The sequence below is a fragment of the Streptomyces pluripotens genome, assembly GCF_000802245.2.
GTDB lineage: Bacteria > Actinomycetota > Actinomycetes > Streptomycetales > Streptomycetaceae > Streptomyces > Streptomyces pluripotens.
The window spans coordinates 1-115343 of the sequence record NZ_CP021080.1 but is presented as its reverse complement, the minus strand read 5'-3'; the positions used below and the strand labels follow the sequence as shown (position 1 = coordinate 115343).

The window sequence follows — 115343 nt, the reverse complement described above, 5'->3', positions numbered from 1 at the left end:
GATGGCGAGGATGTGACCGTTCCTCCAGTCGAGTGCCACGGTCCCGGCGGGCTTCTCCTGTAGGTGGTGGTCCTTCACCGCGGTCTCGGCCACCGCCTGGAGACTGGCGTCGATGGTCGTCTTGATGACGGGGGCACGTCCCTTGGTGAAGGTCTTCAGGGTCTTGACGCCCGTACCGTCGTCGTCGATCACGGCCACGCCGGTGCCGGCTTTCCCTCCCGTGGGCTCGGCGTGCTTGCGGATGGTCGCTGCGATGTCCCGCAGTGAGGGGAACGAGGCCAGGTCCGTCTTTCCGTCGCTCGCGACCACCTTGGCGGTGCTCGCGCCGACCGGTAGTTGACCCGCCGTCAATGACTGGTCCTCGCCCAGGCCCGGATACAGCACCGAGTTGTTCCAGTGCACCGCGGACCGGCCGTTCGTGCTCTTCCGCACGGCCACCGCGCTCGGGTAGCTCCAGGTGCCGCCCGCCACCTGGGCCGTGACCTCGAAGGTGACCTTGGTGGCATCCGCCGTCACCGTCGAGGTACCCGCCGCGCGGACATGGCCGAACGCCAGCTTCTTGAGGTGCAGACCCTTCTCGTATCCCTGCAGCGACTGGACGGCTTCCGCAGGCGTGTCGGTATCGCCGGCGGCGCTGTTGAGATGTTGTGTGGACCAGCTGTCCAGGAACGCCTTGGTCAACTTGACCGCTTCGGTGTCCGAAGGCGGTGTGGTCGACAGCTTCGTCGAATCGAAGGTGCGATCTGCGCTGGTCCGGACGCTGTCCGTCTCTCCGGAGGTCAGCCCGTGGACGAGGTTGTAGGTTCCTATTCCCCCTAGCACGAGCAGCGCGGTGCCTGTACCGGCAATGCCGATCTTCACAGCTCTGTTCATGATGAAGATCGTATGTATGTTCACGCATACATGTGCTGGGTGGGTCGTATCGTTACCGGACTGTCAAGGGTGGCCGGGGAGGAAGGGGGGAAGAGGGGAGGCGGGGAAGGGGTAAGCGGGGGCGGGTCCTCGGCATCCCGGCCTGGGGGAGGCGCTCGGTCCTTGCATGAGGGTCGCGACGGCGCCCGATCCGGGTGGACACTGCTGCGCAATGCGCCGGCGTGAAACCCCCGGCGCGCACACCGCTGTCAGACCGTCACAGCGCCTCGGCCTGGGACTCCACGTCCTCGATCCCGCTCGGCCGGCCGGCGCGGTTCCAGCGCAGGTAGAGACCGGCCGCGATCAGGAGAGTCGCCACCATGGACAGCACCGGCCAGCCCCGCAGCAGATTGACGACGAGGGTGAAGGCGACGGCCGCTGCGGCGACGCCGTTGACCCACGCGAGGGCGGGCTTGCGCTCACCCAGGGCGAAGCGTGTCATCGCGAGCAGTCCCACCAGGAAGCTGACGAACACGGCGACGGCGTAGAACAGCACCAGTTCCTGTTCCTGGCCCGCGGCCGCGATGATGATCAGTGCGGCTGCGGCCAGGTAGACCACGACTGACCAGTACGGAGTGTGGTGACGGTTGGTGTGGCCGAGGACCGGGGGCAGCACACCGGGCCGCTCCGGCGTGCCCGACAGCGCCTTCAGCAGGCCGGGACCGGCCTGGAAGGAGGAGCTGGCGGCGGCGAGCAGCAGCAGGGAACTGGTCAGCTGGAAGGCCCCGTAGAGCCAGCCGGGGCCGGCCGCGGCGTGCGCGATGTCGGCGATCTGGGTGGAGTCGGTTCCGGGGATCCCGATGTGCAGTCGCACCGCGAGCCAGGTCAGTGTGAGGGTGAGGCCACCCACGATCGTCACGAGCAGGGCCAGCGTGCCCCGGCCGAACCGGCGGCGGTGGGTGTCGTCGAGCTGGCCGAGCTGGGCGATCGCCGTCGACGGAGCCTCCACACCGGTGGCCAGTGCCATCGCGACCGGGAAGGCCAGTACCACGGCGAGCATCGCCGAGTGGCCCGGGTCATGGGCGGCTGCGGCGTGGCCGGTGGCGTGCGGCGCCGCGAAGCCGTAGACCAGCACGGTCACGGACACGGCGACGAAGGCGACGGTCATGACGGCGAACAGCAGCCGCCCGCCGTGCCCGAACCACGTCAGGCCGCCCACGACCAGCACAAGCAGCAGCGCCAGCGGGATGCGAAGTGGTGCCAGGCCGGGGAACAGGGCGATCACCGCGCTGGCGGCCGCCGAGATGGAGATGCCTATGGTGAGCACGAAGTCGACGACCAGCGCCCCGATGGGCAGGAAGGTCCAGCGGGGCCCGAAGGCCCGAGCCGCTGCCGCTGCCGCGCCTCCGCCCTTGGGGAAGCGGCGTACCAGCTGCCAGTAATTGGCGGTCACGACGATGACGAGACCGATGACCAGGGTCATGGTGGGCAGCAGCAGGGCCAGATCGCCGTGCAGGGCGCGCAGCGCGGCCTCGATCGCGTAGGCGACGGACGACACCGGGTCCGCGATCACCGCGAACGCGAAGGCGAAGAAGAGCACGCTGCGGCGCGGGGTACGGCCCTGCAGAGTGAGGGGGGCTGCCGTACCTGCGGCAGCCCGGCTGGTGGTCGTCACGCGAAGACCTTTCACGAGCGGAGAGCTGAAGAACTTCGCCGACCAGGCTTCCCGGCACACCGGAGACAAGCGTACGTCAGCCAGCCGCTAGGGAGCTGTTAAGGACGCGTCAAAGATAACCGGCCTGAACCGGGGGGCGTCGAGGGGGGCGTTGACGCCTCCCGGAGGCGTGCGCGGACGGTCCTCGGGGGTCTTGACCACCCGGCCCGCCGGTTGTGAGGCGGAACCGTCCGGACATGCCCCGGGGCATCTTGGTCAACGGCGGCATATCTGGCCAGGTGTGGCGCACGCCTGCACACCGGTCAGCACCCCCGGCACCGCCCGATGATGACTGTGGACGTGGCCGGAGATGCCGACGAGGTCAAAGACGAGGTCAAAGGGGACGAGGCAGGGAGAGGGGTCAGGAGAGGGTCAGGTCGTCCGCGTGGACGGCGCCCTGGCCGTACCAGCCGTGGACGTAGACGGTGACTGTTCCCGATGAACCGGTGGTGAACGGCACCGTCAGCTTCGACCAGGACGAGGACGAGGCCCACGTGCTGCCCGTCGCGCCACTGCTGACACCGAGGAACGCGTACGGGCCCTGCACCCAGCCGCTCAGCGTGTACGAGGTGTTGGGTTTCAGGGTCACGGTCTGCACGCACTGGCCGGTCTGGGTGGCGGACGGCACGGTCGTCAGTGCATGGGTGCCGCCGTGCACGGGTGAGGAGACCACGGACGCCCCGCTCTCGCAGGTCCACGGTGCGAGTGAGCCGGCCTCGAAGTCACCGTTGGCCAGCACCGCGGATCCGCCCGCCCCCTTGACGGTCAGGGCGAGTGTGGAGCTGTGCCGGGTCGTGCCCGAGGTGCCGGTGACGGTCAGGGTGTAGGTGCCGGGGGCGGCGGAGGCGCCGGCCTCCACGGTCAGCGTGGCGGTGCCACCCGCGGTGACGGAGGACGGGCTGAGCGAGGCGGTCACTCCGCTGGGTGCACCGCTCACCGCCAGATTGACCGTCTGGGCATTGCCCGCGGTGACCGATGTCCTGACGGTTGCCGTCGCCGAGCCGGAGGGTTCGACCGAGACGGTCGTGGGGGAGAGGGAAACGGAGAAGTCGTCGGTCGGAGGCGTGGTCGTGCCGCTGCTGAAGGGCGCGAACGTGTGTGTGAAGTACCACGTGTCCTGAGCGATGCCGGAGCAGGTGTCAGAGGCGGGGGAACCGGGACAGCCGCCGTTGTCGCGCTGGAGCGCCCAGAAAGAAAGGGTGTTGATGCCCTGGGCGACCGCCCAGTCGTAGACCGTCGTCGCGTCGGCGGTGGTGAAGGTCTCCGCCGGTCCGTAGTCGTCCACGCCCGGCATTTCGGTGACGCCGACCATGTTCCACAGTTGAGTGTCCGACAGGTCCGTGTAGAGCGAGGCGAGTTGATCGTGTAGGCCGGTCGCGGCCGTTCGGGTGTCGGTGGCCATGTGGTGCGTGGCGCCGTCGTAGTAGTCGAACGTCATGATGTTGACGACGTCCACCTTGGCGCCCGCCCTCTTGGCGCTGCGCAGCACGGCGAGCCCACTGGCGGCGAGGCCGGTGGTCGTGGTCGGCAGGGTGTAGGAGAACTGCACCGTTCGCCCGTTGGCGGCGGCCCAGTCCTGCACCTTCTTGATGGCCTGGTTGCGGCGGTCGATGCCGGCCGTGTCGGTGAGGGAGTTGTCTTCGACGTCCATATCGAGCCGCGAGACGTCGTACGTAGTGATGATCTTCTCGTATGCGGCGGCGATGGAGTCGACGTTCGTACAGCTGTCGGCGATCTCGGTGCCGGAGTGGTCCGCGGCGTACCCGCCCAGGGAGGGGATCACGTCACCGCCGCGTGAGCGGATGGTGGAGAAGTCGGCTCCGAAGACCGAGTTGTCCACGGGCGTGCTGCGGTCGCCGTTCCAGTACGGGGTGCACGAACCCTTCTTGTCGGTTTGCAGGAAGGCCATGGTCAGGTACTTGGCGCCGGAAGCCTGCGCGAGCGCGGCGGGGCTGTCGCCGTTGTAGGCCTCGAAGTAGGGCGCGAAGACGTGTGTGGGCAGCGGAGTCGCCGCGTGCGCGGTGCCTCCAGTCCCCAGGGCGAGCCCGGCGGACGCGGCAAGCGTGGCCAAGCCGGTGAGTAGGGCGCGTAGGGGTCTCGGACGTGTCATCGGGTACTCCCGGATAGCGAACGACAGGCGATGGAGCGGGGGTGTCGCACTGTGCGGGCCCGGCCGGGCTATTGGTCTAGGCCATGATTGGTCTGGACCAGGCGCGGGTCAAGGGTGCGGGAACCGCCTTTTGCGCGTTCATGGGGGGCTGGACCCGGCTTCGTTGCGGCCAAGCTCGCGCCCCGCTCGGCAAGTGCGCCGCCGTGGGTGGTCGCGAGGTGGGTCGCCACCTGCGTACGGGATGGCGTGCCGCCCGTGCCTGCCCCGCCGGACGAGGTGCTTGCTTGCTGAGGCGGGTTCCGGCGTTGGTTACGGGAGGCGGGGGCGTCCGACCCTGCTCCACGTCGCCCCTGGGGGATCGTCGAGCTGGCGGGCTGCTCGATCCACCCCTCTATGCATGATCATGCGGAATAGTGCATACTCTTCCTATGTCCAAGGTCCTCACTTCCCTTCCGGTCGGCGAACGCGTCGGCATCGCCTTCTCGGGCGGCCTCGACACGTCGGTCGCCGTCGCATGGATGCGCGACAAGGGCGCCATCCCGTGCACCTACACCGCCGACATCGGCCAGTACGACGAGCCCGACATCGCCTCCGTGCCCGGTCGTGCCACGGCCTACGGAGCCGAGGTGGCACGGCTGGTCGACTGCCGTGCGGCGCTGGTCGAGGAGGGCCTGGCCGCCCTCGCCTGCGGGGCGTTCCACATCCGCTCCGGTGGACGGCCCTACTTCAACACCACGCCGCTCGGCCGTGCCGTCACGGGCACGCTCCTGGTTCGGGCGATGCTGGAGGACGACGTACAGATCTGGGGCGACGGCTCCACCTTCAAGGGCAACGACATCGAGCGGTTCTACCGGTACGGCCTGCTCGCCAACCCGCACCTGCGGATCTACAAGCCCTGGCTGGACGCCGACTTCGTGACCGAACTCGGCGGCCGCAAGGAGATGTCGGAATGGCTCCTCGCCCACAACCTGCCCTACCGTGACAGCACGGAGAAGGCGTACTCCACCGACGCCAACATCTGGGGCGCCACCCACGAGGCGAAGACCCTGGAACACCTGGACACCGGCATCGAGACCGTCGAGCCCATCATGGGCGTCCGGTTCTGGGACCCAGCGGTGGAGATCACCGCCGAGGACGTGACCATCGGCTTCGACCAGGGCCGTCCGGTGACGATCAACGGCAAGGAGTTCGGCTCCGCGGTCGACCTGGTGATGGAGGCGAACGCCATCGGAGGCCGCCACGGTCTGGGCATGTCTGACCAGATCGAGAACCGGATCATCGAGGCCAAGAGCCGCGGCATCTACGAGGCGCCCGGTATGGCCCTGTTGCACGTGGCGTACGAGCGTCTGGTCAACGCGATCCACAACGAGGACACCGTCGCCCAGTACCACAACGAGGGGCGGCGCCTGGGCAGGCTGCTCTACGAAGGGCGCTGGCTGGATCCGCAGGCGCTGATGGTGCGCGAGTCGCTGCAGCGCTGGGTGGGTGTGGCCGTCACCGGCGAGGTGACGCTGCGGCTGCGGCGCGGTGAGGACTACTCGATCCTCGACACCACGGGCCCCGCGTTCAGCTACCACCCGGACAAGCTGTCCATGGAGCGGACCGAGGACTCGGCGTTCGGCCCGGCGGACCGGATCGGCCAGCTCACCATGCGCAACCTCGACATCGCGGACTCCCGCGCACGGCTGGAGCAGTACGCGGGCCTGGGCATGGTCGGTACCGAGCACCCGAGGCTGATCGGCGCCGCGCAGGCCGCCTCGACCGGTCTGATCGGCGCGATGGCCCACGGCGGTGCCGAGGCGATCGCCTCGCGAGGTGAGGCTCCGGACGAGGAGACGATGCTGGACCGTGCCGCGATGGAGTCCGGTACGGACTGACAGCGCTCGGCGGCCGTGGGCCTTCTCGGTCCGCCGTACCCTTCACCGGCCGTGCGCGCCCTTCGGCCGTACGGCTGAGGCCCTGCGTCCCGGGGCCCGGCGCTCTTCAGGACGCTGCGTCCTCTTCAGCACCGGGTCCCGGTATCCGGCTCGCCGCCGCCAGCGACGGCGAGCTCCTGCGCGTACACGAGGGGATGCGTGCGCCTGGTGGCGCCCTGGGGCCGGATCAGTCGACCGGCCACGTGTGCACCGGCGCGTTGAGGTGCATGTAGTCGATGTACAGCTGGGTCATCCGTCGCAGTGCCTCGTGCCGGCCAGTGTGCTTGGAGGAGGCGATGCGGTGGAACATCTCCTTCTGCCACACGGCGCCGTTCCGGGCAGTCACACAGCGCTGCTCGATGACCCCGAGCAGCGGTTCCCGCCACGCCTCATCCATGCCGGAATGCTCCAGACCGTGGTGCGCGAGCGGCAGCAGACGACGCAGGACCAGCTCCGGTACCGGCACCTCGCCCATTCCGGGCCAGTACAGCAGCGCCTCGATGCCGTGCCGGGCGGCGGCGTGCAGGTTGTCCTCAGCGGCCGAGAAGGACATCCGCGACCACACCGGCCGGTCCTCCTCCACCAGTGCCCGCGTGAGCCCGTAGTAGAAGGCGCCGTTGGCCAGGGTGTCGGCGACGGTCGGGCCGGCGGGCAGCACACGGTTCTCCACCCGGATGTGCGGCCGGTCGTGGGTGACGGCGTAGACCGGACGGTTCCAGCGGTAGATGGTGCCGTTGTGCAGGGTGAGTTCACCGAGCTCGGGAATGTCGCCGCGGTCGAGCGTCTCCGCGGGGTCCTGCTCGTCGCACAGGGGCAGGAGCGCTGGGAAGTAGCGCAGGTTCTCCTCGAACAAGTCGAAGACGCTGTTGATCCATCTCTCCCCGAACCACACCCGGGGTCGTACCCCCTGCACCTTGATCTCCTCCGGGCGGGTGTCGGTGGCCTGTTCGAACAGGGGTATACGGGTTTCGTGCCACAGCTCCTTGCCGAACAGGAAGGGCGCGTTCGCCGCCAGCCCCACCTGGACCCCGGCGATCGCCTGCGCCGCGTTCCAATAGGCGGCGAATTCCTCGGGCGACACCTGCAGATGGAACTGCGTGCTGGTGCAGGCCGCCTCCGGGGTGATGGTGTCCGCGTAGGTCCGCAGCCGGTCGACGCCGTCCACCTCGATGCGCAGGTCCTCGCCACGAGCCGCGAACACCTGGTCGTTGAGTAGCCGGTAGCGGGGGTTCTCCGACAGCGCGTCCTCGCCGATGTCCTCCTGCCGCAGTGTGGGCAGGGTCCCGATCGTGATCAGCCGAGTGCCCACCGACCGGGCCCGCTGATCGGCGTGGTTGAGCGCAGCCCGGATCTCCGACTCCCAGTCGTCGGGACCACCCGCCGTCAGCCGCCGCGGCGGAACATTGATCTCCAGGTTGAACCGTCCGAGCTCGGTGGACCAGGCAGGATCGGAGATCGCCTCCAGCACGTCACTGTTGCGCATGGCAGGCTCGGCGTCGTCGCCCACCAGGTTCAGCTCGATCTCCAGGCCGACCTGCGGTCGCTCGGACTCGAACCGGGAGTCGCGCAGCATCTGCGCAAGCGCGTCGAGACATCGCTGCATCTTGGCGCGGTACCGGCGGCGGTCCTCGCGGGTGAAGGCGAGTGCCGGGACATCCCGTCCCATCGGCCCTCCAGGTTCCCCTCGTCGGACACCTCTCCACTCAGCGTCGCATCAACACGCGACCCGCACCAAGCGGATACGGCACGGGGGCCGCGCAACGTGTCGGGTTCCGTACGGACGGCGACCAGGTGACGGGGCCTGGGAGCGGTACGTGGGCGCGGCGGCTCGTTCACGTCCTCCTGCGGGCCACGCCTCCGTAGAAGCCGATCTCGGCGGAGCGAGGTGGGGGTGTGGTGTCCGGGCGCCAGAACGGGACCTGAGCCAGGCCCGGCTCGACCAGTTCGAAGCCGTCGAAAAAGCGCTCGATCTCGGCGCGGGACCGGAGGTTGAGGGTGGCGGTGGCCTTGTTGTAGACGGCCTGTGCCGCGCTGCGATCGGCGAAGTCTCCCGTGGCATGCGACAGCACCAGGTAGCTGCCTGTGGGAAGCGCATCGCGCAGGGTGGCGATGACCTCGGCGGGCTGCTCCGCGTCCGTGAGGAAGTGCAGGACCGCCACCAGGAGCAGGGCGACCGGCTGGTCGAAGTCGATGACCGCGCGGACGTCTGGATGGTCCAGGACCGACCGCGGGTCACGCAGGTCGCCGAGGACGATACTGGTCGCACCCGAACGGCTGAGCAGGGCATTGCCGTGCGCGGCCACGATCGGATCGTTGTCGACGTAGGCGACTCGTACGTCCGGCGCCGCTTCGTGGGCGACCTCATGCACGTTCGGCGATGTGGGCAGCCCCGTGCCGATGTCCAGGATCTGCCGGATACCACCGTCCACGACGTAGCGGACCGCGCGGCGCAGGAAGGCGCGGTTCGCTTGGACGCCGATGCGCGCCTCGGGCGCCGCGGCGGCGAGTTCGTCGGCCGCCCGCTGGTCCACCTCGTAGTTGTCCTTGCCGCCCAGGAGGTAGTCGTAGATCCGTGCGGGATGAGGCTTGCTGGTGTCTATGACGGTCTCGGTGCCGTTCTGTTCCAACGCTGGCTCCTCTCGGCGGCCGTCAGGGCCTCGGTTCCGCACCTGGCTGGTCACAGCTTCCCATACCAACTGCGCTGCATCTGCCGGTGGTTGATCGGGCGGCCTGAGTTTTCCGCGAGCCCGGCCCACTGTGGGCCCGTGGGACTGGTGTCGCGTACCGTCACCCGGTCGGCCCGCTCCTGGTTGCTCCCGGTGCGACGGGCGTCGGAGGGTCTGAAGGAGATCGGTGACCGAGGACGCGAACACCGTCGTCCCTGGAGAAAGGCACCCCGGGACGACCCCGCACTCATGCTCCGGTCCGGTGGCCGGTCGTGGGGTGCTGCCTCTCCTCCGGCCGCCGTGACCCCGTGACGGGCTTGCCGTCGCCGCACCGGCGATCCGGCGGTGGGCCGACCTGCGGGGGCGGGGAACGGCGAATCCATGCGCTCGGGCCGTTCCCCGCCCCGTCCGGAACACCGGTCACACGAGTCGCAGAGCCGGCGGGTGTCGAACCGGTGCGTACGCCGGTGCGTGCTCTCCTCCTGCCCTGTGGCGTACCCGCGCCGTGGTTGGCACGGTCGCCTGCGCTGCGGTGCCCCGCTGCCGTGAGGGGGATCAGCACGCGCCCCCGCCGGAACTGCCCGGATCCTGCGATGCGACCAGGGCGGCCTGCCTCCGTGCCCGGCCGGCCGGACTTCCGGTGAGAGGTGGACAGGACCTCGGCGGCGTATTTAGCCTTTCTGTCCGCGCCGCGACACCCCGGTCGCTGAGCCGGGAGGACAGGAAGACGCTCGTGCGGCGGCTCCACCGGGACGGCTGCTCAGGTTCGAGGGATGCTGCGGACCACCGATGTCCTGTTCGGCGCCTTCGGGTAATGGGTCACGCCTCTGCGGAGGAGAGCACCGACGGCGAGCGGAGTCCCGCAGCGGCGCACCGGAGTGGGGCTCCGGACGCCGGAAACGACGCGGCGTACAACGGAAACGACGTGAAGCACCGAAAGCCGGAAGAGGACACCGATCATGACCGCCGCACCGCCGGTGACGTTCGACGACATCCGTCAGGCCGCAGCACGCCTCGAAGGCGTCACCCACCGTACCCCCGTCCTCACCTCCCGCACGCTGAACACCCGTGTCGGCGCAGAGGTGTTCATCAAGTGCGAGAACCTCCAGCGGATCGGGGCCTTCAAGATGCGCGGCGCCTACAACGCCGCCGCGCAGCTCTCGCCGAGCCAGCTGGCCAAGGGCATCGCCGCCTACTCCTCCGGCAATCACGCTCAGGCGACCGCCCTGGCCGCCCGGGAACTGGGCGCCCACGCCGTCATCCTCATGCCTGAGGACGCCCCTCGTGCCAAGCGCGAGGCCACCGCCGGGTACGGCGCCGAGATCGTCACCTACGACCGCTACACCCAGGACCGCACCGCACTCGGGGAGGCGCTGGCCGAAGACCGGGGTCTGGCCCTCATCCCGCCCTACGACCACCCCCACGTCATCGCCGGTCAGGGCACCGCAGCCCTCGAACTGCTCGAAGAGACCGGCCCGCTCGACGCTCTGGTCGTGCCGGTCGGCGGAGGCGGTCTCATCGCCGGCAGCGCCATCACCGCCAAGGCGCTGCACCCAGGCATCCAGGTGATCGGGGTGGAACCCGAAACGGGTGACGACACCAAGCGCTCCTTGGAAAGCGGTGGACGTGTCACCATCCCCGTCCCCCGCACCATCGCCGACGGGCAGGCCCTGCCCACCCCGGGCGACATCACGTTCGCGATCAACCAGCGCCTGGTCGACGCCGTCACCCTGGTCAGCGACGCGGAGATCATCAAGGCCATGCGCTTCGCCTTCGAACGACTGAAGACCGTCCTCGAGCCCAGCGGTGCCTCCGGCCTCGCCGCACTCTTGGCGGGGCGTGTCGATCTCCCGCCCCGCGTCGGCGTCATCGCCTCCGGCGGCAACATCGACACCCAGAGGTTCACCGAACTGGTGGGCCGCTGAACGCGCCGCAGCGATTGTCAGTGGCTCCGCCTACGGTGTGATCAGTGAGGACCTGCCGGAGCGACCGCGGGTCCGTCCCCGGGAAGGAGTGCGCCATGTCCACGGCGTCCGCGGTGTCGACGACGTATCTGGAACTTTCACAAGAGGGCGGCGGCGCCCACAAGTTCTACGAGGTGAGCGTCGACGGCCGGGTGGTGACGGTCCGGTACGGACGGATCGGTGCTGCCGGCCAGACGCAGACGACGACGTTCCCGACGGTGGAGAAGGCACAGGCCGCCGCTGCGAAGAAGGTGGGGGAGAAGGTTCGCAAGGGATACGCTCCGGCTGTGCAGGGACAGCGCGCCCCACGTGCGGTGACCCGCCGGCAGGTCAGCTCGGCCCCCTCCACCGCGCGAGCCGTGGCGCCCGTGCTGTGGCGATTCCGCACCGGCTCGTCGGCCTTCGGTATCCACGTCGACGACGAGCGCTGCTGGGTGGGGAACCAAGCCGGGGACGTCTACACCCTGGACCACGAGGGTGCCGTCCTGGCCCGGTTCAGCCTGCCGGACGGCGTCAAGTGCCTGGTCGCGGACGACTTCTGGATATACGCCGGCTGTGACGACGGCCGGGTGTACGATCTTTCCTCCAAGCTGCCGTTCGCCGCGTACGACATCGCCGCCGACGTGGACATCTTCTGGCTGGACATCCACGAGGGCGTCCTGAACGTCTCGGACCGCGAGGGCCGGCTCACCGTCATCGACCACGAGGACGAGCACCAGTGGGCCCGCCGTAGCCAGGGCAGGCACGCCTGGATGGTCCGAGCCGACGACCGGGCCGTCTACCACGGCCACCACGGCGGCGTCACCGCCTATGCGCCCGACGGCGGAGGCGAGTTGTGGCACACACCCACCCGGGGTGCTGTGCTGTTCGGCTGGCAGGAGGGCGAGGCCGTGTACGCCGGCACGTCGGCCCACGCGGTCCAGCGGCTGGCGAAGGCGACCGGGGCGGTTGAGGCCACGTACTCCTGTGACGGTCCGGTGTATGCGTGTGCCACCTCGGCCGGCGGCCGGTTCGTCTTCGCGGGTGATGCCGCGTCCTCCGTCTACTGCTTCGACCGTGACGGTACGCGTCTGTGGAAGCTGGGTACGGGCGGCGGTTCGGCGCTGTCGATGCAGTACCACGACGAGCGTCTTTACCTGGTGACGACCGACGGCTCGATGGTGTGTGTGGATGCGAGCGAGGCGGCCGTCTCCGCCGCCCAGCAGGGCACGGTGCCGACGGTGCGGGACGTTAAGCTCGCCGCCGCGCTGCCGACGTACGCGCCCGCCACGTCCGCAGGTGCGGTGGCCACCGTGACCCAGGCTCCCGCCGGAGCCGTGGTGGTCGAGTGCGTCCAGGAGAACGGGCGGCTGCGTGTGCATGTGGTGTCCGAGGGCTACGAGTCCACCTGGAAGGTCCAGTTCCCGCGCGCGATGCGGGAGCCCGGTGCGCGCTACGTGGTGGACTCCCTGCACCCGGCGGCGGGCGGCTTCTACCGGGTCCGGGGTGACATCCGCCGCCTGTTGTGATGGGCCGTCAGGCGATGCCGCGGGTGAGACGCAGGGCAACGCCCCTGCGGAGGCGTCATCTTCGCCCGCCGTCATCTGGAAACCGCCGCCGGGCCGGTGCTGTGGATCAGGGTCGTGCGGTCGTCGCCTCCCGTTCCAGGACCTCCCGTGCGAGGGCGAGCACCTCGGTGCGGTCCTGGGGGACCAGACCGATGCGGGTGCGCCGGTCCAGCAGGTCCGACTCGTCGAGGGCGCCCTCGTGCCGGACCGCCCACAGGAGTTCGGCCCGGGTGACCGGGTGGCCCGGTAGTACCGGCGCGGCGAGGGAGGGGTCCTGTGCCGCGAGGGTGTGGACTGCCGCGGCTTCGGTGCCGTAGCGGCGTACCAGTCGGCGCGGTGCGGGCAGCGCGCGCAGCCGGTCAACTGCCGCGGCGCCGATCAGCGGCAGTGTGGCGGTGGGGGAGGGGGCAGCGCGCAGGCCCCGGGCTCCGGCCGCGGCGTCCACGGCGTCCTGGGCCATCCGTCGGTAGGTGGTGAGCTTGCCACCAACTACCGTGGTGACGCCGTCGGGCGAGGTCAGTACCGCGTGCCTGCGGGAGATGTCCGAGGTGCGAGTCGGTGTGCCGTCCCGGCCGTCGTGCCCGGAGGTGTCCAGCAGCGGGCGCAGCCCGGCGAAGGCGCCGACGACCTCGTCCCGGGCCACGGGCGTATCCAGGACCGATCCGAGCACATCCAGCAGGAACCCGATATCGGTCTCGGGAACCTCCGGTACGTCCGGGATGGCACCCTCGACCGGCTCATCGGTGAGGCCCACGTAGACCCGGCCGTCGCCCTGAGGCAGGACCAGGACGAAGCGGTTGGTCTCGCCGGGGACCGGGATGTGCAGCCCTGCGGGCAGGGCGCCGAGCCGTTCGGAACGCAGGACCAGGTGGGTGCCGCGTGACGGCCTGATCCGGATGCCGTCGACGAGTTCGCCGGCCCACACCCCGGTGGCATTGATCACGGCGCGGGCCCGGATCTCGCCCTCCTCGCCGGTGAGGTCGTCACGGACCCGGGCGCCGGTACCCGTCAGTTCCAGCACCCTGACCCGGGTCAGCACCCGTGCGCCCCGCGCGGCAGCCGTTCTGGCCAGGGCGGTCACCAGGCGGGCGTCGTCGGTCACCTTGCCGTCCCAGGACAGCAGCCCGCCGCGCAGTCCCGCGGCGCGTATCGCGGGCGTCAGGTGCCGTGCCTCCGTGGCGGACAGCCGGCGCGGGGCCGGTAGGACCTGTCGAGGGGTGCGGGCGGCCAGCCGCAACACGTCACCGGCTCTGAATCCGGCCCATGCCAGTGAGGCCTGCGCCCGGGACACGAACGGGGTGAGGGGCAGCACGAACGGCTCGGCGGCCACGAGGTGCGGCGCGGTTCGGGTCATCAACACGCCGCGTTCGACCGCGCTCTCGTGCGCCACGTCGAACTGCGCGGACGCCAGGTACCGCAGCCCGCCATGGATGAGCTTCGAGCTCCAGCGGGAGGTACCGAAGGCCAGGTCGTGGGCATCCACCGCGACGACGTTCAGTCCGCGGGCGGCGGCGTCCAGCGCGGCCCCCGCCCCCGTGGCGCCGAGCCCGACGACCAGGACGTCGGCCACCCTGCCGTCCGCGGCCTCGGCCAGTTCCCGGCTGCGCCGGCGTGCTGTGAGAGACGAGCCGGGGGCGGCCTCGGTGTGGCTCATGGCTTCAGGGTCCTCTCCAGAAGGGTGCGCAGCTCACCGAGGAAGGCCGTGGAGTCCAGCTCCGGATCGTCCTCGTCGGTCATCGTGCGCAGGGACAGGGTGAAGGACTGCACGGTCAGCAGCAGGGCGCGGGCCTGCCGTTCGACGTGGCCGGGGCGTACGGACCCGTCCGCGTGGCCCTCGTGCAGGGGCTCGGCCAGCAGCGCCAGTAGCGCCTCCTGGCTCGCGCCGCGACGGTCGAGGACGTAGGGCAGCAGCAGTTCCGGATCAACGTCGACGATCTTGCAGAAGAGGGGATGTGCGCGGAACGCCTGCACTCCCGCCACCAGCCCGTCCACGATCCGGGCGCGTGTGCTGGTGCCGGGGACGGGCTGGGGAATCGCTCGGGTGGCCACGTCGATCCATTCCCGGGTCATCAGGTCGCCCACCAGGGTGCGCAGGTCCGGCCAGCGCCGGTAGAGCGTCATCCGGGAGACGCCGGCGCGGCGAGCCACGTCGGCGAGAGTGGTACGGCGCACCCCGACGGCCAGCACGCAGTCGCGTACCGCGTCGAGCACGGGATCGCCGTCCGAACCGTTGTGACGAATAGGCGTCATGTGTCACAGTGTAACGCGCCGGAGGCTGGACGGAAGCCGTGGACCGCTGCCCCAGACCTGGACGCGGACGCCGCACCGCCGGGTGAACCGCGGGCACACCGGCGAGCCGAGCACACCGATCTTGTGAGGACGAGCATCCAATGGACATGCTGTGGAACGGCTGGGGCGACCCGGCCAAGGCGGCACCGCTACCCGACACGGTGACGGCACTGCTGCGCGACCTGCTCGGCGTCAAGCCCCGCACCACACCTGCGCTCGCCCTCCAGGACATCCGCCTGACCGGCACTACGGCCGGACCCGCCGCTCTGAAGGCGCTCGCCGAAGCCGTCGGCGGCGCGGAGTACGTCCGCACGGACACCGCAGACCGCGTCCGGCACACCCGAGGCAAGTCCACCCCCGACCTGCTCCGCATCCGCGCCGGCGATTTCTCGGACGTCCCGCAGGCCGTGGTCCTGCCCGCCTCCCACGCCGAGGTCCTCGCCGTGCTGCGCGCCTGCGTCGCACACGGCCTAGCCGTCGTCCCCTTCGGTGGCGGCACCTCGGTCGTGGGCGGGCTCGCTCCCCGGCGCAGCGCCTTCGTCGCCCTTGACCTGCGCCGCATGGACGGTCTGCTCGACCTGGACCCCGTCTCGCGCACAGCCGTCCTGCAGCCTGGTCTGCGCGCCCCCGAAGCCGAAGCCCTGCTCGCCGAACGGGGCTATACGCTCGGCCACTTCCCGCAGTCCTTCGAATGGGCCACGATCGGAGGCTTCGCTGCCGCCCGCTCCAGTGGGCAGGCCTCTGCCGGTTACGGCCGATTCGACGAGATGGTGCTCGGCTTGACCCTTGCCACCCCCGAAGGGACCATCGAGACCGGTCGTGCTCCCCGTTCCGCCGCCGGACCCGACCTGCGCCAGCTGATCCTCGGCTCGGAGGGCGCCTTCGGTGTCATCACCTCCGTCACCGTACGGATCCGGCCCGTACCCGAGGCACGGCTCTACGAGGGCTGGCGGTTCCGTTCCTTCGAGGAGGGAACCACCGCGCTCCGCAGGCTGGCCCAGGACGGCCCCAGGCCGACCGTGCTGCGCTTGTCCGACGAGACCGAAACATTCATCGGCCTGGCCCGGCCGGACGCCATCGGCGCCGGCCCGGCGCAGGGCGACGCAGGATGCCTGGCGATCACCGGCTACGAGGGCACCGTCGAGGACACCGCGCAGCGCCGCGAACGGGCGGCGGCCGTCCTCACCGCCTGCGGCGGCACCCCGGCCGGCAGCGAACCCGGTGAGCACTGGGCCCACGGCCGCTACTCCGCGCCCTACCTGCGCGACGCCCTGCTCGACGTGGGTGCTTTCGCCGAGACCCTGGAGACCGCCGCCTTCTGGTCCCGCATCCCCGACCTGTACACGGCCGTCCGCACCGCCCTCACCGACACCCTCACCCAGGCCGGCACCCCGCCCCTGGTGATGTGCCACATCTCCCATGTGTACGAAAACGGTGCCTCGCTGTACTTCACTGTCGTCAGTGCTCAGGGCGAGGACCCGGTGGCCCACTGGACCCCCGCCAAGCACGCGGCGAACGAAGCCGTGCTGGCCGCCGGCGGCACCATCTCCCACCATCACGGGGTCGGCACCGATCACCGCGACTGGTACGTGCGCGAGGCCGGAACGCTCGGAATCTCGGCCCTGCGCGCCGTGAAGCGGTGCCTGGACCCCGACGGACTCCTCAACCCCGGCGTCCTGCTGCCCACCGACTGACCCCGCCAGATCCGCCTGCCTCGAAAGGCACACCGATGCGACAGTTCACCGCCGTCGTCAACCCCACCGCGGGCGGCTCGACCGCAGCGGCGACGCTGCTCCACGTGGCCCGCCTGCTCCGCGAAGCCGGGGCCGGGCTGGAGACGGTGTACAGCCACAGCCTCGCCCACGCCCAGGACATCGCTCTCCGGGCTGGTGAGCGCGGGCGGATCGTCCTGGCCGTCGGCGGTGACGGGATCGCCGGCGGCGTCGGCGGCGTGCTCAGCGGTACCGGAGCCGTCCTGGGCCTCGTACCCGCCGGGCGCGGCAACGACTTCGCCCGTGCACTGGACCTGCCCGCCGACCCCGCCGCACTCGCCCGCGTGCTGCTGCACGCCGAGCCCAGAGCGGTCGACACCATCGAGGTGGAGTCGGCCGTCCATCAGCGCACCGTGGTCCTGGGCAGCGTCTACGCCGGAGTCGACGCCGAGGCCAACCGCCACGCCAACAACGCCCGGCTGCTGCGTGGTGCCGCCTCGTACTACGCGGGTGGCCTGCGTGCAGTCGCCACCTGGCGGCCGGCCGACTTCCGTGTCACCGTCGACGGCGTGGACCACACCCACCGCGGTTACACCGTGGTCGCGGCCAACTCCCCTTACTACGGCTCCGGTCGGCTCATCGCGCCCGGCGCGCGGGTCGACGACGGACTGCTGGACGTCGTGTTGATCCGCGAGGCGCCGCGTCGGCTCTTCTTCGCCCTGATGAACGAACTCGGCACGGGCGCCCACGTCCACCGGCCCGAAGTGCACGTGCTGCGCGGCAGGGAACTGCGCATCGAGGCCAACCGCCCGGTCCCTTACGGCGCCGACGGCGAGGTGGAGGCCGGTCTGCCGGTGACGGTGCGGGTGCGCCCCGGGGACCTGTCGGTGCTGTACTGACCGCCACCACCCCTCCGGGTGCGGTTCTGGAGGTGAGGAGCCCGGTCACCGGGCCCCGGGCCGATGAGGAGCGCACCGCTGCGCGGTGGAGGTGGAACCGGGCGTGCCGGTGGAGGTCACCGGGGCGCGCATCGCGGTCGGTCCGTCGGACGACTGTCGGCGAACCGGGACGCGGTTGCCCGCTGTCGCCGGGAGAACCATCCCGATATACCGTGTTGATTCACATGTATGGTGATTCATGTGTATGCGGTAGGTGGCCGGAGTCTTGTGTCTCCGTCAACGGCCGCAGGGAGGTTCCTCATGTCCTCGAAGCGACGTCGGAAGAAGAAGTCCCGGGGCAAGCACCCGGCGAACCACGGGCGACGGCCCCAGTCCTGAACGGCAGGCACCCAAGCCCGGCCGGGACCGTCCAGACACCGGCCGGGACCGGCCGGACAACACGAAGGGCACCAGCTGTTCCGTGATCCCGGAGCGGCTGCGCGGTGGACAGCCTGGTCAGCCGCCCGGACCCCTTCCGACCCGCCCCGTGCCCGGCACCTGCGCTGCGGTGGTGCCCCCCGGTGCCCCAGGCGGCTTGCGCAGCCACCGGGCAGATCGTGGAAGGGGCACCCGGTGTGCTCCCCGGCCGTCGGCCGCCACCGGACGGCGTGCCGACGGCCGCCCGGGGGCGTAGCGTCCCGATAGGAACGAGGCCGGCAAGCGTCCGGTGGGGTCGTGCGATGCGGCCCCGCCGGGCGCCCCGGGCGGCTCTCCTGGGAGCCGCCCCTGCCAGGCTGGAGGTGCTCGTGCCCCGGACGGGTGAGGGACACACGGAGGCGCTGGACGCCGCGTTCGCGGAGACGGTACGCCGGACGGGCGCGTCCATTGGCGCTCTGTACCTTCTCGCACCGGATGAGCAGCACCTGTTCCTCGACGTGATCCACGGGGCTCCGGCCGACTTCGCGGCGCCGTGGGAGAAGATTTCCGTGACCGCCCCGACACCCGTGGCCGAGGCGCTGTGCCGGGATGACATCGTGTGGGTGAGCAGCCAGGAGGAAATGGCCCGCGCCTACCCGCGCAGCGCACTCGTGCTGCCGTACCCGTTGGCGCTGGCCGCCGCACCGGTCACCGGAATCCGCCGGTGGGGAGTCCTGCTGCTGATGTGGCCGGCGACCCGTCCGCCACACATGACGCAGCGGGAACGGGGGAACATCGCATCCAGTTGCGGACGACTGGCCCGGTTGTTGGAGGAGGCCATCGACCACGGGGTGTTCCCGGCCCCCGGTGACCGGCCGCGCGCACTTCCCACCGGAACCGGAGGCCGGCCCGCGGGCTCGGCGCAGGGCGCCGCCGACCTCATCGAACGTCTGCCCGGCGGTAGCTGCGCCCTGGACCTGGAAGGGCGCTTCACCTACCTGAGCTCGGGCGCCTGCGACCTGCTGGGCCGCGACGCGGGCCTGCTGCTGGGTACACTGCCGTGGCAGTCCCTGCGCTGGCTCGACGACCCCACCTATGAGGACCGCTACCGCGCCGCGGTGATCAGCCGTGAGCCCGTCCTCTTCACCGCGTGCCGTCCGCCGGACCACTGGCTGGACTTCCACCTCTACCCGGACGCCAGCGGCATCAGCGTCCGGATCGTCCCCAGCAACGCGCCGGCCCGGCCCCCGTTCCAGCCCCGCCCCTTCACGCAGGCCGCCGTGCCCGCCCGCGCCGGCCGGCTGTACCAGCTCATGCACCTGGCTGCCGCACTGACCGAGGTGGTCGGCGTCCAGGACGTCATCGACCTGGTGGCCGACCAGGTCGTCCCGGCATTCGGCGCCCAGTCGCTGGTCCTGTCCACAGCCGATGCCGGGCGGCTGCGGATCACCGGGTACCGCGGCTACGACCCCCACATCATCGAGCGCCTCGACGGCCTGCCTCTCGACACCACCTTCACCCCAGCCGGGCATGCCCTCGGCAGCGGCATCCCCGCGTTCTTCTCCGACCCGGAGGAGATGCGGCGCGTCTACCCCGAGGCCGCGATGATCAGCGGCAAGCAGGCATGGGCCTTCCTGCCGCTGATCGTGACCGGCCGCCCGGTCGGCTGCTGCATCCTGTCCTACGACCGGCCCCATGCGTTTCCGGCCGAGGAACGAGCCGTCATGACCTCGCTCGCCGGCCTCATCGCCCAGGCCCTCGACCGCGCCCGCCTCTACGACACCAAACGCGACCTCGCCCATGGACTCCAGCAGGCGCTGCTACCGCGTAGCCTGCCCGAGGTCACCGGTCTGCGGGTCGCCGCCCGCTATCTGCCAGCGACCCGGGGCATGGACATCGGCGGAGACTTCTACGACCTCATCCCGCTCGGCGACACCGCCGTCGCAGCCGTCATCGGTGACGTTCAGGGGCACGACGCGGCCGCCGCCGCTCTCATGGGGCAGGTACGTACCGCGGTGCACGCCCACGCGGCCCTCGGAACCACCCCGGACCAGGTGCTCCTTGGTACCAACCGGCTCCTCACCGACCTTGGCCTCGACCTGTTCACCAGTTGCCTCTACACCCACGTCGACCTCGCCGGTCGCCGGGTCACCCTGGCCAGCGCGGGGCATCCGCCACCGATCAGACGGCTGTCCGGCGGTGACGCCGGCCCCGTCGACGTGCCCCCCGGACCACTGCTGGGCATCGATCCCGACGCCGACTTCCCGGTGACCGAAATACCCTTGGCCCCCGGGTTGATGATCGCCCTCTACACCGACGGCCTCATCGAGCGACCAGGCGTCGACCTCGACACATCCATCGCGGGTCTCGCACATGAACTCGCCGAGGCGGACGACCGGGATCTGGATCTGCTGATCGACAGCCTCCTGGGGAGAACGGGCATCGGCTGGCAGCGCACCGATGACGTCGCGCTGCTGGTGCTGCATGCCGCGACGCGACCCTGACACCCGGGCCCCACGGGCCCGAGCGGTGGGGCCAACGGCACCTTCCAGGGCCATGAGGCCCCATGACAGGCGACCGCCGGTGCGGCGAGCGTGAGAGTGAACGCGGAGGGACGCGTGCCCCGAACCTGCCGACGGCATGCGGCGCGGCACTTCGAGCGTACGTACCCCTGCACCGCCCAGGCCCTGACGGAGGCCGAGGAGGCAGCCGTGGACGAGCAACCTGCGGTGCGGAGCCTGATGGACACCGCCCCGTACTCGATCAGTGAGAACGAGAGCGTGCTGATGGCCTGGGAGGTCATAGAACGGTCCGAGCAGCGTCAGTTGCCCGTGGTGCGCCAGGACGGCTGCTGTGCCGGGCTGCTAGACCGGGCCGAGCTCGCGGTGGCCTGCGCGGTCACTGCCGCGGCCCTGTCCCGCCGCACGGTGCGCGACCTCGTGCACGCCCGCCGGACCGCGACCGTCCACCCGGAGGACTCCGCCCTGTACGCGGCAAGGGTGATGACGGAGGAGCACGTCGAGGCGCTGCCGGTCACGGACCCGCACGGGCGGTTGGTCGGCCTGCTCACGGCCCGTGACTACGTCGCCTGTGTGGCCGGCCTGCACCGCCAGGCCGTGGCGGCCCCGGACCAGCCGGCCCGGGTGACCCTGCCCGGGCTGCCGCCCCGCAGTACGGAGCAAGTGCGGGGGATCGTCATTCCGTAGCGAGGCCCCTCCGGGTACCCGCGGGGCCCGGTGGACACCGCGGATCCGTGGCTGCCCGGGCATGCCTCATGGCGCCCGGGCAGCCAGGAACGCGGATGTGTCGTCGAGCGTCGTCAGCCGCGGATAGTCGTCCTCGTCGATACGCAGGCCCGACCGCTCGGACAGGGTCTCGACGAAGGCCAGGAAGTCGAGCGAGTCGAATTCGAGCGCGTCGCGGAACGGAAGATCCGGCTCCAGGGCACCGACGTCGGCGTCCGGCACCACCCGGGTCAGCGCCTCCTCCACCAGGCGTAGTGCTTCACTCCGCTCCATCACAGCACCTCCGGTTTCTGCAGCAGACGGCCGACCGCGGTGAGGAAGCGCGCGCCCACGGCGCCGTCGGTGGCGCGGTGGTCGGCGGACAGCGTGGCCGTCACGACCGGCCGTACCCCCAGCATCCCGTGGTCGGCCCACGGGCGCTCCACGACGGCTCCGAACCCGACCAGGGCGACCTGCGGTGGATGGATGACACCGAAGACGGTTTCGACCCCCTGGTCGCCGAGGCTGGTGACGGTGAGGGTGCTGCCGGTCGTCTCCGTACCGCGTAGACGGCCCCTGCGGGCTCGCCCGACGAGGTCCTTCAACTGCGCCATCAGCTCTCCCGGAGGCAGGGCGTCGGCGTCATGGATGACCGGTGCCGCCAGCCCGCCGCCGCGCAGCGACACGGCGAATCCCAGGTGTACTCCCCGGCCCTGAACGAACCCGCCGTCCTCCCAGAAGCCGTTGAGGTCGGGTACCTGGCGAGCGGCGGATGCGACCGCCTTGAGCAGCAGGGCGGCGGGAATCAGCCGCTCGCCGACCGGCCGTTCCCTGTTGCGGTCGCGCAGCCAGTTCGTCGCGGCGGCCATGTCGATCGTCGTGGCGAGGTAGTAGTGCGGGATCTCCCGTTTCGAGCGGCTCATCAGCTCACCGATCGCCCGGCGCGCCGAAGCGGCGCCGGCGCGTGCCCCGGAGGGGAGCTGGATCTCCGGGGGCGGCTGCGCCGCGGCCGGCCGGGGGCCGCTCACGGGAACGGACGGCGGGCGCACGGCGTCGCGGACATCGGCGGCCCGCACCGCTCCCGCCGCACCGGTGCCGTGGAGGCCGGCGAGATCAACGCCCAACTCCACTGCCAGCCGCCGTGCGTAGGGCGTGGCACGCACCCGCGGGGGGCCCGCGTGCTCGGCGCGTTCGACGTCCGTCCGGGTGATCCGGCCGCCCGGGCCGGTGCCGTGGACAGTCGCCAGGTCGACGCCCCGCTCGACGGCGAGGTGCCGGACCAGCGGGCTCACCGCCTGGCCGCCGGAGTCCCGATCATCGGGGCCTCGGTCATCGGATGTCGACCTGCTGAGCGGGGAAGTGCGCGCCGCCGGGGGCCCGCCGGCAACGGGACGCCTCCGCACCGGGGCCGCTCGGTCGGCGGCTGGAACGGGAGCGGACGCTGCCTTCCCCTCCGTCGCCCGCGACTCGGCGCCCGCCGTTTCCGCCGCCGTCACCGCCCCGCCGGATTGCCGCTCCCATCCCCCAGCGGGCTCGGTGGCCTCGATCACGGCCAAGGGCGTACCGACCGGGACCTTGGCACCGGGCTCGACGAGCAGACGGCCCACCGTGCCGGATTCGAAGCACTCGACCTCGATCGCCGACTTGTCGGTCTCCACGACGGCGATCACATCACCGCGGCTGACGGTGTCGCCCGGGGCGACAAGCCACTCCTGGAGCGTCCCGGCCCGCATGTCCGCGCCGAGCGAGGGCATGGTGAACTCACCCACGGCGCCCCACCACCTCCCGCGCAGCGGCGGTGATGCTCTCTGGTTGTGGCAGCGCGGCCTGCTCCAGATGTGCGGCGTACGGGATCGGCACTTCGGCACCGCACACCCGTGCGACGGGGGCGTCGAGATCCCAGAAGGCCTGTTCGGTGATGCGTGTGCACACCTCGGCGGCGAGACTTCCGGTGCGCCAGCCCTCGTCGACGACGACGGCGCGGTGGGTCCGGGCCACGGAAGCCATGATCGTCGCGTCGTCCAGGGGGCGCAGACTGCGCAGGTCCACGACCTCGGCGGTGACGCCGTCCGAGGCGAGCAGCTCCGCCGCGTCGAGGGCCTTGGGCACCGACCCTCCGTAGGCGAGCAGTGTGACGTCCTCGCCCTCGCGCAGGACGGCTGCGGAAGAGATGTCCACCGGGCCCGCGCCGGCCTCCAGTTCGCCGGAAACGTTGTAGAGCGACCCGTGTTCGAAGATCACCACCGGGTCCGGGTCGGCGAGCGCAGGCGTCAGCATGCCGCGTGCGTCCGGCAGGGTGGCGGGTGCCAGGACCCGGATGCCGGGGATGTGCGCGTACCAACCTTCCAGACTGTGCGAATGCTGGGCGGCCAACTGACGTCCGGCACCCGTCGTCATCCGGATGACCAGTGGCACCGACAGCTGACCGCCCGACATGTGCCGTAGGGTCGCCGCGTTGTTGAGGATCTGATCCAGCGCCAGCAGACTGAAGTTGACCGTCATGACCTCGACGATGGGCCGCAGTCCCGCGAGGGCCGCGCCGATGCCCGCACCGACGAACGCGGACTCCGACAGGGGGGTGTTGCGCACCCGCAGGGGACCGAACTCCTCGACGAGGCCGAGGCTCACCCCGAAGGCGCCGCCGTACGCGCCGACGTCCTCGCCGATGAGGAAGACGCGTTCATCGGCCGCGAGGGCCTCGCGCAGCGCGTCGCGCAGCGCTTCGCGATACGTCGTGGTCATGGTCTTCCCTGACCGGGCTGCCCTCCCCAGCTGCTCCGATGGCACCGTCCTCGCACTCTCCGCACTCTTCGCACTCTTCGTGCTCTTCGCAGTCTCCGTTGTCTTCATCGTCTTCGCCGTCTTCGCCGTGTTCATCGGAGTGACTCCGGCAGGTCACCGGGGTCCGTACTCACGTACCGCAGCAGATCGGCGGCCGGCTCCAGGGGCGCCGATTCCGCGGCTGACACCGCACGGTCGACCACGTCGGCCGCCTCCTGGTCCAGAGAGGTGTACGACATGTCGTCTAGCTCGCCCGCCGCGCGCATCCGCGTGCCGAGCACGAGCAAGGGGTCCCGTTGCCGCCACCGTTCGATCTCGGCCTTGTCCCGGTACCGGTCGGGGTCGTACATGGAGTGGGCGCGGAAGCGGTAGGTGCGCAGTTCCAGGAAGTGGGGTCCGTGCCCGGCGCGGATGCCGTCCACGGCCCGCCGGGCGGCCTCTTCCACTGCGAGGACGTCCATGCCGTCGACCGCCCAGGAGGCCATGCCGTAGGAGGCCGCGCGCATGGCGAGATCGGTCTGGGCGTGCTCTTCGTGGAGCGGAGTGCCCATGGCGTACAGGTTGTTCTCGCAGGCCAGCAGCAGTGGCAGGTCCCACAGGGCCGCCAGGTTCGCGGTCTCGTGGAACTCGCCCTCGGCGAAGGCACCGTCGCCGAAGAAGCAGCAGACCACGCCCGGTCCGCCGCGCATCCTCTCCGCCAGGGCGAGACCGGCGGCGAGTGGGAGACCGCCGCCGACGATGGCATTGCCGCCGTAGAAGCGGCGACCTTCGTCGAACAGGTGCATGGAGCCGCCGCGGCCCCGGCTGCACCCGGTGATCTTGCCGTACATCTCCGCCATGACGGAGTCGGCGGGCACGCCGCGCGCCAGGGCGTGGCCGTGTTCGCGGTAGGTCGAGACCACCGCGTCGGACGCGGTGAGCGCCCGGAGCACGCCGACCGCCACCGCCTCCTCACCTATGTACAGGTGTACGAAGCCCCGAATCTTCGCGGCGCTGTACAACTCCACGCACCGCTCTTCGAATCGGCGGATCAGCAGCATCGACGCCAGCAGTTCGCGGTGGTGTCCGGCGTCGGTGTCCCGGTGTGTGCCCTGGTCGGTGCGGGCCGGCTTCCGGCGGGTGGTGCTCATGAGGTGTGCTCCGGTGTTTCCGGTGTCTCCAGTCCGGAGAGATCCCCCTCCGGCAGGCCGAGTTCGCGTGCCCGCAACAGGCGTCTCATGACCTTGCCGCTCCTGGTGTGCGGCAGGTTCTGGTCGAAGGCGATCTCCCGGGGCGCCACGGCGGGCCCCAGTCTGCGCCGGGCGAAGGCGATGAGCTCACCCCGTAGTTCGTCACCCGGTTGCGCGCCCGGGCGCAGTGAGACGTACGCCTTCACCAGGGCACCTGCGGTCGGGTCGGGCCGCCCGATCACGCCCGCCTCCGCCACCAGCGGATGCTCCAACAGGGCGCTTTCCACTTCGAAGGGGCTGACCAGATGTCCCGCGGACTTGATGACGTCGTCACCGCGCCCCACGAACCAGTAGTAGCCGTCGGAGTCCCTGCGGACGATGTCGCCGGTCAGATACCAGCCGTCCGCGAAGCAGGCGGCGTAACGCTCCTCGTCGTGCAGATAGCCGCGGAACATCGACGGCCAGCCGGGGCGCAGCGCCAGTTCGCCCTCCTGTAGGGGGTCCGTGATCTCACGGACGTGTCCTTCCGGCGAGCGCCACACGCCACCGTCGGGCCCACGGGCCAGCACCGTGGCCGTCATGCCGGGCAGTGGACGCCCCATCGAACCCGGTTTGACCGGGCAGGCCGCCAGGTTGGCCACGACGATGCAGCCGGTCTCGGTCTGCCACCAGTTGTCGTGCACGGCGAGCCCCAGGACGTCCCGGCCCCACAGCACGACTTCCGGGTTGAGGGGCTCGCCCACGGAGGCGATGAACCGCAACGCCGACAGATCGAAGGAGCGCGGCAGATCGTACGGGCCTTGCCTGGGCGTGGTCCGCATCAACATGCGCAGCGCGGTGGGCGCCGTGTACCAGACCGTCACCCGTTCCCGGGCGAGAACGCCGTACCAGCGGCGGGCGTCGAAGTCGCCCTCGTCGACCACGACGGTGAGCCCGTGGGTGAGCGGGGCGATGATTCCGTACGACATCCCGGTGACCCATCCTGGATCGGCGGTGCACCAGTAGCGGTCCTCCGGGCGGAGGTCGAGCGCGTAGGCTGCCGTGATGTGGTGGGCGACGACGGCCTCGTGCACGTGGATCGCGCCCTTGGGGGCACCCGTGGTGCCGCTGGTGAAGTGCAGCAGTGCCATGTCACCCGGGTCGGTGGCCGGGATGCGGAAGGTGTCATCGGCTTCCGTCAGCAGCGTGTCGAAGGAGTGCGTGCCCGGCGGGGCCGGGCCGCCGTCACCGACGATCAGGACGTGCTGCAGTTTCGGCAGACGGTCCCTGACCTGCGCGACCTTGCGCCGGTACAGCTGGGCCGTGGTGACCAGGACGCGGGCGTCCCCCAGGGCCATCCGTCGGGCGACGGGGTCCGGTCCGAACGCGGAGAACAACGGACAGAGCACGGAGGTGTTCTTCAGGGTGCCCAGTACCACCGTGAACAGCTCCGGGCACCGGCCGAGCAGGGTGAAGACGCGGTCGCCACGGCCTATGCCGAGGGAACGGAGCACCTGGGCGAATCGATTCGTCTGCTGGGCCAGCTCGGCGTAGGAGACGGACTCTGTCGACCCGTCGCGACGCACACAGCGCAGTGCGATCCGGCCGCCCCGCCCCTCGTCCAGATGGCGGTCGACGGCCTCGTACCCGATGTTCAGACCGCCCCCCGGCAACCCGGCGAGCCGTTCCCGCGCCGCACTCCACCGGAACTCGGCGCGGGACCGTTCGTAGTCGGTGAGGACGGGAGGCACGCCCCCGGCTCCGGGCGCCGTTTTGGTGATGACGTCCGACGCCTGCACAGTGCCCTGCCCGCTCCGCGTCATCCCCGTCATGAGCTGCCTTCTCTCACGCTCGACACGAGGGCCGGGCGCGATGCCGGGGCTTGGCTCGCCCCCGTTCGCCCCGTAGGGGGCACCGGCCCGTCGGGTGACCCGTGTGACCAGTCTTCCCGCTCCTCGCCCCCGGCCAAGGGCCGGTCGGCCCACGAGCCCGGCCATCCGGTCCCCTCCGGCCCGGTCGGTGACCTTCGGGACGGCCGGTCGGGGCTGTTCGACCCCAGCGGAGCGGGGTCGGAACGTGGTGGACTGCGCCCGGTACGGGCGCGGGGACCGCTGACGGAGCAGGGCGGCGAGCGATGGGGCACCGCAGCGTGGGCGATCTGATGCCACCTGGCCGTGCGGGGACACGTCGCCAAGCCGCAAACCAGACGGCCACAGCTCGGGTTCTCGTGGGTCGGTGCCGTCCGTGTGCCCGCGTATGGCCCTCGCTCAGCTGAGGGGGCGAAGGCCTGGGCGCCGATGGACTCCGGCCGGCGGGTCGGTTCCGCGAACGGCTCCCGGCGAGGTTGGTCCGGCGCCACCGGAGCGTGAGCGCGGGCCCGGCCCCGGCCCCGGCCCCGGCCGCGGAAGGGCCGAGTCGACGGCGTCCACGGCGGCCCGAGCCGCTGCGACGACCCGTGGGTCGGTGACGAAGTGGGTATCAGCGGTGGCGGAGGAGCCCGCGATCCCCATGGGCACCCACCCACCACCGCGGCGCGCGGGCGCCCGACGCTTCGCGGACAGGTGCACCGCGGCGATGCCGGCGGCGGCGAGGCGGGACACGTCGGACGGCCGTACGCCCGCGCCGGCCATCACCTCGATGCAGGGTGCTGCCGCGACGATGTCAGCGATGGTGGCGATGCCGTCCAGGGCGGTGAGCGCACCGCCGGACGTGAGGATGCGAGTGAGGCCGAGCGTCGGCACGAGCTCGGCCGTGCCGACGGGGTCGGCGGCCTGGTCGATCGCCCGGTGGAGGGTGAGCTCCGCCGGGCGGCCCGCAGCCGTCGCAGCGCCGTGTGCTGCCTCGATGAGTCGGTGCATCGCCTCCATGTCGAGCGCGCCGGCTTCCGTGAGCGCGCCGATGACGACGCCCTGGGCCCCCGCGGCGAGGACGGACCGCACCTCCGCGGCCATCAGTGCGATTTCGTCGGCGTCATAGACGAAGTCGCCCGGCCGACACCGGACGAGTGCGTGCACCGGCAGACCGACCGCCGACACCGCCTCGACGAGCGCCTGCGACGGGGTGATCCCGCCGACCTCCAGTGCCGAGCACAACTCGACACGCCCCGCTCCGCCGTCCCGTGCGACTCGGGCGCCGGCGGCGCTGGCCACCGAGATCTCAAGGGCGAGCGGGGTGTGGACCAGCCGGCTCACTCGTGGTCCCCGGTGAGCGGCTCGTTCGACGGCGCGATGACCCGGGCCGTCAGGTCCGGATCAGCCATGTCCGGGTCGAAGGGGAACATGGGGCGGCGGATGCGGTGGTGGCCGAGCCGCACGAGGTCCTGGTCGACGCCGCCCGGGGTGAGCGCCAGCTTCCAGCCCGCGGCCATGTCGAACAACTCCGGTTCGAGATAGCCGATCTTCACGATGACGATGGCGGCGCCGCGCGGGTCGAGCCCGAGACCGGTGAAGTCGACCTCGTGGTGGTACGGCTTGCGCCGTGTGGTGAGGATCGCGTACACACTGCCGATCCGCAGGACGACCTCGGTCTCGGCGTCGCGGTCGCCGTGCCTGATCGCGTGGACGAGCCCGGTCATGGTGAGCGGCCCGGCATGGCGGTCGTCGACCTCCGCGCCGGCGGTGACCGTGACGGTCGCGCCGAGGCCCGCCTGCTCCGCTGCCGCGACGGCGGCGGGGCCGGGTACGGAGGCGTAGATGAGGGTCGGACCGTCGTGCTGGTGGAACTCCGGCCGGGCAAGGACTCGCCGGAGCCCCCACGTGACGTCGCCGGCACCGCCCGCGGTCGGGTTGTCACCGGTGTCGCTGATGAAGTAGGGCCGTGCGTCGGAGACGAGGGCCTCGTCGAGGCACTCGTCGAGCGACCCCGTCGGCGCGACGAACGTGAAATCGCGTCGGCTGTCCCACAGGCCGCGGGCAAGGCGTTCGGCGCCCGCGGTGACGGCGGACTCGGAGGGTCCGGTGACGGTGACCACCGCGCGGTTGCGCGGCTCGTCGGCCCAGGCGTAGCCCACCCAAACGGCGGCGTCGATGACTCCGTCCGTCGCCTCGACGTCGTGCACGGCCGCGTAGACGCTCTTCGCGGGTTCGATGCGCGTCGAGGTCTGCTCACCGGCGAGCAGCACGGGCACCGGCACCCAAGCCTTGACCGGCCGCGGCGCGCCGGCGGTGAGGAGGTCCACGAGGTTGCGGGCGGCTCGTTCCTTGGTCTCCATGTGGTCCTCGTGCGGGGCCATCCGATAGCACGTGATGAGATCGCTCATGTGGACGAGCTCGCGGGAGACGTTGCCGTGCAGGTCCATGGAGGTCGACACGATGGCCTCCGGTCCGATGGCCGCGCGGATGCGGGCGAGTAGGACGGCCTCGGCGTCGTCGATGCCTTCGACCGTCATGGCGCCGTGTATGTCGTACCAGAGCCCGTCGAGGTGCGGTATCGCGGAGAGGCGTTCGATGAGTTCGTCGGAGAGCTCGGCGAACGCCTTCGCGGTCACCGTGCCGCCTGGCAGTGATGTGCCGACGAGTGCGCCGCGCCAGTCGGCGGCGGCCAGGAGCGGTGCGTCCGGGGCCAGGAACGGGTAGCGCGTCAGGACCTCCCGGCCACGGAGCGGGTGGAAGGCGGGGGCCTCGGTCCGGGCCGGCGAAAAGGTCGACGATTCGATCCCGATGCCGGCGATGGCGATGACGGGGTGGGCGACTGCGGTGCGGGGCTGCGGCATGGCTCCTCGTTGCTGTGGTGGCGTCAGGTGTTCGGAGGCGAGGGGGTGCGGTGTGATGCGGCGCGGAACGGGACGTCGTCGGGCGAGGTCCCGGTGACGGTTCGAAGGGCGCGCTCCAACGCGCGCTGGAGCGCGAACTGGCCGGCACCGACGAGGCCGGCGTCGGCGCCGAGGCTCGCACTCTCGATCACCAGGTGCTTGGTCACCAGCGGATGGCACCCCTCGTAGAGCTGGCTGCGCACCGCGGCGACGAACGGCTCGACCGTCGACAGGATGCCCCCCAGGTACACCGCGTCGGGATTGAAGAAGTTGACGTTCGCGGACAGCACCATGCCGAGGTACTTGCCGGCTCGGCGGATCGCGTGCGTCGCCGCCGGATCGGCCTCGGTGGCGAGCCGGACGACGTCTTCCGGCGAGCGCACATCGGCGCCGCTCTCGCAGAGGATGCGAACGAGCGCGGCGCCGGAGGCGACGGTCTCCAGGCACCCGGTGTTGCCGCAAGAGCAGAGGATGTCCCCGGCAGCATCGATGCGGACATGGGTGAATTCCCCGGCAGCGCCCGTCGCACCCCGGTACAGCCTTCCGTCGACGATGATGCCGGCACCGATGGCGGAGCCGATCTTGACCATGATCGATTGCCGCCACTCCACGGGCCGGACAGCGTGCTCGCCGACCGCCATGCAGTTGGCGTCGTTGTCGACCGCGGCCGGAACCCCGAACCGGTCCTCCAGCCATGCGCCGACGGGGAAGCCGTTCCAGCCGGGCATGCGCGACGGGAGGGTGACGGCGCCGGACCCGATGTCGACCGGTCCGGGGAGCGAGAGCCCGACGCCGCGCAGCAGGTGCCGGCCAGCTTGCTCCGCGAGGGCTTCGAGGGTGTCGGCGAGCCTCGGCAGTGCCGCCTCGGGGCCGTCCCCGATCGCGAACGGGACCGTCGACGCCTCCGCCAGTCCGCCTCCCGGGAGGACGATGCCGATACGCGCGTGCCTTACGCCGAGGTCGGCCGCGACGGCGAACTCGTCAGTGCTGCCGATACGAAGGACCTTTCGGGGGCGTCCTCCCGTGGACGAGCGTGTGCCCTGCTCCGCGACGAGTCCACTGTCGAGGAGGTGTCCGACCGTCAGCGAGATGGTCGAAGGCGCTGCGTTCAGCAGTTCGGCGAGTTCCGTGCGCGATGTCGCCTGTCCAGAGGCGATGAGTTCCAGTACCCGCGCGGCCAGCGGGGGACTGCCCTTGGCCGCGGCTCTGGAACGTGGACTTTTTTCAAACATGGAGGAAGTAACTTTCAAAATGGGGTCGGAGCGCTGAGGTTACGCCAGCAACTGCTGGAGCGGAACTGTTAGGCGCTCCCTGTCTGCGCCCGCCCGGCCTGCTCGTCCAGCAGGAAAATGCGAGGTGGTGGGGAGGGTGACAGGACCTTGCTTTCTCCAGATCGGCAGAAACCTACTTGTTACGGAATCTCGTCTGTTTTTTCAATGAGTGCGGTCGTTGACTGTCCCCGCACCCATCGACGGCACGTCCGTACCACCGGGGCGCAACGTGTCGTTCACCCTGAGGAGAGTCATGTCCCCTGCTTGCACTGTGGCACGTCCCCGCTGGACGCTTGTTGCGGGCGCCGCTGTCTGCGTGGGCGCACTGCTCACCGGCTGCACCCAATCCAGCGGTGCGTCTTCCGCGTCCTCGGACTCCATCAACTACGCCCTGCCCGCGAACTTCACTCCGAACTGGATCCTGCCGATAGGCACCGCGGCGCACCTCAACACCAACAACATCTCCATTGCCGCGGCCCTGTGGGAACCGCTCGTCGCATACGATGGCTCCACCGGGCAGATCAGTTGGAACAAGGCGGCGTCGATAGCCACCGCCGCCGACTTCGCCCCCGACGGCAAGAGCGTCAAGGTGACTCTCGGCAACCGCCACTGGAGCGACGGCAGACCCCTCACCACGCGCGACGTCGAGTTCTGGTTCAACCTGATCAAGGCCAACAAGACGCAGTGGGCCGGATACAACCCCGGAAAGGCGCCGGACAACTGGACGGCGCTGGAGCGCGTCGACGACCACCACTTCACCATCTCGTTCGACCGTGCCTACAGCAACAAGTGGATGCTCGCCAACGAACTGAGCCTGATCACACCGCTGCCGCAGCACGCGTGGGACAGGACCGCCGGATCCGCGCCGGTGTCGGACGCGGACAGGACTTCCGCCGGTGCCAAGCAGGTGTGGGCCTACCTCAACACGGCCGCCAAGGACATCTCCGGATACGCGACGAACGCACTGTGGAAGACGGTCAGCGGACCGTACACCGTCCGGTCGTTCTCGACCTCCGGCAAGGTCGTGCTCAGCGCGAACAAGAGGTACGACGGTGGCGAGAAGGCGAACATCGCGACCGTGAACCTCCTGCCCTTCACCACACCGGCCGCCGAGGAGAACGCGCTCCGCTCCGGGCAGGTGGACTACGGCTACATCGACGCGACCGACCTCGACCAGAAGGACTCCTTCGCCTCCCGCGGATACACGGTGAAGCCGTGGACCGGCTGGGCCATCACGTACATGCCGTACAACTTCAACAACCCGGCCATGGGAGCCGTCTTCAAGCAGCTCTACGCCCGACAGGCCGTGCAGATGTCGATCGACCAAACCAGTCTGGCGAAGGTCATCTTCAACGGCACCGCCGTCCCCGGTTACGGACCGGTTCCGCAGGCCCAGGCCTCCGACTTCGTCTCACCGGTGCAGAAGGGCAATCCGTACCCGTTCTCCACGTCCAGCGCGAGGGCACTTCTGACCGATCACGGTTGGACCGAGCAGAGCGGCGTCATGGTCTGCACCAGCCCCGGCACCTCTGCCTCGCAGTGCGGCGCCGGAATCGCCCGGGGGACCAGGTTCCAGATGAAGGTGCTGTCGCAGTCCGGCTCCACGGTCACGGACAACATGATGAGCGCCATCCAGTCCTCGCTCGCGAAGACGGGAATCGGATTCTCGATCAAGACCGCACCCGTCAACTCCGTCCTGTCGCAGACACCGCCCTGCACGTCCGGCCAGGCGGATTGCTCGTGGCAGCTGTCGTTCTTCGGCACCGCCGGCAGCTGGTACTTCTCGGCCTTCCCGACCGGCGACTCGCTCTTCCAGACCAAGGGCGGATCCAACTTCGGAAACTACTCGAACCCGGAGGTCGACCGGCTCATCAACGCCTCGACGACCTCGAACTCGGCGCAGGCCGTGCAGGACTACAGCGCGGCCGTCGCGAAGGACCTGCCCGTCATCTGGCTCCCGGAGCCCGACTACCAGATCTCGGTCATCAAGAACGGTCTCGGCGGCTTCGCCCAGGACTCGCTCGCCAACTTCCACCCTGCCCAGTGGGAGTGGACCAACAAGTGAGCACCTCCGGGGACCCCGACGCCAGTGAACCGAACCCACCGGAACGCCCATGACGACCTTCCTGTACCTGACCAGACGCGTCCTCCAGGCCATCGTGGTGGTCCTCATCGTGACGGTCGTGGTCTTCTGCCTCCTGCACGCGCTGCCCGGGGGCCCCGCACGCGGGATCCTCGGCCCCCAGGCCACGCCCCAGAAGATCGCGGAGTTCAACCGTGAGCAGGGGCTCGACCAGCCGCTTCCGATGCAGTACGTGTACTACCTCCGCAGGCTGCTCCACGGAGACCTCGGCACCTCCTACACGCTCAACGAAGCGGTCTCTCAGCTGATAGTGGAGCGCCTTCCGAAGACACTCGTGCTCACCGTGCTGTCGGCATTCGTCGGGCTCGCGCTCGCGATCCCGCTCGGCGTCTGGCAGGCGGCCCGGCGCAACAAGCCGGTCGACTACGCCATCACGACGCTGAGCTTCATCGCCTATTCGACCCCCGTGTACTTCCTCGGTCTCATCCTGGTGCTGCTCTTCAGCCAGCTCCTGCCCTGGTTCCCGCCGCAGGCACCCCAAGGCGACAGCCTCGCAACCGTGTTGTCGGATCCCGCGGCGCTCGTCCTCCCGGTCGTCACGGGTGCCGCGTCGATGGTCGCGGTGTTCAGCCGCTACATGCGTGCCGCGACGCTCGAGAACCTCTCGGAGGACTACGTCCGGACCGCGAAGGCCGGCGGTGCGCGACAGCACGCGATCCTCTGGCGGCACGTATTCCGCAACTCCCTGACATCCATCGTGGCGATGCTCGGCTACTACGTGCCGGTGCTCTTCGGCGGTGCACTCGTGGTCGAGCAACTCTTCAATTACCCGGGGATGGGTCTGCTGTTCTGGAACGCGGCGCAATCCTCCGACTACCCGGTCCTGCTCGGATGCGTCCTCGTCATCTCGATCGCCACGGTCTCCGGCACCTTTCTCGCCGACCTCGTCCAAAGAGCCATCGACCCGCGAGTGAAGGCAGGCCGCACATGAGCGCCCCACTGCGTCAGGCTCCCAACCCCGGGTCGTCTACCGCAACGCCCCGGGGCGCGGTCGCGGCCACGGGCCTGCGCCTGGCGGTGCGCCGGTTCGCACGCAACCGGCTGGCCGTCATCGGCCTCGCGGTGATCGCGGTCTTCGTCCTGTTCTGCCTCGTCGGACCGTACCTCCACCCCACCGATCAAACCCACACGGCGCTGTCGCAGGTGAACCTCGCGCCGAGCACCGGGCACCCGCTCGGCACTGACGCCGTCGGCCACGACGAACTCGGACGGCTCATGTACGGCGGCAAGGTCTCGCTCCTCGTCGGCCTCGCGGCCGGCGTCCTGGCGACCGTCATCGGCACGCTATGGGGCGCGGGCGCCGGGTATGCGGGCGGCTGGATCGGCGCGGTGATGATGCGTGTCGTCGACGCTGGCATCGCGATCCCAGCCCTCTTCATCCTCCTCGTCATCTCCGCGATCCTGACCCCGGGCGTGTACGGGCTCATCGTCATCCTGGGGCTGGTCTCGTGGCTCGTGCCGTCCCGCCTCATTAGGGCGGAGACGCTCACCTTGAAGAACCGCGACTACGTGCTGACGCTCCGCGCGATCGGCGGCACCCACACCCGGGCGATCGCCCGGCACATCCTGCCGAACGCGGTATCGACGATCGTCGTTGCCGCGACGTTCCAGGTCGCCGACGCGATCCTGCTGGTCGCGTACGTGTCCTACCTGGGCCTCGGCGTACAACCTCCGGCTACAGATTGGGGTGGGATGCTCTCCGCGGGCCTCACTGCCGCATACTCCGGGCGCTGGTGGCTTATCCTGCCGCCGGGCCTGGCCGTCATCCTCGTCGTGTGCGCCTTCAACGCGATCGGGGACGGACTGCGCGACGCCTTCGACGTGAGGGGGCGCGGATGACGGCCGCCGACCCCTCCGCCACCGCAGTCGTGGAGCCGATCCTGGAAGTCGAAGACCTCGGTGTCACGTTCTCGACGGAGACCGGCGAGGTGTCTGCTGTGCGTGGGGTGTCGCTCCACGTGAGGCCCGGCGAGACCCTCGCGCTGGTCGGCGAGTCCGGATCCGGTAAGTCGACCGTCGCGCTCGCCGCGATGGGGCTGCTGCCGGGAAACGCGCGCGCCACGGGCCGTGCAGCGATCGGCGGAACCGATGTCGTAGCCTCCTGCGAATCCGAACTCGCGGGCCTGCGCGGCCGGACGGTGTCGATGGTGTTCCAGGAACCGGCGACCGCGCTCGACCCACTCGCCCGGATCGGCGCGCAGATAGCCGAAGTGGTGCGCAACCACCGGTCGGTCTCCGCCGGGGAGGCCCGCCAGGAAGCCGTCGCACTCCTGCGCCGCGTCGGCATCCCCGACCCCGAGCAACGGGCATCCGCGTTCCCCTTCCAATTGTCCGGCGGTCAGCGGCAGCGCGTCGTCATCGCCATGGCGATCGCGAACAACCCGAGCCTGCTCATCGCCGACGAACCGACCACCGCGCTCGACGTCACCGTGCAGGCCGAGATCCTGGATCTCCTGCGCAGGCTCGCCGTGGACGCGGGCACCGGCGTCCTGCTTGTCACGCACAACATGGGCGTCGTCGCGGATTTCGCCGATCGCGTCGCCGTCATGCTCCAGGGGCGAATCGTCGAAAGCGGTCCCGTGGAACAGGTCCTGCTGCGCCCGACCCACGACTACACCAAACGGCTGCTCGCGGCGGTTCCGAGGCTCGCCGTCACGGAGTACACCGCCGTGCCCACGGACACCGCAGACCCGCCGCCGCCCGAGGAGCCAGTGGTCGACCTGCGTGACGTGTCGGTGCTGTTCGGTCGCGGACGTCGCGCGGTACGCGCACTCGACGGCATCTCCTTCGCGGTCCACCCCGGGGAGACCGTCGCCCTCGTCGGGGAGTCCGGATCCGGTAAGTCGACGGCGGCCCGGGTCGCGCTCGGCCTCGTCCAGCCGACCTCCGGCACGGTCTCGCTCTTCGGTTCCGACCTCCGAAGGACCCGTTCGCGAGCCCGCCGCGCCCTGCGTTCCGGCATCGGCGTGGTCCTCCAGGACCCGGTGGCCTCGCTCGACGCCCGGATGAGCGTCGCGGAGTGCATCGCCGAACCGCTGCACGTCCACCGCCGCGGCCTGCCGCCGCGGGAACGCCGGGCACGGGTCGCGGATGCCCTCGACCACGTCCGTCTCCCCCGCCACCTGGCGGACCGCGCCCCGCGTGAGCTTTCCGGCGGCCAACGGCAGCGGGTGAGCCTGGCCCGGGCGCTTGTCCTCGAACCGCGGCTGCTCGTCACCGACGAACCGACGAGTGCGCTCGACGTCAGCGTGCAGGAGGCGGTGCTGGAGGTGATCTCCGAGTTGCAGGACGAGCTGGGCTTCGCCTGTCTGTTCGTTTCGCATGACCTCGCCGTCGTGCAGCAGTTCGCTGAACGTGTTGTGGTCATGCGTGCTGGCCGTATCGAGGAGCAGGGTCTTACCACGCAGACGCTCCTGCGTCCCGGGACCGACTACACGTGTCGGCTCCTCGCCGCCGTGCCCGTTCCCGACCCGGTCCTGCAACGACAACGCCGCGCTGAGCAGCAGACCGCGCGCACGACGGACGGACCGGGAGTCACGGCGTGATCCGGTCCACAGCGCGCCACCCGGTGCGCGAGGTGTTCGCCGGCGTCGACATCGGCGGCACGACCACCCAGGTCGTGCTCTGCACGACCGGGCTGAACGTCCTGGATCGTGTCGAGGCCCCCACACCCGCGGCGGAGGGCGGGCAGGCCATGATGCACGTCGTGCTTGAGGCGCTCCGCCGACTCCTGGACCGGGTGCCTGCGCGCCTGGTCGGGGTGGGGGTCGGGGCGGCGGGTGTGGTCGATGCACGACGCAGACGGATCCTCGTCGCGAGCGACTCGTTCCACGCGTGGGCCGGATTCCCGGTGGCGGCGACCATCGAAACGGCGCTCGGCGTACCGGCGTTCCTCGACAACGACGTCAATGCCTTCCTACGAGGGGAGGTGTCGAAAGGTGCCCTCGAGGGAGAATCCGACGCGCTCGGGATGACGCTCGGTACCGGGGTCGGCGGGGCTTTGTGGATGGACGGCGAACTGTTCGACGGCCCGCACGGGGCAGCGGGCGAGATCGGCCACATCCCAGGGTTCGGCGACAGGCCGTGCTCGTGCGGCGGCAGCGGCCATCTCGAAATGCTCGCCTCGGGCCGCGCCATCGCCGCCCGGTACGAGGAGCGGACCGGGCGGCGCACCACGGCACAAGGCGTCGCTGCAGCGGCGGGCCGGGGGGATCCGGACGCGCGTGCCGTGTTCGAGATCGCCGGGTCCGCGCTCGCCCGCGCGATCCTCATGGTGGCGGGCGTGGTCGACGTCACCACTGTCGTGATCGGCGGCGGTGTCAGCCGGGCGTGGAGGCTTCTCGAACCGTCGATCCTCCGGGCGCTGGCCGCCGAGCCATCCGTCAGCGGACGTCCCATCCGGATCGTGCAGGCTCGGCTCGGACGTGACGCCGTCGCGATCGGCGCGGCCTCCCGGGCACAGACCGAATTCGGTGTGGCCGCCCCCTGGTAAGCCGGGCGGCCTGGCGACGACATGGCGACGACGGTGGCGGCGCGTCGCGCCACCGTTCTCTCCCCGGAGGAACGACCAGAACGGAAGCGCGCCGGTGAGGTCGAGGACGGCCGTGTCCGGCTCGGACTAAGAGTGAGTGAGTGTTGATGCGTCGGTGTTCGCTCCGCAGAGGACCACGCAGACCTTCTCGCCGTTGGCGGGCCGGTAGCTTCGGCTCGGCAGCCGGTGCCGGTCCGTCACGTTCCCGTCCGGGGTGTGTTGGTCGGTGGCGAGGAGGGCGGCGAGGGCGGTGGCCGCGCCGTGCTCCACGGCGATCCGGTGGTGGTTCCACAGAGCCTGGCGGGCGTTGATGATCTCGTCGTCCGAGACCAGCACCGGCGTGACACGGTCCTGCTGGGCGGCGTGCAGCGCCATGGCGGAGGTGCGGCGGGCGCCGAGGGAATCGGCGGCGATGGAGTTGACGGAGACATCGACGGGGTGGCCGGACCGGAGGGCGGCGTGCAGCGCGCGGCAGTCCTCGGGCTCGACGGCGACGGTGCGGATGCCGTGCTGCTGAGCGGCGGTCGCCACTCCGGCGAACAGGCCACCGCCGCCGACTGCGACGACCACGGTGTCCAGATCCGGGATGTGCTGGTGGATCTCTTCCATGAGGGTGCCGGCGCCGGCTGCGATCAGGGGGTGGTCGTAGGCGTGGGAGGTGAGGGCCCCGCTGGCTGCGGCGAATGCCTCGCACGCGGCCAGAGCCTCGGCGTACTCCTGGCCTACGAGGCGGACATCGGCTCCGTATGAGGAGAGCTTGGCGGTTTTGACCTCCGGTGCGGTCTCGGGCAGGAAGACGGTGGCGCGGACGCCCTGCCGTTGGGCCGCCCAAGCGCAAGCGAGTCCCGCGTTGCCGCCCGAGGCGATCGTCACGCCGGCGTCCGGAAGAGTGCCCGCGTCACGGTGGGCCCGGATGAAGTTCTGGGCGCCGCGGGCCTTGAAGCTGCCGGTGTGCTGCATGAACTCCAGGGCGAGCCACACTGCCCAGGGCTGTTCGGGTCGCTTGTCCAGGGGGTCCCGGTGTCCGGCACGGATCGCGCCCTCATCGAGGCGGGCGAGGGTGACGGGGCGGATGTGTCCGGCGATCCGGTCGGCGGCGGCCTTGATGTCGCCGTAGGTGAGCTGGTGCACGTGCTGCTCCTGCGGTGGGTTGGTCATGACCAGGTGATGAGGTGTCCGGCCGGAGAGCCCGTGCACGGATCTAGATGCGCGAGTTGCGCAGCGACTGCCACGCAGCGCCGGCCAGTGCCCGCGTCGCCCGTGGGACCGACAGATGCTCGTGCTCGCGGTACAGGGCCCAGTTGTATTGCACGAGCGACAGTTTGTTGGAGGACAGCGATCCCGCCTGGTGGGCTCTGTACACCGCAAGTGGCTCACACAGGCCCCGGGCGTCAGCGCCGTCCCGCATGATCGACAGCCAGAGGGCGTAGTCCTGGCGCTTGCGCATCTCCGGCATCTGCCTCGTGCCCAGGGCATTGCGGTCGTACATGGCGGTGAGGGCACCGATGTGGTCTCGGACCAGCATCGCGCGGTAGTCCACGTGGTCCCGCGCACGGACCACCCGCCCGTTCGGGACCCAGTCGGTGCTCTCGCCGTCGTAGTCGGCGTCCATCTTGAAGTACGAGGTGAACGTCAGCGGCGCATTGCCTTCCGCGGCGAAGGCGAGCTGCTTCTCGGTCTTCTCCGGAAGCCACATGTCGTCGCTGTCGAGAAAGGCGATGTAGTCTCCGCGGGCCCGCTGAATCGCCAGGTTGCGGGCCCGGCCCGCACCGCCTCGTTCGGCTGCCGCATGAGGCAGGACGCGCTCGTCCTGCTCGGCGAACTCGCGGAGCAGATCCATGGAGCCATCGGAGGACTGGTCGTCAGTGACCAGGAGCTCCAGGTCGCTGTGGGTCTGTGTGAGCACCGATCGGACGGCCGCGCCGAGGGTGGTTGCCGAGTTGTACACGGGCATCACGACAGACACCAGGGGCACAGCGCTTCTCCTTGCCAGATCAGGGACGACGGTCCATTCAAGCACTGCAATCGCGTAGGACTGCCCTGCAGATCAGATGGCTTTGCCGAGGAGCGGTGGCGCGCTGAAGGCACAGGTCGACGAGTTCGGGAGGTGCTGAGGCCCTTTCGGATGCGTCTCTCGCCCGCAAAGCCCGGGGGAGGACAGGGCATGGCTGCCTCGCGGCGCGGGCGCCCCGTCGATCCGCCCGTTTCGACGCGCGGATCGACGGCGGGCCGGGGCTACGCCTTGGTGACGCGCCAGACGCCCTGGACTCCGTCGCCGGACATGTCACCAGGCTCCGTGTCCTTGACGAAGGGGGAGAGCGGTTTGCCGTCGTAGTCAGGTCCCTCGGCCCACGAGCCCGGCCCTCTGGTCCCCTCCGGCCCCGGTCGGTGACCTTCGGGGCGGCCGGTCGGGACTGTTCGGCCCCAGCGGAGCGCGGCCGGAACGCGGTGGACTGGAATGTCCGCCCGGGCACGGGCGCGGGGACCGCTGACGGAGGGAGGCGGCGAGCGATGAGGCACCGCAGCGTGGGCGATCTGATGACACCCGCCGCAGTGAGCATTCGACCAGACACGGAAATCAGGGAGATCGTGCGCCTTCTCGACGAGTACGGCATCACGGCCGTTCCGGTGGTCGGCGACGACGGCCGGCCGGTCGGTGTGGTGTCGGAGGTCGACCTGCTGCGCCGGAGATCGTCCTCGGGCGCGGGGGAGGACGCCCGGGATCTGATGACCGCTCCCGCCTTGGTCGCGGACCCGGAGTGGAGCGCGGTGCGTGCTGCGCGGGCCATGGACCGCCACAAGGTCAAGCGCCTGCCTGTGGTGGACGCCGCGGGCAGGCTGATCGGTGTGATCAGCCAAAGCGACCTGATCCAGCTCTTCCTCCGCCGCGACCACGCGATCCAGGAGGAGATCCTGGAAGAGGTCGTGGCGGGGACGCTCGGCCTGCCGCCCTCCTCGCTGACCGTGGAGGTCACCGAAGGCACCGTGACGCTCAGTGGCAGCTTGGAGCGCAGGAGCCTGATCCCGATCGTGGTGCGGCTGTGCGAGAGCGTTGACGGCGTGGTGGAGGTCGTCCACCGGCTGGGGTTCGACCGGGACGACAGGGCGGACGGGGCGGACGGGCTGAACGTCGGGGTGGACGGGAAGGTACCGCAAGGCGGCCCTCAGAGGTGAGCCGAGCGGAGCGGACGGCCCGGCGGTAGCAGACCGTGACGTGTCGCGGCCTGTCCGGGAACGCCAGAGGATCGGGGCGCGGGGGAGGGGTCGCCGCAGCTCCGGCCTCCGTCGTGCCGGTAGGAAGCCGTGTGCGTACGTGGGTCCGCATGGCCCTCTCCGCGTGGCGCCGCAGCGGAAATCCTGCGTACGTGGACTCGACGAGGCACCGACCACGCCCCGCCTGCCCCGCCGGGTGGTGAAGGAGAACGTTCATGACTGCCGACATCGACGCGCACACCACCTCGCCTCCCGCGTCCGAGGGGTCGGTGATGGGCAAGGAGGGCATGGCCGCGCTGGTGGACGTGTTGATCGGGCGAGGTTTCACCGTCGTCGGCCCCACCGTGCGGGATGGCGCGATCGTGCTGGAGGAACTGGCCTCGGCTGATCAGCTGCCGTACGGCTGGGGCGTGGAACTGGAGGCCGGACGGTATCGACTGCGCGAGCGGTCGGACGGCGCGGCCTTCGCGAACGCGGCTGGCCCGCAGTCGTGGAAGCAGTTCCTGCATCCGCCGCGAGTACGGCAGTGGCGTGCCGACCGGGCCGGCGGGGCGAGCGAGGACGGCCAGCCCGGTCGGGACGGATGGCCCGATGGGGACGGTACGGATGGGGGTGGGGACGGGAAGGACACGGGGAACACCGGAGGCATCGCCTTCACATCCGACGAGGCACCGTCGCCGCGGTACGCGTTCCTCGGCGTTCGCTCCTGCGACCTGCGGGCCATTGCCATTCAGGACCGGGTGCTCACCGGCGGACCGTACGGTGATCCCGTTTACCAGGGGCGGCGCTCCGGGGCGTTCCTGGTGGCGGTCGAGTGCACCGAGCCCGGTGGCACCTGCTTCTGCGTATCGATGGGCACGGGCCCCGCTGCCGGACCCGGCTACGACCTGGTGATCACTGAGGTGGTCGATGGCCAGGGGCACCGCTTCTGGACCCGCAGCGGCAGCCAGGAGGGCGCCGAGATCCTGGCGGAACTGCCCGCCCGACCGGCGGACGCTGCTACCCGGGAGGCGGCTCAGTCCGGCGTCAGTGCCGCCGCCGACCGCATGGGACGGACCATGCCCGAGGCCGACCTGCGTGAACTCATGGCCGGCACGCTCGACGCGCCGCGCTGGGACGATGTTGCTGGCCGGTGCCTGACGTGCGGAAACTGCACCATGGTGTGTCCCACCTGCTTCTGCACCACCACCGAGGACGTCACCGACCTGTCCGGTGACCACGCGGAACGCTGGCGGCTCTGGGACTCCTGCTTCGACCTGGACTTCTCCCGTCTGCACGGAGGGCCGGTCCGTGCGTCCTCGCGCAGCCGCTACCGGCAGTGGCTGACCCACAAACTCGGCACCTGGTACGACCAGTTCGGTTCGTCCGGCTGCGTGGGCTGCGGCCGTTGCATCGTGTGGTGCCCGGTCGGCATTGACATCACCGAGGAGGCTGCTGCCCTCCACGACTGGACCCAGTCACCGGCAACCGGGCGGACGGCATCGTGACCGGCTCGCCCGCGCCCCTCGACTTCCTGCCCGTCGCACAGCGCGAGCGACTGCTGGCCATCGGGCTGGAGGTGACCTTCCCAGCCGGGGCGAGGCTGTCCGACGAGGGTGGGGAGGCCAACTGGTGCTGGCTGCTGCGCACCGGCGAGGTCGCCCTGGACGTCTGCGTGCCGGGGCGGCATCCGGCGGCCGTCGTCGAGACGCCGGGCCCCGGCCGGCTGCTGGGCTGGTCCTGGGCGTTCCCGCCGTTCCGGTGGCAGCGGGGGGCTCGGGCGAAGACCCTCGTGGTGGCGACGGAGTTCCCCGTTGCCGACGTCCTGCAGCGGTGCACGACGGACCCGGGCTCGGTGATGCCCTGATGCGCCGTCTTACCGGAGTGGTCGCCGAGCGGCTCCAAGCCACCCGCGCCCCACTGCTGGATCTGCACTCCCCCTGCGGAGGCGGGCCCACATGAGCACCGTGACGCCCCCGCTGCCGTACCGGGTGGTAACCACCTGTGCGGAGACCGCAGACACCCGATCGGTGGAGCTGGTTCCGGCCGGGCGGGAAGTACCGCCGTTCGCACCGGGTCAGTTCGCCATGATCTATGCGTTCGGCGTCGGCGAGGTGCCCGTCTCGGTCAGTGCCCTGCGTGGTCCGCACGGGGGGCTGGTGCACACGGTACGCGCGGTCGGCGCGGTCTCGACCGCGCTGTGCCGACTCCGCGCGGGCGACGTGGTCGGACTGTCTGGTCCGTTCGGTACCGGCTGGGACCTCAACGCGGCAAGGGGATGGGACGTGCTGGTGGTGGCTGGTGGCATCGGACTGGCTCCGCTGCGGCCGGTGGTTCACTCGGTTCTGCAGCGGCCCGGCGCCTTCGGCCGGCTCGCGATCCTGGTAGGTGCCCGGACCCCGGACGACCTGATCTACCGCGCAGAGACCGGTACCTGGCGTGGCGCGGCCCGGGTGGAGGTGACCGTGGACCAGCCCGGTCCTGGCTGGCACGGATCGGTGGGTGTCGTCACCGGCCTCCTCGACCGCCTGGACCTGCAGCCCCGCCGGACGTGTGCGCTCGTCTGTGGGCCCGAGGCGATGATCCGGCACACGGCCCGCGCCCTGACGGGCCGGGGCCTCGCTCCGGACCGCATCCAGGTCTCACTCGAACGCAACATGCGCTGTGCCACCGGCCATTGCGGCCACTGCCAGCTCGGCCCGCTGCTGCTCTGCCGGGACGGCCCGGTCATCGGCTACGACTCTGCCGAACCACTGCTCGCCGTAAGGGAGTTGTGAGATGGACACTGGCCAGCCGGGAGACTCCTTCCCGCCGGGGACGATGGACCGGGCACCGGCCGCCGCCGACCAGGAACCGGCGGCCGACCGGCGGTCCGGCGAGGACTCCAGGCCGACACTCGCCGTGTGGAAGTTCGCCTCCTGCGACGGCTGTCAGCTGACCCTGCTCGACCTGGAGGACGAGTTGCTCGGCCTCGCCGACCGGATCCGGATCGAGCACTTCCTGGAGATGTCCGCCGCCGAGGGTCCCGACGGGCGGCGCGCGGAACTGGCAGGCCGCGGACCGTACGACCTCTCCCTCGTCGAGGGATCGATCACCACTGGAGAAGACGCCGACCGGATCCGCCACGTGCGGAGCGTCTCCCGGCGCCTGGTGACCATCGGAGCCTGCGCCACCGCTGGCGGCATCCAGGCACTGCGCAACTTCGGCGATGTCGCCGAGTTCCGCGCCGCCGTCTACGCACATCCGCAGTACATCTCCGCCCTCGAGAACTCGACACCGATCTCGGCGCATGTGCCGGTCGATTTCGAACTGCGCGGCTGCCCCATCGACCGCCGCCAGCTCCTGGAGGTCGTCACCGCTTACCTAGCGGGCCGCAAACCCGGCATCCCCGACCACAGTGTCTGCTTCGAGTGCAAGAGGCGCGGTACCACCTGCGTCACCGTGGCCCACGGAACGCCCTGCCTGGGCCCGGTCACCCACTCCGGGTGCGGCGCGATCTGTCCCGCCTACGGACGCGGCTGCTACGGCTGTTTCGGACCGGTGGACCGTCCCAATCTGCGCTCAATGGTCGCGCAACTGGGCCGGGACGGGATGAGTGAGCGTGACATCCTGCGTGTCTTCCGCACCTTCAACGCCGCGTCACCGGAATATGCCTGCGTACCCGATCTCGCGGCCGAGGGGCGGGACGCCGGGCAGGACGAACCTCGGGCACCGACGGACACCGGCCAGGAAGGGCCTGTATGAGCCATCGCGCAACGCGTGTCCTGCGGCTGGACGCGCTGGCCCGGGTGGAGGGCGAAGGGTCCCTCCACCTGCGCCTGCACGAGGGAAGAGTGGCCGAGACACGGCTGCGCATCTACGAACCGCCCCGGTTCTTCGAGGCGTTCCTGATGGGCCGCGGCCACACCGAACCGCCCGACATCACCGCCCGCATCTGTGGTATCTGCCCCGTCGCCTACCAGATGAGTGCCTGCCAGGCGATCGAGGACGCCTGCGGCGTCCGCGTGGACGGCCCCCTCGCCGAACTGCGCCGCCTCCTGTACTGCGGGGAGTGGATCGAAAGCCACACCCTCCACATCCATCTGCTGCACGCCCCCGACTTCCTGGGCTGCCCGAGCGCGGTCGAGGTCGCCCGCGGGCACCGGAGGGCCGTCGAACGCGGTCTGCGGATCAAGCAGACCGGCAACGCGATCCTGGAGCAACTGGGCGGTCGGCCGATCCATCCGGTCAACGTCCGTGTCGGCGGCTTCCACCGCACACCGCAGCCCCGGGAACTGCGCCCCCTGGCACAACGACTGCGGCAGGCCCGCGAGGAGGCCCTGGAGACGGTTCGTTGGGTGGCGGGATTCGAGTTCCCCGACGCCGTGTGCGACCACGACCTGCTCGCTCTGTGCGATCCGGGCCGCTACGCCATCGACTCCGGGACACCGGCGGTCCTGGCTGCCTCGGACCTCACTACGGACCCCAGTACGGACACCACTGCGGGCGCGGGCGGGAGGACCGTCGCGGACGTGCGTGACCTTCCCCTGTCCGCGTTCGAGCAGCACGTCCAGGAGGACCAGGTGCCGTACTCCACGGCCCTGACCGCCACCCTCGACGGGCGTCGCCACCTGACCGGTCCGCTGGCGCGCTACGCGGTCAACGGGCGATGGCTGCACCCCGTGGCGGCCGAGGCGGCGCGCGACGCGGGGCTCGGGGACGCATCGGCCGGCCCGGTCCGTGTCAACCCCTTCCGCAGCATCGTCGTGCGCGCCGTGGAAGTGGTGCACGCGATCGAGGAAGCCCTGCGGATCATCGACGCCTACGAACCGCCCGCCCAGCCCGCCGTCGAGGTGTCGCCCCGCAGGGCGGTCGGTGCGGGGGCCACCGAGGCGCCCCGCGGACTGCTCTACCACCGCTACGGCATGGCCGAGGACGGCACGATCGACGCGGCCCGCATCGTTCCACCCACCGCCCAGAACCAGCGGGCCATCGAGGAGGACGTGCGCCGGGTCGTCCAGTCGTGTCTGGACCGGCGCGGACCGGTCCCCGACGACGAGGAACTGACGCTCCTGTGCGAGCGTGCCGTGCGCAACCACGACCCCTGCATCTCCTGCGCCGCCCACTTCCTCGATCTGACGGTGGAGCGCACATGACCGCGAACGGCCGGGTCGTGGTGATCGGCGTGGGCAATCCGCTGCGCGGCGATGATGGCGCCGGTCCCGCGGTCGTGGAGGCACTGCGCGGCCAGGTGCCCGAGAACGTGGTACTGGCGGTCAGCGACGGCGAACCGGCCCGGATGCTCGGGCTCTGGCAGGGCGCGGAGACCGTCGTCGTGGTCGAAGCGCTCCGGATACAGCCGGCCCGGCCCGGCCGGCTGCACACACTGACGGCGGCGCAGGCCGCCGGCCACGCGCCGGCCACGGCGAGCACCCACGCCCTGGGCCTCGGGGAGTGCCTCGCCCTGGCAGAAGCCCTCCACCGGCTCCCGCCGGAGTTGGTGGTGCACGCCGTGGAGGTCAGCGACGTCGAACTCGGCACGGGCCTGAGCGCGCCGGTGCGGTCGGCCCTGCCCCGACTGATCTCCCGCACGGCCGCCTCCGTGCGACGCGCACTGGGGCCCGACGCACCGTGAGCGGTTGCCGCACCGGTCCGCAGACCGGCGCGGAACGGCCGACGGGGTGCGCTCGCATGATCGCCGCCCGCTCCGCAGAATGGTCCTGTGTCCGACCTGCCGCGCCGGACACGCCGCAACGTGGGGCGACAGCCCGGTACCCGCGCGGCGGACGGCCCGTACACGGGAGGCACCATGCACCACCGAACGGTCGCGGAGCTCATGACCCGGGACGTCGTTACGGTGCGGCGTGACACGCCGTTCAAGGAGATCGTCAGGCTCCTGGCGGACAACGACGTCACCGCCGTACCCGTGGTGGACGATCTGGACCGGCCCCAGGGGGTCGTGTCCGAGGCCGACCTGCTGCGCAAGAGCGCCGACCAGGCCGATCCGTCGGGCAGGACCCCGATACCGCACCTGGAGGCCTGGGAGCGGGCCAAGGCCGAGGGTGCTCGTGCGGAGGAACTGATGTCGGCTCCCGCGGTGTGCGCGCGTCCGGACTGGAACGTGGTCGAAGCCGCACGCCTCATGGAGGTCCAGCAGGTCAAGCGGCTGCCCGTGGTGGACGAGGCGGACCGGCTCCTGGGCATGGTCAGCCGGGGTGATCTGCTGCGGATCTTCCTGCGCCGTGACGACGCCATCCGCGACGAGATCACCGAGGACGTGTTGCGGCGCACGCTGCGGCTCGCCCCCGCGGAGGTGACGGTCGAGGTGCGTGACGGACGGGTCGTCCTCGGTGGCTCCGTGGAGTTCCGCAGCCTGGTCCCCGTGGTCGAGCAACTGTGCCGTGGCGTGGACGGTGTGGTCTCGGTCTCCGGGCACATCGCGTACCGCACGGACGACGCTCGGCCCTCACCCACCGGCGGCTGACGAGGGCCGGCCCCACACGACCGCACCGCTTCTCCACCCGGCCTCACCGGTGGCACCGGATGGGGGAGAAAACTCCGAAGGGGGCCGAAGGGCCCCTCGCACCCCCGCGCGGCGCAGTGCGACGGTGGAACCAGCCCCATGCGCTGTACGACGTGGCAGCCCAGGAAAGGCGGTGGGGACGATGACACTCCCTCTGGTCGTGGGCGTCGACGGATCGGACTCGTGCCTGCAGGCCGTCGACTGGGCGGTGGACGAAGCCGTCCGCCACGGTCTACCCGTGAGGCTCCTCTACGCCTCCCTCTGGGAACGTTACGACGGCGCGCTGCCGGGCACAGGCGTGGGGCGTCCCTCCGAGCAGGTATTGGCCGAGCACATCGTGGCCTCCGCGGCCGACCGCGCCCAGCGGCGCAACCCTGACGTGAAGGTCACCACGGACGTGGTCGCAGAGGACGCCGCAGCCGCTCTCGTGCGTGCGGGCGACGAGGCGTCGGCGCTGGTGACGGGCTCACGCGGGCGCGGGCAGCTCAAGGGTCTCCTCCTCGGGTCGGTCGGTCTGGCCGTCGCCGCCCGGGCGCACTGCCCGGTGGTGGTGGTCCGAGGTGATCAGGCGGGTGTGGGCGGTACACACGGGCGGATCCTGTTGGGCCTGGGAGATGCCGACACGAGCACCGAGGCCGTGCGGTTCGCCTTCCGAGAGGCCCAGGCGCGTGACTGCACGTTGGATGTGGTCCGTGCCTGGCGGCGCCCCGCCTACGAGGCGGGCGGCGGCCTTCGAGCGCGGGCCGGTGAACCGGAGAACGCAGACGAGGAGCGGGCCTCGGCGCTGCTCGGCACGCTGCTCGCGGACGCGATCGCCGAGCATCCGGGCGTCCGGACCCGCCGTTCGGCATTGGAGGGACCGGCGGGCAAGATCCTCGTGGAGCGGTCAGCGGCCGCCGACCTCGTGATCATCGGGACGCATCGCAGGACGAGCCACCTCGGCCTCCACCTCGGCCGGGTGGGCCACAGCCTGCTGCACCACGCGCAGTGTCCGGTCGCGGTCGTACCGCAGCGGCCGTGAGAGTTCCGGCCGACGAGCAGGCGATGAATACGGCAGGCCCTGCCGGGAAGTCAACCGCGGCCACGCCCTGGACCTGGCAGTATGACGGTTACCAGCCCGAGGGCGAGCGCCTACGGGAATCACTGTGCACGCTCGGTAACGGATATGTCGCCACGCGTGGCGCGCTGCCCGAGTGTGCCGCGGACGATGCGCACTATCCGGGCACCTACGTCGCCGGGTGCTACAACCGGCTCACCTCGCACGTCGCCGGCCGCTTCGTCGAGAACGAGGACATGGTCAACCTGCCGAACTGGCTCGTCCTCCGCTTCCGGCCCGTCGACGGGCCGTGGCTCACCCCCCGGACCGCGACGGTCCTCGGCCACGGGCACGTACTGCACCTTGAGACGGGTGTGCTGGAGCGCCGGACCCGTTACCGGCTCGCGGACGGACGGGCGCTGTCCGTCCGCCAGGTGCGGATCGTCCACATGGCCGATCCGCACCTGGCCGTACTGCGCACCGAGGTCACCGCGGAGGACGCCGCGATGGTGCTCGACATCGAGGCGGCGCTCGACGGGGGCGTCGCCAACCAGGGGGTCAGACGCTACGGGGATCTCGAAAACCACCACCTGACCGACGTGCACACCGGCGCCGTGCCGGCGGACACCGTCTGGTTGCGCTGCCGGACCCGCACGTCGGACATCCGCGTCGGGATGGCCGGCCGGCTGACGGCCGACGCGGACCTCACCCTCCGCTATCGCGACGAGGGTGTACGCGCGGTACAGGAGGGACGGCTGGAACTGAGCCCCCGCCGGACGGTCACCATCGACAAGACCATCGCCCTGCACACCTCGCGGGACCCGGCCATCAGCGATCCCCTGCGTGCCGCACTCGACCGCGTGGGGACGGCTCCCGGCTTCAGCGAACTCCTGCGGACACACCGGACGGCCTGGGGACAGATGTGGCGCCGAGCCGACATCGACGTCCCCGGAGAGCCGGGCCGCATCCTGCGTCTGCACCTGTTCCACGTGCTGCAGACCCTCTCCCCGCACACCGCCGAACTCGATGTGGGTGTGCCGGCCCGGGGGCTGCACGGCGAGGCTTACCGCGGCCACATCTTCTGGGACGAGCTGTTCGTCCTGCGCTACCTCGATCTGCACTTCCCGGAGGTCTCCCGGGCCTTGCTGGAGTACCGGCACCGGCGCCTGGAACGAGCCTGCGCGGCGGCGCGCACCATCGGCAGGCGCGGCGCCCTCTATCCGTGGCAGAGCGGCAGCGACGGACGCGAGGAAACGCAGACACTGCACCTCAACCCGCGCTCGGGGCGCTGGCTGCCCGACAACTCCCAACTCCAGCGCCATGTGGGCTCGGCGATCGCCTACAACGTGTGGCAGTACTGCGAAGCGAGCGGGGACACCGGGTTCCTGCACACCAAGGGTGCCGAGATGCTGCTCCAGATCGCCCGGTTCTGGGCGGACTCGGCCACTTACGACGAGCGTCTGGACCGCTACCGGATCCGGGGCGTGATGGGCCCCGACGAGTACCACGACTCCTACCCGGGCGCCGCGGAGCCCGGACTGGACGACAACGCCTACACCAACGTCACGGCTGCTTGGGTGCTCGCCCGGGCGCGGGAGGTGCTGCGCGCTCTCCCGGAGCCGCGCCATCTGGAACTCGCCGAGCGGACCGGGCTGGACGGGACTGAGCTCGCCCACTGGGAGGAGGTCTCCCACCGGATGTACGTGCCCTTCCACGACGGTGTCATCAGCCAGTTCAACGGCTACGGAGACCTTGCGGAACTGGACTGGGACGGCTATCGCGAACGGTACGCCGACATCCGCCGCCTGGATCGCATACTGGAGGCGGAGGGCGACACCGTCAACCGCTACAAGGCGTCCAAGCAGGCCGACGTGCTCATGCTGGGGTACCTGTTCTCACCGTCCGAGCTCCGCTCGCTCTTCGGACAGTTGGGCTACCGACTGGACGAGGGGATCTGGTCGCGGACCGTCGACTACTACCTGGCCCGCACCAGCCACGGTTCCACCCTGAGCGGTCTGGTCCACGGCTGGGTGCTGGCCCGCGCCCGCCGGGCGGGCGCGTGGGTGTTCTGCCAGGAGGCCCTGCGCGGCGACATCGCCGACCTGCAGGGCGGCACCACGGGCGAAGGCATCCATCTCGGAGCCATGGCCGGCACGCTCGACCTCGTGCAACGGGGACTGCCCGGCCTGGAGACCAGGTCAGGAGCCCTGTGGCTGGATCCCGTGCCGGTGCCCGAGCTGTCGTCCTACGGGTTCGTCATCCGCTACCAGGGGCACTGGGGCGTGCGGCTGCGCCTGCGGCACAAGCGCATGGAGATCACCGTGCCCCCGTCCGACCGCCAGCCGATCGACGTCCAGTTGGCCGACCGCTCCGTCCGGGTCCAGCCGGGGGAGACGGTTCGTCTGACGCTGGCCCAATGACCGCGTGTCAAGCCGGCCCGGCCGGCACGATCGGCGTTCACCGGGACCGAGGGGACCACGACGGAACCCCCGTACCGCTGCCCGGTGGCACGGGCCGCGTCGGGCACCGCGAGCGGCTGCTCGGGCGAGTCTGCTCTGGCGAGATGGCTGTCCCGCGTGCAGCGTGGAAGCGAAGAGGGGAGAACGACGGGGTGGCCGAGCTGTAGGAGAGGTGGCACAGATGGACAAGGATGTCTCCAAGCCGCGGGTCGTGGTTGGCGTCGACGGGTCACCGTCCTCGTACGCGGCACTGCGCTGGGCCGTGCGCTACGCCGACCTGGCCGGCGGCACCGTGGACGCGGTCGCGGCCTGGGAGCTGCCGGGCCTGTACGGATGGTCGGCGCCGGCCGTCGACATGGATGTCGACGAGGAGGAGGCCCGGCGGCGGATGCGGAAGGAACTGGCCGACGTGCTCGGCGCGGACGCGGCCAGCAAGGTCCGGGAATTCCTGGCGCACGGCAATCCGGCCGAGGTGCTGCTGCGCGCCGCCGAAGGAGCAGAGGTCCTGGTTGTCGGTAGCCGGGGTAGGGGAGGGTTCGCGAGCGCCCTCCTCGGTTCTGTCAGCCAGCACGTGTCGCACCACGCGAGCTGCCCGGTCGTGATCGTCCGTGCCGAGACGTCCTGACACCGGTCCGCGGCGTCCTGGATGTTCCGTACCAGGAGGTCGTGGTCGGTGACCGGCTTCACGGCAGATCGGTCCTGAAACGGGTGGGGGCCTTCTGACCTGGTGCGGCTTGCGACATCTGCGCCAGCAGCAGAAAGCCCTCGTGTCCCACCGTGATGCACCTCCGCAACGCGCCTCGGACCGAGACCGGATGTCTGTGCCCGGCGCGCTGGCACCGGTCACTGGAACGCTGCGTGGATCTCCCGCTCGTCGGCCTCGTGCGAGACCAGCAGGAGCTCGTCGCCGGGCAGCAGCCGTACTTCGGGACCGGGCACCGTGGGCCGCCCGTCGCGGATGACGGTGGCGACGACGGTCCCGGCCGGGAGCGTGATCTCGCCCAGTGGACGCCCGGCGGCCCGCGACCGTTCCGTGATCGCCGTTTCGACGACGTCCACGCCGGCCCTGCTCAGCCGCAGCAGCGCCACCGTGTCCGTGGCACCGGTGGCCTCCTCGATGAGGGAGATCAGCGGTGTGGCCGCGGGCACCGCGACGTCCACACCCCACCGCTGATCGAACAGCCAGGTGTTCTCAGCATCGTTCACCCGCGCGGCGACCCGCGCCACGGCGAACTGCCGCTTGGCGAGCAGGCCGATGACGAGGTTGTCCTCGTCCCGGCCCGTGGCCGAGATGACCAGGTCGCAGGTGAGCGCCCCGGCGCGTTCCAGGACCAGGGGGTCGCAGGCGTTCCCGGCGACCAGTCGTACCCTGGGCAGGGCCGCCAGCTCGGCCACCCGGTCGTCGTCCTGCTCGACGAGGATCACCTCGTTGCGCGCGGCGGCGAGCACCTGCGCGATCTGCGTGCCGAGCCTGCCCGCACCGGCGATGAGAACCCTCACGCTCCCAGCTCCTTGTCGAGGAAGCCGCGCAACCGGCCGAGCGCGGTCGCGGCGACGGCGAAGGTGACCAGGTCCCCGGACTCGGCGCGGACACCGTGGGCGGGCAGCAGCGAGCGGCCGGCCCGGGTGACCTCCACGACGCGGATCTCGCCGTCGACGTCGAACTCGCGCAGCCGCCGCCCGGTGAGGTAGGCCGGCAACTGCGAGCGGACCAGGAGGGTCTCACCACTGCCGAACGCGACCTCGGGGCTCAGATGGCGGTGCAGCAGTATCTGATGGATGCGGTTCACCGCCCACCGGACACTGGAGATCGTGGTGATGCCCAGGTCCCGGCAGATGTCGGCGCGGCGCGGATCGTGGATCCGGGCGAGGACGACGGGGACCCGGTAGGACTCCTTGGCGGTCCGCGCGCTGACGATGTTGCCGTTGTCGGACGACGTGACCGCGACGAGTGCGTCCGCGTGGACGATGCCGGCCGCCTCCAGCACGGACCGACTGAAGCCGTTGCCGACGAGGAAGGCACCCGGGAACCCCGGCGGCAGCAGCCTGGCAGCCTTGGGCTCGTGGTCGACGAGCCGTACGTCGTGTCCCTCGGTGACCAACTGCGCGGCCAGGGTGGCACCGACCCGGCCGCACCCCACGATGACCGTTCTCATCGTGTTCCTCCCTTCGCAGACGCCTCCCGGTGCCTCAGCATCCCCTTGCGCGTCTCTTCGGCGGCGAGGAGCAGCGCCCCCAAGGCAGCGAGGACCGCCCAGTCGGCCGCGGACAGCGGTGCGGTGCCGAAGACCGTCTGGAACGGGGGCGCGTAACTGATGGCGGACATCAGCGCGATGCCGCAGCAGCCGGCGGCCAGCAGCCACGGATTGGTCAGCAAACCGGCCCGGAACACGCTCTGCCGGTCGGTGCGGACCGCGAGCGAGTTGAAGAACTGGCTGACGACGATGCCGGCCTGGACCATCGTGATCGCCTGCCGGTAGACGGGATCGTCCTTGGTGAAGTCGGCGTAGGGGATCCCGGATGCGTGGATGTGCCAGAAGAAGACGGCGCACACACCCAGGGCCTGGATGCCGCCGAGGAAGAGGATGCGGCCCATGACCGCCGTGGAGAACAGCCGCTCCTGGCGCGGTCGCGGCGGGCTGTCCATCACGTCCGGTTCCATGGGTTCGGCACCGAGTGCCAGCGCGGGCAGTACATCGGAGCCGAGGTCGATCGCCAGGATCTGCACGGCCGTGATCGGCACCAGCGGGAAACCCGCGAAGGTCGCCACGACGATCGGCACGAGTTCGGCGATGTTGCTGCTGAAGACGTAGATCAGGAACTTGCGGATGTTGCGGTAGACCGAACGGCCCAGTCCCACCGCGGTGGCTATGGAGGCGAACGAGTCGTCCAGCAGCACCATCACCGCCGCCTCCCGGGCGACATCCGTGCCCGAGGCGCCCATGGCGACACCGATGTCCGCGTGCTTGAGGGCGGGCGCGTCATTGGCACCGTCGCCGGTGACCGCGACGACCTCGCCCCGCCGCTGCAACGCGGTGACCACCCGCATCTTGTGTTCGGGACTGACCCGGCACAGCAGCAGCTCGGTGGAGCCGGCCAGCAGCGCGTCGAGGCCGGCGTCGTCCAGTGTGTCCAGGTGGGCTCCCGTGCCCACGGCCGGGGCGGACCCGCGCACGATCCCGACGCGGCGTGCGACGGCCTCCGCGGTGAGCGGGTGGTCGCCCGTGACCATGACGATGCGGATACCCGCCCGCCGGCACGCGTCCACCGCATCGCGCACCTCCGGCCGGGGCGGGTCGTACATCCCGGCGAACCCGAGCAGGGTCAGCTCCGACTCGACGTCCGACAGCACCGGACGCGGACCGGAGACCTGGCGCCGCGCCACAGCCAGCACCCGCAGCCCCTGCCCGGCCAGAGCGTCGGCGGCAGCGGCGGCCTCGGCGCGGCTCGCTTCGGTGAGCGGCGCCCGTACGCCGTTCCGGCCGACGGTGTCGCACCGGGCGAGTAGTTCCAGCGGCGCACCCTTGACGTGGGCGACATAACCGCCGTCGCGGTCGCGGTGCACGGTGCTCATCAGCTTGCGCACCGAATCGAAGGGGTACTCCGCCACCCGCGGTGTGCGGGCTTCCTCCGCGGTCGTGTCCAGACCGGCCTTCGCCGCGGCCACCAGCAGCGCGCCCTCGGTGGTGTCACCGAGCACCCGCCACCCCCGCCGACCATCCGGCGGCACGAGCCGTGCGTCGCAGCAGAGGGCCGCCGTGCGCAGCAACTCCCGCACCGGCCCGACGTCGGCCACCTCTCCGACCGGCGCGTAGCCCACCCCGGTCACGGTGTGCGTCACGCCTTTCGCCCACAGCTGCACGACGGTCATCTCGGCCTGGGTGAGGGTGCCCGTCTTGTCGGTGCACACCACACTGGTCGACCCCAGCGCCTCCACCGCCAGCAGCTGCTTGACGAGCGCGTGCCGGCGGGCCATGCGGCGCACACCGATGGCCAGGGACACGGACAGCGTCGCCGGCAGGCCCTCCGGCACGAGGGCGACCATCACCCCCAGCGAGAAGACGAACGTGTCGACGAACGGCTGCCCGCTCGGCACCCGCACCGCGAACAGGACGGCACCGGTCGCCAGTGCGATGCCCGCCACCCGGCGGGCCATGGCGGCGACCTGCCGTTGCAGCGGCGTCCGCTGCCGTGGGGCCGCCGCGGTGAGCCGGAAGATGCGCCCGAACTCGGTGGCCGCCCCGACGGCGAACACGACGGCCTTGCCCGTGCCCGCGACCAGGTCGGTGCCCATGAACAGGCAGTTGCGGGCTCCCAGCGGTGAGCCCGGGGGAACGGGCTCGGCCACCCGTGAGACGGCGTCGCTCTCGCCGGTCAGGGCCGCGTTGTTGACGGCTACCCCCTGTGCCTCGACCAGTCGGCAGTCGGCGGGAACCGCGTCCCCGGCCTCCAGGACCACGACATCGCCGGGCACCAGATCCCGGGCGGCCAACTCCTGCCGTTCCCCGTCCCGCAGTACCCGGCATGCGCGGGGGACCATCGCCTGCAGGGACTCCGCAGTGCGCTCGGCGGAGTACTCCTGGGCGAAGCCGATGCCGGCGTTCAGCAGCACCACACCGAGGATCGCCAGAGCCAGTTGGAGGGTGGCCGGGTCACGGGGACGTTCCAGCACATAGGCGAGGAAGGTGATGGCCGAGGCGACCAGCAGGACCACCGCGAAGAGGTCGGTGAACTGCGCGGCCAACCGGGGCCACAGGTTCGGGCGTCCGACGCGGGGCAGGTCGTTGGGGCCGTAGCGGGTCCGGCGTGCCGTGACGTCGTCCGCCGTGAGTCCGCGGGGACCGGTGCCCAGGGCGTCGAAGAGTTCCCGGACGGGTAAGGCTGGGACCGACGCTGCGGCGGGCCCGTCCCGCGGATCGTTCGCGCGGACCGCGACCGGCACGGACTCGCCCGGCGGTGCCGTGCCATGCCGCGCCCGTTCAGCGCACATACGGTGCCCTGTCGGCGTCCGGCGGCCCCGGTGGCTCCTGCAGCACGCTCCACGCGACGGGGCCCAGCAGGTCCGCGAGCCGCCGGAAGACGTCGAGCAGGAGGTCGTCGACCGTCACCACGCCCACCAGGAGCTGTCCGTCCAGGACCGGCAGGCGGCGCACGCCCACGCGGCGGAACGTCCGGTAGGCCGCCTGGACGTCGTCCAGGGCGTCGACGGTGACCACGTGCGCCGACATCACCGCCTCGACCGGTGTGTCCGGATCCAGCCCCCCGCCCAGACCGCGCACTGCGAGATCGCGGTCGGTGACGATGCCGCGCAGCGTTTCGTCCTCGACGACGAGGACGGAGCCGACACCGGACTCGGCCATCCGTCGGGTCACCTGGAGTAGCGGGACATGCGGTGCGACGGTCACCGGCGGAGCGGTCATTACCTCGGACACCTTCACGCGACTCCTCCTTGGCCCTCAGCGTCCGTGTTCACGCTCGTGCTCGTGTTCGTACCCGGAGCGGCACGGCGTCCCCTCATTCGACGTCCAGCAAATCGGCCACCGGCCGGCGTGGGCTCGGCCGGCCTTCGGGCCCGTGACCGACGCGGATCACCATCTGCACATAGGCCATGTCGGAGACCGGGTCCCGGGCCGCCCACCGCAACTCGGGCCATTCCAGGGGCTGGGACGTCACCGAGGCGACCAGCCCGTCCGCCGTGGCCCTGAGCAGGACCCGCTCCAGTGCCTGCCCCGCACGCAGCCAGTCCTCCGGCCGGTCGTAGACCGTGCCGAGCAGGGCGATGTGCGGGTTCTTCTCGAAGGCCGCCCAGCTACGTCCGGGCATTTTGCGGCCGGCGGCGAAATCCCGTACCGGGAACCCGGCACCACCGTGCTGGCGGGGGCCGAACGCCTCGGCGGGGATGCCGTCGGACGTTCCAGGAGCGTCCGTTGACGTCGCGTGGGCCCAATGTGCCATCTCATCCCGAACCCCGAGGTCCACGGCTTCCCGTCCCTCGGCGTCCTCCACCAGTTCCAGTATTGAGGCCACGTGCCAGGGGCCAGGGAAGACCAGCTCCGCGCCCTCGCCGCGGGCCGCTTCACAGAGGCGGTCCGTCAGCCCGTCCGGCAGTTGCTCGTCGCGGAAGGGGTGGCGGCTGGAATGACGGCGGCTGATCGCCGGGTGCAGCTCCGCCAGTGCCGCGTCGGCCGGCGTGTGGGCGTGCAGGTCCAACTCGGCCAGCAGCGCCGGATCCGCCCGGTCGGGCAGGAGCCGGACGGAGGGTCCCCGGCCGCTCGCGGCGGCAGCCACACGCAGATTGAGCAGCGCCGCACCGCAACCCAGATGCAGGTTCCGGTTGTCGGGGTCGGTACGGGGCAGGGCACGTTCCAGGTCTGCGTACAGGCGCAGCACACCACGCTCGCGCAGGAAACGGAACTTCCAGGGCTGCGCGTTGTGCAGCGAGGGTGCCGCCGCGGCATCCGTCACGAGCGCGGTGACGTCGGAGACGTCCACGAGTTGCCTGATCACCTTGGCCTCCCTATGGTGCGCCTGTCTCCAGCGTGCACCTCGTAGGCCGGCTGCGGCAGGGGCCGCCCGGCCTTGGCCCGGGGGCCGAGTGGGCCGAGCGGGCAGCTCAGGTCGTCCCCCCGGGACGCTGCCCCGGTTGCGGGGCCGGACCGTGGGGGCGCATGCCTCGGTGGCTCCGCCGAGGCGACGCACGGTCCTTCCGGATACCGCCCCGGGGCCAAATGTCCTGGACGGGGGAGTCCGTTGCCGGTCGAAAGGGCCGATCCGCCCATCCGGTGACCGGCTCGTCCGTGTGAGCGTGAGAGGAGGACTGCACGGCTGTACGTCCGGCAGTCCACCGAAAGGCGGTGAGGAGCATGGGGCTGCCCCTGGTCGTGGGTGTCGACGGATCCGAATCCAGCCTGCTGGCGGTGGACTGGGCGGCCGACGAGGCGATCTTGCACGGCCTTCCGCTGCGGCTGGTGTACGCGTCGCTGTGGGAACGCTACGAGGGCTGGCCGCCCTCGGCCGGCCGGTCGTCCCTGGCCGCCGCGGAGGGGTCGCCGGACCGGACGACCGCGGGCGACATCGTCGCCGTCGCCGTCGAGCGGGCCCGGCGGCGGGCCCCGGACCTCGCCGTCGAATCCGCCGCCCTGCCCGACGACCCGGTCCATGCGCTCCTGCGCGAGGGGCACAACGCCGCCGCACTGGTGACCGGCTGCCGTGGCCGGGGGGACCTTCAGGGATTGCTCCTCGGCTCGGTCTGCCTCGCCGTCGCGGGGCGGGCGGCCGGGCCCGTGATCGTGGTCCGGGGCGACCCGGACGGTGTCGCAGGAACCCGCGGCCGGGTCGTGCTCGGCGTCGGGGGTCCCGGCACGAGTGGCGCGGCGACGAGGTTCGCCCTGCGTGAGGCGGAGGTGCGCACATGCGCCTTGGACGTCGTGCGCACCTGGCGCCACCCCGCCCACCAGCCCGGCGAACGACCGCTGCCCAGCGGGAACACCGGGGCCTCCTACGAGGAGCAGGCGTCCGCGCTCGTGGACGGCCTGCTGGAGGAGGCCATGACCGATCACCCGGGCGTGCTCGTGCACCGTCGTGTCGTCGAGGGGCCGGCCCGCACCGTGCTGCTCCAGCAGTCCGCGGCGGCGGACCTCCTGGTTGTCGGAGTGGCGCGTCGTCGTGGTTGGGGCGGACTCCAGTTGGGCCGGGTGACACACACGATGCTGCACCACGCCCGTTGCCCCGTGGCCGTCGTACCGGATTTCCCCTGATGGGCCCTTCAGGTTCCGCGCCGCCGGCGTCCTGGGCGCGGCGGGCGCCCTGACTCAACGACCCCGGTCACCGGGTCCCGTCTCGTGCACCAGATGCCGAACGTAGGCGTCCGGCCCGGGGAAGTAGAGGGTCACCCGTCCGTCCTCGGCCCAGCGCACGTCGTAGGGCGGGCTGCCGTCCGAGTGGTGGAGACCGATGATCTCACCGTCCCGGGACACGACGCCGGCAGTGGTGCCCCGTACCACGATCTCATCGCCCACGTGGGCGTGCATCGGGCTGCCTCGTTCCCCCGGAGCGTTGCGCGGAGCGGAGCGACCGCGCTGCTGCTCCTGTGCGGGGGTGTGCTTCCGTGCGGGAGTGGTCATGCTCCTCGCCTCCTCGCTGCGGTGGCTCGGGCGGCGCCGCCCCGATCCCATCGAAGTCCCGGGCGGTACTGGGTGCCAGGGGCCATTGGTCCTGTCCGGGGCGTCCGCCCAGTGGCGGCCCACCAGGCGGACACCCGTACTTCCCGTGCACCCGCGCGATGACCATCCCCCCCGGGGGCCGCTCAGGCTTGCCGCGCGGGGGTCACGAGAAGCGGGAGGCGGCGGGGGCGGTGACTTCCGCCCGGGACGACCGAGCCTCGATGTCCGTACGCAACCTCGCGGTCAGTTCCTCCAGCGCCCGGGACCGGACCGCGCGCACCGGCTCGGGGTCCTCGATCCGCCGGACCGCGGCCGGAAGCTCTGCGATGTCCTCGCGCAGGCGCTGGCGTGCGTCTTGCCAGTGGTCCGCAGGGCCCGTCCGCCGTCCGTCGCGCATCACCGTGCGCAGCAGCGGTCGCGCCGCCGGGTCCGGGGGTTCCTCCCCCGCCAGGGCGATGACATCGGGCCGTCCGGCTTGTCGGAAGACCTGCTTGGGTCCCGGAGCAGTGACCTTCGCCGAGGACAGCTTCATGACAGGACGGCCGTCGTACTCCACGAGTTTGTAGGCGGCGTCCAGGTACGGTGCGTCGGCGGCCACGCCGACGCGGGTACCCACGGCGTACACGTCGATGGGGGCGCCGGCACGCACCAGTCGGTCCACGCCGTACTCGTCGAGTCCGCCGCTGGCCAGGATCCGCACGTCGGGGAGCCCGGCGCCGTCCAGAAGAGCCCGGGCCCGGCGCGAGAGGGCGTCGAGGTCACCACTGTCCAGGCGGATCGCGCAGCCGGGACCGCGCTGCAGGTCGTTCAGGACACGGGCCGCGGTCCGCACGCCCGCCTCGGTGTCGTAGGTGTCGACGAGGAAGGTCACCGGTCCGGGGTGGCAGCGCGCGAACGCGCGGAACGCCTCCTCTTCGCCGGGGAACGTCTCGACGTAGGAGTGGGCCATGGTCCCCGAGGCGGGGATGCCCAGGGCCGTTGCCGCGGCCACGTTGCTGGTGCCCGCGAAACCCACCAGGGCCCCGGCCCGGGCTGCCTGCAGGCCCGCCCACGGGCCGTGCGAACGGCGCAGCGAGAAGTCCACCACCGGTCGCCCGGCGGCGGCCAGCACGCAGCGTGCCGCCTTGGACGCCACCACCGTCTGGTGGCAGACCTGGTTCAACAGGTACGTCTCGACGAGCTGGGCTTGCGGCAGAGGGGCGGTGACCTCCAGCAACGGCTCATCCGCGAACACGGCGTGACCTTCGGGAACGGCGCGTACATCGCCCTCGAAGGCGAGCCCGAGGAGCGGCTCCAGGTCTTCTGCCGGGCGGTGCAGGGCGCTGGCGAACTCCGCTACGTCCTCCCGCCCGACGCGGTAGCCGGCCAGGAAGTCCAGGGCGGGCTCCAGCCCCGCGGCGACCAGGAAGCCCCGGCCGGGCGGCAGGTCACGGACGAAGAGACTGAAGGTGGCCGGTGCTCGCATGTCCTCCCGGAGGTAGGACATGGCCATCGTCACCTCGTAGAGATCGGTGGTCGTGACGTCGGACATGGTGATCGCCGCCGTGTGTGGTCGTTGCCCTCTTCGTTCCCTCATCTCCAGTCTGGCTGCCCGCGGCGTGGGCGAAAGGGACTTCGGGACCCCCGGCCTGGGCTGTTCGGCCTCACCATGAGCGGGCGCGGCGCGCTGTACTGGGAGGTGTCGGCAGACGACGACAGCCGAGGAGGTACGGCGATGGCCACACTGACACGCAGGCAGAGGATTCCGTTCCCGGAGATGCCGGACTGGTTCGAGACCATTCCCGCCAAGTTCGCGATGCCCGTGGTCCGCATAGAGGACTACACGGAGGAGGGCCGCTACGTCATGCGCGCCGAGCTTCCGGGCATGTCCCCGGAGGACCTCGACGTCGTCATCGGCGACGGCGTGCTGACGGTCAAGGCCGAGCGCACCGAGCGCGAGGTGGACAAGAACCACAGTGAGATCCGGTACGGCGAGTTGAGCCGCAGCGTGACGCTGCCGCCCGGCGCCGACGAGGATGACGTCAGGGCCGACTACACCGACGGCATGTTGACCGTCAGCGTAGGCATGGGCGTCGAGAAGGCTGAGGCCAAGCACGTCGAGATCAAGCACCACGGCTGATCCCGGCACGGCGGTTGATCCGGGTGCGGCAGCTGACGAAGTCCTCGTCCATTCCACCGGCGGGCCCCTGACGGGCCCGCTTCGTGGTCGTCGCGCCGTGGTCAGCTGTGTTCGCCGTGCCGAGGTCGTTGTGCGCCCTGGGAGGCGGCCCAGCGGCGCCGTACCGCCTCCTCGTGCTCCGACTCCTCCAGCGCCAGTTCCACGGCCGCCAGTTCGTGCCGTAGGCGCGGTATCCAGTGCCGGCGGAGGGCGCGGACCCGCCGACGGGTCCGTTCTGCCTCCGCGGCGAGCAACTCGGCCGCCGCATGGTGGGCCGCGTACTCCGCGCCCGCCCGGACCGCGGCACGGTACGCCGACTCGGCGAGCACCAGCGCGGTGTTCGGCGGCGCCGGTTCCCGGGCGGTGCGGACCGCATCCGTGCAGGACACGGCGGCCGGATGGCGAACCCCCATGAGGACGGCCCACCGGACTTCGACCCGGGCCCGGTCTGCCGGCACCGCCTGGGTCAGGGCCCGTTCGCCGCCGAGGAGCACCCCGCGCACCAGCCAGGTGTCCGCCTCGGCGAGCCGCTCCCGCCACATCCGGCCAGCTCCCGCTGCGGCCCGTCGTGCCGAGCGCTCGCGGTCCAGCACCAGCCGGAGTTTGCGTTCCAACAGGTCGGCGCCTCGCTCCGCGGTGGCGAGAGCACGGCGCAACCGCAGCCGGCTGGCCCTGCCCGCCCGCACCCGGCTGCCGCGCCCACTCACGGAGGTGTCCCCTTGCCGTCCGTTCCCTTACTGTCCGTCCCGGTTCCCTGCGTTCTCCGTTGGCGCGCCTCCTCCTCGCCCGTTCCCTCGCCCGTTTCCTCTCCGCCCGGTTCCGGCTCTTCCGGCTCTTTCGGCCCCGCCCGGGACGGAACCCCGTGGGCATCGAGCAGTTCGGCCGGGAGCATGCCCAGATGACCGCGCGGTAGCGTCAGCAGGACCTCCCAGGCGCGGTCCAGGGAATCTTCCAACGAGCGGTTCTCGTCCCTGCCCTGGGCGAGGAACCGCTGCCGGAACGCTTCCTCCATGTCCAGGTGCCGCAGGTCGGCCGGGCTGAGTGCCGACCGCCCGATCAGGTCGGCCAGTTCCCGCACCTGACGCGACCGGGCCAGCGCGGCGATCAGCTGCGCGGCGACATCCGGGTGATCGGCGCGGGTCCGCCCCGCTCCGGTTCCCCTGCGCATCAACCGGGAGAGCGAGGCGAGGGGATCGACCGGCGGATAGACGCCGGTGGCGTACACCTCGGCGGACAGCACGATCTGGCCCTCCGTGATGTAACCGGTGAGGTCCGGGACAGGGTGTGTGATGTCCCCGGCCGGCATGGTGAGCACAGGGAGCACGGTCACGGACCCGGGCCGGCCCCTGATCCGGCCGCAGCGTTCGTAGAGGGAGGCGAGGTCGCTGTAGAGGTAGCCGGGGTAGGCCCGGCGGGCCGGGATCTCGCCGCGTGCGGCGGACACTTCGCGCAGCGCTTCGGAGTAGGCCGTCATGTCCGCCATCACCACCAGGACGTGGCGGCCTTGTGTGAACGCCAGGTGCTCGGCGACGGTCAGCGCCAGCCGCGGGGTGAGCAGCCGCTCGATCACCGGGTCGTCGGCCGTGTTGAGCAGCAGGACCAGTTCCCGCGCCGCGGAGCGCTTGGCCAACCCCGACCGGACGAATGCCGCGTCGGCGTGGGTGAGTCCCATACCCGCGAACACGACGGCGAAGGCCTCTTCGCCACAGGTCGCCTGGGCCGCGATCTGCACCGCCAGATCAAGGTGCGGTAGCCCGGCCGCGGAGAACACCGGCAGCTTCTGGCCACGCACCACGGTGGTCAGCACGTCCACGGCCGTCACACCGGTCAGCACCGCCTCGTCGGGCGGTTCCCGGCGCAGCGGGTTGATCGGCGCTCCGCCCACCGCGGCGTACGTGCCGCCCAGCACGGGCGGTCCGCCGTCGGTCGGTTCGCCCCGCCCGTTGCACACCCGACCCAGCCAGCCGGTGCCGACCGGGACGCGCAGCGGTGCGCCCGAGAAAGCGACCCGGGTACTGGTCCGGTCCATGCCGGCGGTGTCCTCAAGGACCTGCACCACGGCGAGGTCTCGGTCGACCTCCAGCACGAGCCCGTGCCGCAGTTCACCCGAATCCAGGATGATCGTGGCGAACTCGTCCCAGCCCACGCCGCTCACACCGCCGACGACCACGAGCGGGCCGTGCAGTTCCCGTACCCCCGTGTACTCGACGGGCCCGGCACGGCCGAGCCCGGTGGACCTGCTCATGGCACCGCCTCCCCGAGCCGGGTGAGCACGGTGTCGCGGGCCGCCGCCACCGGAAGCGTCTCGGCGGGCCCGGCACTCTCGCGGGCCCGCAGCAGCGGGGTGAAGTCGACCTCCTCGACGGCGTCGGCTCCCACCCCGCGGTCCACGAGTTCCCGGCAGCGGTCTATCACCGTCAGTACGGCCTCCGCCAGGGCCGCCGTCTTCTCGGGCGTGCTGTAGGCGTCCCTCGGCGACAGCGCGCTCTGTTGGACCACCGCCTCGCGCAGGAGCCGACCGGCCAGCACGCTGATCCGTTCACGCGGCGGCAGAGCCGTGACACCGACCAGTTCGACCAGGCCGGCCAGCCGGTCCGCCTCGGCCAGCAGGCTCGTCACCCGGCCGCGTCGGGCGGCCCACTCCGGATCGCCGCCGCGCGCGTACGCGGCGGCGAGCATCGGGGTGTCCCGGGAGAAGGAATCCACCCAGGAGACTGCTGGGTAGTGGCGCGCGTAGGCGAGGTCGCGGTCCAGGCTCCACAGGCACCGTACGAACCGTTCGGTGTGCGCGGTGACTGGCTCGGTACGGTCGCCGCCCGGCGGGGACACCGCACCGATCACCGTGACCGATCCGGTCACCCCGCCCGGGGTGCGCACTGCCGCGGCCCGCTCGTAGAAGGCGGCAAGCTGCGAGGCGAGCCCCGCCGGATAGCCCTCCTCGGCGGGAAGCTCACCCATGCGGGAGGCGAACTCCCGCAGTGCCTCAGCCCAGCGGGAGGTCGAGTCGGCGATGACGACTACGTCCAGGCCCATGTCGCGGAAGTACTCGGCGACCGTCGCACCCGTGTGCACGCTCGCCTCACGGGCCATCATCGGCATGTTGGAGGTGTTGGCGATGGTCACCGTGCGTTCCGCCAGTCGTCCTCCGGTGCGCGGGTCGGCGAGGGCCGACAGCTCCGCTATGACGTCCGCCATCTCGTTGCCGCGCTCGCCGCAGCCGACGTAGACGATCACGTCCGCGTCGCACCACTTCGCGATCTGCTGCAGCAGCATGGTCTTGCCGGTCCCGAATCCTCCGGGGACGGCGACCGTACTGCCACGGGCCACCGGGAAGAGGAGATCGACGGCCCGCTGCCCGGTGTGCAGGGGCACGTCCGCCGGCAGCCGCTCGGCGACCGGCCGTGGTCTGCGTACCGGCCACCGCTGGGCCATCCGCACCTCGCGGCCGTCCACCACCGCGAGCGCCGTACCCGGGCCGTGTTCGCCCGGTGTCGCGATCCGCGTCACCTCGCCCGAGCAGTCCGGCGGGACCACGAGCCGCAGTGGCACCCGCGCCCCGATCTCCCCCAGGACGTCACCAGGAGCAACGCGTGCTCCCTCGGTCACCGACGGGGTGAATGCCCACACGCGTCCGTCCGGCGCGGCGCCCGGCACGCCCGTCACCAGCAGGTCGCCGGCGCCGGACAGGGGACGCAGCAGGCCGTCGAAGACCCCGCCGAGCAGGCCGGGGCCGAGCAGGACCGACAGGGGCCGGCCCTGTGGCTCGGCCGGATGCCCGGGTGCCAGCCCGCCCGTGTACTCGTACGCCTGGACGGTGGCCGTGTCGCCGCGGATGGCGACCACCTCGCCCGGGATCCGGGCGGTTCCCAGCAGAACGAGGTCGTGCATGGCCACGGAACCGGGACACTCCATCTCGACCAGCGGCCCGGCGACGCGCAGGATCCGCCTGCCCGCACCGTCCCCGGGCGGGGCCGGTGCGACGGGGCGTCGATCGGTCACGGCACTTCCCACAGGGTCTCGGCCGCGACACCCAGCGCATCGACGGCGCGGTCGGCGAGGGCCTGAGCGGACAGGTCGACGCGGCGTCCGGGCGCCTTTGCGCGCACCCCGCCGTCCGGTACGGCCGTGATCTGCGCGTCCGCCCCCAGCAGGCTTCGTGCGGTCTGAGCGAGCCGCTCCGGCGGGACGGCACCGTCCGCCAACGCCCGTTGCACACCGGCGCGGACTTCGGCCCGAAGGCTGGCGTAGGCCTCGGCGCGGGCGGCGAGTTCCACCGCCCAGGCGTCCTGGAGCGCGCGCTCCCGCTCGCGGTCGGCTGCGGCGGCTCCGTCCGCCGCGCCGGCCCGGCGAGCGTGGGAGAGCACCTGCGCCGCGGTCCGGCGGGCCGAGCGCAGCGTCTCCTCCGCCTCGGCCTGCGCCCGTGCCAGGACTGCGTCGGCCGAGGCCCGGGCGGCTCGCAGCAACTCGGTACGGACCGGGTCCAGGCCGTCGACGGGCGCCGCCATCAGGGCATCACCACCGTCAGAGGCCGGCTCGGGTCCGGGACCGTGGCCGTTGCTTCGAGCGCTTGGGCGGCGGGCACCGTGAGGATCACCAGTTCGACGGTGCCGGGAAGGTCCCGCCAGGCCTGGCGGACGGCATCCGGATCCTCCGCGATACGGACATCGACCCCGGCCAGGGCCAGCCCGCCCACGCTGGTCCGCGCGCCGATGGCCGCCACGGTACCCATCGTCAGGCCTTTCCGATCAGCAGGATCGCGACCACCAGCCCGTACACGGCGATGCCTTCCGCCAGGCCGACGATCACGATGGCCCGCCCGAAGATCTCGGGACGCTCGCTCAGTGCCGCCAGCGCGGCCGCTCCCGTGTAGGCCACCGCGATGGCGGCGCCGATCGAGGCGCCGGCCACCGCGATGGCGGCACTGATCAGCGCGGACCCGTTGGTGCTGCTCGCCGTGGCGGCCTGGGCGGAAGCCTGAGCCGGGCCCGCGAGCGCCGTGGCCAGGACGACGCAGGCGCCGCCCAGGAGCGCGAGGTCCATCGCCAGCAGCCAGCGCAGGGCATGCCGGGCGCGGCGCTGCCGGAGCAACCGTACGGCCCCGAGGGGCGCTGCGAGAACGGGCAGGACGATCAGCCAGGTGAGCATGTGATCACCTTCGTGGGGGTGCGTCGGCAGGTTCTGCCGGCGGAACGTGCCAGGGACGGAACGGACGGCCCTCCGCCTCGAAGAGCCGGGAGAAGAGCTCGTAGAACTCCAGCCGCATGGCCTGCACACCGGCCACCAGAGCCTCCAGGGTGAAACAGAGGGCGGTGCCTGCAACGAAGAGCAGCACGGCTCCCGCGACCCCGGCGGCGCCCTGCCCAGCCACCACTTCGGTGCCCCTCCACACCACGGCGGTGAGCGCTGCATGGGTCAGGCCGAAGGCGGCGAGCCGCGCGAACGACAGGGTGTTGGTGCCTGCACGCACCATGACATCGAATACCCGTACGCCGGTTTCGGCGAGCCCGGCACCGCCACCCGCCGTCGCCCGGAACAGACCCACCGCGACCAGCCCCAGCCCGGCCACGGCGAGCGCGGCCCCGGCCACTGCCGGAGCCGGCCGATGCAGGAACAGGCCCGCGGCGGCCGACGCCAGACCGAGGTAGAAGACCAAGCCGGCCCAGCCGGACGCCGCGTACAGCCCCGTGCCCCAGCCGCCCTCGCGCACGCGGTTGACGGCACCGGCGGCCTGCGCGAGGGCCAGCAGCCCGGCCCCGAACACGACGGCCGCGACGATCAGCCGGGCCGGACTGTCCAGCGGGTTCAGCCACAGCACCGGCAACAGGCCCGTCGGTCCGAAGAACTCCCCGTAGGCCGCGCCAGCGAGCGCGGAGGCCAGCCCCGCACCCGCGAGGAACGGCCACAACCGGCGCAGCGGCGCGAGTCGCCGGGGTCTGCCCAGGCGCAGGACCAGCGCGCCGAGAAGCAGCAGCGCCCCGTGCCCCACATCGCCGAACATGACTCCGAACATCGCGACGTACGCCAGACCGGCCGGCCACGACGGGTCGAGGTCGGCGTAGGCCGGTGTGCCGTACGCCGTCACCAGTGGGGTGAACGACAAGCGCCCGCCCGGCCGCAGCAGTGTGGGAGGATCGGTGCCGCGCGGGGACGGAAGCGGAACCACGGTGCCGCCCGCCGCCGCCAGCCGCGCCGCGATGCGAGGCACTTCGGTCGCCGGGCACCAGCCGGCCAGTGCGGCCACCTCCCCACGCCGCACGGCACCCTGGGCCCGCTCCTCCAACTGCGCTTCGCCGGCCAGCAGGCCGGTGCTGCGTTGGTGTTCCAACTGGTCGAGGTCGGGTGCCGAGGCGGCCAGGACGGCCGCGCGGCCGGTTCGGGGGACGACGGCCCCGGGCGGGGCGGGCCCGCCCCGCCCCTGGAGCCGACGCAGCCGCAGCGCCGCCGGGCCAGGGGCCGCCTCTTCCGCGCGATCCAGTTCCACACAGCCTGCCGCGGCGATCCGCACCAGGGCGTCCCGCAGCGCCGTCCGCGGCACGATCACCGCCACTCGGCGCATCCGTACCGGTGTCATCGCCTCAGACCAGGGCATCGAACGCCTCCCCTGGCCGTCCGCCGCGGGCCGCCGACTCCAGGGCCGCCCGTACTCGCCAGGCATCCACGGACAGCACCGCGACGGCCCCCACGACCGCTCGGGGCCCGTACCGGCTCTCGTGCAGCATGGCGGTGCCCTCGTCCCGGAGCGTCAGCCACCAGCGGCCCTCAGCCCGCCACAGCCCGTCGGGTGCCGTGACATCCGCCAGGAGCCGACGGGCCGCCGTCGGCACGCGGTCGCGGAACTCCCGGTACGAGCCGGCGGCCAGCGCCCGTGTGCCGAGCAGCCGTGCCGCGTCACGCCGGGCAGGCTCCGGCAGCGAGCGCCCGTGCACGAACAGTTCCCGTGCCACCAGCAGGGCCGCACGTGCGACGGCCCAGTCACGCGCCTGTGGTACGGCCACGGCCGTGCGCCGGACGGCAGCCATCCGCATCCCGGTGAGCACGGCCCGGGGCGTGTCGCCGCCCGGGTCTCCCCAGGGGGAGGCGGCGAGCGCGGCACGCAGCTCCGCGGAAGACCCGGACCGTTCCAGGCGGCGCCAGACGGTCTCCAGCGCTCCGAGCCGGTAAGGCTGCGGAGGTTCCACGCCCGGACGGTCCGCCGCAGACAGCCGGGTAGCCACGTTGGCCACCTCGAACCCGGCGGCGAGCGGGACGAGCAGCCGGGTTCCGTTGGGCGGCAGCCAGCCTGCCAGTACCCGCAGGTGCCACAGCAGGGTGGCGGCCACCGCCCGCTGGGCCTCCGGCAGCGTGATCGTCGCCCGGGCGTACCTCACGTAGGGGGTGGTGGCCAGCCGGCGCAGCGCCGCGTCGAGGGTGGGGCAGGCCGCGACCTCCCGGGCTCCGGTGGTACCCGGACACCGTCGGGCCAGCGCCCGTGCGCGGACCGTTCCGGCCACCCATGCGGCGCTCATACCGCCCTGCCGGCTCTGCGCAGGGCTTCGGCCACGGCGCGGTCCACCAGATCGGGCATCCGTTCCCGTGCGCGCTCCCGTACCGCCGCGGCCGCCTGGTCACCGGCCGTGCGTAGGACGTCCGCCTGCCGGCGTGCCTCGCGCAGGACGGGGACCGCGGCCTGCCGCCGTACCTCAGGGGCTTGCTCCCGGGCGTCCGCGACGATCCTCGCGGCCGCCAGCGAGGCGTCCTTGCGTAGGGCCTCGGCCGCCTCGTCCGCCTCGGCCCGGATCCGTGCAGCCTCCCGTTGAACGGCCGTGAGCCGGGTCAGTGTGGGTTCCAGCTCCGCGGCGCGTTCCGCCGTCCGGTCGGCGGGCACGCCGGTGACGGCCGCTCCCGGCGCAGCAGTCGGACGGAACCGCTCCAGGAAGTCCCGCAGGCTCATCGGTCAGCCTCCCGCAGGTCGGCTGCTCGTTCGGTTTCACCCTCCCTGCCCCGGCTCCCGCGGGGTAGGGCCGTCACGACGCTCCACCAGGGCCGTTCGGCTCTAGGCGGGCGCCAGCTGAGCGGAAGACTGGGACGGTAGGCAACGCAACGGAGCGACGGAGCCCGGAGGCCGCAGTGAACGAACATGTGAACCTCTCCGCTCAGGCGGATGCCCGGCGGGATCTGCCCTCCCGCCCCTGGAGCCCGGCCGAGACGAAACGGCAGGAGCTGTTGGTCCGCTACCTGGGCGCTGTGGCGGCTGCCGCGGCCCGGCACGCGGGCTTCGAGGAGCCGCCCCCACCGACGCCGGCGGGTGAAGCCCGGCACCCCGCACCGCGGGGCGCTGCGTCCTCGCCGGCGCAGGCCGCGGCCACTGCCCGTGGGATGCCGCTGGTTCGCGACGTGATGGAGGTACCGGCCGCCTCCCTGGCGGACGACCTGCCGTACCGGGAGATCGCACGCCTGTTGGCCCGGGAAGCGGTCGGAGCCCTCCCGGTCGTGGACGCGGAGGACCACGTGGTGGGGGTGGTGTCGGAGTCGGACCTGCTGGCGAAGGTCGCCTTCGAGGCCTCCGGCCACCGGCCCGGGCGCGTCGGCAGGCTGCGGGAACGACGTCTGCACGACAAGGCCCGGGGTGAGACGGCGGCCGATCTCATGACCAGCCCCGCAATTACGGTGCTGCCCGGCTCGACCGTGGCCGAGGCCGCCTGGCTCGCCGCGCTGTCCCGACTCAAGAGGATTCCGGTCGCCGACCACGAGGGTCGGCTGGTCGGCGTCGTGGGCCGCGATGCGCTACTCCAGGTAATGATCCGGGACGACGCCGGGATACGGGCGGAGGTCGAGGCCAGGATCGAGGCCATCTGCTCGCCCGGTGACCGGGCCGCCGTGGAGGTGAGCGTGCACGACGGCGTCGTCGAGTTGGCGGGCCGGGTCATGCCGGCGACCGCGGAGCGGATCGCGGCCGAGGTCGAGGAGATCGCGGACGTGGCGGAGGTGAAGAACCTGCTCACCACGGCCTGACCACGCTCCGGCCGGCCGTCAGCCCCGCTCGGCTGCGCCAGGTTGACCCGGTGCCTGCCCTGGCCACGCTCGGCGGGAGCAGCCCCTGAGCGTGGCCCACGACGGCAGCGGTTGCGACCGTGTGTGAGCACACGTGTGCACGCGGCGCAAGTGTCATGGACGTGGCACTGATGGCGGATGTCTTCGGCGGAAGGACCGCAGCTGAGTGAAGGACCGCGCCCTCGGCCTCGGCCAGACCTCCACGGCCCGCGGTCGGCCGGTGGCCGTCCTCAGTGCTCCGCGCGCTCGCCAGAACCGTGCGGCTCCAGGTGGGAAGCGAGCACCGCCGCCTGCACCCGGCGCTGCACGCCCAGCTTGGCCAGCAGGCGCGAGATGTGGTTCTTGACGGTCTTCTCCGACAGGTAGAGGCGCTTGCCGATTTCGCGGTTGGTGAGGCCGTCGCCGATCAGGGTGAGGATGTCGCGTTCGCGCGGTGACAGGCCGGCCAGCTCGGGCGGCAGCGACGGGCTCTCCACGGGGTCGGCCCGCAGGGAACGCATCAACCGCGCCGTGGTCGCCGGGTCCAGCATCGATTGCCCCGAGGCTACGGTACGCACGGCCGACACCAGGTCAGAGCCCCTGATCTGCTTGAGGACATAGCCCGAGGCTCCGGCCATGATCGCGTCCAGCAGGGCGTCCTCGTCGTCGAATGAGGTCAGCATCAGGCACGACAACTCCGGCATCCGGTCCCGCAGCTCCCGGCAGACCGAGACGCCGTCGCCGTCCGGCAGCCGCACGTCGAGCACCGCGACATGGGGGCGCACGGCAGGGCCCCGGGCGAGCGCGTGTGCGACGGTGTCCGCGTCACCGACCACGGAGATGTCCGGCTCTGCATCGAGTAGGTCGGTCAGGCCGCGCCGGACGACCTCGTGGTCGTCCAGTAGGAACACCCGAATCGGATTCTGCTCCGTGAAGGTGCGTGTCTCGGGCATAACGGCCTCTCGTTCCCCGGGGACGGACAGACTGCGGGCCGTCCACGAGGCCGATCATCACCTGCCGGCAGGGCACACACTAGGGCCGACTGGCCCCACCCACTCCATCTCACTCCTTGGTTACCGGGGGTCACTCCATGGTCGCCGCGGAGGAGGTCGGACGGCTGTGGGGCGCGAGGTCGAACTGCACGTCCACCACGCCCTCGACGGCCCGGATCAGCCGCGCGGCCACCGGGATCAGGGCGGCGTCGCGGACCCGGCCCGTCAGCGTGACGACCCCGTCCCGTACCTCCACTTGAATGGCCGAATCCGGCAGTGGGAAGAGATACGCCACGACCTCGCGCCGGACCTCCTCAGTGATGTCGTCGTCCTCGCGCAGGAAGACCTTGAGCAGGTCGGCGCGGCTGACAACACCCTCCAGCAGCCCGGTCGCGCCGACCACGGGCAGCCGTTTGACACCAGCCCGTGCCATGATCCGGGCGGCCTCGGCGAGAGTGGCGTCGGCCCGGACCGTCACGGCGGGTGAGGACATCAGGTCACCCGCGGTGGCTGCTTCGCCCTTCGCCAGGTCGGAGGGGCGGCGCAGCCGGGTGTAGCCCTCGTCGGGAGCGTCCCGTAGTTCCTCCTTGAGCAGCAGATCGGCTTCGGAGACCACGCCGACCACCCGGCCCTCGCCTTCGATCACGGGAAGAGCGCTGACCTGCCAGTCCTGCATCAGTTGCACGACCTCCTTGAAAGGAGCCCGCCGGCCGATGGCGGCGACCGTTTGGGTCATGACATCGCTGACGACATGCGGGGTGGCATACATGATGACTCCGTAGGGTCCGCGGCGCTCTGCCGTCTCCAGGGTGTTCCGGTACGGGCGCACGGGCCAGGGGCCACCTGGCCCCCTCGGACGGGCCGTTCGGTTTCCGGCGGCCGGATTCGAAGACCTGGACACCGGTCACCCGGAGTCGGGGCGGCTGGCGGGGCCGGTCGGTCCGGCAGCGGGGGACCTGCGGCCCCTGACCGCGTGGTCACGGCGCCGCCACGCTGGAATCGGATGACTGCCCTGGAGGTGGAGACGATGCCCCGAACCGTCACCGTAGGACTCGACGGCTCGGCCGAGAGCCGCGCGGCCGCTGAATGGGCGGCGCGCGAAGCACGACTGCGCGGCCTGCCGGTGAAGATCCTGCACGTGTGGGAGCCCGTTCCCGACCCCATGGCCGAGGCACCGCTGCTCGGCGACGAGACCCATCAGTACTGGACCCAGCGGATTCCGCGTGAGTCCGTCGAATGGCTGACGCAGCGCTACCCCGGCGTCGAGGTGATCGCCGACCAGGCCACCGGAAACCCCGCCGAGGCCCTGACCGAGGCGGCCGACGCCGCCGAACTGATGGTGCTGGGCTCACGCGGGTTCGGCGGCATCAGCGGCTTCATGCTCGGCTCGGTCAGCCACTCCGTCATCGCCCATGCCGAGCGCCCCGTGGTGCTGGTCCGGGCCGGCGAGCAGGCCGCCGACGAGCACGTTGCGGACTCGGCGGGCGTACCGTCCACCACGACCTCCTTCCGGCCGGTCGTCCTCGGCCTCGACGTAGCAGTCCCCGACGACACCCTGCTGGAGTTCGCCTTCAACGCCGCTACGCACCGGGGCGCGGCGCTCCGGGTCGTGCACGGCTGGCCCCCTCCACCGGTGTTCGCGTACGGGATGTACGCCGGTTTCGACGCAGGTGGCTCCTCGGCCCGCCGTGAGGCGGCGGTACTGACCGAGGTGCTGCGCCCCTGGCGGCAGAAGTTCCCGGACGTTGAGGTCATCGAGGCGAGCCGGTCCGGTAGCCCCGCGCAGGTGCTGGTCGCCGCGTCCGAAGACGCGTCCTTGGTGGTCGTCGGCCGGCGGATCCGCACCAGTCCCTTGGGCGCCCACATCGGGCACGTCGCACACGCCGTCCTGCACCACGTCACCGCCCCCGTCGCCGTGGTCGCGCACGACTGACCACGCACGACACGACTGACGCACAGATCGAGGAGAACGTACCCATGAAGGCAGCGGTCGTCCGAGCGTTCGGCGAACCCCTGGTCGTCGAGGAACGCCCCGACCCCGAGCCCGGCCCGGGACAGGTCCGGATCCGTGTGGAGGCCTCCGGGCTGTGCCACACCGACATCCACGCGGCGCGCGGTGACTGGCCGGTCAAGCCGAATCCGCCGTTCGTACCCGGGCACGAGGCCGTCGGCCTGGTCGAGGAACTCGGAGACGGCGTCACCCACCTCACGGTGGGGCAACGGGTCGCGGTGCCGTGGCTCGGCCGGGCCTGCGGGCGCTGCGAGCACTGTCTGTCCGGCTGGGAGACGCTGTGCGAGCAGCAGATCAACACCGGGTACGGCTGTGACGGCGGGTACGCCGAGAAGATGCTGGCCTGGGCGGACTTCGCCCAGCCGGTGCCGCCTGGGGTCACGGCCGTCGACGCCGCCCCGCTCACCTGCGCCGGTGTCACCACGTACAAGGCGCTCAAGGTCGCCGGCGTCCGGCCTGCCCAGCTCGTAGCGGTTTCCGGCATCGGAGGTCTGGGCCACCTCGCCGTGCAGTACGCGAAGATCGCCGGCGCGTCCGTCGCCGCGATCGACGTCACCGACGAGAAGCTGGAGCTCGCGGCCGAACTGGGTGCCGACCTCGTCATCGACGCCCGCAAGGACGATGTCGGTCGAGTGCTGAAGGACCATGGTGGCGCGCACGCCGCGATCGCCCTCGCCGTCGACGACGCGGCGTTCGCGGCCGTCAACTCGGGGCTGCGGCGAGGTGGAAAGCTCGTCATGGTCGCCCTGCCGGCGCACGGCACCGTCCGGCTCCCGATCTTCGAGACCGTCCTGAACGGCACTTCGGTGATCGGCTCCATCGTCGGCACCCGGCAGGACCTCGCCGAGGTGTTCCAGCTGCACGCCGCCGGCCGTACCCGCGTCGTCCACGAGATCCGGCCGCTGCGGAGCGTCAACGAATCCATCAGCGACGTACTGCGCGGCCAGGTCCGGGCCCGTATCGTTTTCGATCTCGGCATGGGGTGGTGACCATGGTGGAACTGCCGATCGTCGTCGGCGTCGACGGCTCCGAACAGAGCCTGCGCGCCGTGGACTGGGCGACCGACGAGGCAGCGCTGCGCGGGGTGCCGCTCCGCCTGGTGTACGCCTCGCTCTGGGAACGCTATGAAGGCGAGCTGCCCGGCCGGGACCACGGTCGGGAGACCGAGGAGGCGTTGGCCCAGGACATCGTGGACGGTGCTGCGCAGCGCGCCCACCGCCGTCAGCCCGGCGTACAGGTCACCACCGAGGTGCTGCCGGAGGAACCGGAGTACGCACTCGTCCGGGAGAGCGGCACCGCGCTCGCCGTGGTCCTTGGCTGCCGCGGTCGCAGCGGGGTGACCGAGGCCCTGCTCGGCTCCGTCAGCGTGACCGTGGCCGGACGCGCGCAGTGCCCGGTCATCGTCCTGCGCGGCAGCCACGACAATCGTGTCCGGCCCGGGGCCCAGGACCGTGTGGTCCTGGGCGTGGCGGGAAAGCCGGCGGGCTCGGCCGCCGTACGCTTCGCCATCGAGGAGGCCGGACTGCGCGGCGTACCGCTGGAGGCCGTGCGCGCCTGGCGGCGGCCCGCGCACGTGGTCACCGGGCACCCGCTGCTCACCGGCGAGCCGGCGCATCTGCAGGAACAGGACGCCGCTGAGATGGTGGAACAAGCATTGCGGGACGCGCCGGAGAACCTGGAACTCCACCGGACGACCATCGAGGGCCACCCCCGTGACGCCCTGCTCGCTGCGTCCCGCCATGCCGGGCTGCTCGTCGTCGGCGCGCGGCGCCGGTCCGGTCACTTCGGCCTCCAGCTCGGCCGTGTCGCCCACGGAGTGTTGCACCACGCCGCCTGTCCCGTGGCGGTCGTACCCGAACCCGCTTGATCCGGCACGGCCCCCTCACCCTCCCTACCAGCCCCTTGCCCCCCGACCAGACATCAGACCTTCCGACCATCGGAGCCCCCATGCCCGAGGACGCCCGTCAGGACGCCACTGCACTGACCGACGAGGAATTGCGCAGTCTGGACGCGCATTGGAGGGCGGCCAACTATGTGGCCGTGGGTCAGATCTACCTCATGGCCAATCCGTTGTTGCGTGAGCCGTTGAGGCCGGAGCACATCAAGCCGCGGTTGCTTGGTCACTGGGGTACTTCGCCGGGGTTGAACCTCGTGTACACCCACCTCAATCGTGTGATCAAGGCGCGTGGAGTGGACGCGTTGTGTGTGTGGGGGCCGGGTCATGGTGGTCCGGCTGTTCTGGCGGGTTCCTGGTTGGAGGGGACGTATAGCGAGACCTATCCGGATGTGGCTCGGGATGCGGCCGGTTTGGGGCGGTTGTTCCGGCAGTTCTCCTTCCCGGGTGGGGTGCCCAGTCATGTGGCGCCCCAGACGCCGGGTTCGATCCACGAGGGCGGTGAGTTGGGGTACTCCCTCGCGCACGCCTACGGTGCTGCCTTCGACCATCCGGGTCTGCTGGTGACCTGTGTGATCGGTGACGGTGAGGCGGAGACGGGGCCGTTGGCCGCGTCCTGGCATTCCAACAAGTTCCTCGATCCCGTGCGTGATGGTGCTGTTCTGCCGGTCCTGCACCTCAACGGCTACAAGATCGCCAATCCGACCGTGCTCTCCCGGCTTCCCGAGGCCGAGCTCGATGCGTTGCTGCGCGGGTACGGTCACGAGCCGATCCATGTCACCGGCGACGACCCGGCGACCGTGCACCGGGCCATGGCGGCGGCTTTCGACGAAGCCCTCGACCGCATCGCGCTGGTGCAGCGCACGGCCCGCGAGGGCGGGGGCGCCGAGCGGCCCCATTGGCCGATGATCGTGCTGCGCACACCGAAGGGCTGGACCGGCCCGGCGGAGGTGGACGGGGTACCGGTGGAGGGCACCTGGCGCGCCCACCAGGTCCCGTTGGCCGGGGTGCGGGAGAACCCGGAGCACCTGCGCCAACTGGAGCAGTGGTTGCGCTCGTACCGGCCCGAGGAGTTGTTCGGCGCTGATGGCCGGCCCGCCGCGGAGGTCCTGGCGTGTGTGCCCGAGGGTGCCAAACGGCTCGGTGCCACCGCGTACGCCAACGGCGGTCTCCTCGTGCGGGACCTGCCCCTGCCGGCGTTGGACCGGTTCGCGGTGCCGGTGGACAAGCCCGGCACGACCCTGCACGAGCCGACCCGGGTCCTGGGAGACCTCCTCGAACAGGTCATGAAGGACACCTCGACCCGCCGGGACTTCCGCCTCGTGGGCCCCGACGAGACCGCCTCCAACCGACTGCAAGCCGTCTTCGACGCCAGCGGCAAGGCCTGGCAGGCCCAAACCCTCCCGGTCGACGAGCACCTCGACCGACACGGCCGGGTACTGGAGATCCTCTCCGAACACACCTGCCAGGGCTGGCTGGAGGGCTACCTCCTGACCGGCCGACACGGACTGTTCTCCTGCTACGAGGCGTTCGTACACATCGTCGACTCGATGGTCAACCAGCACATCAAATGGCTCAAGACCTCCAGAGAACTCCCATGGCGCGCCCCCATCGCCTCCCTGAACTACCTTCTGACCTCGCACGTCTGGCGCCAGGACCACAACGGCTTCTCCCACCAGGATCCCGGCTTCGTCGACCACGTCCTGAACAAGAGCCCCGACGTCGTCCGCGTCTACCTACCGCCGGACGCCAACACCCTGCTCTCCGTCGCCGACCACGTCCTGCGCAGCCGGGACTACGTCAACGTCGTCGTAGCCGGCAAACAACCCAGCTTCGACTGGCTGACCATGGACCAAGCCCGCGCCCACTGCGCCCGCGGCGCCGGCATCTGGGACTGGGCCGGCTCACCGAACACCGACGAGCCGGACGTCGTCCTCGCCTGCGCCGGAGACGTGCCCACGCTGGAAGTACTGGCCGCGGCCCAACTGCTGCGCCGGCACCTGCCCGACCTCGCCGTCCGTGTGGTCAACGTGGTCGACATGACCCGGTTGATGCCGCACGAGGAACACCCGCACGGTATGACCGACGCCGAATACGACGGTCTGTTCACCACGGACAAGCCGGTGATCTTCGCCTACCACGGGTACCCGTGGCTGATCCACCGCCTGGCCTACCGCCGTACCGGGCACAAGAACCTGCACGTGCGCGGTTACAAGGAGTCGGGAACCACGACCACGCCGTTCGACATGGTGGTCCGCAACGACCTCGACCGCTACCGCCTGGTCATGGACGTCATCGACCGCGTGCCCGGCCTCGCCGTCCGTGCCGCCGCCGTACGCCAGGAGATGGCCGACGCCCGCACCCGCCACCACAGCTGGATCCGCGCCCACGGCACCGACATGCCGGAAGTCGCCGACTGGAGCTGGGACGGCTGACCGAAGCAACCGCTGACCGAAGGAGCGGACATGCAGGAGTAGATCAGCGGCCTTCCGGTGGGCGGGAGTCAAGGAGCGGCCGGCGGTGGCGTCTGCGGGAGGGGGATGGCGGAGACCGCCCCGCCCCTGCCCCGAGTGCCGCAGGGCCTCACCCGGCGACTGGACGACACGTGCCCGTACGGTCGGGACCCGGCGGACCGCCGTCGGTGGCCGACCGTACGGATGGAGAGAGGAGGCGCATCGTCATGACGGACAACGCGGCCACGACCGGCCAGGCGGCGATGACGGACAAAGCAGCCACGAAGGGCAAAGTGCTGGTCACCTACGGAACCACCAACGGGTCCACGGCCGAGATCGCCGAGGCGGTGGCCGGCGTCCTGGGCAAGGCGGGACTGACGGCCGAAGCGCTGCCCGCCCGGTCCGTGACGAGCCTGGCGCCGTACGACGCCGTGGTGGTCGGCGGCGGGCTGTACGCAGGGCGCTGGCACAAGGACGCCCGCCGCTTCGTCCGCCGCCATCGCCGCGAGCTCGCGGCACGACCGGTGTGGTTCTTCAGCAGCGGCCCACTGGACGCTTCTGCCGCGGAGCGGGACATTCCGCCGGTGCGCGGGGTGCATCGCGCCATGATCCAGTTGGATGTGCGCGGTCACGTGACGTTCGGCGGCCGTCTGGAAGAGGGCGCCAAAGGGCGGGTGGCCCGGATGATCCTCCGCTCCGGAAAGGGCGGGGACTTCCGGGATTTCACCGCCATCGAGAAGTGGGCGGCGCAGATCGCCGGGGATCTGGCCCGCGGCTGAGGAGGCCGGGCGAAGCCCGTTGCAGTTCAACAAGCGCCGTGAACGGGCGCCGGGAACTGCGCGACCAGCCATGAACGGTCCGCGGACGACGGACGGTACGCGGTGCGGCACTTCCGGCGGAGCGCCAAGTAACGCCCGCCGTGACGTCACAGCACGGCTGTGCAGGGCACCCGGGAGTCGTGCCGTGATGTCACGGCGGGCGGTGGCCCGTCCGAAACCGACCGTCTCACCGGGCGCCGCCGTGCCGTGCTACGGACCGTGCAGGAGGCGACTGCCGCACTCGGCACGTCCGTCCTGCTGCCGTTCAGACCTTGCGTGCGGCCGGCCAGGCCAGGGCGCGGGCGATGTCGGCGACGGTGAGGATTCCGGCGACCCGGCCGCCGTCGATGACCAGGGCGCGCCGCAGGGGGTTCGCCTCCAAACGCGGAAGCAGGTCGAGGACCGGCTCCTGCGGAACGGCCGTCACCACTTCACCCAGGGGGTGCATCACCTCACGGACCGTGGTGGTCGCGCGCGCGTGCGCCGGTGCCGCGTTCACGCGCCTCAGCGTGAGTAGTCCGGTGACGGAGCCGTCCGCCTCCAGGACCGGGAACGCCGAGTGCCGGTACGAACCGAAGGGCCCTTCGGCCAGGAAGGCGGCGAGTGTCGCGGTGGCCGGGACGGTCACCGGGTCCGGGGTCATCACCCGGCTCACCGGAACCCCTTCCAGGGCGCCGCGCATCTGCGCCTGACGGGCCTCCGCGGTGGCCGCCGCGATCAGGAACCAGCCGATCAGCGCGGGCCACAGCCCGGCCAGGTTGCCGATGAACAGCAAGTCCGCGAATCCGGTCACCACCATGAACCAGCCCAGCGCTCGGCCCGCCGCCGTGGCCCCCTGGGTGGCCCGCAACCGGTCGCCGGTACGGTGCCACAGGTACGCCCTCAGCAACCGTCCTCCGTCCAGCGGAGCGGCGGGCAGCGCGTTGAACACCGCCAGCAGGACGTTGATCGCGGCCAGCCAGGCGACGGCCTCCACCACCAGCCCGGATACGTGCAGCGCGCCCAGCCCCAGTGCAGCGGCCGCGAGTACCGCACCGGCCAGCAGACTCGTCAGTGGCCCCACACCGGCGATGCGCAGTTCCGCGGCAGGCGACGGCGCCTCTCCACGCAGTCGTGCCGCGCCGCCCAGCATCCACAGGGTGATGCCCTCCACCTGGACGTCGTTGCGCCGGGCCACCACCGCGTGCGCCAGTTCGTGCGCCAGCAGCGACACGAGAAACACGACTGCGGTGAGCACGGCGAGCGCCCAGTACGCGAACGCGGAGTGCCCCGGGTGCGCTTCGGGGAACCGGCCGCGTGCCAGTGCGACCGTCACCAGGGCGACGATGACCAGCACGCTCCAGTGCAGGCCCACCCGCACGCCGCCGATCCGGCCGAGGGACAGCGTCTCCTCCATGAACCTCGCCTTCCTCCGGCTGTCACTGCGCGAACGAACGGCCCCCCGCGCAGTTCCGCATGGGCCACGTGGCCGCGAGGCCACGGAACACGATGCGCAGGCCACGGAATGCGGCCGTGGCACCTTCAGGGTGCGGCGGTGACCAGGCGGACGAGGAGGGGCCGGTCGGCTCTGACCGGGGGACGACCAGACCGGCCGGGGCCGTCTGCAGGGAGGCCGGACTCCAGAGCTGCGCTGGAGCTCGGCCTCCCCACAGACGGCGGGACGCAGGCCGGCCGGAGGCAGTGAGGAACGAAGGGACGGGCGGACGCCGGTGAAACGGACGTGTGAAGGAAAGGAACGGACCGTCGGAAATCCGGGCGTGAAAGGACGGGCGAACGGAACATGCGCGAATGCCTGGACGGGTGGCTCCCGAAACCGGGGCATCGTGGACGTACCGACGCGGGTCGGGCGCCCGCGCCCCGCGTCAGCTCGTCCGGTGGGTCCAGCGAGGTCCCACCAGTTCCCACTCCCTTTCCCAGTCGGCCGAGCGCCGACGGTCGAGCCACGCCCGCGCGAGTGCGCCCGCTCCGTACACCGGAGCGGCGAAGGCGAGGGCAGCCCCGAGTCCGAGGAGGCCGGCCTCGAGGGCGCCCTCGGCGGGCCCTGCCGGCTTCGTGAGCATGAGCTGTCCCTGGCCGTCCACCCACACCGTCACCCGGGACCCGGCCTTCAGACCGGAGTCGACCAGTGTCCGCCCGGTGTGCGCCGTACCGTCGGGGGCGAGCCAGCGAACCTCCGCCCGGACTCGGCCATCGGCCGACCAGACCGTTGGGGCGAGTGGGACGCCCGCGACAAGCACGGCCTGGACGGCGTGCTGCTCGGCACGCTGGTGCGTGAACACCGCCGCCGCGGCACGGGCCGTGACCACCCCGGCGACGGCACCGCCGACCACGATCAGTACCCAGACTGCCAGCACGATCCAGGCTTCCATGACGTCCTCGCGCCGACGCAGCGAATTGCTCCGCAGCCGCCACAGCCGCCTGTGTGCGCTCATCGGGCCCGACCTCCTCGTGGTGGCGATGCCTTCGACGCTCGCATCCGTCGGGTGGCTGCTCACAGGGGCCGACGGAACCCCGGTGGGGGCCACTCGGTACCAAGCCAGCCGTCAGCAGGAGCCGTTGGTCCCCGTCGGCTGCGACGGCAGCCGCGCATGCACCTCGAACACGCCCCACAACCCCGCCGCGCGCAGCATCCGCAGGAAACCCGCGCTGTCCGTGACCAGCCGCAGTCGGCCCCGCTTGGCCAGCGCCCGATTGCGCGCCCGGCACAGCAGGCGCAGCCCCGCACAGTCGATGAAGTCGACCGGCCGGAGGTCCAGCACCAGGTCCGGGTGCGGATGCGCGGTGAGCGCGTCGATCCGCTCCGCCAGGGTGGGTGCCGTCAACAGATCGATCTCCCCGCGCAGCGGCAGGACCGTCGTTGCGCCGGACGGACGGTGGGCTGTGACCGCAGCGGGCCTGCCGTGCTCCACAGCCGCGGGGCGCGTGTGGTTCTTGGACACGGGAAGAGCGAAGCGCAGCGCCGGGCGTGCCGGAAGGGCCGATCGGTCCTTGCGACGGGGCCGATCGGGGAACACTCTGGACCACCCGCCGTCGGAGCGCGGGGCGGGCCGGACCGTTCGGTGCCCGGCCGCGGGAACGCCGGCCGTGGCCCGCCTTCACCCACGGATCGATCGGCGCCGTCCGGCCGGGTGTCCGGGGCCGGACGGCCCAAGCGCACCCCGTCACCCCCCACCCAACCTGGAGACGCGGGGCGGTCCCGGCAGGGTGCCGGAGTGCCGAGCCACCGTGGCACAGCGACCGAAGGGGTGAGGAGCGTCATGAAAGGCTTCGTCTTCCACGGTCCCGGAGAGGCGTCCTGGCAGGACGTCCCGGACCCCGGCCTCAAGGAACCGACCGACGCCATCGTGAAGGTCGGCGCCGTGACCATCTGTGGAACGGACCTGCACATCCTCAAGGGCGATGTGCCCGAAGTGCGCCCGGGAACGGTGCTGGGCCACGAGGCCGTCGGCGAGATCGTCGAGGTCGGCAGCGACGTACGCACCGTACGGCCGGGGGACCGGGTACTGGTCTCGTGCATCACCTCGTGCGGACGGTGCCGTTTCTGCCGGGAGCAGAGCTACGGGCAGTGCCGGGGCGGCGGGGGTTGGATCCTCGGCCATCTGGTGGACGGTACACAGGCCGAGTACGTCCGCGTCCCTTACGCCGACCTGTCAGTGCATCCGCTGCCCGCCGCCGTGCGCAGCGAGGACGCCGTATTGCTCGCGGACATCTTCCCGACCGCCTACGAGGTGGGCGTGCTCAACGGGTGCGTACGGCCCGGGGACACCGTCGCCGTCGTCGGCGCCGGCCCCATCGGACTCGCGGCGATCGCCACGGCGCGTCTGTTCGCGCCGGAGCGGATCATCGCCGCCGACCTGGTACCGGCCCGGCTGGAGGCCGCCAGGCGGCTAGGCGCCGACGCGGTGGCCGACGTCCGCGAGGCGCCCGGCCAACTGGTGGCCGATCTGACCGACGGACTCGGCGCGGACGTGGTCATAGAAGCGGTGGGCCGGCCGGAGAGCTTCGAACTGTGCACCCGCATGGTCCGTCCCGGCGGTCACGTGGCCAACATCGGTGTACACGGCAAGCCGGCCACACTCGCCCTGGAAGACCTGTGGAGCAAGAACGTGACCATCACGACCGGTCTGGTGGACACCTACTCCACCCCCACTCTGCTGCGGATGGCCGCGGCGGGCCGGTTGCCGACCCAACAACTGGTCACCCATGTCCTCCCGCTGGAACAGATGGAGGAGGCCTACGACGTCTTCTCCCAGGCCGACGAGACGGGTGCCCTGAAAGTGGTGCTCGGTGGCGAACGGCACGAAGTGGCCGTTCCCGTAGCCTGATCGAGAAGGAGCGTGACGGCCATGACCGAACCGACAAGCCCGACCGGGCCGACGAGCCCGACCGCACCAGTGAGCCGGGCCGAACCGGCGAGCATGACACTGGTGACGGAGGCGCCGCACGGAGATCTGGGCCGCCGCGTGGCCGCCCGGCGGGCGCAGCTCGGGCTGACCCGGCGGCAGACAGCCGCGCGGGCCGGCATGGCCGTCGGCTATCTCCGGTACCTTGAGGAACAGCCGGGTGCCGCGCCGGGCACGGGCTCACTGATCAGACTGGCCGAGGCCCTGGAGACCACGGTGACCGAGCTGACCGGCGGTGCTGTGGACCTGCCTCCCGGCCCCGGGCGCGCCGCCCGTGAACCCCGCTTCACCGAGCTGGGGCCCGACGAGTGTCGAGCCCTGTTGGGGACACACGGGGTGGGCCGGCTGGCGGTCCCCACGGCCACCGGACCGGTGATCGTGCCGGTCAACTACAGTGTCGTCGACGGTGCTGTGGTCTTCAGGACCTCACCCGGCGCCACTCCGTCGCTCGCGGTCGGTGCGCCGGTGGCCTTCGAGGTCGACCGGATCGACGACGCGTTCAGCCGGGGGTGGAGCGTGCTGGTCCGCGGGTACGCCCGGACCGTGACGGATCCGCAGGAGCAGCACCGTTGCACGGAGGTGGCGAGCAGCGCGCCCTGGACGGGAGGAACGCGTGACCTGTGGGTGCGGATCGACTCTCCGACCGTCACCGGGCGCCGGATCACGAACTGAGCGGGGCACGAGCGCACCGGAAACTGACCGGTAGCTGACCGACCTGCGGAGACAGTGAGGCGGGGCGGCACGCGTACCGAGTACGCGTGCCGCCCCGCCTCACGCCGCATGGTCCGGAACATACGGTCCGGACCATGCGATGCACGGTCCGGAATCAGTCCTTTCCCGACCGGCGCCCAGGGGCACCTGGCGGGCCCGCCGTGAGGAGCACCCCCGTGACCAGTTCCGGGCGGATGCGGACCGCGTGATCCATGCCCTGCAGCGGCGCCCAGGTACGCAAGAGCGATCGGATGCGGGCCAGTTCGCCGGGATCGGTGACCAGGCGGGCGTATCCGGTGACCACCACGCTCCAGCCGAGATGAGTGTCCGGATCGATGGCGTCGGCCTCGTAGGCGACCACCACACCGATGCGCTCGGCCGGGCCGGACTGCGAGGTGAGGGCCACGCCCTCGGGCGTGCGGATCACTATGTCACCGCCGTCCAGGACGTGATTGACCGGGTGGACGGTGGGCAGCGCCTGCCGGGTGAAGACGATCCTCCCCAACGGCACGCTGCCCAGCAGTCGCAGCGCCTCGGCACGGTCGAGGTCGATGCGCCGGTGCGCCGGATCAGGGTGACGGATCATGGTTGGCTTCTTCGCGGGTCCATGGCTCTCTTTGTGCCGGTTTCGTTCCGCCGGTGCGTACGGTGCCGGGACGCGGGCGGAGCGACACCGCGGGGGATCGGTGCCGCTCCTGGCTTCACTGTCGGTCATCGTCTTTGCGTCCTTCCAGTGCCGTTCGGACCCTGTCGGGGGCCGGACGGCCCGATCAGACTCACCTGGTGTCGCTCGTGCCGATTCCATTCAGCGCGGCCCGGCCCGCCTCCAGACGGGCCACCGGAACCCGGAACGGCGAGCAGGAGACGTAGTCCAGGCCGACGGCGTGGAAGAAGTGGATCGACTCAGGGTCGCCACCGTGCTCGCCGCAGACGCCGGTCTGCAGCCCCGGTCGGGCTGCCCGGCCCTCCTCCACGGCGATCCGAACCAGCCGGCCCACCCCCTCGCGGTCGAGGGTCTCGAACGGCGAGGTGGCGAAGACGTCCTTGTCCAGGTAGGCCGGGAAGAAGGCGGCCTCGACGTCGTCGCGGGAGAAACCCCAGGTGGTCTGGGTCAGGTCGTTGGTGCCGAAGGAGAAGAACTCCGCCTCTTCGGCGATCCGTCCCGCCGTGAGCGCCGCACGAGGCAGCTCGATCATCGTGCCGACGGGACACCGGACCGGTACCCCTGTCTCCTCACTTACCTCAGCCAGTACCCGGGTCACCTCCTCGCGGGCGAGCCGGAGCTCCTCCACGGCGCCGACGAGTGGCACCATGATCTCCGCCCGTGGCGAGCCCCCGGCGCGGGTACGTTCGACCACCGCCTCGGCGACCGCTCGCACCTGCATGGCGACCAGGCCCGGCACGACGAGCCCGAGCCGGACGCCACGCAGGCCGAGCATCGGGTTCTCCTCGTGCATCCGGTTCACCGCGTCGAGCAACTCCACGTCGTGTGGGTCGGGCCGTCCACCACTGGCCTCGGCGGAGGCGATGCGCACGGCGAGTTGGACGCGGTCGGGCAGGAACTCGTGCAGCGGTGGGTCAAGCAGCCGTATCGTGACCGGCAAGCCGTCCATCGCCTCCAGGATGCCCGCGAAGTCCTGCCGTTGGAGCGGAAGAAGAGCCGCCAGAGCCTGCTCGCGCCCGGCGTCCGTACGGGCGAGGATCATCTCCTCGACCAACTTGCGCCGTTCGCCGAGGAACATGTGCTCGGTACGGCACAGTCCGATGCCCTGCGCCCCGAACCGCCGGGCGCGCGCGGCGTCTTCCGGCGTGTCGGCGTTGGCCCGCACCTCCAGCCGCCGCACCACGTCGGCGTGTTCCAGAGTGCGGGCGACCGCCGCGACCACACTGTCCGCCTGTTCGCCGGACTCCAGGTAACGCATGGTCGCCGAGGCGATCAGCGGGACCTTGCCCGGGTAGACCGCGCCGACTGACCCGTCAACCGAGATGACGTCGCCCTCCTCGACGACGATTCCGTCCCGGGCGGTGAAGCGCCGGGCCCCGGTGTTCACGACGAGGTCCTGTGCGCCGCAGACACAGACTCGGCCCATCCCGCGGGCGACGACGGCCGCGTGGCTGGTCTTTCCTCCCCGACTGGTCAGCACGGCCTGGGCGGCGACCATACCGGGCAGGTCATCGGGTGTGGTCTCCTCGCGCACGAGCACCACCTGCTCGCCCGCCGCGGCCCTCCGCACCGCCTCCGCGGAGTCGAACACGGCTGCACCGACCGCCGCGCCCGGGGAGGCTGGCACACCGTGGGCGAGCACGTCTCCGGCCCGGTCGGTATCGAACCGGGGGAACATCAGCCGTGCGAGTCCTTCACCGTTGACCCGGTTCAGGCCCTCGTCGACCGTGATCAGTCCTTCCCCGACCAGTTCGGCGGCGATGGCGAACGCGGCCTCGGCCGTCCGCTTGCCGACCCGGGTCTGCAGCATCCACAGAGTGCCGCGCTCGATCGTGAACTCGATGTCGCACAGATCCCGGTAGTGCCGTTCCAGCGTGCGCGCATGGTCGTGCAGCCGCTGGTACGAGCGCGGGTCCAGCCGTTCCAGCTCGGCGAGTGTCATGGTGTCGCGGATTCCGGCGACGACGTCCTCTCCCTGGGCGTTGGGCAGATAGTCCCCGTACAGGCCCGGGCGTCCGGTGGCCGGGTCGCGGGTGAAGGCGACGCCACTGCCCGAGTCGGGGCCGAGGTTGCCGAACACCATGCGCTGCACGGTGACCGCGGTGCCCAGGTCGTCGGGGATGTGCTCGCGGTGCCGGTACAGCCGGGCGCGCGCGGCGTTCCACGACCGGAAGACGGCGAGGACCGCCTGCTGCAGCTGCTGGGCCGGGGACTGCGGGAAGTCACGGCCCGTCTCGTTGCGGATCAGCCGCTTGTACGACTCCACCAGCCAGGCGAGGTCGGACGCATCCAGATGCAGGTCGTCGGGGGCCTTGCGGGCCTCCTTGAGCAGGGTCATCGCCTCGTCGAACAGGGCGGGATCAACCCCCATCACCGTACTGCCGAACATCTGGACGAGCCGACGGTAGGAGTCCCAGGCGAAGCGCTCACTGCCGGAGACCTTGGCGAGGCCGAGCACAGAGGCGTCGTTCAGGCCGATGTCCAGCACCGTCTCCATCATCCCGGGCATGGAGAACCGGGCTCCGGACCGCACGGACAGCAGCAGCGGGTCGTCCGGCTGCCCCAGCAGCCGTCCGGTCGCCGTCTCCAGGGCCGACAAGTGCCGGGAGATCTCGGCCGACATGCCCTCCGGCTCCTCACCGGTGGCCAGGAAGGCACGGCACGCCTCGGTCGTGACGGTGAACCCCGGAGGCACCGGCAGTCCCAGCCGGGTCATCTCGGCCAGGTTGGCACCCTTGCCGCCGAGTAGGTCGGCCAGGCCCCGGTCGCCGTCCCGGAAGTCGTACACGTAACGGACCATGGCGGCACTCCTCAGGTGTGCGGTCTGTGCGTACCGTTCCAGCGTCGGCCGGTACCGGACCGCATGACGAGGTGCTCTCCGTCCCTCCGGCTGGGCCGACCGGCCCCGGCCCTCCCACGGGTGGGCAGGGTCCCCCGGCCCACCCGTGGGACGTGCCGTCGCCGGTCCGGGACCGATACGGTGGGGGAGACCCCGGCAGGCGCCGAGGTCAGGGTGCGACGGGAGATCTGGAGGGACGTGGTGGCAATCCCGGAGGAGCCCCGCGTGCGATTGCCGCAGCTGCGGCTCGACGAGCTGCTGGAGGAGTTGCAGGCTCGGCTGGATGCGGCCCGCGGCACCCGAGACCGGGTGCACAGCCTCCTGGAGGCGGTTCTGTCCGTGGGGCGCGAGCTGGACCTGGAACACGCACTGCACTCCATCGTCGAGGCGGCCGCCGCGCTCGTGGACGCCGAGTACGCCGCCCTCGGCGTCATCGGCCCCGACGGCAGCACCCTGACGGCCTTCCACACCGTAGGCGCGACCGACCAGGACATCGCCGCGATCGGCCATTTCCCCGAGGGCCACGGCATCCTGGGCGAGTTGATCCGCCATCCGGCGCCGCTCCGGCTGTCGAAGCTCTCCCAGCATCCCTCGTCGTACGGCTTCCCACCGAACCACCCGCCGATGAACAGTTTCCTCGGCGTCCCCATCCGGGTCCGGGGCCAGGTCTTCGGCAACCTCTACCTGACCGAGAAGCGCGGGGGGCTGGATTTCGACGAAGAGGACGAGGCGGTGTTGTCGACGCTGGCCGTCGCGGCCGGCGTAGCCATCGACAACGCCCGTCTCTACGAGGAGTCCCTGCTGCGTGAGCGGTGGCTGCTGGCGAACGCGGAGATCAGTCACAGCCTGATGTCCGGTAGCGAACGCGCCGAGGCGCTGGACCTGATCGCGGAACGGGCCCGGGAGATCACGGGATCGGCCCTGGCGGCGGTGGCGATGCCCATGGCGGACGCACCGGCCCTCGGCGTGGAGATCGCCGTGGGGGCGGAAGCCGACGCGCACCGGGGTCTCGTGCTACCGCTGGGGGAGAGCCTGATGGGTCTGGCCTTCTCCGCCGCTGCTCCGGTCAGCAGCGATGACGTGAACAGCGACGCGCGGGTCGCTCCCGAGCCCCCGCGTTTCCGCGGGCTCGGCCCCGCTGTGGCTGTCCCGATCGGTACCAGCGAGGGGGGCGTCCGAGGCGTGGTCCTGGTGGCCCGGGAAGCCGGCCGGCCGGTTTTCTCGGCGAAGGAGACCGAGATGCTGCAGGGCTTTGCCGCCCAGGCTGCGATCGCGATGGAACTGGCCGAGCGCCGGCAGGATGCCCAGCAGATCGCGCTGCTGGAGGACCGCGACCGGATCGCGCGGGACCTGCACGACCTGGCCATTCAGCGGCTGTTCGCTACCGGCATGACCTTGCAGAGCGCAGGTCGCTTCATCGAGCACTCCGAGGCGGCCGAACGGGTGTTGCGGGCCGTGGACGACCTCGACGAGACGATCAAGATCATCAGGTCGACGATCTTCGGACTGCGGACCAGGGAGGGCGCCGCCGGAACCGGACTGCGGGCGCGGATCGTCCGGATGGTCGGCGAGGCCACCCCCGTGCTGGGCTTTGCCCCCAGCGTGCGCATGGAGGGACTGATCGACACTGACGTGCCGTCCGAGATCGCCGATCACATCGTGGCGGTGCTCTCCGAGGCCCTCACCAACATCGCCCGGCACGCCCACGCCGACCGGGCACAGGTGGTGGTCACGACGGACGGCCGTGAGGTGTGCCTGAAGGTTTCGGACAACGGCGTGGGCATCCCGCCCGACGGGCGCCGCAGCGGGCTGCGGAACATGGCCGAGCGGGCGGAGTCGCTCGGCGGGCGGCTACAGGTGTCCGGGGCCGGCACAGGAGGCGCCGAGGTGGAATGGAGGGTCCCGCTGCCCGCCGACCACGGGCACCAGTAGTCGCTGAGCGCGGCTCCCCTGTCATCGGCGTGCGTGGCGATGACCGTGCCGGGTCCTGCGCCGCCGTACACGGCCAGGTCGGCGCCTTCGCGGTACGGGACCGAGAAGGCGATGGGTGTCGCCGAGCAGGGGGCAGGGCCGGCGGGGCAGGGGGTCGGGGCCACTCGGCCCATGCCCGGAACGGCGCCGTGGCAGCAGCCTGAGAGTGTCCGACGACGACACCGACGCCCTTGGAGGACGCCATGAACGGCACTCCGGCCCTCGTGAACGACGTGATGACCCACCGGGTCGTCGCCCTGCGCGCGGGGGCTTCTTTCAAGGACATCGTGAAGGCCATGCGAGAGTGGCGGGTCAGCGCCCTCCCGGTCCTGGACAGTTCGGGGCGTGTCGTCGGTGTGGTCTCCGAGGCAGACCTGCTGCCCAAGGAGGAGTACCGGGACGGAGACGTCGGGCGGTACGGACAGGTGCAGCACCTCGCGGAGGTCCGCAAGGCGAACGCGGTGACCGCGGCGGAGCTGATGACGGCCCCGGCCATGACCGTGGCACCCGATGCCACCGTCGGCCACGCCGCGCGCATCATGGCGCGCACCAGGGTCAAGCGGTTGCCAGTCGTCGGCCGCGACGGCACTCTGAAAGGCATCGTCAGCCGTTCCGACTTGCTGAAGGGCTTCCTGCGGGACGACGAGGACATCGCCGAGGAGGTCCGGCACGAGGTTGTGGCACGACTCTTCGGCATGCACACCGAGGCCATCAGGGTCGAGGTGCTCGACGGTGTCGTCACGCTTGCCGGCCGGGTCCGTGAAACGGTCCTGATCCCGCTCGCCGCCCGCCTCGCACGGGCCGTGCCGGGCGTGGTCGACGTGCGGTGCTCGCTCACTGGGCCGCGCCGACACCCGGACCTCGCCCCCGACCTGCCGGACAGCGACCCCGCCCGCCTGCCCTGAGCGGAGTCGCGGGCACACGAGAGGGGCGCCCACGATGACACGGACACCTGCAGCGACCGTCACCCACCCGTGGCTGTGGCGTTGGCGGCGGAACCCACTCAAGCGCCACAGTGATGTGGTCGAGGCCTGGATCGTGCTGGTCACCTGGGTGCTCGCCACTTTCGCCGCCGTTGTCGCAGGTGTGGTGACGGCCGGAGCGGCAGGCCAAGGCTTCTCGGCCCGCGCGGCCGGGGTGCACTCCGTGTCCGCCGTACTGACCGACGACGCGGCGAAACCTCCGGCCACGGGCAGCGGATCGCGCGACGGGCGCGAGTGGGCCACCGTGCGCTGGACGGATGCCCACGGCTCCGTGCACACGGATCAGGCGAGGGTCTTCCCGGGCGCCCCCGCAGGAACCCGGGTCACCGTGTGGACCGACCGCGCGAATCGGGTGGTGCCGGCGCCCATCACTGGTGCGGCAGCGACGGGCGAGGCCGTGGGCACGGGTGTGCTCGTCGCCGGGCTGGCCGGGACCGCGGTCCTGGTGGCGGGACGGGCGGTCCGCGGGGGACTCCTCAGGCGGCGCCTGGCTGAGTGGGACAAGGAGTGGAATCAGGTCGGACCCCGCTGGGGGAACCTGAACAGCGGGGGAACCTGACCGGCAGCGCGGGGGCTCGCCCAGACGGCGGGCTTGTCGAAGGGCCCAATGGCGAAGGGATCAACCGCGAGGTCTTCTTCACCACCGACGTTCACCGACGGGGAGGCTGCCTGGATGCGGCATGACCCGCCTGGAGATGAGGCACGGCGGGTCGACGATGGTACGAGTGATGCCCTCGCCCACGAGCCGGTTGGTGGACGCCCCGGTTGGGCGGACGTCAACCGGGGCGTCCACTCCCGGGAGCGCCGGGATTCCGGACCGTGGATCTCCTGCCCCCCCGAGCTCGGTCACGTCACTCCACACCTGACGCCGTGAGCCGGCAGTCCACACCCACCACACCCTCCACGCCCCGTACCAGGCGGGCGGCGAGCGGAATCCGGGTGGCGTCCTGGACCCGGCCGGTCAGGGTCGCGACGCCATCGGTGACGTCGATGTGCACAGGTTCGACGGGAGCCGGGAAGAGCACGTCGACGACGTCCCGCCGTATCTCGTCCGCGAGGTCGTTGTCCGGACGCAGGAACACCTTGAGCAGGTCCCCGCGGCTGACGACTCCTTCGAGTACTCCCTCGGCGTTCACGACCGGTAGGCGCTTGACGTGTCTCAGCGCCATGATGCGGGCGGCTTCGGCGAGTGAGGCGTCGGCGTGGACCGTGACGGCCGGCGTGCTCATCAGCTCCTCGGCGGCGACGGCCCCGGCCTTGGCCAGGTCGGGCAGTCGGCGCAACTGAGTGAAGCGATCGGGATCGCTGTCGCGGAACTCCTCCTTCGGTAGCAGATCGGCCTCGGACACCACACCGATCACCCGTCCGTCGCCTTCCAATACGGGTAGGGCACTGACCTTCCACTGCTCCATGCGTTCGACAATGTCCTTGAACAGGGCCTTACGGCCCACCGCGACGACGCCGCGCGTCATCACGTCGCTCACCTGTTGCGGACTGCTGCGCATGCTGTCCTCCTCGGAACGCCGCCGAGCCGCCGACGTGGCCATCAGCCCAGACCGCCGCTGCCGTACGGGGCGTAGAGATCGAGCAAGCGGACCCGGGAGGAGTGCAGTCGCTGGGCAACCACGAGTCCAACCCAGAATGCGATCGCCCGGCCGAACTCGGGATCCTCCTCGCACATGGCGCGCACGGGGGCGGCGTCGAACTCGTAGGCCCGTACCGGGCTCATTGCCTCGGCGCCGAGCTGCCACAGGTAGGGCGGGTAGTGCCAGGACCAACCGATCAGTTCGCCGTGCCCGAGCGTCTCGATGACAGCGCGACGGCGACCGGGAACATGCAGGTCGAGGGCGACCGTGCCGGTGCGCACGATCCAGAAGCGGTCGGCACGCCGACCCTCCTCGAACAGGCGGGTGCCGGCCTCGAAGGAGACCTCACGGGCGAGGGCCATCAGCCGTTCACGGTGCTGGGCCGGCAGAACTGTGGTCATGGTGGTCGCGGAGGTCATCGCACCGACTCCCTTCGTAGCTGTTCCTACCAGCGTGGACGCGTCAGGAGCTGGTCGCCACGGGCCGCTCGGGCCTGCCTGAGGGCCCCTTGGCCCCAACAGACAACAGCGGCGACCGCCCCGCACGCCTGGCGGGAGGGCTGTGGGGGGGGGAAGGCTGCACGGGCCTCGGGGCCGTGAGCTCCGCTGCTCATGCGCGGCGCTTCTTCGCTGTGGGCTGGAGCGCACGCGGGGAGACAGATTTTCGTGAGCGTTTGCGGCGTCGCACGGCTGTGGGACCGGTCCCCAGCCTCGACCGGCCGGTGCCCGTCCCACGGAGTGCGCCCTTGGTTCGGGCCGGCGTACCGGGGACGGAGTGCGCCGTGTGAGGCCGCCTGCGTAATGCGGGGCGGGAAGGACGCCACCCGCTTCTCGCGGATCCGGATTGCGCGGTGCACGGCGTAACGCCGCTTCTCCGCGTCTCCAACGGGCCCTTCCCGCCATGACCAGCACATCATGTCGATCAGCAGACCGCCAGGGCCGATCGGCCCTTGTCCGGTGGCACATGCGAGGAGACCGCACCACGACGACTCCACTCCACGACTCCACTCCACGACTCCACTCCACGACTCCACTCCACGGCTTCGGTCTTCCTGACTCCCCGGGCCGATGACGCCTTCGCGGATCTTGACGAGGGCCGGCCGGCCCGGTGCCGGTTCGCTCTTTGCTTCGGGAATGCCGGTGGGTTGCGACCCGCTCGCGGATCGCGGAGCGGCGGGAACAGCAGCGGCGTTGTCTTGGCGGCCGCTGCCTTCTTCGCCTTCCGGTCCGCGCAGTACGCGACGCCGCACTGAGACGGGCGGCCCTCGACGGGGTACGACAGGCCGGCCTGCGCTTTGCCGGAGCTGGAGGAACGGGGGTTCGGTTCCCGGATCGTGACGCAACCGGCCTCGAACTCCCGGTTGGAGAAAAGCCACTGGTGAACCGACAGGAAAAGTCGATTGCCAGAGGCTCGATGCCTGTCACTACGATGTGAGATCAAGACAACCGTTCGACCGGCCCCTTCGATGCGGGCCGGTCGGGGTCGCCGATGCCAGGGACCGCTCCCCGGGTTGCGGTGATCTTCCTGTACCAGGGAGGACCTTCCGCATGTTCCGACCGTTAGGCAACGCTGTAGTCCGACATCCCGTGTGGACGATCGTCGCATGGCTGATCGCCGCGGTGGCGATCGTCGCGACTGCCCCGAGCCTGCCCTCGAACAGCGACGAGAGCAGTTTCCTGCCCAAGAGCTACGAGTCGATCAAAGCGGCGACTCTTCAAGAGAAGGCGTTCCCCGGTGCTTTCACCCCGTCGGCGATCGCGCTGTACCAGCGCACCGACGGTGGCGAACTGACCGCCGCCGACAAGAAGGACGTCGCCAGGATCACCTCCGAATTGGGCGGCAAGCACATCGACCAGGTCCAGAAGGTGGTCCCCGGCCCGTCGTCCGAGGACGGCAGGTACGCCCTGACCCTGGTGCAGATGGACAGCAAGAACGCCGGCCAGCCCAAACAGGCCGATGCGGCCAAAGCGTTGCGCGAGAACGTCAAGCAACTGGCAAGAGGCACGCACCTCGACGTCAAGCTCGGCGGCTCCGCCGCGCAGGCCCTCGACCAACAGGACTCCTCCAAGCGCGGTCAGACCCTGATCGGCATTGGCACTTTTGCGATCATTCTGGTGACCCTGCTGATCATTTTTCGGGCGCCGATCCTGGCCGTACTCCCACTGGTCCTGATCGGTCTGGTGTCCGCCGTCGCCAACGGCCTGATTGCCTACGCCACCAAGCTGTTCGGCCTCCAAGCCAACAGCTCGATCTCCTCGATACTGATCGTCGTGCTGTTCGGCGTGGGGACGGACTACTTCCTCTTCCTGATATTCCGCTACCGCGAACGGCTGCGCGCCGGCGACGAACCCAAGCAGGCCATGGTCAACGCGGTCGACCGGGTCGGCGAGGCCATCGCATCGGCCGCCGGAGCAGTCGTCATCGCCTTCCTCGCGTTGGCTCTGTCCACGCTCGGCTTCCTCAGGCAGATGGGCCCGGCGCTCGCCATTGCGGTCGCCGCCACCCTGATGGCAGGCCTGACCCTGGTCCCGGCCGTGGTCTCCCTCATCGGACCGAAGGTGTTCTGGCCGTCCAAGTCCTGGCAGAAGGAGCCGAAGAACGCCCGGTTCGCCGCCCTCGGCCGCGGCGTACAGCGTCGCCCGGCACTGACCGCCGGGGCGTCCGGCCTCGTCCTGATCGTGCTGTCGCTCGGCACCCTCGGTTTCAACGCCACGTTCGACCTGGCGTCGGGCTCCATGCCCAAGACCAAGGAGTCCATGGTCGTCCAGGACGAGATGCAGAAGGCGTACTCGGCCGGCGCCGCCGCACCCACTGACGTCTATGTGTCCCGCACCGACGGCAAGCCGCTGGACACGGCCGTCTTCGGCGCCTACGTGAAGAAACTCGGTTCCGTGGACGGTGTTGCCAGTGCCCGGATGACCCGGACGAACAAGAACGGCACCACCGCGGACATCACCGTCACGCTCAAGTACGAGGCGTCGACGGACAAAGCGATCGACACGGTGGAGCGGGTGCGCCACGTCGCCCACTCAGAGGCTCCCGACGGCACTGAGGCCCTCGTCGGCGGCATGTCCTCCATCTACAAGGACATCGACACGGCGGTCAACCACGACTACCGGACGGTCTTCCCCGTCGCGGCCGTCCTGATCATGGTCATCCTGGGACTACTGCTGCGCAGTGTGGTTGCCCCTTGGTACCTGATCGCATCGGTCGGCCTCGGTTTCGGTGCCACCCTCGGCGCCACCGTGTGGATCTTCCAGGAGGGGCAGGAACACTCGGGCCTGATGTTCATGCTCCCGGTGATCATGTATCTCTTCGTGGTCGCCATCGGCACCGACTACAACATCCTCATGATTGCCCGGCTCCGTGAGGAGGCCCGTGAGGGTCGCGAGCCGCGGGAGGCGGCGGGCATGGCACTCCGGCACGCCGGGCCGACCGTGGCCGCAGCCGGCTTCATCCTGGCGGCGACCTTCGCCACGATGATGCTGGCGGGCAACGCGCTGCTCACGGAGATGGGTTTCGCCGTCTCCTTCGGTATCGCCGTCGCCGCGTTCGTGATGGCGATGTTCTTCACGCCGAGCCTCACCGCGCTGATCGGCCACGCCGCCTGGTGGCCGGGGCACGCCGACCGGGCGGCACGGGATGCGCTCGGCCAGGGTACGGATACCGGCGGCTCAGGAACGGTCCACGGTAGTGGCGATCGCGACCCGGTCGCCCACGATCCGGCGGGCCCGCGCGGCTAGCGGCAAGGTCAAGGGGGGAGTTCCGCGCCTTCGTACGGTCGGCGGAACTCCCGGCTGCCGCACCAGGACGGGCTTCCTCCCCCACATTTCCGGACCGGATCACCCGCCCGGTCCGGGGCAGCCGGTCGGCACGCCGCTTCAGGCCCGTGCCCGCCGTCGGCCTGCGCCATGACCGTCGAACACACGCTCCGCACAACGTCCCCGTGTGTGCCAGCGGCACCCATGCCGGCCGGTGCCCCGAGGGACCCAGCAGACGGCTGGCCGGCTGCACCGGTCCCAGACCACCGCGCGGCGCTCGCACCACGTCCTGTGCCGCTCCTGTTCCCTCCGGCTCGTCGCCAGCCGGTCGGGCGCACCGGAGACCACCCGCACCGCGCGGCGGCGGGCGGGCGCCCGAGGTCCTCAGCGGGGCAGCAGGCGCAGGGCGTACAGCGCGGCGCCGAGATCGGCCAGCGAGGTCGGGTCGGAGAGTGAACGTCCCGTCAGTTCCTCGATGCGGCGCAGACGGTAGCGCACGGTGTTCGGGTGGACGAAGAGCCGTTGCGCGGTCTCGGCGGCCACTCCACCGGAAGCGAACCACTGCCCGAGCGTACGCAGCAGGCGCGCGCGTTCCGGCGCGGGGAGTTCGAGGAGCGGCCCCAGGGAGACCTCGACCAGGCGACTGGCCTCCGCCGGGGCCGCGGCGACCAGCATGGCCAGCGGGTTGTCGTCGAAGCGGCTGACGCCCGGCCCGTCGCCGGGCAGCCCGGCCAGCGCCAGGCGGGCGAAGCGCAGTGCCTGGGGCGTGTCGCGCAGGGTGTCGAACCGGGGACTGACACCGACCCGGGTCCGCCGCCGGCGCAGCTCCCGCAGACCCACCGTCTCCGCGTCGTGGTGTGCGAGCGCGACGAGACCGATCTGCTGGTCCGGCAGCAGCCGCCAGACCGAGGGCACACCGGCCCGCTGCAGTGCCGTTTCGATACCGGGCAAGGGCTCCTGGCCCGGATCTGGCACGGAGGCGGCCACCACCGTGTACGGGCCACGCTCCGGCAAGCCGAGTTGCCGGGCCGCCTCCCGTGGCGTCGTACGGTCCGCGAGCGCCCCGGTGAAGAGGGCCTCGGCCAGTGCCGAGCGGCGCGCCTCACGGCGCAGTGCCAGTTCCGCGCTGGCTTCCCGGTAGGCAGCGGCCACGGCTTCCGCGTAGCGGCCGAACAGGGACCAGATCTCCGAGGACCCGGCCACCAGTTCCGAGTCCGTGACGTCCGGGTGCCTGCGCGCCTCGTCGACCATCTCCGACCACAGGAACTCGAAACCGACCCGGTAGGCGTGCAGGGTGTCCGTCAGCGGCACGCCCTGCTCGGCCCTCAGCCGCCCGGTCTGCTGCGCGGCTCCCACATCGGGACTGGCTCCGAAGGCGAAGCGCGCGAGCAGCAGATCCGCGTTGCCCTCGCAGGACTCCCTGAGGGATGTGAAGGGGATGAGCGCTTCGTCCGCGTACGAGTCGACCTCGACACGTATGCGTTCGGCCATCCGCCGGCCCAGCTCGGGAAGGCGCGTGCGCAAGGCCGCGCCCACATTCGACAGACCCATACCCGCAGCGTACGACGGCCTGTTTGGTTCCAGGAACAACCCTGGTGTGCCCGGGCTGTCCGCGTCACCATGGACGGCCGTGAGCATGCACGCCACCATGCCGTGAGCGTTGACGAGGGGACTTCGTGAGCGCCGAGAGCACGCGTGCAAGGAGGCACCATGGCCAACCTGGCGGAATTCCTGGCGGACACGGCGCGTACGCTGCCGGGACAGCCGGCGCTGCGGCTGGGGACGGCGGTCACCAGCTACGCCGAGTTGGACCGGCTCAGCGCGCAGGCCGCCACATTGCTGCGCACCGAGGGCATACGGGCCGGCGACCGGGTCGCGCTGATGCTCCCGAACGTGCCCGAGTTCGTCGTCCTGTACTACGGCGTCCTGCGGGCCGGCGGGGTCGTGGTGCCGATGAACCCGCTGCTGAAGGAGCGCGAGACCGAGTTCCACCTGCGGGACTCCGGTGCCGCGGTGCTCTTCGAGTGGCATGCGGCGCCGGGCGAAGGGGCCGCCGGCGCCGCTGCCGCCGGAGTGCGCCGTCTGGCGGTCGAACCTGCCGCCTTCGCTGCCGGGCTGGCGTGTGTGGAGCCGCTGCCGGAGGTCGTCGCGACCGCTGGGGACGACATCGCCGTGCTGCTCTACACCTCGGGCACGACCGGTCGTCCCAAAGGTGCCGCGCTCACGCACGCCGGGCTCCGCCACAACACCGAGGTCAATGTCGCCGAAGTCCAGCGGATGACGTCGCAGGACGTGATCGTCGGCTGCCTGCCGCTGTTCCACATCTTCGGGCAGACCTGCACGATGAACGTCGCGGTGCGCAGTGGCGCGTCGCTCACCCTCGTACCGCGCTTCGAGCCGCGGACCGTACTGGATGCCATCGCCCGTGACCGGGCCACCGTGTTCGAAGGCGTGCCCACGATGTACGCCGCACTGCTCCAGCAGCCGGACGCCGCCGCGGCCGACCTGTCCAGCCTGCGCATGTGCATCTCGGGCGGCGCCTCCCTGCCGGTGGAAGTCCTGCACGGTTTCGAACGGCGTTTCGGCTGCATGGTGCTGGAAGGATTCGGCATGTCCGAGACCAGTCCTGTCGTCTCCTTCAACCACCCCGACCGCCCCCGCAAGCCCGGGTCCATCGGCACCCCCATCCGCGACGTGGAGGTGCGACTGCTCGACGACGACGGCCGGGACGTCGTACCCGGCGACGTCGGGGAGCTGGTCGTGCGGGGCCCGAACCTGATGAAGGGGTACTGGAACCGGCCCGAGGAGACCGCCGCCGTGATCCCCGATGGCTGGCTGCGCACCGGTGACCTGGCCCGCCGCGACGAGGACGGCTACCTGTACATCGTCGACCGCAAGAAGGACCTCATCATCCGCGGCGGGTACAACGTCTACCCGCGTGAGATCGAGGAGGTCCTGCACGAACACCCGGCCGTCGCGCTCGCCGCCGTGCTCGGTGTGCCGGACGAGCGGCTCGGCGAGGAGGTGGCGGCCGCCGTCGTGCTGCGGCCGGGAGCCCGGGCGGACATCGGGGAACTCCAGCAGTTCGTGCGGGAGCGGGTCGCCGCCTATAAGTATCCGCGCTGCATATGGCTGACGGACGCGTTGCCGACGGGGCCGAGTGGCAAGATCCTCAAGCGTGAGATCACTGCCCCGACCCCCTGAGGGCTCGGCGTCGTGCCGTAGGGCGCCACGCACCTGTCCCCCGGAACGGCCGCCGGCGCCCAGGCCGTCCCGGGCTTCGGGCCCGGGCCGATGGACCTGCTGGCCGGCCGGATCCAGCACCGCGGTTCGTCGGCCGTCTGCCCGGTCCATGTGGTGAGCGTCGTGGAGGTGCCCAGGTGGGGGCGGGGCAACCAGGCCTGGCGGCCTTGGGGACCTGCGAGGGACACTGTCCGCGCGGCTGGATTGGACTACACGCGGACCGCCCTGGACTGTCGGTCAGTCGGTGCCGGCAGGGGCGTGGAAGTAGCGGCCCTCGTCGAGGTCTGAGAGGAGGCCGGGGCGGGTCGGTTCCCACCCCAGCAACTCGCGGCGGGAGCGGTCGCTGGCGCTCCGCGTTCCGCGGCGCCGATCGATGCGTTGGCAGTGGGGCCCGACGTGGTCTGCGAGGCCTTCGCCGATCGCCGCGCCTTCGTACGGAAGAGGGCACGCCGTGATCACGGCAAACCCGGAACAGCAGGAGCGCGAGCTGATCAAACTCGCCGCGCCGGCCGGGACCCTGCGTCGGCGCGGCGTTGCGGAGCCGGCCGCGAGCCTGGCCGCCGAGGTGGGGGTCGCCGTGTTCAAGGTCGGCTTCGAGCGGTGGATCACCGGGCCCGGGGAACGTGAGATGCCGCAGTTGACCCGGGAGGCGTTGGACGAGCTCAGGGCCGTGGCCACGGGTGGCCGACTGGCCCTTGGGGCGGTGCCGGGTACCGGTGGTCGCAGCGGGTAGGGGATCAGGGAACCGTGACGGCCGACTCCCGGCGGATCAGGATGTGCTGCCGGCCAGCCGGCGAAGGACGTCCACGGCCCGCGCGGCGTGCTCGTAGGGCACGAAGAGGTGGTCGTGGTGGAAGCCGGCGACGACATTGCAGCTGAGGCCCGCGTCGGCGAGGGCGCGTGAGACCTCGGCGGTTAGCCCGACCGCGTCCAGTGCCGAATGGACGCGCAAGGTGATCCACCCGGCCACGTAGTCGTACGCCATCCCCGCCGCGTCCGCCTCCGCCTGGGGCACCACCAGGGTCAGGCCTTCCTGCTCGGCGACCATCACGACGGGAGTGAGGCCTGAGGGCAGGCCGCCCTCGGCCACGGTGAAGACGTAGCGGCCCGGGTTCAGCTCCGGACGCATGCCACTGAGCAGTCTGTGCAGATCAGTCTCGCCGGTCACGGACCCACACTAGGGGCTCTCGTCCCCGCGTGTGAGCGCACGTCGAAGCGGAGGTCCACGAGTGGTCCTGGACGGGGGCCGCGGGCCTTCGTGCTCCGACCCGGGCCGGGTGAAGCGTCCGCCTGACATCTCCCCAACGGCAAGAGGCCGCGGAAAGGTGCCTGTTCCGCGGCCTCTTGGTGCGTACACCCTCAGTGACTGCCGGCGAGTTCCCCGCTGAGCGTTCCGTGGATGTGCGCACTGCGCTCGTTCAGGCCGACGATTTCGACGGTCTTGCCGCGCTGTGCGTACTTGGTCTCGATGGCATCCAGGGCGGCGACGGAGGAAGCGTCCCAGATGTGGGCGGCGGACAGGTCTATGACGACCTTGTCCGGGTCGGTCGCATAGGCGAACTGGCCGACGAGGTCGTTGGACGAGGCGAAGAACAGTTCGCCCGTCACCCGGTAGACGACGGTGGCGTGGTCGGGGTCGGTGACGGCGGTGACCTCGGCGAGGTGGGCGACACGCTTGGCGAAGATGACCATTGCCGTGATCGAGCCGGCGACGACACCGATGGCGAGGTTGTGGGTCGCGACCACGACGGCCACGGTGATCACCATGACGGTGATCTCCCCGGTCGGCATCCGCCTGAGCGTCTTCGGTGCGATGGAGTGCCAGTCGAAGGTCGCGAAGGACACCATGACCATCACCGCGACCAGCGCGGCCATGGGGATGTCGGAGACGACCGACCCGAAGGCGATGCACAGGACCATCAGGAACGATCCGGCGAGGAAAGTGGACAGTCGGGTGCGGGCGCCGGACACCCTTACGTTGATCATCGTCTGGCCGATCATGGCACAGCCGCCCATGCCCCCGAAGAATCCGGTGACGATGTTGGCGATGCCCTGGCCGACGGACTCACGGGTCTTGGAGGAGCGGGTGTCAGTGATGTCGTCGACCAGCTTCGCGGTCATCAGCGACTCCATGAGGCCCACCAACGCCATGGCGAGTGCGTACGGGGCGACGGTCGTCAGGGTGTCCAGAGTGAACGGCACGTCCGGCAGCCCGGGTACGGGGAGGGAGGACGGCAGTGCGCCCTTGTCGCCCACGGTGGGCACCGCGATGCCGGCCCCGATCGTGATGGTGGTGAGGATGGCGATGGACACCAGCGGCGCCGGAACCACCTTGGTGATCTTCGGGAAGTACACCATCAGCGCCAGCCCGGCGGCCAGCAGTGGATAGACCGCCCAGGGCACATGGGTGAGCTGCGGCACCTGTGCCATGAAGATCAGGATGGCGAGGGAGTTGACGAAGCCGACCATCACGCTGCGGGGGACGAACCGCATCAGCTTGGCGACACCGAGGGCGCCGAGGACGATCTGGAAGATGCCGGCGAGGATGACGCACGCGACCAGGTAGCCGAAACCGTGCTTGAGGTTGAGCGGTGCGACGACCAGGGCGACGGCGCCGGTGGCAGCGGAGATCATGGCCGGCCGGCCGCCGACGATCGCGATGGTCACGGCCATGGTGAACGAGCTGAACAGGCCGATCGCCGGGTCGACCCCGGCGATGACCGAGAAGGAGATCGCCTCCGGGATCAGCGCCAGGGCGACGACCAGGCCAGCTAGCACTTCCGTGCGCAGCACCTTCGGATCGGACAACCACGATGGACGGCGGGAGCCGCGTAGCAAGGCGGTCGGGGACAGTATGGAGGAAGACAAGACGAAGAGAACCTGTCGTGCTCGGGCACGCCCGGTCTCAGGACGGGCGTGCGAGAGGACGTGGAGGGGCCGGGGCGCCCGTCCACGAAGTCCGCGAGCGGCGGACCGAAGTCAGTGGGCAGCAGCGCAGGTGCCGGGGTCATCGGGCACTGCACGGGGGCGAAGGGTCACGGCGGGCAGACAGCGGCGTTAGGCATCACGGACACACGCACGCTCTCTCCTGCGGACATCGGTCTTCGCCGGGGGCATCGTCGGCCCCGACACGGCTGACGGTCACGGGACGGCTGTTCCGCACCGCGGACACGGGTACGGTGGACGGCCTCCCTGGAACCAAGGCAACTCTACCCTAACGTTAGGGTAGAGATCGGCGTGGCCGCCTGCGGCCGATTGCCGGGAGAGACGAGGAAGGCACCCGCAGTGAGCAGCGAGCACATGCAGATCGGCGAGGTCGCCGCACGGACCGAGCTGTCGCTGCGCACCATCCGGCACTACGAGGACACCGGCCTCGTCATGCCCTCCGCCCGATCGCAGGGTGGCTTCCGCCTCTACACCGAGGCCGATGTCGCCCGGCTGATGGTCATCCGCCGTATGAAGCCGCTCGGCTTCACCCTCGACGAGATGCGCGCCCTGCTCGGCGCGACGGACCGGCTCGATGCGAGGGAGGAGCTGTCGCCAGCGGAGCGGGAGGAACTGCTGGAGCGGATCCGCGGCTTCGAGCAGGCCGTCGAGCAACGCGTGGAGGACCTGCGCACACAGCTCACCCGAGCGGAAGAGTTCGCGGACACCCTCCGTGCGCGCCTCGCTCGGCAAGCCCCGCTCGGCGCGATGCGGTGACCCTCTCAGCCGTGCGGCGACGCCCGGGCCCGCTCCGGGGCCGCCGAGTGGACGACGCGTCACGGAGGCGGTCCGGACAACGGTGATGACCCGGTCGCGGCGGCGCTGCGTCCGGACCGCCGTCGGTCTGCGCTCGCTCGTCAGCGCAAGGGCCGCCTGCCTCTGCGCCGCCCGAGGGAGATCCCCAGCAGAAGCACGTCGGCGAGGAAGACGATGATGCCGATGGCCAGCAGGAAGGTCATGCCGGAGACGGTGAGTCCGATCACTGCCAGGATGATGGCCACGATGACGAGGAGAAGAAAGACAGCCAGCATTTTTTCGTCGCTTTCCCGGCTCATCGGCGGTGAGCTGCCGTGATGACACCGTGATGACAGGCGGCATGAACTGGTGGACGAGTCCGCCCCGTGTGCCCGCGCGGCAACTCGTCAGCGGCGGGCCAGCCGTCGTTCTCCAGCTGATCCCGCCTCGTACGGCAAGCCGTAGTGTTCGAAGATCGCGGGCTCGTCCGTTGCCGGAAGCTCCCCGTCGGTGCCGATCGAGGGAGCGTTCTTGACGAGCTTCTTGTCGAAGGTCACATGCACGCTGCCGGGGCTGACGGTGGCGCCCGACAGAGGGACGAACACCAACCGCTGACGCCCCAGCATGCCCGTCTTCACGGTGGCGAAGAACGGCTGGTCGGTGACGGTGTCGACGTAGACCGCCTCTAGCTCGCCGATCTTGTTGCCGTCATCCCCGTGCACGGGGTGTCCTCGCCACTGCCGGATGTCCTGAGCTTCGAACACTGCTTCCTCCGCTGTCCCGCACTCCAACTAGTTGGAACATCACTTACCCGGTATGCCAGTGATGTCACAGAATTGCGATTTTTCTCCGTTTGTCGGTGTTCTTGACGTTCTCAGTGTTCTCAGTGTTCTCAGTGTTCTCGGTGTTCTCGGTGTTCTCGGTGTTCTCGGTTATTTGGTCTCGGTCCGAAAGCCCCGCGCCGTGGTGTGATCCTCCCGTCCGCAGGGCACGTACACGCCCTCGCGTCCCGGGGCCTGTGCGGTGGGGTGTGCGGCTGCCCATGAACAGCGGCGCACCCCACCGGGCCGGTCGATCACCGACGGACGGCCCAGCAGGATCCGGGCGTCGCCGGGCCGTCGGCGGCCAGGAGATCCGCGATGGTCGTGACGGGGGTCGGACGGTACTCACGCATCCGGTGCGATACACCCCCCAGCCATGTGTTCCGATGCCATGACTGCACCCACAGGAGCGGTGGTTGAACACATGCCGTAGGCCGCGGTGGGCTCCTATCGTTCCGGCAACCACTCGCCGCGATGCCTCCCGGCCCGTACGGGCCGCCGTTCCCAGGGGAAACGGCGCCCCGCGGCGGACGACGACGACACACCACCAGGAGCCGGTCATCATGCGTCCCAGCACCATGGGCACCATCAGAAGCGGAACCGTCCGCGCCCTCGTCCTGCTCGCCGCCGGTGCCCTGGCCGCGGGTTGCTCCTCGGCGGGCACCGCCGGAACCGCATCCTCAGATTCCGGCGGCGAGGCGTCGGCCCACGTCGAGATAGGCCTGGTCTACTCCCGCAGCGGCCCTCTCGCCGCATACGGCACACAGTACGAGCAGGGCTTCAAAGCGGGTTTGGCCTATGCCACGCACGGAACGGACAAGGCCGGCGGTCACCCGATCGAGGTCACCGAGGAGGACGACGCGGGCGACCCGGCGAAGGCAGTCGCCGCAGCCAAGGCACTCATCGGCAAGGGCTGCAAGATCCTCGCCGGCACCACCGACTCCGGAGTGGCGCTGCAGATGGCGCCGCTGGCCGCTCAGAACAAGGTGCTGTACGTCAGCGGACCCGCCGCCACCGACGCGGTCACCGGCGTCAACACCTACACCTTCCGCTCCGGCCGACAGACCTACCAGGACATCCGCACCGCCGGCACACTGCTCGGCGACGCCCGGGGCAAGAAGGTCACTGTGCTCGCCCAGAACTCCGCGTTCGGACAGGCCAACGTAGCCGCGGTGAAAGCCGTCCTCGGTCAGAAGGGAGCGGACGTTGGCTCCGTACTGGCCCCGCCAAGCACCACCGACCTCACACCCTTCGCCCGCCAGGTGAAGGCCGGCAGACCGGACCTGGTGTTCGTCGCCTGGGCCGGTGCCACCGCCCCCGCGCTGTGGACCGCCCTGGACCAGCAGGGTGTCCTCGACTCCAGCAAGGTCGTCACCGGCCTGGCCGGCACCGCTTCGTACCCGGTCTTTGGTGCGGCCGGCTCGAAGGTCTCTTTCCTCGCCCACTACTTCCCCGGCGCCGGCGGTGGCAACCCGGTGGAGAAAGCAATGCTCGACGGCATCACCAGGGCCGGCGGCACCCCCGACCTGTTCAGCCCCGACGGCTTCACCGCCGCGCAGATGATCGTGCACGCCATCGAGTCCGGCAGTGCCACCGACACTTCCGCCATGGCCAAGGCGTTGGAGGGCTGGAGCTTCCACGGGCCCAAGGGCAGGGAGCAGATCCGCGCCGCGGACCACGCCCTGCTGCAGCCGATGTTCACGGCACGACTCAAGGGCGCCGGCGCCGCCGCCGAGCCCGAGCTGATCAACAGCATCCCGATGACGGCGGTCGCCCCGCCGGTGAAGACGGCGGCGGGCTGAGCGTATGACCTTCTCGAACACGAGCCGGTCGAGCGCAGCGGCAGCCCCGGTGAGCGGGGTCGCCGGGAAGGCCCGCGCCTCTGGGCAGCCCGTCCTGCGGCTGCGTGACATCGGTTGGACGGTCGGCGGTGCGACCATCGTCGACTCAGTGTCCCTCGGCGTCCGCGAAGGCGAGTTCCTGGCTTTCATCGGACCCAACGGTGCGGGCAAGACCTCCCTGTTCAATCTGGTCAGCGGCATCAACCGGGCCTCCCGGGGCGTGATCGAACTCGACGGCACCGACATCACCGCAGAAGCCGCGTACGCACGGTCCCGGCGTGGCCTCGGGCGCACCTTCCAGTCCTCCAGCCTGTGGCCCGGCATGACGGTGGCCGAACATGTACGGCTGGCGGCCCAGGCCGCGAGCGGCGGCTCGCACCGGCTCTGGCGTCGCGCTGACACCTACGCGCACCAGGTCACGCGGGTGCTGGCCCGCACCGGGCTCGGACACCGCGCTGACACCACCGCAGACGCCCTCTCCCACGGGGAGAAGCGGAAGCTGGAACTCGCCGTGCTGCTGGTCGGCGAGCCCAGGCTGATGCTGCTGGACGAGCCGATGGCCGGCGTGAGCGCCGAGGAAGTACCTGCACTGACCGAGCTCATTCGCTCCCTGCACCGCGAGGAGGGCCGCACCGTGCTGATGGTCGAGCACCACATGGACGTGCTGATGGGCCTGGCCGACCGGCTCGCCGTGATGCACCACGGGACACTACTGGCCCTGGACACCCCGCAGGCCGTGATGGCCGACGCCACCGTGCAGCAGGCATACCTGGGGGAGGAGCTGTGAGCATCACCCCGGCGCCCGTGCTGGCCGTGCGCGATCTGCGGGTCGAAATCGGGGGTCAACACATCCTGCACGGCGTCGACTTGGAGGTGGCTGCCGTCGGCACCACCGCACTGCTGGGGCGCAACGGCGCAGGCAAGACCACCACCGTGCGCGGAATCCTCGGGCTCCTCCCGCGCACCGGCAGCGTCCTGCTGCGCGGAGAGGAGACCACGAGGCTCCCCACCCACGCCCTGGTCCGCCGCGGAGTGGGCTATGTCCCGGAGGACCGCGGAGTCTTCACCACCCTCAGCGTGGCCGAGAACCTGCGGCTGGCCGAGCGGCCCGGGGCCGGCGAACCGGCATACGACCTGGTACACGAACTGTTTCCCGAGCTCAAACGGCGCGCCCGGCAGGCCGCCGGCACCCTGTCCGGAGGTCAGCAGCAGATGGTCGCCATCGCCCGCACGCTCCTCAACGGCAACCAGTTGATCATCGCCGACGAACCCACCAAGGGCCTGGCGCCCAAGGTGGTCACCGAGGTCGCCCGAGTACTGGAGCGCGCCGCCGAGGCGGTGCCGGTCCTGCTGGTCGAGCAGAACCTTGCCGTGGTACGCCGCCTCGCTCGGCACTGCGCCGTGCTCGCCGACGGCCGTACCGCGCACCGCGGTCCCGCGGGCGAACTGCTCGCCGACTCCGACGCCTGCCGTCGGCTCCTCGGCGTCGGGCACGGCGGCACCGGGACCCCCTCCACCGGGCCGGCAGCCCACTCGACGGCACGGCCCGCCACCCACTCGGCGGCACGTCGTGCCGCCCCGACCGCGGAGACGGATGCCTGATGTCCACCGTCGTGCTGCTCACCCTCACTGGGCTCGGCCTGGGCGCGCTGTACTTCCTGGTGGCCTCGGGCCTGTCGCTGATCTTCGGCCTGATGGACGTGCTCAACTTCGCCCACGGCGCCCTCATGTCCATCGGCGCGTACGCCACCTGGTGGGCCGCCTCCGGCCGGCTGCCCGGTGCCGGCCCCGGCGGCGCGGGCTTCGCCCTCGCGGTCGTCTTCGGCACCGCCGTCGGCACGATGGCCGCGGTGCTGCTCGAACTGGCCGTCATCCGCCCGCTGTACGCCCGCCCCCGAGATCAGATCCTCGCCACGGTCGGCGTGGGCCTGGCCGTCCCGGCGCTGCTGTCCGCGATCTGGGGCGCCGACGCCCGGCCCTTCCCCGGTCCCAGGGCGCTGTCCGGTGTCTTCGACCTGCTGGGCGCCGAAGTGCCGTTCAACCGCTTGGTGCTGATTGCTGCCGCGCTGGTGGTGTTCGCCGCACTGAGGGCATTCCTCAGCCGCACCCGGTACGGACTGGTCGTCCGCGCGGGTGTCGAGGACCGGGCCATGGTCACCGCGCTCGGTATCGATGTACGCAGGGCGTTCACCCTGGTCTTCGCCCTCGGCGGAGCCGCAGCGGCCCTCGGCGGCGCGATCGGCGGCCTCTACTTCGGCTCCGTCGACCCCCGACAGGGCACCTCACTGCTGATTTTCGCCTTCGTGGTCGTCGTCACGGGAGGCATGGGCTCGCTCACCGGCGCCGCGCTGGCCGCAGCCGCTGTGGGTCTCGTCCAGCAGTTCGCCAACTACTACACCACCACCGGACTCGGCGATCTCGCCGTCGTCGTCCTGCTCGCGGCTTTGCTGCTGGTCCGGCCGCGTGGCCTCACCGGGAGACCCACATGACCACCGTCACCCAGCCGCGCGGGGGAGCCCGCGCGGCGGACTCCCCCCTCACCACCCGCGCCCGGCGGCTGCGTCGAGCCAGCCGCTGGTGGCCGGCCCTGCTCCTGGTGGCACTGTGCACGGCCCCGTTTAGCGCGCTGCCCCTGCCAGGCCTGCTGGACGGTCCCATCGGCAGCCCCGGAAACCTCCAACTGCTCGCCCTCTGCCTGCTCTTCGGCGGCCTGGCCACCGGCTATGACCTGCTGCTCGGCCGTACCGGCCTGTTGTCGTTCGGCCATGCGCTCTACTTCGCCGCCGGCGCCTACGTCACCAACACCGTCCTGCTGCGCACGGGGCAGTCGCTCGGCGTCTGCGCACTGCTCGGTCTGCTCGCCGGGCTGCTGCTGTCCATCCTGCTCGGCGCGGTCAGCCTGCGGGTGAGCGGCATCGGCTTCTCCATGGTGACCCTCGCCTTCGCGCAGGCCGGGTCGATCCTGGTGCAGCGTGACCCGGGCGGCATCACCGGCGGCGAGGAGGGCAAGGCCGTTCCCGCCGACCAGCTGCCCTCCTGGCTGGTCGGCATCGGACACACCGCCAACCTGTACTGGATCGCCCTGGCCTACCTGGGCGTCGTGCTGGTCGCCGTCCACTGGGCGGTCCGCTCGCCCGTCGGCCGGGTCTGGGAGGGCATCAAGGAGAACGAACGCCGGGTCGAAGTGCTGGGGCTGCGCCCGTACGGCTTCAAACTGATCGCCTTCGTCCTCGCCGGCTTCCTGGCCGCGCTCGGCGGCACGGTCCACCTTCTGCTGACCGGTGGCGCCACCCCGCAGACCACCACCTCCGACTTCACCCTGTCCTTGCTGGTGATGGTGGTGTTGGGCGGCTCCGGCACCCGCTGGGGACCCATGGCCGGCGGCATCCTCTACACCTGGGCCGACCACCGTCTCGGCGACTTCGCCGGTTCCGGAGTGGTCGCCGGCCTGCCCGCTGCGGTGCGGGTGCCGCTCTCCCAGCCGCTGTTCCTGCTCGGCGCGCTGTTCGTCGCGGTGATCTACCTGCTGCCCGGCGGCGTGGCACGCATGCCGGCACGGCTGCGTGCCCTGCGCACCTCCCGCCCCACCACTGACCGCAAGGAGGCCCTCCAGCCATGAGCCGTACCTCGCAGAACGATCACACGACGGACCGTCAGGACAGCACGGACGCGCCTGCGCACGAGGAACTCAGGGTTGTGGTGCCCGGCGGGGAACTGGCCGTGCTGCGCTGGCCGGCCGTGGCCCCGGACGCACCGGTGGTGCTGGCACTGCACGGCATCACCGCCAACGGCCTGGCTTGGGCCCGGGTCGCCCACCACCTGGCCGGCCGGGTCACCCTGGTGGCGCCCGACCTGCGCGGCCGGGGCCGCAGCGGGCACCTCCCCGGTCCGTACGGCGTCGCAGCGCACGCCGACGACATGGGTGCCCTGGCGGACGCGCTGGATCTCGGTCGGGTGGTGCTGACCGGCCACTCCATGGGTGCCTTCGCCGCTGCCCTGACCGCCGTGCGCCACCCGGACTTGCTCTCCGCCTTGCTGCTGGTCGACGGGGGCGTGGCCTTTCCCGTCCCGACCCACCTGGAGCCCGACGAACTGATCAGTGCTGTGCTCGGGCCGGCCATGCGCCGTCTGTCGATGACTTTTCCCGACCGGGACGCCTACCGTGCCTTCTGGCGACAGCACCCGGCCTTCGCCGGTGCCTGGTCGCCGTGGGTGGACGCCTACATACAGCGCGACTTGGTGGGGCAGGAGCCGGAGCTGCACTCCTCGTGCCGGATCGAAGCGGTCCGGGCCGACGGTGCCGACCAGCTCGGCGAGGTGGTGGCGGGCGCCGTGCACCGGCTGCCCCTGCCGGCCGTACTCCTGTGGGCGGAGCGCGGCCTGATGGACGAGCCGCAGGGCCTGTACGACGAGCAGAGACTCTGCGCAGCCGGCCTCAACCACGAGCGGGTCCAGCCACGTTTTGTACCCGGAACCAACCACTACACGATCGTCGCAGGGGACGACGGCGCCCGGGTCGTGGCACACCACCTGCTGGCCGCGGCAGGCGTCGTACCGGCCGGGAACTGAGTCGTCGCTGTCGGGGATTCCCGCAATCCCCGACAACGGCATCGTCCCAGACCAAGCTCAAATTCCGCTCAATCCATGTGTATCCCCCGGGTGGCAGCCGCACACTGGAGGGCAGGAACAAGTGCACCAGGGGGAACACACATGCAGATCTCTCTCACCCGAGCCGCGGCTCTCCTCCGGGACGTGGTCTCCGGCCGCCGACGCGTCGAGAAGTACAGCCACGCCGAAGCGCACCGCAACCACCACAACCGGGACGCAGGTCTCGCCCACCACTACATCCCGACGGCGCCGCAACTCCCCATAGGCGGAGTCGGCGGTAGGTGACCGCGAGCGGAACGAGTTCGTAGGCCGCCGGCTGCTGCCCTGCTCCACCGGAATCTTGAGGGAGTGCAGTACGCCGTCGCGATGGTGCAGCGCTGCGGATCACCGTTGATGCCGCAGAGGGCGGTCGGCGCCCCCTCCAGGCGCGGGTCCTGGCGCTGTGTGCTTCGCGCGCGCAGCGCCGCTTCGGTGGTCAGCTCGGCCTTTGCGAGCTCTGACCGTCGGCGCCGCCGTGGCGAGGTGCGGTCGCCCGGTCGCCCGCGGTGGTGCTCACCGCGGTGTCTGCGGCAGGGGGCCGCGGCGCGTTAAGCCCGCTGTGCCCGGGTGGCCCACAACAGGACCAGGGAGGCGGCCTGGACGGTGACCACCACCGTGATCAGGGTGGGAATCGAGACGTCGTAGAGGATTCCGGTCAGGGCGCCGCCCGCCATCGCGGCGGCGCCCATGATGCCGGCGAAGATGCCGTAGGCGGTGGCCCGGCGGCCCATGGGAACCAGGTCGGCGACGGTGGCCCGCAGAGTGGATTCCTGCACGCCGACCGCGGCGCCCCAGACGAGCGCGCCGAGGACGACGATCCACACGGTGTCGGTGAACGCCAGCAGCGGAACGGCAGCGGACAGCACCGGCAGGACGACGAGGACGCGGGCGCCGAGGTGATCGTAGAGCCAGCCGGTGGCCAGGGCGGCGAGGGCGTCGGCGGCCATCGCGGCGGCGTACAGCACGGGCACGGTGGCGGTGGGGATGAGGTGGCGGGCGACCAGGTGGTAGGAGAGCACTCCGAAGGTGGCGAAGCCGAGCAGGGTGGCGGCGGTGAAGGCCGCGTACACCCAGAAGGCACGGGGCAGCCGGGGACGACCGGTTTGCCCGGGGCCTGAGCCCTTGCCGGTGGGTTCGCCGGCGGTGGTCTCGTACGCGGCGGGGTCGACCACCTTGGCGCGCAGCCGCAGCAGCAGGGCGAGGGCGGCGACTCCGGGCAGGGCCAGTACGCCGAGCGCCGGGGCGTAGTCGTCGCCGGTCAGGGCGAGGACGCCCGCCACGGTGAGTGGGCCGAGCAGGGCGCCGATCTGATCCATCGCCTCGTGCACGGCGAAGCCGCGACCGCGTCCGGTGGCGGCGGTGGCGTGGGAGAGCAGGGTGTCCTTGGCGGGGGAACGCACCGCCTTGCCCACCCGTTCGGTGACCACCAGCGTGCAGGCCGCCCACAGGGCGCCGGCCAGGCCGAGCAGGGGCACGGCGGCGGCGGTCAGTGCGTATCCGGCGACCGTCCACGCCCAGAAGCGCCCGGAGCGGTCGGCCAGCGGACCGGAGACCAGCCGTAGTCCGAGCGCGGCGGCCTCACCGGCTCCGGTGACGATTCCGACCACGGCCGCGGAGGCGCCGAGGTGGGCGAGCAGTGGCCCGGTGACGGAGCGGGCGCCTTCGTAGACGAAGTCCATCAGCAGGCTGACCACACCGAAGACCATCACGAACCGCCACGCCGTCAGGGCGGGGGACGGAGTCCGCGCGGGTGTGCCGGGAGCCGGCGGCTGGGTGCCAGCGGGCTTCATGCCGCTTCCTTCCGGGCGAGGCGAGGGGCATCGGTGACAGCGGCTGATCAGGAGGCGGCGGTGCGGGCGCGCGCCTCCTGAAGAACCCTGCGACCAGCATGTCCGCTGTGTTGTCCACCTGTGTGGTTCACAGCGAAGGTAAGCCACGTCCGCCTTGCGCGCCAAGTGTGTACCGCGCACCCAAAGGGCCTGGCACAGAGCACGGTTGTTCTCGGCCCGCTGGTCGCGCGGGCCCTTGTCCCCTCAGGCGCGGCCAGCGCGGCCCCGGTGGTCTGCCCGCCGTCCGGCCGCCGGGGTGTGCCTCACCTCCGTGAGGCACACCGGTGCCCGCGCGCTCCCGCCAGCGCGGCCAGCACCGTGTCGTTGGCGTTCCGGTCGCCGACGGTGAGCCGGATTCCCTCGCCGGGGTAGTGGCGCGCCTGGACACCGGCGTCGGTGAGCGCTACGGAACCCTCGTCGACCGGGTCGGGCGCGGCGAGCCAGACGGAATTGGTCTGGCTGGGGCGTACGCGCCAACCGAGGGAGAGCAGTTCACGCCGGAGCCGTTCGCGTTCGGCGACGACGCTGTCCACGCGCAGGCGCAGTTCGCTTCCGGCCCGCAGCGAAGCCTTCACCGCCGCCGTCGCCACCGCGTTGATACCGAAGGGCAGTTGTTGCCGACGGATCTGCTCCACCAGGTCACAGGCGCCGAGACCGTAGCCGACCCGCAGCGCGGCGAGGCCGTAGGCCTTGGAGAAGGTGCGCAGGACCAGCAGGTTGGGGTAGGCGTCCAGGAGTGCGAGCGTGTCCGGCAGGTCGGGGTCGCGGGCGAACTCCATGTACGCCTCATCGAGGAGTACGGTGACGTGCCGGGGCACATGACGCAGGAACGCCGACAGCGCGTCCGCGGTGATCAGGCTTCCAGTGGGGTTGTGTGGATTGCACAACACCACGACGCGGGTGCGGTGGTCGAGCGCCGCGAGCAGGGCACTCAGATCCTGGTGCCCGTCCGGCGACAGGGGTACGGGCACGGGGTGAGCTCTGGCCATGGCGGCCAGGAGCGGGTAGGCGTCGAACGTACGCCAGGCGTAGACCACTGCGTCGCCGGGCTGGACCACAGCATGGAGCAACTGCAGGGCCACGCCGACCGATCCACTGCCGACCGCGACGCGGTCGGGCGTCACCTGGCACCACGAGGCGATCCGCTCGGTGAGGTCGTCTGGGTGGAACTGCGGGTAGCGGTGGGCCTGCGCGACAGCCCGATGCATCGCCTCGCGCACCGAGGGCAGTGGGGGATACGGGCTTTCGTTCAGGGCAAGTTGGTGCAGCACGGGCAGGTCCATGGGTCAGTCCCGTCCGCCGTGCCAGCGGACGGCGACGGCACCGGCGAAGTCGCCCGCGTGGGCGAATCCCCCGAGTACCAGCAGGTCGCCGTCCTTCACCTGCCGGGAACTGACCGCGCTGTCCAAGGTGACCGGGATCGCCGCTCCGAACAGGTTCCCGTAGGCGTCGAACGTGTGCAGGTGCCGTTCGGCAGGCAGTTGCAGCGCCTCTCGCCAGTTGCGCAGAAAGGTGCGGTTGGGCTGGTTGGTGATGAGGGCGTCGATGTCGGTGCTCGCCACGCCGATCCGTCGGCACAGCTCCGTGACCACCTCGGGGACGAGACGGTTCCCGCGTGCCAGCACTTTGGCGACGCTGGCGTCGGTGAACCCGATCCGGAGCTGGGAGTCTCCCGGCTCCCAGTACTTGCGACCGTCGTCGACCGCCACGGTCATGTCACCGGCGTACGCGCCGATGTGCCGGGTCTCCACGTCGAGTACCGGTGAGTGGGCCGACGTCGTCACGTACCCCACACCGCACCCGTCGCCCGGGATCGCCGCCTGGGCGAGTTTGCGCACCTCGGATTGGGTGAACCATTGTCCGGCGGCGCTTTGCGCGTTGCATATCAGCGCGGTCTTCGCATCGGTGGAGGTGAGGATCTGCCGGGCCAACTTCAGCATGTACACGAAGGACGCGCAGCCCGCGTTGGCCACGTCGATGAGCCACTCCGGGTTGAGGCCCAGCCGGCGTGCCACCTCGGTTCCCGCACCCACGAACGGTAGGTCCGGCAACTGGCTGTGCACCAACAGCACATCGACGCCGCGGATCTCTTCCCCGCCGTGCCGGTCGATCAGGGGTTGTACGGCGCGCTCGACCATGTCCGCGTTGGTCTCGTCCCTGGCCACGTGGTGTCGTAACGGCGGGACGCGGAACATGGGGTGGTTGCGGAGCTTGTCCTCGGCTCCCGGGAAGTCCGTGTAGAACTCGGCGGGGACCGGCTCGCCGGGCAGGTAGCTCGCGACGTCGGTGAGGCTGACCGTGGTCACTGTGCCACCGCCCTCGCCGGAGCCGAACCGACCTCCAGACCGTTGTGGTGGCGGTGTTCCAGGATGGCCTTGAGGTTGCGCATCTCCACGGTGTGCCCTGCGTAGAACAGGTCCCAGTAGTCGCCCACCCAGGGCCGGTCCGGGCGGGGGGCCAAGCCGGGGTGCGGGTTGTCGTCGTAGTAGGGGTGCCGGCAGTTGGTCCAGGTGATCACCGAACCCGGTTTGTCGAGAACCAGCTGAGCCGGGACGACACGCATCAGGTAGATCATCCACAAGTGCTCGCCCTGGTCCCAGGAACAGTGGAAGTCCACGGTCATGGCCTCGGGGTTCGCGACCACCTTGCAGTAGATCCTGGTGTCGTCCTCCAACCGGTCGTGTCCGACCCACAGCCCGGGCGTGCCGGTGGGCGCGAAGTCCCGCAGGCTACAGGTCCACTCCTCCAGATGGTGCCCCCGGCGCAGGTAGTCGTAGGCCTGTTCCGGAGGGCAGTCGACGTATTCGTGGATGGTGCAGTACTGCCCGTAGACCTGATCGTGGGGGTACACGGCGTGGGTGAGTTCCATGCAGTGGGCGGTCAGTTCCTCCTTGCCTGCGTTCTCGATCCGGACCAGACCGGGGACGTCAGCCAACCTGGACGACTCCTCGCTCATCTGAACCCTCCTTGCTCTCGTTGGTTTCGGTGTGGGACTGGAAGGGGCGAAACGGGGGGATCTCCCGTGGGTCGCAGGCCACTGCGACGAATGCCGGACCGCCGCCCGTACTGCTGTGCAACAACGCCGTGCGCAGTTGCGCACCGTCCGTGGCTCCCGTGGCCTTCAGGGAGGGGAAGGCCGCGGCCACTCCGGCGGCGAGGTCCGTCCGTAAGAACAGGTCGTCGTTGCGGACGCCGCCCTGGAAGAACTCCTCCCGCAGCACGCACATCGCGTGGGCGTTGTTGTTGAAGATCACGAACGTCACGGGCGCGTCGTATTCCACGGCGGTGTGCACTTCCATCCCGTGCATGAAGAAGGCCCCGTCGCCGGCGAGGACGTAGGTACGTCGGCCGGTGGCGAGTGCGGCGCCGATGCCGGCGCCGAAGGTGTAGCCCATCCCGCCCATACCGACCGCCACTATGAAGCGGCCGTGACGTGGTGCCGGGAGGAGATGGACCGCACTGGCCCCCGCGTTGCCTGCGTCCACGAAGACGAGTGCGTCCTCGGGGAGCGCCGCCTCCACCGCGGCGACCGCCTGGGCGTGCGGGACGGTTCGCTCGCTGCCCCGGAAGAGCGGTCCCGCCATGCGCGTGGGAAGCGGGCCAGCGTGCGGCGGGCACGGACGTGGGGACGACGGCAGTCGGGCGGCTACCACGCGCAGCGCCTCCCGCAGGTTCCCACCCAGTGCGGAGCCTGCAACGAACGGCGGTTCGGGACCGAGGCAGAC

The 115343-nt window shown here is 71.0% G+C and carries 100 protein-coding genes and 1 pseudogene (1 of these 101 running past the window's edge); 48 read left to right on the top strand and 53 right to left on the bottom strand.

The genetic code is table 11. The features are described 5' to 3' along the window. The 3 genes from LK06_RS00495 to LK06_RS00485 all read right to left on the bottom strand — a co-directional run. On the bottom strand, positions 1-873 hold the 5' portion of the coding sequence (locus LK06_RS00495) for a penicillin-binding transpeptidase domain-containing protein (protein WP_043435173.1). 786 nt of this gene lie to the left of the window's left edge; only the first 873 of its 1659 coding nucleotides appear in the window; its start codon is at positions 871-873; the stop codon falls past the left edge of the window. 256 nt (positions 874-1129) lie between these two features. Then, positions 1130-2527: an amino acid permease gene (locus tag LK06_RS00490; RefSeq protein ID WP_234367310.1), complete on the bottom strand. Its 1398-nt coding sequence runs from the start codon at positions 2525-2527 to the stop codon at positions 1130-1132. Between the two features lie 400 nt (positions 2528-2927). Continuing rightward, positions 2928-4676, bottom strand: a complete 1749-nt coding sequence (locus tag LK06_RS00485) for a carbohydrate binding domain-containing protein (RefSeq protein ID WP_052269900.1) — start codon at positions 4674-4676, stop codon at positions 2928-2930. Between the two features lie 428 nt (positions 4677-5104). On the opposite strand from LK06_RS00485, the gene argG reads away from it, so the two are divergent. Further along, the gene (argG, locus tag LK06_RS00480; RefSeq protein WP_039652324.1) at positions 5105-6553 is read left to right on the top strand and encodes an argininosuccinate synthase; all 1449 of its coding nucleotides are present in this window, start codon (positions 5105-5107) and stop codon (positions 6551-6553) included. 226 nt (positions 6554-6779) lie between these two features. Here argG and LK06_RS34110 read toward each other — a convergent pair whose 3' ends face one another. After that, positions 6780-8258 (bottom strand): glutamate-cysteine ligase family protein, encoded by a 1479-nt coding sequence (locus LK06_RS34110; RefSeq protein WP_039652326.1) that lies wholly within the window; start codon positions 8256-8258, stop codon positions 6780-6782. A 166-nt stretch (positions 8259-8424) separates the two neighbouring features. Beyond that, positions 8425-9219 (bottom strand): SAM-dependent methyltransferase, encoded by a 795-nt coding sequence (locus LK06_RS00470; RefSeq protein WP_043435166.1) that lies wholly within the window; start codon positions 9217-9219, stop codon positions 8425-8427. A 998-nt stretch (positions 9220-10217) separates the two neighbouring features. On the opposite strand from LK06_RS00470, the gene LK06_RS00465 reads away from it, so the two are divergent. Continuing rightward, positions 10218-11183, top strand: coding sequence for a threo-3-hydroxy-L-aspartate ammonia-lyase (locus LK06_RS00465; RefSeq protein ID WP_039652330.1), 966 nt, complete (start codon positions 10218-10220; stop codon positions 11181-11183). 95 nt (positions 11184-11278) lie between these two features. Then, positions 11279-12730: a WGR domain-containing protein gene (locus tag LK06_RS00460; RefSeq protein WP_039652332.1), complete on the top strand. Its 1452-nt coding sequence runs from the start codon at positions 11279-11281 to the stop codon at positions 12728-12730. Positions 12731-12836: 106 nt separating this feature from the next. Here LK06_RS00460 and LK06_RS00455 read toward each other — a convergent pair whose 3' ends face one another. Together LK06_RS00455 and LK06_RS00450 are read right to left on the bottom strand one after the other, a co-directional pair. Further along, positions 12837-14423 (bottom strand): glycerol-3-phosphate dehydrogenase/oxidase, encoded by a 1587-nt coding sequence (locus LK06_RS00455; protein WP_039652334.1) that lies wholly within the window; start codon positions 14421-14423, stop codon positions 12837-12839. Then, the gene (locus LK06_RS00450) at positions 14420-15019 is read right to left on the bottom strand and encodes a TetR/AcrR family transcriptional regulator (protein WP_039652336.1); all 600 of its coding nucleotides are present in this window, start codon (positions 15017-15019) and stop codon (positions 14420-14422) included. Before LK06_RS00450 ends, LK06_RS00455 begins: the two co-directional genes overlap by 4 nt. A gap of 140 nt (positions 15020-15159) precedes the next feature. On the opposite strand from LK06_RS00450, the gene LK06_RS00445 reads away from it, so the two are divergent. The 5 genes from LK06_RS00445 (at position 15160) to LK06_RS00430 (ending at position 21271) form a co-directional block, all read left to right on the top strand. Next, positions 15160-16752, top strand: a complete 1593-nt coding sequence (locus tag LK06_RS00445) for an FAD-binding oxidoreductase (RefSeq protein ID WP_039652337.1) — start codon at positions 15160-15162, stop codon at positions 16750-16752. 35 nt (positions 16753-16787) lie between these two features. Further along, on the top strand, positions 16788-17669 hold the full coding sequence (locus tag LK06_RS00440; protein WP_039652339.1) for a diacylglycerol kinase family protein: 882 nt from the start codon (positions 16788-16790) through the stop codon (positions 17667-17669). A gap of 228 nt (positions 17670-17897) precedes the next feature. Continuing rightward, positions 17898-18047 carry a hypothetical protein gene (locus LK06_RS35440; RefSeq protein ID WP_483409753.1) on the top strand — a complete coding sequence of 50 codons (150 nt, stop codon included), beginning with the start codon at positions 17898-17900 and terminating at the stop codon, positions 18045-18047. Positions 18048-18454: 407 nt separating this feature from the next. After that, a complete protein-coding gene (locus LK06_RS00435) occupies positions 18455-20569 on the top strand; it encodes a SpoIIE family protein phosphatase (RefSeq protein WP_039652421.1) in 2115 nt (704 codons plus the stop codon). A gap of 207 nt (positions 20570-20776) precedes the next feature. Further along, the gene (locus tag LK06_RS00430) at positions 20777-21271 is read left to right on the top strand and encodes a CBS domain-containing protein (RefSeq protein WP_159025114.1); all 495 of its coding nucleotides are present in this window, start codon (positions 20777-20779) and stop codon (positions 21269-21271) included. 66 nt (positions 21272-21337) lie between these two features. On the opposite strand, the gene LK06_RS00425 is transcribed toward LK06_RS00430, so the two are convergent. The 8 genes and pseudogenes from LK06_RS00425 to LK06_RS00390 form a co-directional block, all read right to left on the bottom strand. Further along, positions 21338-21583, bottom strand: a complete 246-nt coding sequence (locus LK06_RS00425; protein WP_039652340.1) for an acyl carrier protein — start codon at positions 21581-21583, stop codon at positions 21338-21340. After that, complete coding sequence (locus LK06_RS00420; RefSeq protein ID WP_039652343.1) at positions 21583-23058, bottom strand: dihydrolipoamide acetyltransferase family protein; 1476 nt, start codon at positions 23056-23058, stop codon at positions 21583-21585. The genes LK06_RS00425 and LK06_RS00420 overlap by 1 nt, the downstream gene beginning before the upstream one ends. Further along, entirely contained in the window at positions 23051-24031 is a 981-nt protein-coding gene (locus LK06_RS00415; RefSeq protein ID WP_039652344.1) for an alpha-ketoacid dehydrogenase subunit beta, read from the bottom strand. Before LK06_RS00415 ends, LK06_RS00420 begins: the two co-directional genes overlap by 8 nt. Positions 24032-24162: 131 nt before the next feature. After that, positions 24163-25200, bottom strand: a complete 1038-nt coding sequence (gene pdhA, locus LK06_RS00410; protein ID WP_071659179.1) for a pyruvate dehydrogenase (acetyl-transferring) E1 component subunit alpha — start codon at positions 25198-25200, stop codon at positions 24163-24165. Further along, positions 25197-27050 carry an acetate--CoA ligase gene (gene acsA / locus LK06_RS00405; RefSeq protein WP_078859044.1) on the bottom strand — a complete coding sequence of 618 codons (1854 nt, stop codon included), beginning with the start codon at positions 27048-27050 and terminating at the stop codon, positions 25197-25199. Before acsA ends, pdhA begins: the two co-directional genes overlap by 4 nt. Positions 27051-27638: 588 nt before the next feature. Next, positions 27639-28400, bottom strand: a pseudogene (locus tag LK06_RS00400) (copper homeostasis protein CutC); the annotation flags it as partial. 5 nt (positions 28401-28405) lie between these two features. Further along, entirely contained in the window at positions 28406-29929 is a 1524-nt protein-coding gene (locus LK06_RS00395; RefSeq protein WP_039652346.1) for a M81 family metallopeptidase, read from the bottom strand. A 23-nt stretch (positions 29930-29952) separates the two neighbouring features. After that, entirely contained in the window at positions 29953-31200 is a 1248-nt protein-coding gene (locus tag LK06_RS00390; protein ID WP_052269902.1) for an ROK family transcriptional regulator, read from the bottom strand. Between the two features lie 292 nt (positions 31201-31492). Between LK06_RS00390 and LK06_RS00385 the strand changes: the two genes are divergently transcribed. Genes LK06_RS00385 through LK06_RS00365 form a run of 5 tightly spaced genes read left to right on the top strand, consistent with a single transcriptional unit; the run spans position 31493 to position 37874 of the window. Further along, positions 31493-33304 carry a peptide ABC transporter substrate-binding protein gene (locus LK06_RS00385; RefSeq protein ID WP_043407945.1) on the top strand — a complete coding sequence of 604 codons (1812 nt, stop codon included), beginning with the start codon at positions 31493-31495 and terminating at the stop codon, positions 33302-33304. Between the two features lie 49 nt (positions 33305-33353). Next, positions 33354-34313 (top strand): ABC transporter permease, encoded by a 960-nt coding sequence (locus LK06_RS00380; protein WP_039652350.1) that lies wholly within the window; start codon positions 33354-33356, stop codon positions 34311-34313. Then, the gene (locus LK06_RS00375; RefSeq protein WP_043407948.1) at positions 34310-35221 is read left to right on the top strand and encodes an ABC transporter permease; all 912 of its coding nucleotides are present in this window, start codon (positions 34310-34312) and stop codon (positions 35219-35221) included. Before LK06_RS00380 ends, LK06_RS00375 begins: the two co-directional genes overlap by 4 nt. Then, entirely contained in the window at positions 35218-36927 is a 1710-nt protein-coding gene (locus LK06_RS00370) for a dipeptide ABC transporter ATP-binding protein (RefSeq protein WP_043407950.1), read from the top strand. The genes LK06_RS00375 and LK06_RS00370 overlap by 4 nt, the downstream gene beginning before the upstream one ends. Then, positions 36924-37874: an ROK family protein gene (locus LK06_RS00365; protein WP_234367309.1), complete on the top strand. Its 951-nt coding sequence runs from the start codon at positions 36924-36926 to the stop codon at positions 37872-37874. Before LK06_RS00370 ends, LK06_RS00365 begins: the two co-directional genes overlap by 4 nt. Before the next feature lie 126 nt (positions 37875-38000). Here the strand turns inward: LK06_RS00365 and LK06_RS00360 are convergent, their stop codons facing one another. From LK06_RS00360 to LK06_RS35150, 3 genes are all read right to left on the bottom strand, one after another. Further along, positions 38001-39071 carry a threonine/serine dehydratase gene (locus LK06_RS00360; RefSeq protein ID WP_043407953.1) on the bottom strand — a complete coding sequence of 357 codons (1071 nt, stop codon included), beginning with the start codon at positions 39069-39071 and terminating at the stop codon, positions 38001-38003. Positions 39072-39114: 43 nt separating this feature from the next. After that, the gene (locus LK06_RS00355; protein WP_039652357.1) at positions 39115-39888 is read right to left on the bottom strand and encodes a glycosyltransferase family 2 protein; all 774 of its coding nucleotides are present in this window, start codon (positions 39886-39888) and stop codon (positions 39115-39117) included. A gap of 260 nt (positions 39889-40148) precedes the next feature. Then, the gene (locus LK06_RS35150; RefSeq protein ID WP_071659180.1) at positions 40149-40433 is read right to left on the bottom strand and encodes a COG4315 family predicted lipoprotein; all 285 of its coding nucleotides are present in this window, start codon (positions 40431-40433) and stop codon (positions 40149-40151) included. Between LK06_RS35150 and LK06_RS00345 the strand changes: the two genes are divergently transcribed. The 11 genes from LK06_RS00345 to LK06_RS00295 all read left to right on the top strand — a co-directional run bounded on the left by LK06_RS00345 (position 40425) and on the right by LK06_RS00295 (position 51727). Then, positions 40425-41087 (top strand): CBS domain-containing protein, encoded by a 663-nt coding sequence (locus LK06_RS00345; RefSeq protein WP_052318976.1) that lies wholly within the window; start codon positions 40425-40427, stop codon positions 41085-41087. The genes LK06_RS35150 and LK06_RS00345 overlap by 9 nt on opposite strands. A 254-nt stretch (positions 41088-41341) precedes the next feature. Beyond that, positions 41342-42613 carry a 4Fe-4S dicluster domain-containing protein gene (locus tag LK06_RS00340; protein WP_043407956.1) on the top strand — a complete coding sequence of 424 codons (1272 nt, stop codon included), beginning with the start codon at positions 41342-41344 and terminating at the stop codon, positions 42611-42613. Continuing rightward, complete coding sequence (locus LK06_RS00335) at positions 42610-42972, top strand: cyclic nucleotide-binding domain-containing protein (RefSeq protein WP_308355502.1); 363 nt, start codon at positions 42610-42612, stop codon at positions 42970-42972. The genes LK06_RS00340 and LK06_RS00335 overlap by 4 nt, the downstream gene beginning before the upstream one ends. Before the next feature lie 91 nt (positions 42973-43063). After that, positions 43064-43882 (top strand): FAD/NAD(P)-binding protein, encoded by an 819-nt coding sequence (locus LK06_RS00330; RefSeq protein ID WP_039652362.1) that lies wholly within the window; start codon positions 43064-43066, stop codon positions 43880-43882. A gap of 1 nt (position 43883) precedes the next feature. Then, positions 43884-44849 carry an NADH-quinone oxidoreductase subunit B family protein gene (locus tag LK06_RS00325; protein ID WP_234367308.1) on the top strand — a complete coding sequence of 322 codons (966 nt, stop codon included), beginning with the start codon at positions 43884-43886 and terminating at the stop codon, positions 44847-44849. Beyond that, complete coding sequence (locus tag LK06_RS00320; protein ID WP_039652364.1) at positions 44846-46240, top strand: Ni/Fe hydrogenase subunit alpha; 1395 nt, start codon at positions 44846-44848, stop codon at positions 46238-46240. The genes LK06_RS00325 and LK06_RS00320 overlap by 4 nt, the downstream gene beginning before the upstream one ends. Next, on the top strand, positions 46237-46719 hold the full coding sequence (locus LK06_RS00315; RefSeq protein ID WP_039652365.1) for a hydrogenase maturation protease: 483 nt from the start codon (positions 46237-46239) through the stop codon (positions 46717-46719). The genes LK06_RS00320 and LK06_RS00315 overlap by 4 nt, the downstream gene beginning before the upstream one ends. Positions 46720-46893: 174 nt before the next feature. Next, positions 46894-47568 (top strand): CBS domain-containing protein, encoded by a 675-nt coding sequence (locus tag LK06_RS00310; protein WP_039652435.1) that lies wholly within the window; start codon positions 46894-46896, stop codon positions 47566-47568. A gap of 181 nt (positions 47569-47749) precedes the next feature. Further along, positions 47750-48628: a universal stress protein gene (locus LK06_RS00305; protein ID WP_078858958.1), complete on the top strand. Its 879-nt coding sequence runs from the start codon at positions 47750-47752 to the stop codon at positions 48626-48628. A 23-nt stretch (positions 48629-48651) separates the two neighbouring features. Next, positions 48652-51063 carry a glycoside hydrolase family 65 protein gene (locus LK06_RS00300; protein WP_039652369.1) on the top strand — a complete coding sequence of 804 codons (2412 nt, stop codon included), beginning with the start codon at positions 48652-48654 and terminating at the stop codon, positions 51061-51063. 220 nt (positions 51064-51283) lie between these two features. Continuing rightward, positions 51284-51727, top strand: coding sequence for a universal stress protein (locus LK06_RS00295; RefSeq protein ID WP_039652371.1), 444 nt, complete (start codon positions 51284-51286; stop codon positions 51725-51727). A gap of 218 nt (positions 51728-51945) precedes the next feature. On the opposite strand, the gene LK06_RS00290 is transcribed toward LK06_RS00295, so the two are convergent. The 5 genes from LK06_RS00290 to LK06_RS00270 all read right to left on the bottom strand — a co-directional run bounded on the left by LK06_RS00290 (position 51946) and on the right by LK06_RS00270 (position 57609). Next, positions 51946-52602: a potassium channel family protein gene (locus LK06_RS00290; RefSeq protein WP_039652373.1), complete on the bottom strand. Its 657-nt coding sequence runs from the start codon at positions 52600-52602 to the stop codon at positions 51946-51948. Then, a complete protein-coding gene (locus LK06_RS00285) occupies positions 52599-53258 on the bottom strand; it encodes a potassium channel family protein (RefSeq protein WP_039652375.1) in 660 nt (219 codons plus the stop codon). Before LK06_RS00285 ends, LK06_RS00290 begins: the two co-directional genes overlap by 4 nt. Next, positions 53255-56092 (bottom strand): cation-translocating P-type ATPase, encoded by a 2838-nt coding sequence (locus tag LK06_RS00280; RefSeq protein WP_078858953.1) that lies wholly within the window; start codon positions 56090-56092, stop codon positions 53255-53257. Before LK06_RS00280 ends, LK06_RS00285 begins: the two co-directional genes overlap by 4 nt. Beyond that, complete coding sequence (locus tag LK06_RS00275) at positions 56082-56534, bottom strand: CBS domain-containing protein (RefSeq protein WP_234367307.1); 453 nt, start codon at positions 56532-56534, stop codon at positions 56082-56084. Before LK06_RS00275 ends, LK06_RS00280 begins: the two co-directional genes overlap by 11 nt. 82 nt (positions 56535-56616) lie before the next feature. After that, on the bottom strand, positions 56617-57609 hold the full coding sequence (locus LK06_RS00270; RefSeq protein ID WP_039652378.1) for an Acg family FMN-binding oxidoreductase: 993 nt from the start codon (positions 57607-57609) through the stop codon (positions 56617-56619). A 356-nt stretch (positions 57610-57965) separates the two neighbouring features. Between LK06_RS00270 and LK06_RS00265 the strand changes: the two genes are divergently transcribed. Beyond that, on the top strand, positions 57966-58859 hold the full coding sequence (locus LK06_RS00265) for a universal stress protein (protein ID WP_039652380.1): 894 nt from the start codon (positions 57966-57968) through the stop codon (positions 58857-58859). A gap of 54 nt (positions 58860-58913) precedes the next feature. On the opposite strand, the gene LK06_RS00260 is transcribed toward LK06_RS00265, so the two are convergent. Further along, entirely contained in the window at positions 58914-59225 is a 312-nt protein-coding gene (locus LK06_RS00260; protein WP_234367306.1) for a DUF1918 domain-containing protein, read from the bottom strand. A 202-nt stretch (positions 59226-59427) separates the two neighbouring features. Beyond that, positions 59428-60795, bottom strand: coding sequence for a nicotinate phosphoribosyltransferase (locus LK06_RS00255; RefSeq protein ID WP_052269904.1), 1368 nt, complete (start codon positions 60793-60795; stop codon positions 59428-59430). A 183-nt stretch (positions 60796-60978) separates the two neighbouring features. Here LK06_RS00255 and LK06_RS00250 point away from each other — a divergent pair, with 183 nt between their 5' ends. Then, the gene (locus LK06_RS00250; protein WP_039652381.1) at positions 60979-61383 is read left to right on the top strand and encodes an Hsp20/alpha crystallin family protein; all 405 of its coding nucleotides are present in this window, start codon (positions 60979-60981) and stop codon (positions 61381-61383) included. 101 nt (positions 61384-61484) lie between these two features. Here LK06_RS00250 and LK06_RS00245 read toward each other — a convergent pair whose 3' ends face one another. Genes LK06_RS00245 through LK06_RS00205 form a run of 9 tightly spaced genes read right to left on the bottom strand, consistent with a single transcriptional unit; the run spans position 61485 to position 69352 of the window. After that, a complete protein-coding gene (locus LK06_RS00245) occupies positions 61485-62129 on the bottom strand; it encodes a V-type ATP synthase subunit D (RefSeq protein ID WP_078858954.1) in 645 nt (214 codons plus the stop codon). Further along, complete coding sequence (locus LK06_RS00240) at positions 62126-63667, bottom strand: V-type ATP synthase subunit B (protein WP_078858955.1); 1542 nt, start codon at positions 63665-63667, stop codon at positions 62126-62128. Before LK06_RS00240 ends, LK06_RS00245 begins: the two co-directional genes overlap by 4 nt. After that, positions 63664-65421, bottom strand: coding sequence for a V-type ATP synthase subunit A (locus tag LK06_RS00235; protein ID WP_234367305.1), 1758 nt, complete (start codon positions 65419-65421; stop codon positions 63664-63666). Before LK06_RS00235 ends, LK06_RS00240 begins: the two co-directional genes overlap by 4 nt. Further along, complete coding sequence (locus LK06_RS00230) at positions 65418-65927, bottom strand: hypothetical protein (RefSeq protein ID WP_039652385.1); 510 nt, start codon at positions 65925-65927, stop codon at positions 65418-65420. The genes LK06_RS00235 and LK06_RS00230 overlap by 4 nt, the downstream gene beginning before the upstream one ends. Next, on the bottom strand, positions 65927-66151 hold the full coding sequence (locus LK06_RS00225) for a V-type proton ATPase subunit F family protein (protein ID WP_234367304.1): 225 nt from the start codon (positions 66149-66151) through the stop codon (positions 65927-65929). The genes LK06_RS00230 and LK06_RS00225 overlap by 1 nt, the downstream gene beginning before the upstream one ends. Before the next feature lie 2 nt (positions 66152-66153). Next, entirely contained in the window at positions 66154-66567 is a 414-nt protein-coding gene (locus LK06_RS00220; protein ID WP_039652389.1) for an ATP synthase subunit C, read from the bottom strand. 4 nt (positions 66568-66571) lie between these two features. Continuing rightward, positions 66572-68011, bottom strand: a complete 1440-nt coding sequence (locus LK06_RS00215) for a V-type ATPase 116kDa subunit family protein (protein ID WP_167747931.1) — start codon at positions 68009-68011, stop codon at positions 66572-66574. Further along, a complete protein-coding gene (locus LK06_RS00210; protein WP_039652391.1) occupies positions 67998-68927 on the bottom strand; it encodes a V-type ATPase subunit in 930 nt (309 codons plus the stop codon). Before LK06_RS00210 ends, LK06_RS00215 begins: the two co-directional genes overlap by 14 nt. Then, complete coding sequence (locus LK06_RS00205; RefSeq protein ID WP_234367303.1) at positions 68924-69352, bottom strand: hypothetical protein; 429 nt, start codon at positions 69350-69352, stop codon at positions 68924-68926. Before LK06_RS00205 ends, LK06_RS00210 begins: the two co-directional genes overlap by 4 nt. Before the next feature lie 176 nt (positions 69353-69528). On the opposite strand from LK06_RS00205, the gene LK06_RS00200 reads away from it, so the two are divergent. Continuing rightward, a complete protein-coding gene (locus LK06_RS00200) occupies positions 69529-70413 on the top strand; it encodes a CBS domain-containing protein (RefSeq protein ID WP_039652394.1) in 885 nt (294 codons plus the stop codon). A 269-nt stretch (positions 70414-70682) separates the two neighbouring features. Here the strand turns inward: LK06_RS00200 and LK06_RS00195 are convergent, their stop codons facing one another. Continuing rightward, positions 70683-71384 (bottom strand): response regulator, encoded by a 702-nt coding sequence (locus LK06_RS00195; protein WP_039652396.1) that lies wholly within the window; start codon positions 71382-71384, stop codon positions 70683-70685. A gap of 130 nt (positions 71385-71514) precedes the next feature. Next, entirely contained in the window at positions 71515-72192 is a 678-nt protein-coding gene (locus LK06_RS00190; protein WP_039652446.1) for a CBS domain-containing protein, read from the bottom strand. Positions 72193-72450: 258 nt separating this feature from the next. Between LK06_RS00190 and LK06_RS00185 the strand changes: the two genes are divergently transcribed. The 5 genes from LK06_RS00185 (at position 72451) to LK06_RS00165 (ending at position 78560) form a co-directional block, all read left to right on the top strand. Then, positions 72451-73356 (top strand): universal stress protein, encoded by a 906-nt coding sequence (locus LK06_RS00185; RefSeq protein WP_039652448.1) that lies wholly within the window; start codon positions 72451-72453, stop codon positions 73354-73356. A gap of 44 nt (positions 73357-73400) precedes the next feature. Continuing rightward, a complete protein-coding gene (locus LK06_RS00180; protein ID WP_043434283.1) occupies positions 73401-74423 on the top strand; it encodes a zinc-dependent alcohol dehydrogenase in 1023 nt (340 codons plus the stop codon). A 2-nt stretch (positions 74424-74425) separates the two neighbouring features. Beyond that, on the top strand, positions 74426-75301 hold the full coding sequence (locus tag LK06_RS00175; protein ID WP_174673790.1) for a universal stress protein: 876 nt from the start codon (positions 74426-74428) through the stop codon (positions 75299-75301). A gap of 80 nt (positions 75302-75381) precedes the next feature. After that, a complete protein-coding gene (locus LK06_RS00170) occupies positions 75382-77763 on the top strand; it encodes a phosphoketolase family protein (protein WP_086082966.1) in 2382 nt (793 codons plus the stop codon). A gap of 281 nt (positions 77764-78044) precedes the next feature. Then, on the top strand, positions 78045-78560 hold the full coding sequence (locus LK06_RS00165; protein WP_039656376.1) for a flavodoxin domain-containing protein: 516 nt from the start codon (positions 78045-78047) through the stop codon (positions 78558-78560). Positions 78561-78864: 304 nt separating this feature from the next. On the opposite strand, the gene LK06_RS00160 is transcribed toward LK06_RS00165, so the two are convergent. The 3 genes from LK06_RS00160 to LK06_RS00150 all read right to left on the bottom strand — a co-directional run bounded on the left by LK06_RS00160 (position 78865) and on the right by LK06_RS00150 (position 81508). Continuing rightward, positions 78865-79995, bottom strand: a complete 1131-nt coding sequence (locus tag LK06_RS00160; protein WP_052319030.1) for a site-2 protease family protein — start codon at positions 79993-79995, stop codon at positions 78865-78867. Positions 79996-80461: 466 nt separating this feature from the next. Further along, entirely contained in the window at positions 80462-81031 is a 570-nt protein-coding gene (locus LK06_RS00155) for an Rv1733c family protein (protein ID WP_039656368.1), read from the bottom strand. Between the two features lie 111 nt (positions 81032-81142). Continuing rightward, complete coding sequence (locus LK06_RS00150) at positions 81143-81508, bottom strand: STAS domain-containing protein (RefSeq protein WP_052270214.1); 366 nt, start codon at positions 81506-81508, stop codon at positions 81143-81145. Between the two features lie 348 nt (positions 81509-81856). Between LK06_RS00150 and LK06_RS00145 the strand changes: the two genes are divergently transcribed. Together LK06_RS00145 and LK06_RS00140 are read left to right on the top strand one after the other, a co-directional pair. Beyond that, the gene (locus LK06_RS00145) at positions 81857-82924 is read left to right on the top strand and encodes a zinc-dependent alcohol dehydrogenase family protein (RefSeq protein ID WP_039656366.1); all 1068 of its coding nucleotides are present in this window, start codon (positions 81857-81859) and stop codon (positions 82922-82924) included. 21 nt (positions 82925-82945) lie between these two features. After that, the gene (locus LK06_RS00140; RefSeq protein WP_078859028.1) at positions 82946-83674 is read left to right on the top strand and encodes a helix-turn-helix domain-containing protein; all 729 of its coding nucleotides are present in this window, start codon (positions 82946-82948) and stop codon (positions 83672-83674) included. Positions 83675-83828: 154 nt separating this feature from the next. Here LK06_RS00140 and LK06_RS00135 read toward each other — a convergent pair whose 3' ends face one another. Both LK06_RS00135 and ppdK read right to left on the bottom strand, forming a co-directional pair. Then, entirely contained in the window at positions 83829-84299 is a 471-nt protein-coding gene (locus tag LK06_RS00135; protein WP_039657254.1) for a pyridoxamine 5'-phosphate oxidase family protein, read from the bottom strand. A gap of 190 nt (positions 84300-84489) precedes the next feature. Then, positions 84490-87177, bottom strand: a complete 2688-nt coding sequence (gene ppdK, locus LK06_RS00130; RefSeq protein ID WP_039657256.1) for a pyruvate, phosphate dikinase — start codon at positions 87175-87177, stop codon at positions 84490-84492. A gap of 240 nt (positions 87178-87417) precedes the next feature. Here ppdK and LK06_RS00125 point away from each other — a divergent pair, with 240 nt between their 5' ends. The 3 genes from LK06_RS00125 to LK06_RS00115 all read left to right on the top strand — a co-directional run bounded on the left by LK06_RS00125 (position 87418) and on the right by LK06_RS00115 (position 90729). Next, on the top strand, positions 87418-89148 hold the full coding sequence (locus LK06_RS00125) for a GAF domain-containing sensor histidine kinase (RefSeq protein ID WP_039657350.1): 1731 nt from the start codon (positions 87418-87420) through the stop codon (positions 89146-89148). A gap of 242 nt (positions 89149-89390) precedes the next feature. Continuing rightward, complete coding sequence (locus LK06_RS00120; protein WP_039657258.1) at positions 89391-90092, top strand: CBS domain-containing protein; 702 nt, start codon at positions 89391-89393, stop codon at positions 90090-90092. Between the two features lie 34 nt (positions 90093-90126). Continuing rightward, a complete protein-coding gene (locus LK06_RS00115) occupies positions 90127-90729 on the top strand; it encodes an Rv1733c family protein (RefSeq protein WP_039657259.1) in 603 nt (200 codons plus the stop codon). Positions 90730-91021: 292 nt separating this feature from the next. Here LK06_RS00115 and LK06_RS00110 read toward each other — a convergent pair whose 3' ends face one another. Continuing rightward, on the bottom strand, positions 91022-91675 hold the full coding sequence (locus LK06_RS00110) for a CBS domain-containing protein (protein ID WP_039657261.1): 654 nt from the start codon (positions 91673-91675) through the stop codon (positions 91022-91024). A 41-nt stretch (positions 91676-91716) separates the two neighbouring features. After that, positions 91717-92175: a Crp/Fnr family transcriptional regulator gene (locus LK06_RS00105; RefSeq protein WP_039657263.1), complete on the bottom strand. Its 459-nt coding sequence runs from the start codon at positions 92173-92175 to the stop codon at positions 91717-91719. A gap of 1128 nt (positions 92176-93303) precedes the next feature. On the opposite strand from LK06_RS00105, the gene LK06_RS00100 reads away from it, so the two are divergent. After that, complete coding sequence (locus LK06_RS00100) at positions 93304-95499, top strand: MMPL family transporter (protein ID WP_043433319.1); 2196 nt, start codon at positions 93304-93306, stop codon at positions 95497-95499. 402 nt (positions 95500-95901) lie between these two features. Here LK06_RS00100 and LK06_RS00095 read toward each other — a convergent pair whose 3' ends face one another. After that, positions 95902-97068 (bottom strand): PucR family transcriptional regulator, encoded by a 1167-nt coding sequence (locus LK06_RS00095; protein ID WP_234367301.1) that lies wholly within the window; start codon positions 97066-97068, stop codon positions 95902-95904. A 159-nt stretch (positions 97069-97227) separates the two neighbouring features. Between LK06_RS00095 and LK06_RS00090 the strand changes: the two genes are divergently transcribed. Both LK06_RS00090 and LK06_RS00085 read left to right on the top strand, forming a co-directional pair. After that, on the top strand, positions 97228-98721 hold the full coding sequence (locus tag LK06_RS00090; protein ID WP_039657266.1) for a long-chain-fatty-acid--CoA ligase: 1494 nt from the start codon (positions 97228-97230) through the stop codon (positions 98719-98721). Between the two features lie 490 nt (positions 98722-99211). Beyond that, positions 99212-99493 carry a hypothetical protein gene (locus LK06_RS00085; RefSeq protein WP_052318899.1) on the top strand — a complete coding sequence of 94 codons (282 nt, stop codon included), beginning with the start codon at positions 99212-99214 and terminating at the stop codon, positions 99491-99493. Positions 99494-99529: 36 nt separating this feature from the next. Here the strand turns inward: LK06_RS00085 and LK06_RS00080 are convergent, their stop codons facing one another. Next, a complete protein-coding gene (locus LK06_RS00080; protein ID WP_039657268.1) occupies positions 99530-99928 on the bottom strand; it encodes an ACT domain-containing protein in 399 nt (132 codons plus the stop codon). Positions 99929-100119: 191 nt separating this feature from the next. After that, on the bottom strand, positions 100120-101613 hold the full coding sequence (locus LK06_RS00075) for a SulP family inorganic anion transporter (protein WP_039657353.1): 1494 nt from the start codon (positions 101611-101613) through the stop codon (positions 100120-100122). A gap of 432 nt (positions 101614-102045) precedes the next feature. On the opposite strand from LK06_RS00075, the gene LK06_RS00070 reads away from it, so the two are divergent. Further along, on the top strand, positions 102046-102462 hold the full coding sequence (locus tag LK06_RS00070) for a MerR family transcriptional regulator (RefSeq protein WP_039657269.1): 417 nt from the start codon (positions 102046-102048) through the stop codon (positions 102460-102462). 140 nt (positions 102463-102602) lie between these two features. On the opposite strand, the gene LK06_RS33595 is transcribed toward LK06_RS00070, so the two are convergent. Continuing rightward, positions 102603-102800 (bottom strand): hypothetical protein, encoded by a 198-nt coding sequence (locus LK06_RS33595; protein ID WP_159025256.1) that lies wholly within the window; start codon positions 102798-102800, stop codon positions 102603-102605. Positions 102801-102887: 87 nt separating this feature from the next. Further along, entirely contained in the window at positions 102888-103244 is a 357-nt protein-coding gene (locus tag LK06_RS00065) for a PRC-barrel domain-containing protein (RefSeq protein ID WP_039657271.1), read from the bottom strand. 620 nt (positions 103245-103864) lie between these two features. On the opposite strand from LK06_RS00065, the gene LK06_RS00060 reads away from it, so the two are divergent. The 7 genes from LK06_RS00060 to LK06_RS00030 all read left to right on the top strand — a co-directional run bounded on the left by LK06_RS00060 (position 103865) and on the right by LK06_RS00030 (position 110035). Then, positions 103865-105103 (top strand): substrate-binding domain-containing protein, encoded by a 1239-nt coding sequence (locus LK06_RS00060; protein ID WP_039657273.1) that lies wholly within the window; start codon positions 103865-103867, stop codon positions 105101-105103. Between the two features lie 4 nt (positions 105104-105107). Then, the gene (locus LK06_RS00055) at positions 105108-105929 is read left to right on the top strand and encodes an ABC transporter ATP-binding protein (protein WP_078858813.1); all 822 of its coding nucleotides are present in this window, start codon (positions 105108-105110) and stop codon (positions 105927-105929) included. Between the two features lie 2 nt (positions 105930-105931). Then, a complete protein-coding gene (locus tag LK06_RS00050) occupies positions 105932-106744 on the top strand; it encodes an ABC transporter ATP-binding protein (protein WP_052270303.1) in 813 nt (270 codons plus the stop codon). Next, positions 106744-107631: a branched-chain amino acid ABC transporter permease gene (locus tag LK06_RS00045; RefSeq protein ID WP_039657275.1), complete on the top strand. Its 888-nt coding sequence runs from the start codon at positions 106744-106746 to the stop codon at positions 107629-107631. Before LK06_RS00050 ends, LK06_RS00045 begins: the two co-directional genes overlap by 1 nt. Further along, positions 107628-108761, top strand: coding sequence for a branched-chain amino acid ABC transporter permease (locus LK06_RS00040; RefSeq protein WP_039657277.1), 1134 nt, complete (start codon positions 107628-107630; stop codon positions 108759-108761). The genes LK06_RS00045 and LK06_RS00040 overlap by 4 nt, the downstream gene beginning before the upstream one ends. Next, a complete protein-coding gene (locus tag LK06_RS00035) occupies positions 108758-109711 on the top strand; it encodes an alpha/beta fold hydrolase (RefSeq protein ID WP_078858812.1) in 954 nt (317 codons plus the stop codon). The genes LK06_RS00040 and LK06_RS00035 overlap by 4 nt, the downstream gene beginning before the upstream one ends. A 141-nt stretch (positions 109712-109852) precedes the next feature. Further along, complete coding sequence (locus LK06_RS00030) at positions 109853-110035, top strand: hypothetical protein (protein ID WP_039657278.1); 183 nt, start codon at positions 109853-109855, stop codon at positions 110033-110035. A 302-nt stretch (positions 110036-110337) separates the two neighbouring features. Here LK06_RS00030 and LK06_RS00025 read toward each other — a convergent pair whose 3' ends face one another. The 5 genes from LK06_RS00025 to LK06_RS00005 form a co-directional block, all read right to left on the bottom strand. Continuing rightward, entirely contained in the window at positions 110338-111579 is a 1242-nt protein-coding gene (locus LK06_RS00025) for an MFS transporter (RefSeq protein ID WP_052270286.1), read from the bottom strand. A gap of 302 nt (positions 111580-111881) precedes the next feature. Continuing rightward, a complete protein-coding gene (locus LK06_RS00020) occupies positions 111882-112901 on the bottom strand; it encodes a histidinol-phosphate transaminase (RefSeq protein ID WP_052270287.1) in 1020 nt (339 codons plus the stop codon). Positions 112902-112904: 3 nt separating this feature from the next. Further along, positions 112905-113924, bottom strand: a complete 1020-nt coding sequence (locus LK06_RS00015) for a ketoacyl-ACP synthase III family protein (RefSeq protein WP_039657280.1) — start codon at positions 113922-113924, stop codon at positions 112905-112907. After that, positions 113921-114574: a hypothetical protein gene (locus tag LK06_RS00010; RefSeq protein ID WP_039657281.1), complete on the bottom strand. Its 654-nt coding sequence runs from the start codon at positions 114572-114574 to the stop codon at positions 113921-113923. The genes LK06_RS00015 and LK06_RS00010 overlap by 4 nt, the downstream gene beginning before the upstream one ends. Next, positions 114546-115343, bottom strand: a 798-nt coding sequence (locus tag LK06_RS00005) for a thiamine pyrophosphate-dependent enzyme (protein WP_245080995.1), incomplete at its 5' end; no start/stop codon positions are given. The genes LK06_RS00010 and LK06_RS00005, both read right to left, overlap by 29 nt.

Excerpts from the sequence above, each read along its gene's own strand:
- LK06_RS00485 (WP_052269900.1), bottom strand. The coding sequence starts at position 4,676 with ATGACACGTCCGAGACCCCTACGCGCCCTACTCACCGGCTTGGCCACG.
- argG (WP_039652324.1), top strand. The coding sequence starts at position 5,105 with ATGTCCAAGGTCCTCACTTCCCTTCCGGTCGGCGAACGCGTCGGCATC.
- LK06_RS34110 (WP_039652326.1), bottom strand. The coding sequence starts at position 8,258 with ATGGGACGGGATGTCCCGGCACTCGCCTTCACCCGCGAGGACCGCCGC.
- LK06_RS00465 (WP_039652330.1), top strand. The coding sequence starts at position 10,218 with ATGACCGCCGCACCGCCGGTGACGTTCGACGACATCCGTCAGGCCGCA.
- LK06_RS00460 (WP_039652332.1), top strand. The coding sequence starts at position 11,279 with ATGTCCACGGCGTCCGCGGTGTCGACGACGTATCTGGAACTTTCACAA.
- LK06_RS00455 (WP_039652334.1), bottom strand. The coding sequence starts at position 14,423 with ATGAGCCACACCGAGGCCGCCCCCGGCTCGTCTCTCACAGCACGCCGG.
- LK06_RS00450 (WP_039652336.1), bottom strand. The coding sequence starts at position 15,019 with ATGACGCCTATTCGTCACAACGGTTCGGACGGCGATCCCGTGCTCGAC.
- LK06_RS00445 (WP_039652337.1), top strand. The coding sequence starts at position 15,160 with ATGGACATGCTGTGGAACGGCTGGGGCGACCCGGCCAAGGCGGCACCG.
- LK06_RS00440 (WP_039652339.1), top strand. The coding sequence starts at position 16,788 with ATGCGACAGTTCACCGCCGTCGTCAACCCCACCGCGGGCGGCTCGACC.
- LK06_RS35440 (WP_483409753.1), top strand. The coding sequence starts at position 17,898 with ATGGTGATTCATGTGTATGCGGTAGGTGGCCGGAGTCTTGTGTCTCCG.
- LK06_RS00425 (WP_039652340.1), bottom strand. The coding sequence starts at position 21,583 with ATGGAGCGGAGTGAAGCACTACGCCTGGTGGAGGAGGCGCTGACCCGG.
- LK06_RS00415 (WP_039652344.1), bottom strand. The coding sequence starts at position 24,031 with ATGACCACGACGTATCGCGAAGCGCTGCGCGACGCGCTGCGCGAGGCC.
- pdhA (WP_071659179.1), bottom strand. The coding sequence starts at position 25,200 with ATGAGCACCACCCGCCGGAAGCCGGCCCGCACCGACCAGGGCACACAC.
- acsA (WP_078859044.1), bottom strand. The coding sequence starts at position 27,050 with ATGACGGGGATGACGCGGAGCGGGCAGGGCACTGTGCAGGCGTCGGAC.
- LK06_RS00395 (WP_039652346.1), bottom strand. The coding sequence starts at position 29,929 with ATGCCGCAGCCCCGCACCGCAGTCGCCCACCCCGTCATCGCCATCGCC.
- LK06_RS00390 (WP_052269902.1), bottom strand. The coding sequence starts at position 31,200 with ATGTTTGAAAAAAGTCCACGTTCCAGAGCCGCGGCCAAGGGCAGTCCC.
- LK06_RS00385 (WP_043407945.1), top strand. The coding sequence starts at position 31,493 with ATGTCCCCTGCTTGCACTGTGGCACGTCCCCGCTGGACGCTTGTTGCG.
- LK06_RS00380 (WP_039652350.1), top strand. The coding sequence starts at position 33,354 with ATGACGACCTTCCTGTACCTGACCAGACGCGTCCTCCAGGCCATCGTG.
- LK06_RS00375 (WP_043407948.1), top strand. The coding sequence starts at position 34,310 with ATGAGCGCCCCACTGCGTCAGGCTCCCAACCCCGGGTCGTCTACCGCA.
- LK06_RS00370 (WP_043407950.1), top strand. The coding sequence starts at position 35,218 with ATGACGGCCGCCGACCCCTCCGCCACCGCAGTCGTGGAGCCGATCCTG.
- LK06_RS00360 (WP_043407953.1), bottom strand. The coding sequence starts at position 39,071 with ATGACCAACCCACCGCAGGAGCAGCACGTGCACCAGCTCACCTACGGC.
- LK06_RS00345 (WP_052318976.1), top strand. The coding sequence starts at position 40,425 with ATGAGGCACCGCAGCGTGGGCGATCTGATGACACCCGCCGCAGTGAGC.
- LK06_RS00340 (WP_043407956.1), top strand. The coding sequence starts at position 41,342 with ATGACTGCCGACATCGACGCGCACACCACCTCGCCTCCCGCGTCCGAG.
- LK06_RS00330 (WP_039652362.1), top strand. The coding sequence starts at position 43,064 with ATGAGCACCGTGACGCCCCCGCTGCCGTACCGGGTGGTAACCACCTGT.
- LK06_RS00325 (WP_234367308.1), top strand. The coding sequence starts at position 43,884 with ATGGACACTGGCCAGCCGGGAGACTCCTTCCCGCCGGGGACGATGGAC.
- LK06_RS00320 (WP_039652364.1), top strand. The coding sequence starts at position 44,846 with ATGAGCCATCGCGCAACGCGTGTCCTGCGGCTGGACGCGCTGGCCCGG.
- LK06_RS00315 (WP_039652365.1), top strand. The coding sequence starts at position 46,237 with ATGACCGCGAACGGCCGGGTCGTGGTGATCGGCGTGGGCAATCCGCTG.
- LK06_RS00310 (WP_039652435.1), top strand. The coding sequence starts at position 46,894 with ATGCACCACCGAACGGTCGCGGAGCTCATGACCCGGGACGTCGTTACG.
- LK06_RS00305 (WP_078858958.1), top strand. The coding sequence starts at position 47,750 with ATGACACTCCCTCTGGTCGTGGGCGTCGACGGATCGGACTCGTGCCTG.
- LK06_RS00300 (WP_039652369.1), top strand. The coding sequence starts at position 48,652 with ATGAATACGGCAGGCCCTGCCGGGAAGTCAACCGCGGCCACGCCCTGG.
- LK06_RS00295 (WP_039652371.1), top strand. The coding sequence starts at position 51,284 with ATGGACAAGGATGTCTCCAAGCCGCGGGTCGTGGTTGGCGTCGACGGG.
- LK06_RS00285 (WP_039652375.1), bottom strand. The coding sequence starts at position 53,258 with ATGAGAACGGTCATCGTGGGGTGCGGCCGGGTCGGTGCCACCCTGGCC.
- LK06_RS00280 (WP_078858953.1), bottom strand. The coding sequence starts at position 56,092 with ATGTGCGCTGAACGGGCGCGGCATGGCACGGCACCGCCGGGCGAGTCC.
- LK06_RS00265 (WP_039652380.1), top strand. The coding sequence starts at position 57,966 with ATGGGGCTGCCCCTGGTCGTGGGTGTCGACGGATCCGAATCCAGCCTG.
- LK06_RS00260 (WP_234367306.1), bottom strand. The coding sequence starts at position 59,225 with ATGACCACTCCCGCACGGAAGCACACCCCCGCACAGGAGCAGCAGCGC.
- LK06_RS00255 (WP_052269904.1), bottom strand. The coding sequence starts at position 60,795 with ATGTCCGACGTCACGACCACCGATCTCTACGAGGTGACGATGGCCATG.
- LK06_RS00250 (WP_039652381.1), top strand. The coding sequence starts at position 60,979 with ATGGCCACACTGACACGCAGGCAGAGGATTCCGTTCCCGGAGATGCCG.
- LK06_RS00240 (WP_078858955.1), bottom strand. The coding sequence starts at position 63,667 with ATGAGCAGGTCCACCGGGCTCGGCCGTGCCGGGCCCGTCGAGTACACG.
- LK06_RS00230 (WP_039652385.1), bottom strand. The coding sequence starts at position 65,927 with ATGGCGGCGCCCGTCGACGGCCTGGACCCGGTCCGTACCGAGTTGCTG.
- LK06_RS00225 (WP_234367304.1), bottom strand. The coding sequence starts at position 66,151 with ATGGGTACCGTGGCGGCCATCGGCGCGCGGACCAGCGTGGGCGGGCTG.
- LK06_RS00220 (WP_039652389.1), bottom strand. The coding sequence starts at position 66,567 with ATGCTCACCTGGCTGATCGTCCTGCCCGTTCTCGCAGCGCCCCTCGGG.
- LK06_RS00215 (WP_167747931.1), bottom strand. The coding sequence starts at position 68,011 with ATGCCCTGGTCTGAGGCGATGACACCGGTACGGATGCGCCGAGTGGCG.
- LK06_RS00210 (WP_039652391.1), bottom strand. The coding sequence starts at position 68,927 with ATGAGCGCCGCATGGGTGGCCGGAACGGTCCGCGCACGGGCGCTGGCC.
- LK06_RS00205 (WP_234367303.1), bottom strand. The coding sequence starts at position 69,352 with ATGAGCCTGCGGGACTTCCTGGAGCGGTTCCGTCCGACTGCTGCGCCG.
- LK06_RS00195 (WP_039652396.1), bottom strand. The coding sequence starts at position 71,384 with ATGCCCGAGACACGCACCTTCACGGAGCAGAATCCGATTCGGGTGTTC.
- LK06_RS00190 (WP_039652446.1), bottom strand. The coding sequence starts at position 72,192 with ATGTATGCCACCCCGCATGTCGTCAGCGATGTCATGACCCAAACGGTC.
- LK06_RS00185 (WP_039652448.1), top strand. The coding sequence starts at position 72,451 with ATGCCCCGAACCGTCACCGTAGGACTCGACGGCTCGGCCGAGAGCCGC.
- LK06_RS00180 (WP_043434283.1), top strand. The coding sequence starts at position 73,401 with ATGAAGGCAGCGGTCGTCCGAGCGTTCGGCGAACCCCTGGTCGTCGAG.
- LK06_RS00175 (WP_174673790.1), top strand. The coding sequence starts at position 74,426 with ATGGTGGAACTGCCGATCGTCGTCGGCGTCGACGGCTCCGAACAGAGC.
- LK06_RS00170 (WP_086082966.1), top strand. The coding sequence starts at position 75,382 with ATGCCCGAGGACGCCCGTCAGGACGCCACTGCACTGACCGACGAGGAA.
- LK06_RS00165 (WP_039656376.1), top strand. The coding sequence starts at position 78,045 with ATGACGGACAAAGCAGCCACGAAGGGCAAAGTGCTGGTCACCTACGGA.
- LK06_RS00160 (WP_052319030.1), bottom strand. The coding sequence starts at position 79,995 with ATGGAGGAGACGCTGTCCCTCGGCCGGATCGGCGGCGTGCGGGTGGGC.
- LK06_RS00155 (WP_039656368.1), bottom strand. The coding sequence starts at position 81,031 with ATGAGCGCACACAGGCGGCTGTGGCGGCTGCGGAGCAATTCGCTGCGT.
- LK06_RS00145 (WP_039656366.1), top strand. The coding sequence starts at position 81,857 with ATGAAAGGCTTCGTCTTCCACGGTCCCGGAGAGGCGTCCTGGCAGGAC.
- LK06_RS00140 (WP_078859028.1), top strand. The coding sequence starts at position 82,946 with ATGACCGAACCGACAAGCCCGACCGGGCCGACGAGCCCGACCGCACCA.
- LK06_RS00135 (WP_039657254.1), bottom strand. The coding sequence starts at position 84,299 with ATGATCCGTCACCCTGATCCGGCGCACCGGCGCATCGACCTCGACCGT.
- ppdK (WP_039657256.1), bottom strand. The coding sequence starts at position 87,177 with ATGGTCCGTTACGTGTACGACTTCCGGGACGGCGACCGGGGCCTGGCC.
- LK06_RS00120 (WP_039657258.1), top strand. The coding sequence starts at position 89,391 with ATGAACGGCACTCCGGCCCTCGTGAACGACGTGATGACCCACCGGGTC.
- LK06_RS00115 (WP_039657259.1), top strand. The coding sequence starts at position 90,127 with ATGACACGGACACCTGCAGCGACCGTCACCCACCCGTGGCTGTGGCGT.
- LK06_RS00110 (WP_039657261.1), bottom strand. The coding sequence starts at position 91,675 with ATGCGCAGCAGTCCGCAACAGGTGAGCGACGTGATGACGCGCGGCGTC.
- LK06_RS00105 (WP_039657263.1), bottom strand. The coding sequence starts at position 92,175 with ATGACCTCCGCGACCACCATGACCACAGTTCTGCCGGCCCAGCACCGT.
- LK06_RS00100 (WP_043433319.1), top strand. The coding sequence starts at position 93,304 with ATGTTCCGACCGTTAGGCAACGCTGTAGTCCGACATCCCGTGTGGACG.
- LK06_RS00095 (WP_234367301.1), bottom strand. The coding sequence starts at position 97,068 with ATGGGTCTGTCGAATGTGGGCGCGGCCTTGCGCACGCGCCTTCCCGAG.
- LK06_RS00090 (WP_039657266.1), top strand. The coding sequence starts at position 97,228 with ATGGCCAACCTGGCGGAATTCCTGGCGGACACGGCGCGTACGCTGCCG.
- LK06_RS33595 (WP_159025256.1), bottom strand. The coding sequence starts at position 102,800 with ATGAGCCGGGAAAGCGACGAAAAAATGCTGGCTGTCTTTCTTCTCCTC.
- LK06_RS00060 (WP_039657273.1), top strand. The coding sequence starts at position 103,865 with ATGCGTCCCAGCACCATGGGCACCATCAGAAGCGGAACCGTCCGCGCC.
- LK06_RS00055 (WP_078858813.1), top strand. The coding sequence starts at position 105,108 with ATGACCTTCTCGAACACGAGCCGGTCGAGCGCAGCGGCAGCCCCGGTG.
- LK06_RS00045 (WP_039657275.1), top strand. The coding sequence starts at position 106,744 with ATGTCCACCGTCGTGCTGCTCACCCTCACTGGGCTCGGCCTGGGCGCG.
- LK06_RS00040 (WP_039657277.1), top strand. The coding sequence starts at position 107,628 with ATGACCACCGTCACCCAGCCGCGCGGGGGAGCCCGCGCGGCGGACTCC.
- LK06_RS00035 (WP_078858812.1), top strand. The coding sequence starts at position 108,758 with ATGAGCCGTACCTCGCAGAACGATCACACGACGGACCGTCAGGACAGC.
- LK06_RS00030 (WP_039657278.1), top strand. The coding sequence starts at position 109,853 with ATGCAGATCTCTCTCACCCGAGCCGCGGCTCTCCTCCGGGACGTGGTC.
- LK06_RS00025 (WP_052270286.1), bottom strand. The coding sequence starts at position 111,579 with ATGAAGCCCGCTGGCACCCAGCCGCCGGCTCCCGGCACACCCGCGCGG.
- LK06_RS00020 (WP_052270287.1), bottom strand. The coding sequence starts at position 112,901 with ATGGACCTGCCCGTGCTGCACCAACTTGCCCTGAACGAAAGCCCGTAT.
- LK06_RS00010 (WP_039657281.1), bottom strand. The coding sequence starts at position 114,574 with ATGAGCGAGGAGTCGTCCAGGTTGGCTGACGTCCCCGGTCTGGTCCGG.